This is a genomic window from Pedobacter sp., assembly GCF_041645105.1.
Taxonomy (GTDB): domain Bacteria; phylum Bacteroidota; class Bacteroidia; order Sphingobacteriales; family Sphingobacteriaceae; genus Pedobacter.
Window position 1 is genome coordinate 115,344 of the sequence record NZ_JBAZQQ010000005.1, and the last position, 115,343, is coordinate 230,686.

Annotated in this window: 93 protein-coding genes and 6 tRNA genes (2 of these 99 cut by a window edge); 68 read left to right on the top strand and 31 right to left on the bottom strand. The window is 36.5% G+C overall.

Annotated elements, in window-relative coordinates; all coding sequences use genetic code 11:
* Together WC623_RS16410 and WC623_RS16415 are read left to right on the top strand one after the other, a co-directional pair.
* Positions 1 to 73: the final stretch of a DUF3347 domain-containing protein gene (locus WC623_RS16410; RefSeq protein ID WP_372853034.1), read on the top strand. 494 nt of this gene lie to the left of the window's left edge; only the last 73 of its 567 coding nucleotides appear in the window; its start codon lies beyond the left edge, outside the window; its stop codon occupies positions 71 to 73.
* A 55-nt stretch (positions 74 to 128) separates the two neighbouring features.
* On the top strand, positions 129 to 560 hold the full coding sequence (locus WC623_RS16415) for a DUF2147 domain-containing protein (protein WP_372853036.1): 432 nt from the start codon (positions 129 to 131) through the stop codon (positions 558 to 560).
* Between the two features lie 56 nt (positions 561 to 616).
* On the opposite strand, the gene WC623_RS16420 is transcribed toward WC623_RS16415, so the two are convergent.
* Positions 617 to 1,009 carry a VOC family protein gene (locus WC623_RS16420; RefSeq protein WP_372853038.1) on the bottom strand — a complete coding sequence of 131 codons (393 nt, stop codon included), beginning with the start codon at positions 1,007 to 1,009 and terminating at the stop codon, positions 617 to 619.
* Between the two features lie 125 nt (positions 1,010 to 1,134).
* Here WC623_RS16420 and WC623_RS16425 point away from each other — a divergent pair, with 125 nt between their 5' ends.
* On the top strand, positions 1,135 to 1,518 hold the full coding sequence (locus WC623_RS16425; RefSeq protein WP_372853040.1) for a VOC family protein: 384 nt from the start codon (positions 1,135 to 1,137) through the stop codon (positions 1,516 to 1,518).
* Between the two features lie 229 nt (positions 1,519 to 1,747).
* On the opposite strand, the gene WC623_RS16430 is transcribed toward WC623_RS16425, so the two are convergent.
* Positions 1,748 to 1,821 (bottom strand) — tRNA-Cys (locus tag WC623_RS16430).
* A gap of 274 nt (positions 1,822 to 2,095) precedes the next feature.
* Here WC623_RS16430 and WC623_RS16435 point away from each other — a divergent pair.
* From WC623_RS16435 to arsC, 19 genes are all read left to right on the top strand, one after another.
* The gene (locus WC623_RS16435) at positions 2,096 to 2,590 is read left to right on the top strand and encodes a DinB family protein (protein ID WP_372853042.1); all 495 of its coding nucleotides are present in this window, start codon (positions 2,096 to 2,098) and stop codon (positions 2,588 to 2,590) included.
* Positions 2,591 to 2,667: 77 nt separating this feature from the next.
* Positions 2,668 to 5,742, top strand: coding sequence for an AsmA family protein (locus WC623_RS16440; RefSeq protein ID WP_372853044.1), 3,075 nt, complete (start codon positions 2,668 to 2,670; stop codon positions 5,740 to 5,742).
* A 42-nt stretch (positions 5,743 to 5,784) separates the two neighbouring features.
* Positions 5,785 to 6,273 carry a regulatory protein RecX gene (locus tag WC623_RS16445; RefSeq protein ID WP_372853046.1) on the top strand — a complete coding sequence of 163 codons (489 nt, stop codon included), beginning with the start codon at positions 5,785 to 5,787 and terminating at the stop codon, positions 6,271 to 6,273.
* A 131-nt stretch (positions 6,274 to 6,404) separates the two neighbouring features.
* Positions 6,405 to 6,477: transfer RNA gene (locus WC623_RS16450), tRNA-Gly, on the top strand.
* 69 nt (positions 6,478 to 6,546) lie between these two features.
* A tRNA-Leu gene (locus WC623_RS16455) sits at positions 6,547 to 6,631 on the top strand.
* A gap of 39 nt (positions 6,632 to 6,670) precedes the next feature.
* A tRNA-Gly gene (locus tag WC623_RS16460) sits at positions 6,671 to 6,743 on the top strand.
* Between the two features lie 67 nt (positions 6,744 to 6,810).
* Positions 6,811 to 6,895: transfer RNA gene (locus tag WC623_RS16465), tRNA-Leu, on the top strand.
* 312 nt (positions 6,896 to 7,207) lie between these two features.
* Complete coding sequence (locus WC623_RS16470; protein WP_372853048.1) at positions 7,208 to 10,363, top strand: SusC/RagA family TonB-linked outer membrane protein; 3,156 nt, start codon at positions 7,208 to 7,210, stop codon at positions 10,361 to 10,363.
* A gap of 18 nt (positions 10,364 to 10,381) precedes the next feature.
* Complete coding sequence (locus WC623_RS16475; RefSeq protein ID WP_372853050.1) at positions 10,382 to 11,845, top strand: RagB/SusD family nutrient uptake outer membrane protein; 1,464 nt, start codon at positions 10,382 to 10,384, stop codon at positions 11,843 to 11,845.
* Between the two features lie 155 nt (positions 11,846 to 12,000).
* Positions 12,001 to 13,446 (top strand): Fe-S cluster assembly protein SufB, encoded by a 1,446-nt coding sequence (gene sufB, locus WC623_RS16480; RefSeq protein ID WP_372853052.1) that lies wholly within the window; start codon positions 12,001 to 12,003, stop codon positions 13,444 to 13,446.
* A 16-nt stretch (positions 13,447 to 13,462) separates the two neighbouring features.
* Positions 13,463 to 14,224, top strand: a complete 762-nt coding sequence (gene sufC, locus WC623_RS16485; RefSeq protein ID WP_372853054.1) for a Fe-S cluster assembly ATPase SufC — start codon at positions 13,463 to 13,465, stop codon at positions 14,222 to 14,224.
* 20 nt (positions 14,225 to 14,244) lie between these two features.
* The gene (gene sufD / locus WC623_RS16490; RefSeq protein ID WP_372853056.1) at positions 14,245 to 15,543 is read left to right on the top strand and encodes a Fe-S cluster assembly protein SufD; all 1,299 of its coding nucleotides are present in this window, start codon (positions 14,245 to 14,247) and stop codon (positions 15,541 to 15,543) included.
* Between the two features lie 2 nt (positions 15,544 to 15,545).
* Positions 15,546 to 16,760: an aminotransferase class V-fold PLP-dependent enzyme gene (locus WC623_RS16495; RefSeq protein ID WP_372853058.1), complete on the top strand. Its 1,215-nt coding sequence runs from the start codon at positions 15,546 to 15,548 to the stop codon at positions 16,758 to 16,760.
* Positions 16,760 to 17,200 (top strand): SufE family protein, encoded by a 441-nt coding sequence (locus tag WC623_RS16500; protein WP_372853060.1) that lies wholly within the window; start codon positions 16,760 to 16,762, stop codon positions 17,198 to 17,200. Before WC623_RS16495 ends, WC623_RS16500 begins: the two co-directional genes overlap by 1 nt.
* Before the next feature lie 6 nt (positions 17,201 to 17,206).
* On the top strand, positions 17,207 to 17,521 hold the full coding sequence (locus WC623_RS16505) for an iron-sulfur cluster assembly protein (RefSeq protein WP_372853062.1): 315 nt from the start codon (positions 17,207 to 17,209) through the stop codon (positions 17,519 to 17,521).
* A gap of 17 nt (positions 17,522 to 17,538) precedes the next feature.
* Positions 17,539 to 18,003 carry an Rrf2 family transcriptional regulator gene (locus WC623_RS16510; RefSeq protein ID WP_372853064.1) on the top strand — a complete coding sequence of 155 codons (465 nt, stop codon included), beginning with the start codon at positions 17,539 to 17,541 and terminating at the stop codon, positions 18,001 to 18,003.
* 77 nt (positions 18,004 to 18,080) lie between these two features.
* A complete protein-coding gene (locus tag WC623_RS16515; protein ID WP_372853066.1) occupies positions 18,081 to 20,534 on the top strand; it encodes a bifunctional UDP-N-acetylmuramoyl-tripeptide:D-alanyl-D-alanine ligase/alanine racemase in 2,454 nt (817 codons plus the stop codon).
* A 30-nt stretch (positions 20,535 to 20,564) separates the two neighbouring features.
* A complete protein-coding gene (locus WC623_RS16520) occupies positions 20,565 to 21,158 on the top strand; it encodes a DUF502 domain-containing protein (RefSeq protein WP_372853068.1) in 594 nt (197 codons plus the stop codon).
* A gap of 137 nt (positions 21,159 to 21,295) precedes the next feature.
* The gene (gene arsC, locus WC623_RS16525) at positions 21,296 to 21,640 is read left to right on the top strand and encodes an arsenate reductase (glutaredoxin) (protein ID WP_372853070.1); all 345 of its coding nucleotides are present in this window, start codon (positions 21,296 to 21,298) and stop codon (positions 21,638 to 21,640) included.
* A 140-nt stretch (positions 21,641 to 21,780) separates the two neighbouring features.
* Here the strand turns inward: arsC and WC623_RS16530 are convergent, their stop codons facing one another.
* Both WC623_RS16530 and WC623_RS16535 read right to left on the bottom strand, forming a co-directional pair.
* Complete coding sequence (locus tag WC623_RS16530) at positions 21,781 to 22,488, bottom strand: TIGR00730 family Rossman fold protein (protein ID WP_372853072.1); 708 nt, start codon at positions 22,486 to 22,488, stop codon at positions 21,781 to 21,783.
* A 19-nt stretch (positions 22,489 to 22,507) separates the two neighbouring features.
* Complete coding sequence (locus WC623_RS16535) at positions 22,508 to 23,986, bottom strand: sodium:solute symporter (protein ID WP_372853074.1); 1,479 nt, start codon at positions 23,984 to 23,986, stop codon at positions 22,508 to 22,510.
* Positions 23,987 to 24,079: 93 nt separating this feature from the next.
* Between WC623_RS16535 and recR the strand changes: the two genes are divergently transcribed.
* From recR to trpA, 6 genes are all read left to right on the top strand, one after another.
* The gene (gene recR / locus WC623_RS16540; RefSeq protein WP_372853076.1) at positions 24,080 to 24,697 is read left to right on the top strand and encodes a recombination mediator RecR; all 618 of its coding nucleotides are present in this window, start codon (positions 24,080 to 24,082) and stop codon (positions 24,695 to 24,697) included.
* A gap of 5 nt (positions 24,698 to 24,702) precedes the next feature.
* Positions 24,703 to 25,518 (top strand): SDR family oxidoreductase, encoded by an 816-nt coding sequence (locus WC623_RS16545; protein ID WP_372853078.1) that lies wholly within the window; start codon positions 24,703 to 24,705, stop codon positions 25,516 to 25,518.
* Positions 25,519 to 25,738: 220 nt separating this feature from the next.
* Positions 25,739 to 26,728 carry an anthranilate phosphoribosyltransferase gene (gene trpD, locus WC623_RS16550; protein ID WP_372853080.1) on the top strand — a complete coding sequence of 330 codons (990 nt, stop codon included), beginning with the start codon at positions 25,739 to 25,741 and terminating at the stop codon, positions 26,726 to 26,728.
* A 34-nt stretch (positions 26,729 to 26,762) separates the two neighbouring features.
* The gene (locus tag WC623_RS16555) at positions 26,763 to 27,401 is read left to right on the top strand and encodes a phosphoribosylanthranilate isomerase (protein ID WP_372853082.1); all 639 of its coding nucleotides are present in this window, start codon (positions 26,763 to 26,765) and stop codon (positions 27,399 to 27,401) included.
* A complete protein-coding gene (gene trpB, locus WC623_RS16560; protein ID WP_372853084.1) occupies positions 27,398 to 28,579 on the top strand; it encodes a tryptophan synthase subunit beta in 1,182 nt (393 codons plus the stop codon). Before WC623_RS16555 ends, trpB begins: the two co-directional genes overlap by 4 nt.
* Positions 28,580 to 28,585: 6 nt before the next feature.
* A complete protein-coding gene (trpA, locus tag WC623_RS16565) occupies positions 28,586 to 29,353 on the top strand; it encodes a tryptophan synthase subunit alpha (RefSeq protein WP_372853086.1) in 768 nt (255 codons plus the stop codon).
* On the opposite strand, the gene nhaA is transcribed toward trpA, so the two are convergent.
* On the bottom strand, positions 29,343 to 30,527 hold the full coding sequence (nhaA, locus tag WC623_RS16570; RefSeq protein WP_372853088.1) for a Na+/H+ antiporter NhaA: 1,185 nt from the start codon (positions 30,525 to 30,527) through the stop codon (positions 29,343 to 29,345). The genes trpA and nhaA overlap by 11 nt on opposite strands.
* Before the next feature lie 30 nt (positions 30,528 to 30,557).
* Positions 30,558 to 31,178 carry an L-threonylcarbamoyladenylate synthase gene (locus WC623_RS16575; protein ID WP_372853090.1) on the bottom strand — a complete coding sequence of 207 codons (621 nt, stop codon included), beginning with the start codon at positions 31,176 to 31,178 and terminating at the stop codon, positions 30,558 to 30,560.
* Positions 31,179 to 31,256: 78 nt separating this feature from the next.
* Here WC623_RS16575 and WC623_RS16580 point away from each other — a divergent pair, with 78 nt between their 5' ends.
* The gene (locus WC623_RS16580; RefSeq protein ID WP_372853092.1) at positions 31,257 to 32,927 is read left to right on the top strand and encodes an FMN-binding glutamate synthase family protein; all 1,671 of its coding nucleotides are present in this window, start codon (positions 31,257 to 31,259) and stop codon (positions 32,925 to 32,927) included.
* 70 nt (positions 32,928 to 32,997) lie between these two features.
* Here the strand turns inward: WC623_RS16580 and asnS are convergent, their stop codons facing one another.
* The 7 genes from asnS to WC623_RS16615 form a co-directional block, all read right to left on the bottom strand.
* A complete protein-coding gene (asnS, locus tag WC623_RS16585) occupies positions 32,998 to 34,446 on the bottom strand; it encodes an asparagine--tRNA ligase (RefSeq protein ID WP_372853094.1) in 1,449 nt (482 codons plus the stop codon).
* A gap of 518 nt (positions 34,447 to 34,964) precedes the next feature.
* Positions 34,965 to 36,155, bottom strand: coding sequence for an ADP-forming succinate--CoA ligase subunit beta (gene sucC / locus WC623_RS16590; protein WP_372853096.1), 1,191 nt, complete (start codon positions 36,153 to 36,155; stop codon positions 34,965 to 34,967).
* Positions 36,156 to 36,282: 127 nt separating this feature from the next.
* Entirely contained in the window at positions 36,283 to 39,129 is a 2,847-nt protein-coding gene (locus WC623_RS16595) for an MSEP-CTERM sorting domain-containing protein (RefSeq protein ID WP_372853098.1), read from the bottom strand.
* Positions 39,113 to 39,637 carry an exosortase K gene (gene xrtK, locus WC623_RS16600; protein WP_372853100.1) on the bottom strand — a complete coding sequence of 175 codons (525 nt, stop codon included), beginning with the start codon at positions 39,635 to 39,637 and terminating at the stop codon, positions 39,113 to 39,115. The genes WC623_RS16595 and xrtK overlap by 17 nt, the downstream gene beginning before the upstream one ends.
* 8 nt (positions 39,638 to 39,645) lie before the next feature.
* The gene (locus WC623_RS16605) at positions 39,646 to 41,205 is read right to left on the bottom strand and encodes a DUF4173 domain-containing protein (RefSeq protein ID WP_372853102.1); all 1,560 of its coding nucleotides are present in this window, start codon (positions 41,203 to 41,205) and stop codon (positions 39,646 to 39,648) included.
* A 55-nt stretch (positions 41,206 to 41,260) separates the two neighbouring features.
* Positions 41,261 to 41,557, bottom strand: coding sequence for a transcriptional regulator (locus tag WC623_RS16610; RefSeq protein WP_349786968.1), 297 nt, complete (start codon positions 41,555 to 41,557; stop codon positions 41,261 to 41,263).
* Entirely contained in the window at positions 41,557 to 42,186 is a 630-nt protein-coding gene (locus WC623_RS16615; protein ID WP_372853104.1) for a hypothetical protein, read from the bottom strand. Before WC623_RS16615 ends, WC623_RS16610 begins: the two co-directional genes overlap by 1 nt.
* A gap of 146 nt (positions 42,187 to 42,332) precedes the next feature.
* Here WC623_RS16615 and WC623_RS16620 point away from each other — a divergent pair, with 146 nt between their 5' ends.
* The 5 genes from WC623_RS16620 (at position 42,333) to WC623_RS16640 (ending at position 46,036) form a co-directional block, all read left to right on the top strand.
* Entirely contained in the window at positions 42,333 to 42,983 is a 651-nt protein-coding gene (locus WC623_RS16620; protein ID WP_372853106.1) for an ABC transporter ATP-binding protein, read from the top strand.
* Positions 42,980 to 43,291 carry a hypothetical protein gene (locus WC623_RS16625; RefSeq protein WP_372853108.1) on the top strand — a complete coding sequence of 104 codons (312 nt, stop codon included), beginning with the start codon at positions 42,980 to 42,982 and terminating at the stop codon, positions 43,289 to 43,291. The genes WC623_RS16620 and WC623_RS16625 overlap by 4 nt, the downstream gene beginning before the upstream one ends.
* A gap of 8 nt (positions 43,292 to 43,299) precedes the next feature.
* A complete protein-coding gene (locus WC623_RS16630) occupies positions 43,300 to 43,908 on the top strand; it encodes a haloacid dehalogenase (RefSeq protein WP_372853110.1) in 609 nt (202 codons plus the stop codon).
* Positions 43,909 to 43,949: 41 nt separating this feature from the next.
* Entirely contained in the window at positions 43,950 to 45,614 is a 1,665-nt protein-coding gene (locus tag WC623_RS16635; RefSeq protein ID WP_372853112.1) for a S41 family peptidase, read from the top strand.
* A gap of 155 nt (positions 45,615 to 45,769) precedes the next feature.
* Positions 45,770 to 46,036 carry a hypothetical protein gene (locus tag WC623_RS16640; protein ID WP_372853114.1) on the top strand — a complete coding sequence of 89 codons (267 nt, stop codon included), beginning with the start codon at positions 45,770 to 45,772 and terminating at the stop codon, positions 46,034 to 46,036.
* Between the two features lie 2 nt (positions 46,037 to 46,038).
* Here WC623_RS16640 and WC623_RS16645 read toward each other — a convergent pair whose 3' ends face one another.
* Positions 46,039 to 46,977 (bottom strand): M20/M25/M40 family metallo-hydrolase, encoded by a 939-nt coding sequence (locus WC623_RS16645; protein WP_372853116.1) that lies wholly within the window; start codon positions 46,975 to 46,977, stop codon positions 46,039 to 46,041.
* A 144-nt stretch (positions 46,978 to 47,121) separates the two neighbouring features.
* Between WC623_RS16645 and WC623_RS16650 the strand changes: the two genes are divergently transcribed.
* Complete coding sequence (locus WC623_RS16650; RefSeq protein WP_372853118.1) at positions 47,122 to 48,105, top strand: potassium channel beta subunit family protein; 984 nt, start codon at positions 47,122 to 47,124, stop codon at positions 48,103 to 48,105.
* 67 nt (positions 48,106 to 48,172) lie between these two features.
* On the opposite strand, the gene WC623_RS16655 is transcribed toward WC623_RS16650, so the two are convergent.
* The 5 genes from WC623_RS16655 to lpdA form a co-directional block, all read right to left on the bottom strand.
* The gene (locus WC623_RS16655; RefSeq protein WP_372853120.1) at positions 48,173 to 49,621 is read right to left on the bottom strand and encodes a glyceraldehyde-3-phosphate dehydrogenase; all 1,449 of its coding nucleotides are present in this window, start codon (positions 49,619 to 49,621) and stop codon (positions 48,173 to 48,175) included.
* Positions 49,622 to 49,720: 99 nt separating this feature from the next.
* Complete coding sequence (locus WC623_RS16660; protein WP_008242129.1) at positions 49,721 to 50,581, bottom strand: RNA polymerase sigma factor RpoD/SigA; 861 nt, start codon at positions 50,579 to 50,581, stop codon at positions 49,721 to 49,723.
* Positions 50,582 to 51,076: 495 nt separating this feature from the next.
* Positions 51,077 to 51,409, bottom strand: coding sequence for a YegP family protein (locus tag WC623_RS16665; protein ID WP_372853821.1), 333 nt, complete (start codon positions 51,407 to 51,409; stop codon positions 51,077 to 51,079).
* Between the two features lie 172 nt (positions 51,410 to 51,581).
* Positions 51,582 to 52,424: an MBL fold metallo-hydrolase gene (locus WC623_RS16670; RefSeq protein WP_372853122.1), complete on the bottom strand. Its 843-nt coding sequence runs from the start codon at positions 52,422 to 52,424 to the stop codon at positions 51,582 to 51,584.
* A gap of 125 nt (positions 52,425 to 52,549) precedes the next feature.
* Entirely contained in the window at positions 52,550 to 53,938 is a 1,389-nt protein-coding gene (gene lpdA, locus WC623_RS16675) for a dihydrolipoyl dehydrogenase (RefSeq protein ID WP_372853124.1), read from the bottom strand.
* A gap of 336 nt (positions 53,939 to 54,274) precedes the next feature.
* On the opposite strand from lpdA, the gene WC623_RS16680 reads away from it, so the two are divergent.
* Positions 54,275 to 57,454: a carboxypeptidase regulatory-like domain-containing protein gene (locus WC623_RS16680; protein WP_372853126.1), complete on the top strand. Its 3,180-nt coding sequence runs from the start codon at positions 54,275 to 54,277 to the stop codon at positions 57,452 to 57,454.
* Positions 57,455 to 57,690: 236 nt separating this feature from the next.
* Positions 57,691 to 57,999 (top strand): RNA recognition motif domain-containing protein, encoded by a 309-nt coding sequence (locus tag WC623_RS16685; protein ID WP_372853128.1) that lies wholly within the window; start codon positions 57,691 to 57,693, stop codon positions 57,997 to 57,999.
* Positions 58,000 to 58,011: 12 nt separating this feature from the next.
* Here the strand turns inward: WC623_RS16685 and WC623_RS16690 are convergent, their stop codons facing one another.
* Positions 58,012 to 59,238 (bottom strand): ROK family transcriptional regulator, encoded by a 1,227-nt coding sequence (locus WC623_RS16690; protein WP_372853130.1) that lies wholly within the window; start codon positions 59,236 to 59,238, stop codon positions 58,012 to 58,014.
* A gap of 435 nt (positions 59,239 to 59,673) precedes the next feature.
* On the opposite strand from WC623_RS16690, the gene WC623_RS16695 reads away from it, so the two are divergent.
* The 4 genes from WC623_RS16695 to WC623_RS16710 all read left to right on the top strand — a co-directional run bounded on the left by WC623_RS16695 (position 59,674) and on the right by WC623_RS16710 (position 66,091).
* Positions 59,674 to 61,815, top strand: a complete 2,142-nt coding sequence (locus tag WC623_RS16695; protein WP_372853132.1) for a hypothetical protein — start codon at positions 59,674 to 59,676, stop codon at positions 61,813 to 61,815.
* A 7-nt stretch (positions 61,816 to 61,822) separates the two neighbouring features.
* On the top strand, positions 61,823 to 63,016 hold the full coding sequence (locus WC623_RS16700; RefSeq protein WP_372853134.1) for an AGE family epimerase/isomerase: 1,194 nt from the start codon (positions 61,823 to 61,825) through the stop codon (positions 63,014 to 63,016).
* A 2-nt stretch (positions 63,017 to 63,018) separates the two neighbouring features.
* Positions 63,019 to 64,269, top strand: a complete 1,251-nt coding sequence (locus WC623_RS16705) for a sugar MFS transporter (RefSeq protein ID WP_372853136.1) — start codon at positions 63,019 to 63,021, stop codon at positions 64,267 to 64,269.
* Positions 64,270 to 64,378: 109 nt separating this feature from the next.
* A complete protein-coding gene (locus tag WC623_RS16710) occupies positions 64,379 to 66,091 on the top strand; it encodes an FAD-dependent oxidoreductase (RefSeq protein WP_372853138.1) in 1,713 nt (570 codons plus the stop codon).
* A 218-nt stretch (positions 66,092 to 66,309) separates the two neighbouring features.
* Here WC623_RS16710 and WC623_RS16715 read toward each other — a convergent pair whose 3' ends face one another.
* Positions 66,310 to 67,536, bottom strand: a complete 1,227-nt coding sequence (locus WC623_RS16715; RefSeq protein WP_372853140.1) for an ROK family protein — start codon at positions 67,534 to 67,536, stop codon at positions 66,310 to 66,312.
* A 401-nt stretch (positions 67,537 to 67,937) separates the two neighbouring features.
* Between WC623_RS16715 and WC623_RS16720 the strand changes: the two genes are divergently transcribed.
* Positions 67,938 to 68,744, top strand: coding sequence for an alpha/beta hydrolase (locus WC623_RS16720; protein WP_372853142.1), 807 nt, complete (start codon positions 67,938 to 67,940; stop codon positions 68,742 to 68,744).
* A 55-nt stretch (positions 68,745 to 68,799) separates the two neighbouring features.
* Positions 68,800 to 69,993, top strand: a complete 1,194-nt coding sequence (locus WC623_RS16725; RefSeq protein ID WP_372853144.1) for a copper amine oxidase — start codon at positions 68,800 to 68,802, stop codon at positions 69,991 to 69,993.
* On the opposite strand, the gene WC623_RS16730 is transcribed toward WC623_RS16725, so the two are convergent.
* The gene (locus tag WC623_RS16730) at positions 69,994 to 71,214 is read right to left on the bottom strand and encodes an ROK family transcriptional regulator (protein ID WP_372853146.1); all 1,221 of its coding nucleotides are present in this window, start codon (positions 71,212 to 71,214) and stop codon (positions 69,994 to 69,996) included. It lies immediately after the preceding gene.
* A 361-nt stretch (positions 71,215 to 71,575) separates the two neighbouring features.
* Here WC623_RS16730 and WC623_RS16735 point away from each other — a divergent pair, with 361 nt between their 5' ends.
* The 15 genes from WC623_RS16735 (at position 71,576) to WC623_RS16805 (ending at position 90,132) form a co-directional block, all read left to right on the top strand.
* On the top strand, positions 71,576 to 72,595 hold the full coding sequence (locus WC623_RS16735) for a phosphodiester glycosidase family protein (RefSeq protein WP_372853148.1): 1,020 nt from the start codon (positions 71,576 to 71,578) through the stop codon (positions 72,593 to 72,595).
* 59 nt (positions 72,596 to 72,654) lie between these two features.
* Positions 72,655 to 74,520, top strand: coding sequence for an FAD-dependent oxidoreductase (locus tag WC623_RS16740; RefSeq protein ID WP_372853150.1), 1,866 nt, complete (start codon positions 72,655 to 72,657; stop codon positions 74,518 to 74,520).
* A 29-nt stretch (positions 74,521 to 74,549) separates the two neighbouring features.
* Positions 74,550 to 75,557, top strand: a complete 1,008-nt coding sequence (locus WC623_RS16745) for a TonB-dependent receptor plug domain-containing protein (protein WP_372853152.1) — start codon at positions 74,550 to 74,552, stop codon at positions 75,555 to 75,557.
* Positions 75,558 to 75,628: 71 nt separating this feature from the next.
* Positions 75,629 to 77,113 (top strand): SusC/RagA family TonB-linked outer membrane protein, encoded by a 1,485-nt coding sequence (locus WC623_RS16750; protein ID WP_372853154.1) that lies wholly within the window; start codon positions 75,629 to 75,631, stop codon positions 77,111 to 77,113.
* Between the two features lie 13 nt (positions 77,114 to 77,126).
* The gene (locus WC623_RS16755; protein WP_372853156.1) at positions 77,127 to 78,938 is read left to right on the top strand and encodes a RagB/SusD family nutrient uptake outer membrane protein; all 1,812 of its coding nucleotides are present in this window, start codon (positions 77,127 to 77,129) and stop codon (positions 78,936 to 78,938) included.
* Positions 78,939 to 78,962: 24 nt separating this feature from the next.
* Positions 78,963 to 79,883, top strand: a complete 921-nt coding sequence (locus WC623_RS16760) for a DUF5017 domain-containing protein (RefSeq protein WP_372853158.1) — start codon at positions 78,963 to 78,965, stop codon at positions 79,881 to 79,883.
* An 82-nt stretch (positions 79,884 to 79,965) separates the two neighbouring features.
* Entirely contained in the window at positions 79,966 to 81,360 is a 1,395-nt protein-coding gene (locus WC623_RS16765) for a DUF5009 domain-containing protein (RefSeq protein ID WP_372853160.1), read from the top strand.
* A gap of 38 nt (positions 81,361 to 81,398) precedes the next feature.
* On the top strand, positions 81,399 to 82,694 hold the full coding sequence (locus tag WC623_RS16770) for an MFS transporter (protein ID WP_372853162.1): 1,296 nt from the start codon (positions 81,399 to 81,401) through the stop codon (positions 82,692 to 82,694).
* 23 nt (positions 82,695 to 82,717) lie between these two features.
* On the top strand, positions 82,718 to 83,395 hold the full coding sequence (locus WC623_RS16775; RefSeq protein ID WP_372853164.1) for a GDSL-type esterase/lipase family protein: 678 nt from the start codon (positions 82,718 to 82,720) through the stop codon (positions 83,393 to 83,395).
* A 1-nt stretch (position 83,396) separates the two neighbouring features.
* Complete coding sequence (locus WC623_RS16780; protein WP_372853166.1) at positions 83,397 to 84,089, top strand: GDSL-type esterase/lipase family protein; 693 nt, start codon at positions 83,397 to 83,399, stop codon at positions 84,087 to 84,089.
* Positions 84,086 to 85,024: a DUF4434 domain-containing protein gene (locus WC623_RS16785; protein ID WP_372853168.1), complete on the top strand. Its 939-nt coding sequence runs from the start codon at positions 84,086 to 84,088 to the stop codon at positions 85,022 to 85,024. Before WC623_RS16780 ends, WC623_RS16785 begins: the two co-directional genes overlap by 4 nt.
* Positions 85,025 to 85,077: 53 nt before the next feature.
* Positions 85,078 to 86,244, top strand: coding sequence for an AGE family epimerase/isomerase (locus WC623_RS16790; RefSeq protein ID WP_372853170.1), 1,167 nt, complete (start codon positions 85,078 to 85,080; stop codon positions 86,242 to 86,244).
* A 133-nt stretch (positions 86,245 to 86,377) separates the two neighbouring features.
* Positions 86,378 to 87,265 (top strand): hypothetical protein, encoded by an 888-nt coding sequence (locus tag WC623_RS16795; RefSeq protein ID WP_372853172.1) that lies wholly within the window; start codon positions 86,378 to 86,380, stop codon positions 87,263 to 87,265.
* An 85-nt stretch (positions 87,266 to 87,350) separates the two neighbouring features.
* Positions 87,351 to 89,513: a S46 family peptidase gene (locus WC623_RS16800; RefSeq protein WP_372853174.1), complete on the top strand. Its 2,163-nt coding sequence runs from the start codon at positions 87,351 to 87,353 to the stop codon at positions 89,511 to 89,513.
* A gap of 217 nt (positions 89,514 to 89,730) precedes the next feature.
* The gene (locus tag WC623_RS16805; protein WP_372853176.1) at positions 89,731 to 90,132 is read left to right on the top strand and encodes a VOC family protein; all 402 of its coding nucleotides are present in this window, start codon (positions 89,731 to 89,733) and stop codon (positions 90,130 to 90,132) included.
* A 102-nt stretch (positions 90,133 to 90,234) separates the two neighbouring features.
* Here the strand turns inward: WC623_RS16805 and WC623_RS16810 are convergent, their stop codons facing one another.
* The 7 genes from WC623_RS16810 to purL all read right to left on the bottom strand — a co-directional run bounded on the left by WC623_RS16810 (position 90,235) and on the right by purL (position 102,197).
* The gene (locus tag WC623_RS16810) at positions 90,235 to 91,416 is read right to left on the bottom strand and encodes an AIR synthase-related protein (protein WP_372853178.1); all 1,182 of its coding nucleotides are present in this window, start codon (positions 91,414 to 91,416) and stop codon (positions 90,235 to 90,237) included.
* An 86-nt stretch (positions 91,417 to 91,502) separates the two neighbouring features.
* Positions 91,503 to 93,689: a glutamine synthetase III gene (locus tag WC623_RS16815; RefSeq protein WP_372853180.1), complete on the bottom strand. Its 2,187-nt coding sequence runs from the start codon at positions 93,687 to 93,689 to the stop codon at positions 91,503 to 91,505.
* 191 nt (positions 93,690 to 93,880) lie between these two features.
* Complete coding sequence (locus WC623_RS16820) at positions 93,881 to 94,759, bottom strand: hypothetical protein (protein ID WP_372853182.1); 879 nt, start codon at positions 94,757 to 94,759, stop codon at positions 93,881 to 93,883.
* Positions 94,749 to 97,235: a DUF2339 domain-containing protein gene (locus WC623_RS16825; RefSeq protein WP_372853184.1), complete on the bottom strand. Its 2,487-nt coding sequence runs from the start codon at positions 97,233 to 97,235 to the stop codon at positions 94,749 to 94,751. Before WC623_RS16825 ends, WC623_RS16820 begins: the two co-directional genes overlap by 11 nt.
* Before the next feature lie 87 nt (positions 97,236 to 97,322).
* Positions 97,323 to 98,054, bottom strand: a complete 732-nt coding sequence (locus WC623_RS16830; protein ID WP_372853186.1) for a head GIN domain-containing protein — start codon at positions 98,052 to 98,054, stop codon at positions 97,323 to 97,325.
* A gap of 104 nt (positions 98,055 to 98,158) precedes the next feature.
* Positions 98,159 to 98,401: a hypothetical protein gene (locus tag WC623_RS16835; RefSeq protein ID WP_372853188.1), complete on the bottom strand. Its 243-nt coding sequence runs from the start codon at positions 98,399 to 98,401 to the stop codon at positions 98,159 to 98,161.
* 91 nt (positions 98,402 to 98,492) lie between these two features.
* Entirely contained in the window at positions 98,493 to 102,197 is a 3,705-nt protein-coding gene (purL, locus tag WC623_RS16840; protein WP_372853823.1) for a phosphoribosylformylglycinamidine synthase, read from the bottom strand.
* A gap of 384 nt (positions 102,198 to 102,581) precedes the next feature.
* Between purL and WC623_RS16845 the strand changes: the two genes are divergently transcribed.
* The 3 genes from WC623_RS16845 to fbp are packed head-to-tail and all read left to right on the top strand — an operon-like array spanning position 102,582 to position 104,864.
* The gene (locus tag WC623_RS16845; RefSeq protein ID WP_372853190.1) at positions 102,582 to 103,286 is read left to right on the top strand and encodes a tRNA1(Val) (adenine(37)-N6)-methyltransferase; all 705 of its coding nucleotides are present in this window, start codon (positions 102,582 to 102,584) and stop codon (positions 103,284 to 103,286) included.
* Between the two features lie 9 nt (positions 103,287 to 103,295).
* On the top strand, positions 103,296 to 103,787 hold the full coding sequence (locus WC623_RS16850; protein ID WP_372853192.1) for a metallophosphoesterase: 492 nt from the start codon (positions 103,296 to 103,298) through the stop codon (positions 103,785 to 103,787).
* Between the two features lie 21 nt (positions 103,788 to 103,808).
* Positions 103,809 to 104,864, top strand: coding sequence for a class 1 fructose-bisphosphatase (gene fbp / locus WC623_RS16855; RefSeq protein WP_372853194.1), 1,056 nt, complete (start codon positions 103,809 to 103,811; stop codon positions 104,862 to 104,864).
* 89 nt (positions 104,865 to 104,953) lie between these two features.
* Here fbp and rnhA read toward each other — a convergent pair whose 3' ends face one another.
* On the bottom strand, positions 104,954 to 105,421 hold the full coding sequence (rnhA, locus tag WC623_RS16860) for a ribonuclease HI (protein ID WP_372853196.1): 468 nt from the start codon (positions 105,419 to 105,421) through the stop codon (positions 104,954 to 104,956).
* A gap of 179 nt (positions 105,422 to 105,600) precedes the next feature.
* On the opposite strand from rnhA, the gene WC623_RS16865 reads away from it, so the two are divergent.
* The 3 genes from WC623_RS16865 to WC623_RS16875 all read left to right on the top strand — a co-directional run bounded on the left by WC623_RS16865 (position 105,601) and on the right by WC623_RS16875 (position 108,277).
* A tRNA-His gene (locus WC623_RS16865) sits at positions 105,601 to 105,677 on the top strand.
* A 142-nt stretch (positions 105,678 to 105,819) separates the two neighbouring features.
* On the top strand, positions 105,820 to 106,977 hold the full coding sequence (locus tag WC623_RS16870; protein WP_372853198.1) for an ATP-binding protein: 1,158 nt from the start codon (positions 105,820 to 105,822) through the stop codon (positions 106,975 to 106,977).
* 130 nt (positions 106,978 to 107,107) lie between these two features.
* Complete coding sequence (locus WC623_RS16875) at positions 107,108 to 108,277, top strand: thioredoxin-like domain-containing protein (RefSeq protein ID WP_372853200.1); 1,170 nt, start codon at positions 107,108 to 107,110, stop codon at positions 108,275 to 108,277.
* Here WC623_RS16875 and WC623_RS16880 read toward each other — a convergent pair.
* Entirely contained in the window at positions 108,213 to 108,644 is a 432-nt protein-coding gene (locus WC623_RS16880; RefSeq protein ID WP_372853202.1) for a hypothetical protein, read from the bottom strand. The genes WC623_RS16875 and WC623_RS16880 overlap by 65 nt on opposite strands.
* 574 nt (positions 108,645 to 109,218) lie before the next feature.
* Here WC623_RS16880 and WC623_RS16885 point away from each other — a divergent pair.
* The 4 genes in view from WC623_RS16885 to WC623_RS16900 are tightly spaced (at most 46 nt apart) and all read left to right on the top strand, a layout consistent with a single transcriptional unit that may run on beyond the window.
* Positions 109,219 to 110,604 (top strand): DUF4832 domain-containing protein, encoded by a 1,386-nt coding sequence (locus WC623_RS16885; protein ID WP_372853204.1) that lies wholly within the window; start codon positions 109,219 to 109,221, stop codon positions 110,602 to 110,604.
* 2 nt (positions 110,605 to 110,606) lie between these two features.
* Positions 110,607 to 112,661, top strand: coding sequence for an alpha-galactosidase (locus WC623_RS16890; RefSeq protein ID WP_372853206.1), 2,055 nt, complete (start codon positions 110,607 to 110,609; stop codon positions 112,659 to 112,661).
* 11 nt (positions 112,662 to 112,672) lie between these two features.
* The gene (locus WC623_RS16895; RefSeq protein WP_372853208.1) at positions 112,673 to 114,454 is read left to right on the top strand and encodes a glycoside hydrolase family 2 protein; all 1,782 of its coding nucleotides are present in this window, start codon (positions 112,673 to 112,675) and stop codon (positions 114,452 to 114,454) included.
* 46 nt (positions 114,455 to 114,500) lie between these two features.
* Positions 114,501 to 115,343 carry the beginning of a two-component regulator propeller domain-containing protein gene (locus WC623_RS16900; RefSeq protein WP_372853210.1) on the top strand. The gene runs 3,225 nt beyond the window's last position, so the window shows 843 of its 4,068 coding nt (coding positions 1–843); its start codon is at positions 114,501 to 114,503; the stop codon falls past the right edge of the window.

Sequence of the window (115,343 nt, forward strand, 5' to 3'; positions counted from 1 at the left end):
GAAAGATATTAAAAACCCTTATTATGGTGAAAGCATGTTAACTTGTGGAGAAGTAAAAGAAACGATAAAATAATTTTTCAGATAGCTCTGCCGTTTAGTATCTTTAGTGAAATACTAACTTTCTATCTATGAAAAAATTAACTTTTATATTGCTGTTAACAGTAATTTCCGTTGCGGCATTCCCTCAAAACAAAGATGCTATTATTGGTAAATGGATCAATTCATCTGGTGAAGCTCATGTTGAGATTACTAAAAGAGGAGATAGATACTTCGGTAAGATTGTTTGGTTAAAAGAGCCTAAAGATGAAAAAGGAAATAATAAAACAGATATAAAAAATCCAGATGAAAGTTTAAAGTCGAAACCTATCCTTGGACTTGAGATTCTTAAGAATTTTATTTTTGAAGATGGAAAATGGACCAACGGTAAAATCTATGACCCTAAGTCAGGCAAAAATTACAGTTGTAATATGACTTTGAAAAGCAATGATATATTAAATATGCGTGGATATGTTGGCGTTTCATTGCTTGGGCGATCTGAAACCTGGAAAAGAGTTAAATAAAAAAATGGGATCATCTTTGGTGATCCCATTTTTTATAAATGTTATTCTATAAAATGCTAGCTCATTGAGAATAAGCCGAAAGGATTACCTTCAGTATCTACACATATGGAGATAAAGCCGAATTCACCAATTGAGAATTTTGGTCTGGTAACGATACCACCAGCACCGGCAATACGACTTTCCTCTACACTACAATCCTCACAAGGGAAATAGACCATTGTATTGACGCAGGCTCCATCACCTTCCTTAGTTCCTGCCATTTCAACTAAAGCACCAGAAACTCCCTGGTTTTCAGGTGAAGAGAAAAAGGCCATTTTCATGTCGCCGGTATCTTCAGTTGGATCCGACATATCCGTAAAATTTGTGCCTAAAACAGCATTGTAAAATTTCTTTGCTCTATCCATGTTCTTTACATAGATTTCAAACCAGCAGACAACGTTTTGATTCATATTATTGGTTTTAATTTTTAAACTATTATGTTAATCAAATGTAATTGGAAACTCTGAATTTTGATATGCCGAATACGCCATAATATAGGTGTAATCGCGCCAAAAAAGATTAGTATTTTTGTGGTATGATAAATAAAGTTCACCACATTGCCATCATCTGTAGTAATTACGAAGTTTCTAAGGCATTTTATACTGAAGTATTAGGTTTTACAATTGTTAGAGAAGTTTATAGAGCCGAGCGACAATCTTATAAGCTTGATCTGGCTGTAAACGGTGTTTATACGATTGAACTTTTTTCTTTTCCAGAGCCGCTGAAAAGGCCTTCAAGACCTGAAGCTACAGGTTTAAGACATTTAGCTTTTGAAGTGGATAACCTGCAGGAGGTAATTATGACACTTGAAGAAAAAGGAATAGTAGCTGAACCAATTCGAATTGATGAGTTTACAGGTAAACGCTTTACTTTTATTGCCGATCCTGATCTGCTTCCTATAGAGTTTTATGAAGTTTAAATTTTTTTAGACGTACACAATAAAACGATTATTTGATCGTCTATATATGTGAGAGCGTTAATTTAGATAGCGGGGATACGGTGGATTGCTGTATCTCCGTTTTTTTATAAGCTTTTTTAAATCAAAAATATGCCTGGTAAATTAAAAGCCAGGTCATCCAACCTGGCTTTTTTTAAACAAAACTTAGATCTAACCAAACATCTAAATGCAGTCAATGTAGAAATTGTACTGGACGTCAAGGGTGGATTCGAACCACCGTTTAAGGTTTTGCAGACCCCCACCTAACCACTCGGCCACATGACTATATTTTCATCATTTAATTGATTACTAATGCAAATATATGTAAAGTCTACAGAATTACTAGACTTTATTTAAAATATTTTTAAAATTGTAATTAATGTATTGATTTTCAGATATTTAATTTTAAAATAGGAGGTTATGAACTTAAAAAATATGAATTGTTAATTAAAATCTGTCGGGTTTACCCCCTAAAATTGTCGTTTTATAACCAGATGATTTCGGGCTGGAATGTATAGCTTTAATTAACAATATCATGTTAACCATTAAATTACAAATTATGGAAACTAAAGCAACAAGTACCAGAATTGAAGGTCTACTCACCTTATTTGATATGCAAACAACTTTTTTTGAGCGGGCAATTGAAGGGATACCTGAAAAGGATATGCACAATCGTTTGAATACGAAAGCAAATCATATGGCCTGGCTTACAGGTTCGTTAGTTCAACAGCGTTACTGGATGACAACAGAAACTCATCCAGGACTTACACAAACAGGGGAGGAGTTGTTTAAGGATTATAAAGGTATTGAGGATGGGGCAACTTATCCAACCAATGCTGAGTATATCAAGGACTGGAATAGATTTACACCAATAGCGAGAGAGGCATTAGTGAATATTTCAGATGCAAAGCTGGATAGTGAACTGGATATGGGAGGGATGAAAATGAGTTATTATGAAATGATTTCATTTACGATTTATAGAGAAGCAAGCATTATTGGACAGCTTGCTTTATGGCGTAGGTTGTTAGGATATCCGGCATTGAAATATGATTGATAAATTTAAGTAGCAATAGTTTAGTTAAATAAAAATTTATCTTTGCAGCAACTCCAGAGATTAAATATTTTATCAGTTTGAAGAAGATTTTAAAGATTACAGGAATAAGTGTTATTTCATTATTCCTTTTGTTGTTTATTAGTCCATATTTATTTCCGGACACAATTAATAGAGAAGTACAAAAAACGATTAATAGTAGTATTAAAGGAGAGGTTAAGTTTGAAAGTACGAACCTCTCTTTTTTTAAGCACTTTCCAACTTTAACATTAAGTTTAAACGAGTTTATGTTAAAGGGTGCAGCACCTTTTGAGAAGGATACGCTCTTATATTGCAAGCAACTATCATTTGGTGTTAACCTCAGTACATTGTTTTCTTCACAGATTAAAATAGACAAAGTATTTTTAGATGAGTCGGTGATTAATATCAAAGTGGATGAAAAAGGTAATGCCAATTATGATGTTTACCAAAGTGATGATAAGCCAACTGAAAAGACAGATACGGCATCAACGGCAATAAAAATTGACGGGATATTTATAAGTAAAAGCAAACTGAGTTATGAAGATCAGTCGGTACCTATGTTGATTAGTGCCAAAGGTTTAAACTATACTGGAAAAGGAGATTTAAGTCAGGCTGTTTTTGACTTAAGCAGTAAAGCACAGATCGAATCATTAGATGTTTATTATGATAAAGAACCTTATTTGCTTAATAAAAAGATAGATGCCAGGCTGGTCACTAAAATCAATACCAATTCACTGGAGTTGAGGTTTGATGAAAATGATCTGAAAATCAACTCTCTTCCTATTCATTTTATAGGCAGATTTGCCTTCATAGAGGATGGGTATGATATTAATTTTAGAACAAAAGCTAAGGAAACTGATCTTCATAATATTTTTACAGCCATGCCACCGGCTATTGCCGAACGTATGGAGCGAACTAAAATCAAGGGCTATGCGGAAGTTAAGGCTTCTTTAATCGGGAAATATCTGGCAGGGAAAAAGATTATGCCTACACTTTCATTTAGTTTAAAAATACGTGAAGGTGAGATCGCTAATCCTAAAGCGCCGGAGCCCATTAGTAAACTTTATATAAATCTGCAAACCAAACTGCCTTCATTAGATATGGATAGTCTGTACATCAATATGGACAGTTTGTATTTTAATTTAGGGAAAGACTATGTCGGAGCAATGGTGAATTTAAGAGGATTGGTTACACCAGAACTTTATGTGAAAAGCAAGGTAAATATTGATCTGGAGAAATGGGCTAAAATTTTCGAAATAGAGCAACTGAGAGGTAGGTTCTTAATGGATTTTGATGCACAGGGAACTTATACGAAGAAAGTTGTACGTAGTGGCATCAGAAAAGTTGATACCGTAATTGCTACTATACCAACTTTTAAACTAAGGTCATCTTTAGAAAATGGTTATTTTAAACATCATGCAGTCGCCTCAGCTATTGATAAAATCAATTTTAATATTCAGGGAGATAATACGGATGGTGATTATAAGCATACAACGCTTGAGATGACAAATCTGAATGTGCAGGCGCTTTCTAATTATATCCGAGGGTTTGCTAGATTCAAAACTTCTGGAAGTACACCTATTGATGTACAGTTGAATGGCTTATTGAATCTTGCCGAAATTAAAGAGTTTTATCCCTTAAAAGATCTGGAACTGAACGGAAAGTTAAACCTGAATGTAAAAGTTAAAGGGGGGTATAGTAAAGCAAAGAAACGATTCCCTGTATCTGAAGTGAATATTTTACTGAATGATGGAAGAATTAAAACAGCACATTTTGATCAGGCATTGGAACGTATTTCTATAGATGGGGTACTGACTAATAGAGATGGTACACTAAAGAGTACTGTAATGAATATTAAACCGATATCATTTGAAATGGGTGGACAACCTTTCCAGTTGAAAGCGGCGGTTCAAAATCTGGAGAATGTGAAATACAACATTACGTCTAAGGGGAGCATTGATATTGGTAAAATGTATAAACTATTTGCTGTTAAGGGGTATGATGTAAAGGGCTCTGTGTTTACTAATGTTGCTTTCAGCGGACTGCAAAGTGATGCCATGGCGGGTAGATTTGATAGATTAAATAATAGGGGTAAGGTGGTCATCAAGGAAATGACTTTCAACTCAGACCTGTTCCCTAAATCATTCCTGGTAAATAATGGTGTGTTTTCTTTTAAACAAGATAAGATGAAGTTTGATCAGTTTAAAGGGCGTTATGGTAAGTCTGATTTTAGTATGGAAGGCTTTCTGGGAAATGTGGTGAATTATGTGTTGTCTGACAAATCGAAATTGACAGGGAATTTTACACTGAAAAGTGGGAAATTGTTTGCAGATGAATTTATGGCTTATAATGATGGTGATTCTGGAACCCCAAGTAATACAGCCGCAGGTGTAATTATTATTCCTGATAATTTGAATGTATCTGTTAATGCTAATGCAGGTTCTGTATTTTACAACGGACTGGAGATTAAGAATGCGAAAGGAAATCTTGTCTTGAATAATGGAACGATGAGTTTAAATCAGGCTGCTTTTAATTTAGTAGATGCTAATGTTACAATGGATGCAACATATAAAAGCTTAACACCTTTATCTGCTACTTTCGACTATCGTATTCTGGCTAAGGAATTTGATATTGCAAAAGCATATAAAGAGATTAAGTTATTCAGAGATTTAGCAACCTCTGCATCAAAGGTTAAAGGTGTGATTGGACTGGATTATAATTTGTCGGGGAAGCTTAATGGCGATATGATGCCTGTTTATCCATCTTTGAAAGGAGGAGGTGTGCTTTCAGTTAAAAAGGTGAGTTTAATGGGCTTTAAATTAATGAACGCAGTAAGCAAGGCTACAGATAGAGATAGTTTAAGCAATCAGGATGTTTCTGAAGTACAGATAAAATCGACCATTGCTAATAACATCATTAACATTGAAAGGTTTAAAATGCGTGTTGCAGGTTTTAGACCTCGTTTTGAAGGGCAGGTAAGTTTTGACGGGCGCTTGAATATGAAAGGAAGATTAGGTTTACCACCATTTGGCTTGTTTGGAATTCCACTAAGTATTACAGGAACACAAGAGAACCCTAAAGTTGCGTTGAAGCGTAATAAGGAGGGTAAACTAGAAGAGACAGCTGAGGAATAGAATCTATGTGTTTTTTGACTGGCTATTGCTTAATATTGTATTGTGGAAGAGACAGGTAAAAAACAGATTAAATTAGATAAAAAAAGTGCTTTGGCTAAAGCTGAGCATTATTGTGCCTATCAGGAACGTGCGCAACAGGAGATTCGTGATAAGTTATATGAATGGGGCTTATGGTCTAATGATGTAGAGGAGTTGATCTCGGAGCTTATTCAGACCAACTTTTTAAATGAGGAACGCTTTACACAGGCTTATGTTTCTGGGAAATTTAACATTAAGCACTGGGGAAAAATTAAGATAAAACAAGGGCTTAAGCTAAAAAGGATACCAGATAAAATGATTCAACGTGCATTAAATGGCATCGATGCTGATGAATATTTAAAGACCATTCAGTCTTTAGCCGAAAAAAAAGCTCCATTAATCAAAGAAAAAGATGCGTTTAAACGCCAGTATAAGTTGGTTAGCTACTTAATGGGCAAAGGATTTGAAAGAGATCTGATAATTCTAGCATTGAAGACCAGCGACTTAGCTTAAACGCTGTTTTTTTATTAAAAATAACTTGACAGTAAATTAAAAGTATTTATATTTGCAATCCCAAACGGAAACAAGGTCATTAGTTTTACCGAGTGCCAAAAGGGAGCGATATCGGATGATGTCAGGCAAATGCGAAAGTAGCTCAGTTGGTAGAGCACGACCTTGCCAAGGTCGGGGTCGCGAGTTCGAATCTCGTCTTTCGCTCTAAGCATTTTCAATACCAGGAAGATGTTTATAAAATTAATCCTATCGATGGTTATTGATAAAGATTATGCTCAGATGGTGGAACTGGTAGACACGCAGGACTTAAAATCCTGTGACCTTAAAAGTCGTGCGGGTTCGATTCCCGCTCTGAGTACAAAAGACTGTTTCTGATGAAATAGCAAATAATACCAATGCGAAAGTAGCTCAGTTGGTAGAGCACGACCTTGCCAAGGTCGGGGTCGCGAGTTCGAATCTCGTCTTTCGCTCTAAAAGCCTTCTTCAAAGAAGGCTTTATACTTTTAAAAAAACATTTTCTCATGGATATCGAGAAATGCTCAGATGGTGGAACTGGTAGACACGCAGGACTTAAAATCCTGTGACCTTAAAAGTCGTGCGGGTTCGATTCCCGCTCTGAGTACATTGGGAGTCATCCCTGAAAGGTTGTTCGAAAACGAGCAACCTTTTTTATTTTATACCTATTTCATAATCCTACTAAAGTAGAATCAATTCTTACATATTAAAATTCCTTGCTGACTAAGCTTGAGAAGTCTTTTTAGCATCATTTTTAGTCCTCTTTCTAAGAATAATTAAGAACTATACGATCTTTTCTTGATTTGATGTTGGTATTCTCATTAATAAAAACGATTTTCGGTAACGTTAACGATTGATTTAAATAGATATTAATATCGTTTATAATCAATCCCTATAATTAATACCAAATATTTATCTTATGAAAGTAAAACCAATCATTGCAAGAGCAGGTTCTCTTGTCAGAAGTTTGCTGCTTCCCGGGATTTTAACTGCTACAGTAGTAGCCCATGGGGAAACAGTGGTTAGCCGAACAGAAATTTTTAATGAGAAAGGTAATGGCCTTGAACATTCATTGTCTAGCCTGAACAAGATTATTAAAGGTGTAGTGACTGATAATCAAAATCTTCCTCTTCCGGGAGTAAGTGTTACAGTTAAAGGAACTGCAATAGCAGCAATGTCTAATAATAAAGGTGAATTTCAGCTGAGTGTTCCTGACGACCAGCCGAATGTAGTACTTGTTTTTACATACATTGGTTTTAATACAAAGGAAGTAATTCCGGGAACACAGCAATCTGTTAAAGTTCAATTGGAAGAAAGTGTGAAATCAATGGATGAAGTTGTTGTCATCGGTTATGGTAGTGTTAAGAAAAGTTCTTTAACAGCTTCTGTGTCTAAAGTTAGCAATGAAGGTCTGGATCAGATGCCTTCTGGAAGACCAGAATCGGCCTTAGTAGGCAAAATGGCTGGTGTAAGTATTTCTCAAACGAGTAGTGCACCAGGGGCTGCTCCTATTATCAAAATTCGTGGTGCTTCTTCTATTGGTGCGGGTAATGAACCTTTGATTGTGATTGACGGCTTTCCAGGGGGGAGTTTGAGTCAGGTAAATATGAACGATGTGGAGTCATTTGAGGTTTTGAAGGATGCTTCTTCTGCGGCAATTTATGGATCCAGAGCCTCGGGTGGGGTAATCATTGTGACCACTAAAAAAGGTAAAATTGGAGCACCGCAAGTTAAATTAAACACTTATTATGGTATAGCTAAACCAATGTTGCATGATGACTGGATAACCGGACAGGAGTATTATGACTATGTAGTTAAATATCAGAATAGAGAATTGGTTTGGGATGGAGGAGATCCTTCTACTGGTCTGTGGAATGATCCGAACAGACTTCCCAAATATCAGGTGAATCCTATTATTAAAGAAGGAAAACAAACCATTTGGCAGGATGAGGTGATACAAAGGGCACCTTCACAAAGTTATAATGTAGCTGTTAATGGTGGAAATGAGTCTGTTAAATATTATATATCAGGAACTTATAATGGCGAGAAAGGAGCTATAAAAACTGCAAATTATCAGTTTTATGGGTTTAGAGCGAATGTGGATGTGAAAGTTAATAAAACGATAGATGTAGGGCTAGTATTGAATCCTTCGTATACTAAACGACGCACAACCACTACCATGGTAAATCTTGCTAAGTACCCGCCTTTTGTGGAGCCTATTTATCCTAATGGAACTTATCCAAGAGCAAGAGATTATTGGTCTGTAAATGTCACTGGTCAGGCAAATCCAAATGGAATTTTGAATGGTACAGTAAATACAACCAATACCGTAAACAACACTGGTGAAGGTTATTTTGCCTTGAATCTTATCCCGGGACTTAAATTCAGGTCTTCATTGGGTGTAAACATGGTAAATACAGAGATAGATGCATTTGCTGCAACTTATACTGGTAATGCCAGTGCAGGTTCGGCAGGGGACGCCAGGAATATCAGTGTATTAAATGAAAATACCTTAACTTACAATAAGACTTTTAATAAGGATCATGATTTTACGGGATTACTAGGGAGTTCTTATCAGAAAAGTACATCGCGTCGCACCAATCTCATTGCTGTAAATAATACTTTTAACAATGATATCCTATATACATTAGACAACGCGACCATTAATCCGACTGGAAGTAATACGACCAAATCAATGTGGGGCCTAATCTCTTATTTTAGTCGAGTTAATTATGCCTATAAAGGTAAATATTTACTGTCTGCATCAATGAGGATGGATGGAAGTTCCAGATTTGGACCGGATAATAAATGGGGATACTTCCCTTCAGCTTCTGTAGGATGGAGAGTTAGTGAAGAAGAATTTATGAAAGGTATTCCGGCTATCAGTAATTTAAAACTTCGCGGAAGCTATGGGGTAACAGGTAATTTTAACATCGGCGATTTCGCCTATCTGGGAAAAATAGGGTCTGTACCTTATTCACCAAATAACGGCTTGACCAATGGTCAGGCACAGGCTAATGTGGAAAATCTCAAGCTAAGGTGGGAGAAAAATATCGGTTATGATATAGCTATGGATTTGGGGCTTTTTGATAATCGGATAAGTTTAAGTTTAGATTATTATGATAAGCTAACTCGTGATATGCTTTATCCTGAAGCCATTTCGGCATTAACGGGCTTTACTACCAGATTATCAAACATTGGATCTGTAAGTAATAAAGGTATAGATCTGGAATTGAAGACAATCAATTTAAAAGGTAATTTTAGATGGGAAAGTGCATTTAACCTGAACCGTAATAAAAATAAGGTTGTTGATCTTGGTAGTGTTATTGAAAACATTGAAACGGATACCTTTGGGATGAGCTGGTTGTTAAGAAAAGGAGAGCCTATGTTTTCTTATTTTGGTTACAGGATGATTGGTGTCATTAAAGATGCGAAGGATCTGGCGAACTCAACAGTTCTTCCCGGCTCTAAAATTGGTAATCCTAAATACGAGGATGTCAATAAGGATGGTAAAATTACTTCGCTGGACAGAGTTATTCTAGGTAACTATCAGCCTAAGATAACTTTAGGTATGACCAATACATTCTCTTATAAAGGATTCGATTTAAGTCTTACCATGCAGGCTGTACTTGGGCCGAAATTGTACAATTTTGAAAACCAATATTTTGAGGGAAATACCCTAGGTGCAATGCGTAGATCTTTAGTAGAAAATCAATGGTGGTCAGTGAATGAACCAGGAGATGGGAAAACACCAGCAGCTGCATTGAGTCAGTTAAATTTTCAAGGGCAGTCAGACTTTTATCTGGAAGATGCTTCATTTTTTGCAGTTAGAAACTTGAATTTAGGATATACTTTCTCTGCTGATTTTGCAAAAAAGCTTCATTTGAATAGCGTAAGAGTTTTTGCAACATTAAATAATCCAATTGTGATCACTAAAAAAGGATTTAATGGTTATAATCCTGAAGGATATACACAAGGGGATATTACAGGTAGGGCTAGTAGGCCAGGCTATAATGCAAATGGTGCTGAACCAATTAATAGAGTGTATGCGCTGGGATTAAATGTTGGGTTTTAATTTTTAAATGTTTAAGAGATGAAAAGAAATAAAATTTATATAATAGGCTCACTCATGACAATATTGTCGTTTAGTGCATGTCAAAAAGAATTATTAGAACCAAATCCTGAATCGATACTAACGACGAAAAATTTTTATCAGGTATCAAAAGATATGGATAAAGCGGTGTTGGGTGTATACAACGGATTGCAGTCGAGAAAACCAACTGATTATCTGCTTTTTGAGATCCCAACGGATAATCTGTATGCTTCAACAAATACTTCAGTCTCAGGAGCAAATGCATTAGATGTATTAGCTATTACTCCTGATAATGAACTGATCGCAGATTTTTGGGCAGCAAACTACAGCATAATTTTTCGGGCCAATGCAGTTTTGAATAATATCGATAAGCCTTCTGATTATAAAGCAGGAGAGAAAGACCAGTACATTGGTGAAGCTAAATTTATGCGGGCACTCAGTTATTTTGAAATGGTTCGTCTGTTTGCTGGAGTGCCCAATGTAACTACATTATTGAGTGCAGAAGAAGCAAGGACGGTTCCAAGAGCCTCGGAAACTGATATATATAATCTGGTAATTGACGACTTGAAGGATGCAGTAAAAAAACTACCTGTAACTATGGTAGCTGGCCGAGCCTCAAAAGGAGCAGCTATAGCACTTTTGGGAAAAGTTTATGTTTATCAAAAAAAATGGGTGGAAGCAGAAGAACAATTGTCGCAATTGTTTAAAGCTCCTTTTAGTTATGCTCTTGTCAACAGTTTCGCAGATTTTTGGAAACTGACAAATGAAAATAGTAAAGAATCGGTATTTGCAATGCCGTATGTTGCGGGTTCTAACGGTCAGAATTTGTCTACCGCCTTTATACCAAATGGAGGGGTGGAAGGAATTGTAAGTCGTGGTGCTGAGGTGGCTCTACCTTCCTGGAGTTTAAATAAGCTATATATTGCTGGTGACACCAGAAAGGCTAGTACAATTACTGATATGTTGATCAGTAAAATAGGAGATGCACCTTTGTGGTATCCATATGTTTCAAAGTATGCGGTTAAACACGATTATGGTACTTCTGGTCTTGACTTACCTGTTATACGTTTTGCGGATGTAATATTACTTTATGCAGAAACGCTTTATGGACTTAACAGGCCGAGTGATGCACTACTCGAATTGAATAAAGTTCGTGAACGTGCTTTTGCTGGTCCTTCTAAAAACTATATCCTGTCAGATATTGTTAGTCCTGCAGATTTTAGTGATAAGCTGTTTCTTGAGCGCCGTTTAGAGTTTGCTTACGAAAGCGAGCGCTGGTATGATTTAGTTAGGTCTGGAAAGTATTTGAATTTTACGTCTGAAGAGCGTGCTTATAATCCTAATACAGGTACAGCTTTAACTGTGCCTGTGGCAACGAAAGCTGCGCTTAAATATCTTCCAATTCCACAAAAGGAAATAGATAAAGCTCCAGATGTTCTTGGTCAAAACGATGGATATAATTAATCAATTCGATTAATTATAAAATGCAATCAGCCTCCATGTATTGGGGGCTGATTGCGTTTATAAATCTTACATTTCTCTGTTTATACTCTTTTGTATAGATAGAGAAAAGGGGGTATATTTGTAGATATATATTAATCTTTCAAAAGAAACTTATTATGAAAGAAAAGCAAGAAACGCTGGAGCAAGCCGTATTAAATGAATACAAATATGGCTTCGTAACAGATATAGATACTGATACCATTCCCAAAGGGCTTAATGAGGAGGTGATTAAGTTAATTTCCCATAAAAAGAATGAACCCGAGTGGATGTTGGAATGGCGCTTGAAAGCTTATAACTACTGGTTGAAGTTAGAAGAGCCTACCTGGCCTAATGTTAAATATCCTAAAATCAATTATCAGGATATTATTTACTATGCTGCGCCTAAACCAAAAAAACAATTAAACAGTCTGGATGAAGTAGATCCTGAGTTACTTAGTACTTTTGAAAAGCTTGGCATTTCTATTTCAGAACAAAAGCGTCTTAGTGGAGTCGCTGTAGATGTAGTAATGGATAGTGTCTCTATTGCAACCTCTTTTAAGCAACAGCTTGCTGAAATCGGTGTGATTTTCTGTTCCATTACGGAAGCTATTCAAGAGCATCCGGAGCTGGTAAAAAAATATATGGGTTCTGTTGTTCCTATGACCGATAATTACTTCGCTGCATTAAATTCTGCAGTGTTTACTGATGGCTCCTTTTGTTATATACCTAAAGGGGTACGGTGTCCGATGGAACTTTCTACTTATTTCCGTATCAATGCGGAGAATAGTGGCCAGTTTGAAAGGACATTGATTGTGGCTGAAGATGAAAGTTATGTAAGCTACCTGGAAGGCTGTACTGCTCCTATGCGTGATGAAAATCAGTTGCATGCTGCAGTAGTGGAGTTGGTTGCAATGGAAAAAGCAGAAATCAAATATTCTACCGTGCAAAACTGGTACCCTGGAGACAAAGAAGGCAAAGGTGGTATCTATAATTTTGTGACCAAAAGAGGGATATGTAAAGGAAATCATTCTAAAATATCATGGACACAGGTTGAAACAGGATCTTCTATCACCTGGAAATATCCTAGTGTAATCTTAAAAGGAGATTATTCTATTGGTGAGTTTTATTCAGTGGCTTTTACAAATAATCACCAACAGGCTGATACTGGTACGAAAATGATGCATCTGGGTAAAAACACAACCAGTAGAATTGTTGCTAAGGGTATTTCTGCAGGTTTTAGTCAGAATAGCTACCGTGGATTGGTTAGAACAAGTAAACAAGCACTTAATGCGCGTAATTACTCACAATGTGATTCTTTACTGCTGGGCGATAAATGTGGCGCACATACTTTTCCTTATATAGAAGTCAAAAATAAAACTGCGATTGTAGAACATGAAGCTACAACCTCTAAAATCGGTGAAGACCAACTTTTCTACTGCAGACAAAGAGGGATTGATCAGGAGGCAGCTGTGGCGCTTATTGTAAATGGATTTGCTAAGGAAGTAATGAATCAGCTGCCTATGGAATTTGCTATTGAAGCACAAAAACTATTGGCAGTTAGTATGGAAGGCAGCGTAGGTTAATTAAAAAAGAAGAGAAATGTTATCAATAAAAAATATACACGCAAACGTAGAAGGTAAAGAGATATTAAAAGGAATCAATCTTGAAATCAAAGCAGGAGAGGTGCATGCTATTATGGGACCAAATGGTTCTGGAAAAAGCACATTGGCTTCTGTATTGGCAGGAAGAGAGGAGTATGAAGTTACAGAAGGTGAGGTGAACTTTTTAAATAAAGATTTGCTTGAATTGTCTCCGGAAGATCGTGCTCGTGAAGGGCTTTTTCTTGCTTTTCAATATCCGGTTGAAATACCTGGTGTAAGCACAACAAATTTTATCAAAGCTGCGGTTAACGAAAAACGCAAGTATCAGGGCTTAGAGCCTCTGGATTCTGTTGCTTTTCTAAAGATCATGAAAGAGAAAATGAAGCTGGTTGAAATCGACCAGTCTTTGTTAAGCCGTTTTATTAACGAAGGTTTTTCGGGTGGAGAAAAAAAGCGTAATGAGATTTTTCAAATGGCTATGCTTGAGCCTAAACTGGCCATATTGGATGAGACGGATTCAGGATTAGATATTGATGCCCTACGTATTGTAGCTAATGGAATTAATAAACTACATAATCCTGATAGGGCGGTACTGGTCATAACCCATTATCAGCGTTTACTGGATTATATCCAGCCAGATTTTGTACATGTTTTGTTTAATGGTCGCATTGTTAAATCGGGTACCAAAGAGCTGGCATTAGAACTGGAAGAAAAAGGCTATGATTTTATTACTGATGAAATTGATTTAACTGCACAATAGCAGATTTAAAGAGATGAAAAATGATTGATTTAACTTATTTTAAAGCTCAATTTGAGACTTTGCAACAGGATAATCCGGATGGGGAAATTGCTTCCATCAGAAAGGAGAGTTTTGATGTTTTTAACAAAACGGGATTGCCGACTTATAAAACGGAAGATTGGAAATATACCAGTGTAAGCAGCTTATTTGAGCTAGTATATCATCAGGGAAAACATACCGTAGGTATAGCGGACCTTGAAGCATTGCGTATGCCTGGTCACCATAAAGCCAATGAACTTGTATTTGTAAATGGTCGTTTTGATGCTGCATTGTCTAATGTTCTTTCTCCTGCTGATGAAATGACTGTCTTGTCACTAAAAGATGCCATAAATGGTACTTATAGTGATTTGTTAAGAAAACATCTTAATCAAAGCAGTACATATATTAAAGATGGAGTGCATGCACTTAACGGTGCATTTATTGATGAAGGTGTATTTGTACATGTTCATAAAGGGAAGATACCGCAACATCCAATCTACGTTTATCATATTATGGATGGTAGGACTCAGCCTATATTAGCCCAACCCCGTAACCTTATTTATGTTGATGAAAATAGTAAACTCCAGCTTACGGAAACTTATGCCACTTTAGGTACATCTGATAGCTTTTGTAATGAAGTTTTGGAGATGGTGGTTGAACAAGGAGCCTTTGTCGAATATTATAAAATTCAGAATGATGTGGCACATGCAAATCAGGTTGGTACAACGCACATTACTCAGGTTGGACGGAGCTATGTACACACCGTAACGGTTACTTTAGGTGGAGGGATTGTTCGTAATAACTTAAACCTGATATTAGATGCAGAGGGTGATGAAACGCATTTGTATGGACTTTACCTGTTAAAGGGCAAAACTCATGCAGATAATCATACATTAATAGACAACAAACAACCGAATTGTTTTAGCAATCAACTGTATAAAGGAATTTCGGATGACTCTTCGACTGGGGTTTTTAATGGTAGAATTATGGTGCAGCCTGATGCACAGAAAACCAATTCTTTCCAATCGAATAAAAATATTCTTCTATCAGACAATGCGACTATTAACACCAAGCCGCAACTGGAGATTTTTGCCGATGATGTGAAATGTTCACATGGTTGTACTGTTGGACAATTGGATGAGGAAGCGCTTTTCTATTTGAGAGCCAGAGGTATTCCCAGGGATAAAGCTGAAGTATTGCTTTTACAGGCTTATGCTGCGGATATAATTGCACAGATTAAGCCTATGGCTATACGTGCATATGTAGAAAAACTAATTTACGATCATTTATCAATTGTGTAGAGATGGTAATCACCGAATTAAGAAAGCAGTTCCCTATTTTGGGAAGAACAGTTAAAGATAAGCCATTGGTTTATTTTGATAATGCAGCTACTTCGCAAAAGCCACAATGCGTGATTGATGCTTTGAGCCATTATTATTCGTATTATAATGCCAATATTCATCGTGGCATTCACACACTTGCAGAAGAAGCTACACTTGCTTTTGAAGCTACTCGTGTTGCTGTTCAGGAGTTTTTAGGTGCTGCTTCCGCGGATGAAATCATTTTTACAAGAGGCACTACTGAAGCAATTAACCTGGTTGCTTATACCTGGGGCAGGGAAAATATTGGTGCTGGTGACGAGGTGATTATTTCCGAAATGGAGCACCACTCTAATATTGTACCCTGGCAAATCATTTGTGAAGAAAAGAATGCCGTTTTAAAAGTTATTCCCGTAAATGATAATGGGGAACTTGATATGGAGGTCTTTAGAGAAATGTTGAACAATAAAACCAAAATGGTAGCTATCGTTCATGTTTCTAATTCTTTAGGCACAGTAAATCCTGTTGAAGAAATTATCACAGCTGCGCATAAAGTAGGAGCAAAGGTGCTTGTGGATGGAGCGCAGTCGACTGTACATCTGGATCTCAATGTGCAGGAGATGGATTGTGATTTTTTTGCTTTTTCTGGTCATAAGGTTTATGGGCCTACTGGTGTAGGTGCTTTATATGGTAAAAAGGAGTTGTTGGAAAGTATGCCTGTTTTTCAGGGTGGGGGCGAGATGATCAAAGAGGTGACGTTTGAAAAAACTACTTACAATGATTTGCCTTATAAATATGAAGCGGGTACTCCGAATATTGCAGACACAATTGTCTTAAAAGCGGCATTGGATTTTGTTAAAGATATCGGAAAGGATAAGATCAGGGCACATGAAGAAGAATTGCTTGCCTATGCTACTGAGCAACTACAGGCCATTCCGGGCTTAACCATCATTGGTCAGGCAAAAAATAAAGTTAGTTTAGTGTCTTTTGTGGTGGAAGGAGTGCATCCTCAGGATATTGGGGTATTATTAGATAATATGGGAATTGCAGTCAGAACTGGTCATCATTGTACACAACCGCTGATGAAGCGTTTTGGTATTCCAGGTACAGTAAGGGCTTCCTTTGCATTATACAATCAAAAAGAAGAAATTGATTCATTAATAATTGCATTGAACAAAACTATAAAAATGTTAGCCTGATGAGATTGAAGCCGATACTTGAAATAGAAAAGGAGATTGTTGAAGATTTTGAATTGTTTGACAGCTGGGAGGATAAGTATGAATACATTATTGATCTCGGTAAAAAGCTGGAGGCACTGGATGATGTTTATAAAATAGAAGAAAATAAAATTAAAGGCTGTCAGTCTACTGTTTGGCTTACTTCTGCTTATCAGGATGGTAGGGTTGTTTTTAAGGCCGATAGTGATGCTGTGATTGTAAAGGGCTTGATCAGTATGCTGATTAAAGTTCTTTCAGATCATACGCCTGATGAAATTTTAGCTGCTAAAATGGATTTTATAGGCGAAATCGGCATGATGACACATTTGGCGCAGACTCGTTCTAATGGCTTGCTGGCCATGATAAAACAAATGAAAAATTACGCGCTTGCCTATAAAATGATGCATGACAATAAAAACTAATAGCTCATGGATAAGGAAGAATTAAAACAAAAGGTTATTGACTGTTTGCAAACGATATATGATCCTGAAATACCAGTGAGTATATATGAACTTGGTTTGATTTACGAGACTGAGATTCTGCCTCCATTGAATAATGTGCAGATTGTGATGACACTTACAGCACCTGGTTGTCCTGCTGCACAGATCATCCCACAGGAAGTAGAGCAAAAGGTAAAGGAAATTGAAGGGGTAAATGAGGTAAGTGTAATAGTTACCTGGGAGCCACCTTGGAATAGAGACATGATGTCTGAAGCGGCCAGACTGGAATTGGGTTTTATGTAAGTGATTGATTTAAGGTAATGAAGATAACAGCACAAGAGGAATACGGACTAAGAATTTTACTCCGGATTGCCAGACATGACCAGAAGACTGGTGTAACTATACCATTGATTAGTGATTCTGAGGGGATTTCTACTGCTTACGTGGCCAAACTTACAAGAATCTTACGTATAGCTGGCTATATAAACAGTACTCCTGGTAACAAGGGTGGTTATGTGTTGGCACAGCCTGCAGGTCAGATTAATATCAATCAGGTGATGAAGGTACTGGGTGGTGCGCTTTTTAGTAAGAAGTTTTGTGAGGAATATCCAGGTGCATTAATGTTATGTACAAATTCTATTGATTGCTCAATTCGCTCCTTATGGCAAATGATACAGCTTACTGTTGATCAGTTGTTGGATAAGGTGACTTTAAAGGATTTGATCAACCCAGAACAAGAATCAAGCGCTTTGCTGGAATCTATTTTGGAGCAACAAACTATTTAAAGAGATCATGTAATTTTTGTTGCAAAAAAATGTCCTTATAATTATACTGGGATGCCATTAACGCTTAATTTTGTCGGATGATCAATTCTCCCTTTACTATTACCCATATCGCAAAAATATTAGGTCTTATGTCTTTTAAGAAGACAAAAGAGGTATTGATTACGAAATTGGTAATTGATAGCAGGGCGGTAACAGATCCTGAAGGATCCTTGTTTTTCGCACTAACTGGTAAACAGGATGGGCATAAATATATAGCCGATGCTTATGCTAATGGAATAAGAAATTTTGTAATCAGTGATCCTCAATATAGCCAGAAATATACTGATGCTAATATATTGTTAGTGGAAGATGTTCTGCTTGCATTACAAAAGCTGGCAAAATATAATCGTGACCAATATGATTTAAAGGTGATTGGGATTACTGGAAGTAATGGGAAAACCATCGTTAAAGAATGGTTGTACCAGTTATTGGCTGCTGATTTCAACATCATAAGAAGTCCTAAAAGTTTTAATTCTCAAATTGGCGTTCCACTTTCTGTTTGGGAAATGAATGAGCATCATACATTGGGTGTTTTTGAAGCCGGGATATCTAAGGGGAATGAAATGGATGCGCTGGAAAAAATTATCAAGCCAAACATAGGGATTCTTACAAATTTAGGTGAAGCTCATGCTGAAGGATTTAGCTCTGCAATTGAAAAACTAAATGAAAAATTAAAGTTATTTAAAGATACGGAGCTGTTTATTTATGCGCCGGAATATACAGAAGGAATACCAAAAGATAATTTACCGGGTAAAACTAAATTTACATGGAGTCTTAAAGGGGCTGCGGATCTTCAGATTCTATTTGTTGAACCAGTTGACGGTCAAAATTATATCATAGCAAAATACAAAGGGATTGAAATATCCTGTCTGGTTCCTTTTAATGACCAGGCTTCGGTAGAGAATGCAATCATTTGTTGGGCAACATTGCTGGCCCTTGGGTATACCCCGGAACAGGCAGATGAGCGTTTAGATAAATTAACCAGGGTAAGTATGCGCCTGGAATTAAAAAATGGAATTAATCAATGTTCTGTAATTGACGATTCTTATAGTGCGGATATCTCATCTTTAGCAATTGCACTTGATTTTTTGAATATACAAAATCAACATCCTAAAAGAACTTTGGTTTTATCTGATCTTTATGAAACAGGAAAAGATAATCGGATCCTTTATAAAGAGATAGCAGCTTTGTTAAAGCAAAAAAATGTGGATAGAATGATTGGTGTGGGGCCAAATATAACGGCATCAAAAGGTTTGTTCCCTATGGAAACAACATTTTTTGAAAGTACACAGGCATTCATTGAAAGCTTTCCTTCTTTGCATTTTAACAATGAAACGATTCTGATAAAAGGAGCCAGAAAGTTTGAGTTTGAACGAATCAGCAAGTTAATCGAACAGAAAGTACATGATACTGTTATGGAGATTGACCTCAATGCTTTAGCTGGTAATCTTCAATTTTATAGAGCTAAATTACGTCCAGGGGTTAAGATCATGGCTATGGTTAAAGCTTTCTCTTATGGCAGTGGTAGTTTTGAAATTGCCAATCTTTTGCAGTACCATAAAGTAGATTATCTGGCTGTGGCTTATACTGATGAGGGTATCGCTTTAAGAAAAGGGGGGATTAAAATGCCTATTATGGTAATGAGTCCCGAACCATCTGCTTTTGATGCAATTGTAAGGTATAAACTTGAACCTGAATTGTATAATTTAGAAATCCTGAATAGCTTTATCAATTTTGTGAATGAGGTAAACTATCCTGTACATTTAAAAATTGATACGGGAATGCATCGACTAGGCTTTGAAGAGCCTGATTTACCGGAGCTTTTAAATCTATTGAAAAATACGGAAAAGATAAGAGTAACTTCTATTTTTTCTCATCTGGTAGGTAGTGAAGAGGGGTTGCATGATGATTTTACGAAACATCAGATAGCACGTTTTAATAATGTTGCGGACATTATCAGTAATTCTTTGGATTATCAAATCATCAAACATATTTCCAATACTTCTGCAATTTCCCGTCACCCAGATGCTCAGTTAGATATGGTTAGAATTGGAATTGGGTTGTATGGATTTGATGCTGGGATAAAAGATAATAAGGGATTGCAGACAGTAGCAGTTTTGAAGACAACAATAACCCAGATAAAGCATATTAAAGCTGACGAAACCGTAGGTTATGGCAGGCGTGGACTATTGCCTGCTGATGGAACTATTGCAACTGTTAAAATAGGATATGCTGATGGATACAATCGTGCCTTTGGTAATGGGGTAGGCCGGATGTTGATTAAGGGGAAATTGGCCCCTACGGTGGGGGTAATCTGTATGGATATGTGTATGCTTGATATAACTGGTCTGGATGTGAATACCGGCGATGAGGTGATTGTATTTAATGATCAATTAACTATTGCTATGCTGGCTAAGCAGATCAATACTATTCCCTATGAAATACTTACCAATGTTTCTCAACGGGTAAAGCGAGTGTACTTTTATGAATAAATCCATTATAAAAATATCTAATTTTGCATTATGAATAGAATTGGCAGGGCGCTACTAAATTATCTGATCAAAGGATTGTTAATTGTACTCCCTATTGCATTAAGTGTTTTTATTGTGATCTGGGCAGTAACTACTGTCGACAGCTGGTTAAATGTTAATAATATTCTGGGAGTTGATCCAAAAACCGGTGCAAGTAGAAATATTCCTGGTCTTGGACTTGCTTTGGTTATTTCATTAATCTTACTTGCTGGAATTTTTGTGACTTATTTTGTGACAGAACCAATGTACATGTGGTTCCAGCGTTTGTTAGACAAGGTTCCGTTTTTAAAGTTCATTTATTCTTCGATTAAAGATCTTACTGAAGCTTTTGTAGGGGATGAGAAGAAGTTTAACAATCCTGTGCTTGTTGAAGTTGAGGGTGATTTGAAACGAATTGGTTTTTTAACACAAAATGATCTGGCATCTATTGGTTTGCCAGGAGAATCTGTTGTTTATTTCCCGTTTTCTTATTCCTTTGCCGGACAGGTTTATGTGGTGAAACATGAGAAGATAAAGCCGCTAAATATGAGTGCTGCAGAAGCTATGAAATTGGTGGTGTCTGGTGGTGTGAGCCATTTTGGGTAAAAAAATGGTTTATTGTTCTCCTCAACAAATCTTTTGCGGAAGAGCAAAATCTTTGCATATCGGCTCACAACAAAACCATTTTTTTCTGAAATGCACCACCACCAGTGGGAGTAAGAAGGAACCCTAAAACAAGAAAAATGATAAAGATTTACCATAATAATAGGTGCAGTAAAAGCAGATGTGCTTTAACAGCTTTAGAAGAAAGCGGGCAGGAGTTTGAGGTGATCAATTACCTGCAATCAACACCTACAGCAGATGAACTTCGTGAGATTATAAAAAAGTTAGGCATTAAACCTCATGACCTTATTCGTAAAGGTGAAGCTGTCTATATTTCAGAATTTAAAGGTAAAGATCTTTCTGATGAAGAATGGATTGCAGCAATGGTTGAAAATCCCATTCTAATTGAGCGACCAATATTGGTTTCTGGTGATAAGGCCGTTATTGCAAGACCAACTGAACGAATTAACGAGATTCTGAATTAATCTCTACTGAAAAGAGTATTTATTGTACAAAAAAAGTCAGATGTTGTGAGCCGACATGCAAAGATTTTGCCCTTCAGCAAAAGATTTGAGGAGGCGAACAATCTCTGACTTTTTTCTTATAAAAAGGATGTTAGTTGCTCTTAGAAATTCGGTTTCAATACATACTTCTCATAGAATCTAAATATATGTTCAACAGCCTCTTCAGCAGTATCAACTAATCTGAAAAGGTTCAAATCTTCTGCATGTATATTGTGCTCTTTTTGCAACATGGTGTTTTTAATCCAATCAATTAATCCACCCCAATAATCTTTTCCCACTAAAACAATTGGGAACCTTGCAATCTTACCAGTCTGAATTAATGTGATGGCTTCAAATAACTCATCCATTGTTCCCATTCCACCAGGCAAAACAATAAAGCCCTGAGAATACTTCATGAACATTACTTTCCGGATAAAGAAATAATCGAACTCCAGAAGTTTGTTATGATCAATATACTTATTGTGGAATTGCTCAAAAGGTAGTTCTATATTTAAACCTACAGATTTACCACCATTGTTGTGAGCACCTTTATTACCAGCTTCCATAATACCAGGGCCACCTCCGGTAATTACACCGTAACCACGCTCAGTAAGTAACCTTCCGCATTCAACAGCAATTTCATAGTATTTATTCGTTTCAGCTGTTCTTGCTGAACCAAAGATGGATACGCAAGGACCAATCTTTGCTAGTTTTTCGAATCCGTCAACAAATTCGGCCATTATTTTAAAGATCTGCCAGGAGTCTGTAACCTTTATTTCCTGCCAGTTTTTATTTTCAAAAGCACTTCTTATTTTTTCTTCACTTGTCATTCTATAGGTGTATTAAATATTAGAATTTGGTTTGGGTAGTTGATGTTTTTCCGGTAACCCAAAGCAGTATAAAGGTGATTAACCCGTTTAATATAATCAATTCAAAACCCAAAGCATAATTGAACCACTGCATTGAATTTTTATCAATTATAAAACATAATATTGGCGAAAGCAAACAGATGTAAGGCACTAGCTTATCCGTAACTGCTCTTCTGGTTAACATTCCAATGCCGAAAAGTCCGACTAGCGGTCCGTAAGTATAACCAGCTGCTTTGAAAATCGCATTCACTACAGAATCATCGTTGATGATTTTAAAAATCATGATGACCATAACCATTAGAACAGAAAATCCAACGTGTACCATGTGTCTTTTACGAACAAGGTCAGGCGCATTCTGATCTGCTTTTTTATCGAAGTGTAAAAAGTCGATACAGAAAGAAGTAGTTAAAGCCGTTAATGCAGAGTCTGTAGTAGCAAAAGTTGCAGCCGTTAATCCCAGCATGAAAATAATACCAGGTATTACATTAAGGTGATTCAGCGCTATTTCAGGATATAGGTGATCTGGAGTATTTAAAGCTGCAACATCAATTCCGTTATTAGCAGCAAAAAGATATAGTAAAGCTCCAACACTTAAAAAGAAAATATTCATGATTACAAATACAATCGTAAAAGTAAACATGTTCTTTTGGGCTTCGCCAATGGTTTTCATACTCAGGTTTTTCTGCATCAGATCCTGATCAAGCCCGGTCATGGCAATTGTAACAAATATCCCCCCTAAAAACTGTTTAATGAAATGTGTTTTGCTACCAAGGAAATCTTCCCAGAAGAAGATCTTAGAATAACTGCTGGTTTTGACAGCTTCGAAAGTTCCGGCAACATCAAGGTTTAAAGATTTGGCAATAAATACAATAGATAATACAACTGAAAGTAGTAGGAAGACCGTTTGAAGTGTGTCGGTAATGATAATTGTTTTTAAACCACCCTTATGAGTATACAGCCATATCAGTACAAGACAAATAACTATTGTTACCCAGAAAGGGACATTCCATGCATCAAAAATGAACTTTTGCAATACAATAGCAACCAGGTAAAGACGGAAAGCAGAGCCAATAGTGCGGGAGACCAAAAAGATTACAGCACCTGTTTTGTAACTCATGAAGCCTAAGCGACGTTCCAGATACGTATAAATGGAAATGATATTTAGCCTGTAATATAGTGGCAAGAGTACAGTTGCAATGATTATAAAGCCGACTGCATTACCCAGTATAAACTGGAAATAACCGAAGTCACTTTTACCTACGGCTCCTGGAACAGATATAAATGTTACTCCAGATAATGCAGTGCCAATCATTCCAAATGCGACCAGGTACCATTTAGAGTTCCTGTTTGCTATAAAGAAAGAAGCATTATCAGAATTGTTCCTTGAAGTGAAGTAGGCCACGCCAATTAATAGCGCGAAGTAACCAATAAGAAAAGATAAAAGTATAATTGGACTCATATTATAGTTTATTAGGTAGATAAATGTAAGGAATTTTGATCTGCTACATAGCATACAGAAAAAAACATGATCAATTTTAATTAAATTTGTGCCATGAACTTTTCCTCTAAACTGCTTGAAGACGCTGTTAATGAATTCTCAAAGCTTCCCGGTGTAGGGCAAAAGACAGCATTGAGATTGGTATTACATCTGTTAAACAAAGAACAGGAAGAGGTAGACCAGTTCGGAAACGCCCTGATCAGACTTAGAAAGGAAATCAAACATTGTCGTATATGTCACAATATTTCAGATCAGGAGATTTGTAATATCTGTTCATCCAATAAGAAAGAGAAAGAAGTTATTTGTGTGGTTGAAGATACAAGGGATGTGATGGCTGTGGAAAATACAGGGCAGTATTTCGGTGTCTACCATGTGTTGGGTGGATTAATATCGCCTATGGATGGTATAGGCCCTGCAGATCTGTTTATCGATTCTTTGGTTCAGCGTGTGGCAACAACGCCCATAAAGGAAGTCATATTAGCTTTAAGTGCGACTATGGAAGGCGATACGACTTTGTTTTACTTGTATAAAAGATTAAAGGATTTTCAAATTCCAATTACTACCATTGCAAGAGGAATTGCATTTGGTGGTGAGCTGGAATATGCAGATGAAATTACTTTAGGGAGATCAATCGTTACCCGCGTGCCTTATCAGGGTTCATTAATTAAATAGTCAGTATGGATTTTAAGAATAAAGTAATCATAATTACCGGTGCATCATCGGGTATAGGAAAAGCATGTGCTGAGGAGTTTGCAAAAAGAGGAGCGAACCTGGTGCTTGCTGCCAGGCAATATGTAACATTATGTGAAATAACCGCTGATCTGGAAAAACGATACGGGATAAAAGCGATTGCTGTGCAAACAGATGTGAGTAAAGAAGAAGATTGTAAGCTGTTGATCAAGCAGGCCTTAGTTACATTTAGTAAAATCGATATTTTGATCAATAATGCAGGTCTATCTATGCGTGCCCTATTTAATGAGCTTGATCTTTCCGTATTAAAAAATTTGATGGACGTAAACTTCTGGGGCACAGTGTACTGTACTAAATATGCATTGCCTGAAATCCTGAAAACTAAAGGGAATGTGGTTGGAGTGTCTTCAATAGCTGGCTACCGTGGTTTACCTGGCCGTACCGGATATTCATCCTCTAAATTTGCGATGAATGGTTTCATGGAATCTTTGCGTACCGAATTGCTAAAAACAGGTGTACATGTAATGGTGGCATGTCCGGGCTTTACAGCTTCTAACATTCGTGTTACTGCTTTAGCTAAAGATGGAGCATCCCATGGCGAGACCAGTATGGAAGAAGGAAAGATGATGAGTGCTGATACGGTTGCGAAAACTATAGCAGATGGCATTGCTGCACGTAAGCGTACATTGATTATGACAGGGCAGGGTAAACTAACGGTTTGGCTTAATAAATTATTCCCTGCACTGGCTGATAAGCTGGTATTCAATCATTTTACAAAAGAGAAGAATGCATTGATTAAATAAATTTATTTTAAGAAAGATTTGCTCCTTTGCAAAAACAATTACATATTTGTTGAAATGATACTTACAAACGTACTTAATAAATGGTGGTGGCACAACGCAAATGCGTAGTGTAACCCTGTATTGAACGTTTTTATTTTATATAATAATATTTGAGGGTTGCTATAAGGCAACCTTTTTTGTTTTACAACCTTTTTTAAAAGCCTGGCTTTTGATACCCAATATGAAAAAGATACTTAACCACTTATTTGAAAACAAAACCTTTAGTAGTGCTGAGGCGCAAAGAATTTTAACTGCGATTGCTCTTGGTGAATTTAATACTTCGCAGATAGCAGCATTTATTACTGCTTATGGTATGCGTAATATAACGGTTGAAGAGCTGCAGGGCTTCCGTGATGCCATGCTTGATCTATGTATTAAACTTGATTTTTCGGACTTTGAACTGGTTGATTTATGTGGTACAGGTGGGGATGGAAAAGACACTTTTAATATTTCAACGCTTGCTTCTTTTGTAACAGCGGGAGCCGGCTATAAAGTAGCTAAACATGGTAATTATGGTGTTTCTTCAGGTTGTGGTTCTTCGAACGTAATGGAATATCTTGGGTATTCATTTACGAGTGATCAGGATGTATTGAAAAGAAGTCTGGATCATGCAGGTATTTGTTTTATCCATGCGCCATTGTTTAATCCTGCGATGAAAACAGTAGCACCAATCCGTAAAGAGCTGGGGGTGAAAACCTTTTTCAATATGCTAGGGCCGATGGTAAATCCAGCGCAGCCTAAAAATCAGATAGTAGGTGTGTTTAGTTTAGAGCTAGCTCGTTTGTATGCCTATCTATATCAGAATACAGATAAGAATTATACTATCCTGCATGCGGTAAATGGCTTTGATGAAGTCTCATTAACCTGTGATGTGAAAACCTTTAGTAAAAAAGGTGAAGCGCTTTTGAAAGTTGCTGATCTGGGTTTTGAACAAATAACTGAGGATAAGATAAAAGGAGGGGATACAGTAGAATCTTCAGCAGAGATATTTATGAATGTATTAAATGGTAAAGGAACAGATGAACAAAATAGTGTTGTATTATGTAATGCGGCATTGGCTATTCAGACTATAAATGATTCCAAATCATTTGGCGATTGTTTTTATGAGGCTGAGTCTTCATTAATGGGGTTGCAGGCACTTGACCGGTTTAAAAAACTAACAGGAAGATAAAACAGAATTTAATCACCTAACAAAAACTCAACAAATGGATGTTAAACTGAAAATATGTGGAATGAAACTGCCTGAAAACATACAGGATGTCACCACTTTAAAACCAGATTATTTAGGCTTTATTTTTTTTAGAGATTCCAAACGGTTTGTAGATGGTTTGACGCCTTTGTTTGTCAAAAACCTTCCAGCAGGGATTAGAAAGGCAGGTGTTTTTGTAAATGAAGAATTAAACAGAGTAGCACAGCTTGCAGTTTTATATGGCTTAAATGCTGTTCAGCTGCATGGACAGGAACCTGTGAAATACTGTATTGCATTAAAAGGTTTGCTGGCTGATGCAGGAATTGAGCTGATCAAAGCATTCGGAGTAGATGAACATTTTGATTTTAATACAGTAAATCCTTATTCAAACGTAGTAGATTATTTTTTATTCGATACGCAAACACCAGATCATGGAGGCTCTGGAAAGACCTTTAGCTGGGCGCTTCTTGATAACTATAAGCTAAACAAACCATACTTTTTAAGTGGAGGTATTTCATTGGAAAGTGTGGAGCAATTGAAACAAATAAATGACCCGCGTTTATATGCTATTGATGTGAATAGCAGATTTGAACTTGCGCCGGGTTTAAAAGACATAGATAAATTAAAAGACTTTAAGAGTAAACTAGCACTATGAGTTATTTTGTAAATGAAAAGGGGTATTACGGGGATTTCGGTGGAGCCTATATTCCGGAAATGCTTTATCCAAACGTTGAAGAATTGAGACAGAATTATCTTAACATAATTCAGGACGAATCCTTTCAAAAAGAATTTCAGCAATTATTGAAAGATTATGTTGGAAGGCCTTCGCCATTGTATTTAGCGAAACGCCTTTCACAAAAATACAATGCCAATATCTTCCTGAAAAGAGAAGACCTGAACCATACGGGAGCGCATAAGATTAACAATACCATCGGACAGATTTTGTTGGCAGAACGATTGGGGAAAAAACGGATTATTGCAGAAACAGGAGCAGGTCAGCATGGTGTAGCTACAGCAACAGTCTGCGCATTGCGTGGCTTGGAATGTGTGGTGTACATGGGAGAAGTAGATATTCAGCGCCAGGCACCAAATGTAGCAAGAATGAAAATGCTAGGTGCAAAGGTCGTTTCTGCTACTTCAGGTAGTAAAACACTTAAAGATGCAACTAATGAGGCAATGCGCGACTGGATGAATAATCCGGTAGATACACATTACATCATAGGTTCAGTGGTAGGGCCACATCCATATCCTGATATGGTTGGCATTTTTCAATCTATTATATCAGAAGAAACTAAAAAACAGCTTATAGAGCATACTGGAAATGACCAGCCTGATTATGTTTTGGCTTGCGTAGGCGGTGGTAGTAATGCTTTGGGTATGTTCTATCATTTTATTGATGATGAAAAGGTGAAGTTGATTGCAGTTGAGGCAGGCGGTAAGGGTGTGGATAGTGGTTTTTCGGCTGCCACTACAGCTTTAGGAAAAGAAGGAGTATTGCATGGGAGCAGAAGTATATTGATGCAAACGCATGATGGACAAGTTGTAGAACCTCATTCAGTTTCTGCGGGATTGGATTATCCGGGTATTGGCCCACAGCATGCTCATTTATTTAAAACTGGTCGTGGACAATATGTATCGATCACTGATGACGAGTCATTACAAGCAGGCTTATTGCTTACCCAGATGGAAGGTATTATTCCTGCAATCGAAAGTGCACACGCTTTAGCATACTTAGAGAAGATGACTTTTAAAGGCGGAGAAAATGTAGTGGTTTGTCTTTCAGGACGTGGAGATAAAGACATGGATACTTATATGAAATACTTTAACCTATAATTTGGTATGAGCAGAATTAAAGAACTTTTTGAAACGAAGAAAAATATATTATCAATCTATTATACAGCAGGGTATCCAAGCTTAAATGATACGGTTACAATTGCAGAAGCATTAGAACAAAACGGGGCACAGATTATAGAAGTTGGTTTTCCTTATTCTGATCCAGTTGCAGACGGACCAACTATTCAGGCAAGCAGTAAGCAATCACTTGATCAGGGAATGGATCTGAAAACATTATTTGAACAGCTTAAAGACCTTCGTAAGCGTGTATCTATCCCGGTCGTGTTAATGGGGTATTTTAATACAGTATTGCAGTTTGGCGTAGAGAATTTTTGTAAGGCCTGTGTTGAGGTAGGGGTTGATGGGTGTATAGTCCCTGATCTTCCTATCATAGAATACGAAGAAATTTATCAGCCTATATTTGAAAAATATGGTATATCTAATATTTTCCTGGTTACTCCGCAGACTTCTCCTGAGCGTATCCGGAAAATAGATGGAATAAGCACAGGTTTCATTTATCTGGTATCCTCATCGGCTACAACCGGACAACAATTGCAATTGTCAGAAAATACAGAAGGTTATTTCTCTAGAATTGCAGATATGAAGTTGAAGAATCCAATGATGACTGGCTTTGGTATCTACAATAAGGAAACTTTTGATAAAGCTTGTCAATATGCCAATGGTGCAATTATAGGAAGTGCTTTTGTAAAAGCACTTGATCCAGCCGATTTAACCGGTAGTATAAAAAACTTTATGGCAGTATTTAAATCTTAGCGATTACTCTCTTTTTGTTGATTGACTTCAAGAAGATAAATCCAACGAGTCCTGAAATTACAGAAGCACAAAGAATGGCAAATTTGGCTTCTGTAACATGAAGTTCATCACTAAATGAAAGCAGAGAGATAAAGATGGACATGGTAAAACCAATGCCCGCCAGCATTCCTAAGCCAATAATATGTTTCCAACCAGATCTTGAGGGTAAGCTACCTAGTTTCAGTTTTACAGCTATCCATGAAAATAAGGTTACTCCAATAGTTTTACCTACAAATAAACCTGTAATAATACCCATTCCTAAAGGAGAGACCAGGCCGCTGACCATTTCTTTTTGAAAGGTAATGTTTGTATTTGCCAAAGCGAAAATGGGCATAATAAAGTAATTTACAGGGCCATTTAGCAAATGCTCTAATTTTTCTAAAGGGGATTCTACATTAGTTGCATTTGTTGGTATTGTTAAAGCAAGTAATACCCCAGCGATTGTAGCGTGAATACCAGAATGGTGAATGAAATACCAAAGGAAGACACCTGGGATAAGGTAAAAAAACAATTGCTTTATATTGAAAAAATTAAATGCTATCAATAGCAGCATAACCCCTGCTGCCATCAAAAGGTAGTCGAAGTGTACTTCATTGGTATAAAAAACAGCAATCACCAGGATGGCACCGAGGTCATCTACAATGGCAAGAGCGGCTAAAAATACTTTTAAGGAAGTAGGTACACTTTTACCTAGCATTGAGATAATGGCCAGGGCAAATGCAATATCTGTAGCCATTGGAATACCCCAGCCTGAAGCGGTGGACTGACCTTTGTTGAATAAAAAATAGATGAAAGCCGGAACCAGCATACCACCAAGGGCTGCTACAACAGGTAAAGAAGCTTTTTTAATGGAGGATAACTCGCCCTCAATCATCTCTCGCTTAATTTCCAGACCTACAAGTAAAAAGAATATGGCCATTAAGGCATCGTTAATCCATGCCGATACCGTAAAAGCATAAGTCTGCTCACCAAACTTAAAACCAAAATCTGTGGCTAGAAAACTGGAAAAAGCCTCAGCAAAGGAGGAGTTAGCGATAAACAATGAAATTGCTACACAAACCAATAAAATTATACCACCAATTTGCCCTGAACGGAAAAAATCCTTAAATGCCTGTAGGTTTATAAGTTTCGCCATATGACAGTAAATGTAGTTATTTTAGATAAACTATAGAAAGCTATCCAAGTCACCTTTACCTTGACGGATCACCTCAAAGTCGCCAGATGTACAGTCGACAACTGTAGAGGGCTCATTATCACCATAACCACCATCTACGACTATATCCACATTATCTTCATATTTTTCATGAATTAATTCCGGATCTGTAGAATATTCGATAACCTCATCGTCATCGCGAATTGAAGTTGATAAAATAGGATTGCCTAATTGCCTGACAATTTCTCTGGCAATATCATTATCTGGCACCCTGATGCCTACTGTTTTTTTATTGGAACTTAATAGTTTAGGGACATTATTATTCGCATTCAAAATAAATGTAAAAGGCCCTGGTAGTGCTTTTTTGAGTACCCTGAAAGTTGCTGTGTCAATTGGTTTGATATAATCCGAAATGTGTCTCAGATCAGAACAGATAAAAGAGAAATTGGCTTTTTCAGGCTTTATTCCTCTAATGCGACAAATCTTTTCTATGGCTTTTTGATTGGTAATATCACAGCCTAAACCATACACAGTATCGGTGGGGTAAATGATTAAACCACCTTTTTTTAATACCTCAACAATTTGTTCAATTGCTTTGGGATTTGGGTTCTCAGGATAGATTTTGATAAGCATATGTAAAATTACACAAAACTTAGACCGAAACTGGATAATTATTATTCTATTGGCATGTTTTTTAGTAAATTGATGTATATGAGAAAAGCATTTATCGCGATTGCGGCATTTTTAGTGGCGCTGACTGTAATGTTGGGGCTTACCTATTCACCATTATGGTGGTTGTTCCTGTTCACTGGACCCGTTGTTTTATTAGGGATTTATGATCTCTATCAGCCGAAACATAGTATTGTAAGAAATTACCCCGTAGTGGGGAGGTTAAGATACTTTATGGAAGACCTAAGGCCTAAAATTTACCAGTATTTTGTGGAGAGCGATACCAATGGTAAGCCCTTTAGCCGGTTAAATCGTTCCCTCATTTACCAAAGGGCAAAAATGGAAAATGATACCATCCCTTTTGGAACACAGCTTGATGTTTATGAAAATGGATATGAATGGCTAAGTCATAGTATTGCTGCCATAAGTCATCATGAGCTTAATGAAGACCCACGAGTATTAGTAGGTGGGCCAGCTTGTCTAAAGCCCTATTCAGCTAGTATATATAATATTTCCGCTATGAGTTTTGGTTCATTGAGTCAAAATGCCATTTTAGCTTTAAATGGAGGAGCTAAGCTGGGTAACTTTGCACACAATACAGGGGAGGGAGGAATTAGTGATTACCATGCAAATCCTGGTGGTGATTTGATCTGGCAGATTGGTACAGGTTATTTTGGTTGTCGAAATCATGATGATGGATCTTTTGATCCAGATGCTTTTGCAAAAAGAGCCGGTACTGATCAGGTAAGAATGATAGAGATTAAGTTATCGCAAGGAGCTAAACCTGGGCATGGGGGGATTTTGCCTGCTAAAAAGGTAACTCCGGAAATTGCCAGGATCAGGTTGGTGAAAGAAGGTTATGATGTCATTTCTCCACCTTCACACTCTGCTTTTAAGACCCCTATAGAAATGCTGAATTTTGTAAAGCAACTTCGTGATTTATCAGGAGGTAAACCTATTGGAATAAAATTGTGTATAGGCCGACGGAGCGAGTTTTTCGCTATTTGCAAAGCAATGGTTGAAACTGGCATCTATGTGGATTTTGTGACTGTAGATGGGGGAGAAGGTGGCACAGGAGCATCACCACAAGAGTTCTCAAATGCTGTAGGGATGCCTTTGCGTGAAGCGGTTGCATTTGTATATGATGTATTGTCGGGTTTTAATTTAAAGCAGCATATTAAAATTATTGCTTCAGGTAAGGTAGCATCTGGATTTGATCTGGTAAAAAATATTGCACTTGGTGCTGATTTATGTAATTCAGCACGTGGAATGATGTTTGCCCTAGGCTGCATACAAGCGCTGGAATGTAATAGCAATACTTGTCCAACCGGGGTGGCGACTCAAGATCCTAGTTTGATGAAAGGTTTGGTGGTTGAAGATAAAAAAGTAAGGGTATTTAACTTTCATAGACTCACAGTAGCGAGTGCAGTTGAGCTTTTAGGTGCTGCGGGCCTTCATCATCCTTACCAGCTTACAAGAGCTTATATTAATCGAAGAACAGCGCCAAATGTAATGCAGTCGTACCTGGAGAGTTTCCCTTACATTCCTGAAGGTAGTTTACTGCAAACTCCATATCCTTTAAGGTTTGAATTGGGGATGGCATTAAGTACCTCGACTAGTTTCACTCCCACAGATTATAAGGTCTCATTGGTTGATTATGCGCATGCCAATTCATTCTCAGATACTTTGGATGAGGGTAAGAGCAAACCTTAAAAGAAATTGAGATATAAAAAAAGGAGCTTGTAATTAAATGCAAGCTCCTTTTTTTATATCTAATTAGTTATTAAAACTCAGCATTCTTTGGAAAACGTGGGAATGCAATTACGTCTCTGATATTTGTCATACCGCTTACAAAGAGTACTAGTCTTTCAAAACCTAAACCAAATCCTGCATGCGGTGCAGAACCAAAGCGTCTTGTGTCTAAGAACCACCATAACTCTTCTTGTGGAATGTTCATTTTTTCCATTCTTTCAGTCAGTTTATCCAAGCGCTCCTCTCTCTGAGAGCCGCCAACAATCTCACCTATTCCAGGGAATAAGATGTCCATTGCAGCAACGGTATTTCTTCCTAATTCATCAGGTTCGTTCTGACGCATGTAGAATGATTTGATATCAGCAGGGTAGTCAGTTAATATTACAGGTTTTTTGAAATGCTTCTCTACCAGGTAACGTTCATGTTCCGATTGTAAATCAGCACCCCATTCATCGATTAGATATTTAAATTGTTTTTTCTGATTCGGTTTAGAAGATTTTAAAATCTTAATCGCTTCCGTATAAGTGATGCGCTCAAAATCATTACTTAAGCAAAAGTTTAGTTTGTCAAGTAAAGATAATTCGCTGCGCTCATTTTGAGGTTTCGACTTCTCTTCGTCCAACAAACGACTATTTAAGAACTCAAGTTCTTCTTTACAGTTTTTAAGGGCATATTCGATTACATACTTTAACATTTCCTCTGCAAGGTTCATATTGTCTTCCAGGTCAGCAAAAGCAATCTCAGGTTCAACCATCCAGAATTCTGCAAGGTGACGGGTTGTATTAGAATTTTCGGCCCTGAATGTAGGCCCGAAAGTGTAAATCTGACCGAATGCCATAGCAGCTAACTCACCTTCAAGCTGACCAGAAACGGTTAAATTTGCAGAGCGGGCAAAGAAGTCTTCTGAAAAGTCTATTTTTCCATCATCAGTACGAGGTGGGTTGTCGAGATCTAAAGTTGTCACTTTAAACATTTCACCAGCACCTTCTGCGTCAGAAGCTGTAATAATAGGAGTGTGCATATACACGAAGCCTTTTTCATTATAAAACTGGTGTATAGCAAATGCCAAGGCATGACGAACTTTAAAAACTGCATTAAAAGTATTGGTGCGGAAACGTAAATGTGCGATTTCCCTTAGAAACTCCAGACTATGCTTTTTAGGTTGTAAAGGGAATTTATCAGGATCGCTATCGCCAAGTATCTCGATGGTGCCAGCTTTAATATCTACTCTTTGACCTTTTCCTACAGATTCAACAATTGTGCCTTTAACAGCTATTGCAGCTCCGGTATTAATTCGTTTTAACAATTCATCCGGTGTATTATTAAAGTCAACTACGATCTGGATATTTCCCATGCAGGAACCATCATTTATAGCAATAAACTGGTTGTTCCGAAATGTCCGTACCCAACCCATAACAGTTACTTCCCTGTTAAATTCATTTGTCTCTAGCAGACTTTTTACTTTTTCTCTGTGTATCATGATTTTATTATGGAGAGTGTCAAAAATAAGGAAAATCATGAATAAATAAGAGTGTATTATTTATGAGTTGTTGGTTTGGTGTTTTTGTGTTAAATGGGTGTGTTTTATTCTTGTTTTGTTTATTTTTTTTGTGTGATTTTTATCATTTGTTGTGTTTTTTGATTGTTTTAGTTGTTATTCTTGTGTGTTTTTGTGTTGTGTTGTTGTTTTGTTGTGGTTTTTGTTGTTATTATTTTTGTATTTACGTGTTTTGTGTGTTGTTTATGAGTTTTTTTATGTGTTTGTGTGGTATTTTTATGGTATTTAATTGTTTTTTGTAAAATATTTTGAATTTATGATGTTTTTTTGTGTGAAATTCATATATTTGTAATGCTCGTTTAATTTATATTTGGTTAGAGAGGCCTATGTCTGGATGGATATAGGCCTCTTGTTTTTATAAAAGTTTGTTATTAAACATAAGGGCACAAAAAAAAGCTGCCTTTTTTGAAGGCAGCTTTCAGACATTATTTTTTTACGACTTATGCCAATACCTTAGTTACTAAATCCGAAGCATCTTGTAAGGCGATAGCAGAATAAACTTTTAAACCAGATTCGTCGATCAGTTTTTTAGCCTCTTCAGCATTCGTACCTTGTAAACGGCAGATGATTGGAACTGGAACGTCACCAATTTCTTTATAAGCATCAATTACACCTTGAGCAACACGGTCACAACGAACAATACCACCAAAGATGTTAATTAATATAGCTTTAACATTTGGATCCTTAAGGATGATGTTAAAACCAGCTTTAACAGTTTGTGCATTTGCAGTTCCACCTACGTCTAAGAAGTTAGCAGGTTCACCACCGGCAATTTTGATGATGTCCATTGTAGCCATAGCTAAACCAGCACCATTAACCATACAACCAACGTTACCGTCAAGTTTTACATAGTTAAGGTTTGACTCACTAGCTTCTACATCAGTAGGATCTTCTTCTAACTTATCACGCATTGCTGCATAATCAGGATGACGGAACAAAGCGTTCTCATCTAAATCAACTTTAGCATCAACAGCGATAATTTTGTCGTCTGAAGTTTTCAACACAGGATTGATTTCAAACATAGCAGAATCAGTGTTGTCATATGCTTTGTAAAGTGCAGAAACAAACTTCACCATTTCTTTATGAGCAGGGCCGCTTAAACCTAAGTTAAAAGCAATTTTACGAGCCTGGAATCCTTGTAAACCCACTTTAGGGTCAATTTCTTCTTTGAAAATCAAGTGAGGTGTATGTTCGGCAACCTCCTCAATGTCCATACCACCTTCGGTAGAGTACATGATGATGTTTCTTCCGTTTGCACGGTCTAATAACACACTTACGTAAAATTCTTTAGTTTCAGAAGCTCCCGGATAGTAAACATCCTGTGCAACTAAAATCTTGTTAACCTTTTTACCTTCTGGACCAGTTTGAGGAGTTACCAATTGCATTCCTAAAATTGCAGATGCTCTTTCCTTAACCTCATCAAGGTTTTTAGCTAGCTTTACACCACCGCCTTTACCTCTACCACCTGCGTGGATCTGAGCTTTAATTACAACCCAGTCAGAATTGTAGTCAGTTTTCATTTTTTTAGCAGCTTCTACAGCTTGCTCTACCGTGTCGGCTACTATACCTTCTTGTACGGCTACTCCAAAACTTTTAAGTATTTCTTTACCTTGATATTCGTGGATATTCATTATGCTGAAAAAATTTGTTCAAATCTACAACTTCAAACCCTTTAAACAAAGGGCAATTGAGTTTTTTTAGAAATGATCCTTTTAATTTTAGTTTAAAAACAGAATAACAACCTTTGCTTAATCCTACTCAACTTTTTAACCTGAAATTTATAGCTTCCAACAAAGTTTTTTGCTTCTTCCTCTCTTTAAATTTATAGATCATAAACAAAGTCAATAAAAGTCCCATTATTAGGTATGTGTTTGGTTCAGACATGCTTTGCGTATCCTCGTCAGGATCAAGATTTTTATTGCCAGAGATAATTTGCTTTTGTTTTTCTAACAAAGCCATTTTCTGTGCCTCATTTTCTACAACAATAAAAGAAGTTAAAGGAGAAAGTATCTCACTTATCATACTTTGCTTTATTAACTGTATGTGCTCATCATTAGATGAATTGTTGTTTGTAATCGCTCTGATCTGCATCCCATGTAAGTTTAGACCGGAAAGCCAGGACTTTTTGTTTGCTTGAATTATATTTGATTCAGATTGATTGTCAGTAACAATTGAAGGTCGATCATCTTTTGGCAAATAAGCAGTGGGAGATGTAACATTTGGCCAGGCGTATACAGGCACTGAATCAATTAATTTTGATGTTGTTGTTAGTCTCGATTTGGAGTTTGAATTAAAAGAGTGTGTCCACAGTTTATGATCAGCATCAAGTTCATAGAAAAATGAATTCTCAGGGTATGTTATTTTAAAATCTGAAAAATCATTTTGAATAATGGCGTCAGATAAACTTTCTGTTAGAACGATCATGATAGGAAATGACTTCTCCTTGTTTTTATAATTGTTGATCAGGATTTTTTTAATGGCCGAATTAAGGTAAAAGCCTCCATCGTATGCATATTTATTTAGCTTGGTTTCCCAGTCTTTATCCATCTGGATTTCATTAGCAAAAGAATTTGTAAGATTAAGTCGAATGTCTTCTTTTTTAAGTTGATGTGTGGTTGTTAGTTTTTTGATTCTAGTTAAATAGCTTCTAATATTTTTTTCCTTGCCTTTAGAAACATCAATAATGAAATGATATATAGGTTTGCGGTTAATCAGTTTTAATTTAGCTTTTTCATTTGCTGGAATATATGTCGTTTGGTTTATAGATTCTACTTTAGGTCTAAAACTAGAGTCTGCTTTCCCGAAAGGGACCATTACTCCATCAAAATCTAAAGTAAATGGTTCCTTATGAATGAATTCAATACCGGTTTTTCTTACTTCTTTCGCTGAAAATGGAAAGACTTTGAATGCTATCTTATTTCCGGTTAGATAGTAGAGGATCCCTGGATCTCGATTTTCATTTCTAATGTTTGAAAATACCCAAAGTGCTGACTTTTTCTCTGCGAGTATTCCATTTTCTCTTCTTGTCCCAACGTTAAGGTAGTAATTACTGATCCAGCATCCATCAGGTAACGTGAATTCTGTTTCGTAGATTGCTAAATTCATATCGCCAGAATTCGTTAACTCTAAATCCAATGTACTAATCCAAGATTGCTGTTTTTTGTCGAACCTGCTTGTATTTTTAATTTTGGATAACTTAATGTTGTTTGTAGTGCTATCTTCAACAATTGTTAACGGGTTCTTCTTTTTACCAAAAAAAATCTGCTCTAAAGTATTAATTTTAAGATCAGATAAGATCATATTATCTAAAACCAGCCAGTTGTAATAGGTACTGATGTAAGGTGTGTTACTATTTGCAAATAAGTTGTTACGATCTTTGTTTGTCTTTATGGTTGATAGTGTACTTTGCAATGTTTTTTTATCCACATAATAAGTCTTGGAGTAATCGGGACTATATACATAAGTCAAAGCATTGTTTAGTACTTTTCTGTCGTGTAAATTGAAACCTGTAATCATAAGAGGTAAAATGCTGAGCATGACAACAGATAAAATAGTAGCTTTTAAGGAAGAATATTTATGCCTCAGAAGTTTCAGCTCTTTATAAAGTTCATTGGTTTGAAGAATAAAAAGGAGTAATGGAGCTAGCATTAAAAAGCCTATTCCAACCAAAAAAGTTGCAATAATAGCAAATGGCAAATAAGGAAGAAATACAATTAGAAAATAAATTGTATAAGGGAAGCAGATTAGCAATCCAGAAATACGGATTATTCGCAAGTTGAAATTTTCCGGGGTCGGTAAGCAAATTAATAGTCCATTTACAATTGCTATAATATAGAACCATACCTGACTAAAGTTTCCGAACATAAATTCTGCAAATTTATATCTACCGGTAAATAAGCCATTGTTAAACCCTAACCCAACTAAGGGAAGGACTAACGCTATAGTGATTTTCCAATAGATGGAGTATTTTAATAAAGTGTCAGATTGTAAGGTAGTTAAGATGTAAATTGCTCTGCAGAGAAAAAACAAGAATAATATAGAAGCCGTTATACATAGAATAATTAAGGCATGAGATCCAAAGAATCTATCTTGGTTTTGCCATAATGGTAGAATGATCTGAGCAAATACGTATGCAGCAAGAGGAATCGACAGGCTATATAGAAAATTTAATCCGGCATTTGTTGTCGATGGTTTGGTACTGGTCATAACAACCAATATAAAAAGTGCATGTGCCAGGGTAGGCATTAGAAATGTTCCAGGATAAAGAATGACCTCAGAAGAAATCATCCAGTTCGGTATGCTGCCAGGGATAAGTATATTGCTATACTCAGAGTAGCAGTAAATTAATAAGCTGTATGATAGTAATGATATTAGTGCATAATATACTGAAAGTTGTTTTTTTTGAATTACACAAAAGATAAGGTAAGCTGATAGAAGGCATGTTAAACCGATTAAAGTTAATCCAAATTTGAACCACAAGGATTTAATTTTAATAGATAAAAGGCTTTCAATAATATTATAGTTGCTGTAAAAAAGGACAAATAGTAAAAGAACCGGAAGAATATTTATTAATATTAACCAACGTGGATTAAGCAAGTTTTTCATTCTCAGGAAAGTATTTGGTGAGTAGATAAGTCAATGTTTTATAAAATACAATAAGGAAGAATAGATATACAAATGTTCCCTGAGCTTGATGAAACCAAGTGCTAATTTGTATTTGAGGAGTCAATTTCTGTATAAAAATGGCAATAATTATTCTTGAAGTGTTTACAAAAACTGTAAGCACCCAAGTACTCAAGATGCTGAAGAATAGTAATTTGAATTTCTTATTTTGAAAGTGGTTTATAATAACAAAATAACCAATAATGAAGATGAGGATAAAGAAGTTAAAACCAGAGCATGATTTTTCTATTAAAATATTGAAATCATGATAAAAATATCCAGAACCGTTTAAGAATACACTTTCGGAGTTACTTAAAAATGAAATCATTTTGTTTGTTGGGCTAAGGATGAAGATTAAATCATTTGCATCCATATGTGTATAGGCAACTTTAAGTACTCCAAATAATACAATGCCCAAAGCATAATAAAAGCCATTTTTCTTTATATCCATTTTATGCATTATTTATTCAATCCAAAGTGCTTAGCTGTATTTCCATCCACTAGATTCCATGATAACCAGGACGTTTTTCGATAACGTTTGCCGAAATTTTCAATTCGTCGATCAAGTCGCTCCTGTAATTTGATGTTTGGACTAATAGCTTCTGTGTTTAACCGATTAGCTTCTGAAGTCGAATCACCGAGCAGTTTATCTCGGTTTTCATCAAGTAAAGGGAGTACCCTGTCTGATAAGGAAAGTAGATAGTCAGGATCTATGACTTTTGACTCAGAGTGGTTGAAATTGTATTTAGCGATAAAAACATCCCAACTTACTAAACTAAAACCAAGCAGTAAAGCAAACCAAATATGACCATTGATTTTAAACAGGTAGAAGAGTGTTTTTTGTTTAGCCACTTTTATATAAACAGTGATCAAACCAATTATACAAAGTAAGGCAAATACAATAACACCAATTCTTTTATGTGTCAAACCGTAAAACTCAATATAGTAACCATCTCTAATAAGAACAGATACGATCAGGATGGAGTTTTGGATCATCCAGGTAAATGCCAGAAGTTTTAGTGTTTTACTTTTACTGTAAAAGTTTAAGTTCCCTCTAAAGAAATATAGGATTACTGCCATAGCCATCACGATGCTAAAAATCAAAGCATTGGTTCCTTCATGTAAATCAGCGGAAAAATTACCAGAAGGTTTAAATCCAAACCATAGTGTGCAGATATCTATGGTATTAATAATTAGTAATAAGATATTCAAAGCTATAAATGAGATGATCCCAGTGATATATTCCGTTTTAAGTGCTAACTTTTTATATAGTAGATTACCGCTGAAAGTTTCAATAATCTGGTACCATATGGTTTTTGATCTTTTGCTTCTTCTTTCTAAATCCTCTTTAATATTTTGCTCTAGATCTCCTAATTTTTTACTAAAACAGGTAAGCAATAAGCCCCCGGTCAGTATGAGTCCCAGACAAAAGAAAAATAGACGACTGAAGTTGAAATCGACAAAAAACAGATCTAGAAATCCAGTTAAAAGTAAGGATAAGCTTGTGGAGATGTTATCCAGGTAATGTGCAAAAACCTGGTTAGCGTTACTATAAATAATCGTAAAAACGGTGACAATAAATAGCGGGATGAAAATGTATTTAGCCAATTTTAAGATTGGTCTGAGATTGAAATTTCCAATATTAACCGAATTGAGGTTTTGAATAACATTAAAAGGTAAAGTCAGAAATTGTACAAATGCAGCCATCATTGCAGTAAAAACCGTTCTAATCTGTTGGTAATGACTAAACCCTATAAATAGGAACAAACTAATATAATAGGCTACAATGCTTAGATCCGAGTTGATAATAACAACTAAAATGGCTGCCAGGAGATGTGAAGCCGCATATGTCATAAACTTGCGACTCTTAATAATCTCAGTGTTGAAGAATGTAATGCCAAGAATATAAAGACTGTATATCAACAGATTTAGTCCCAAGTCCTCTGTCCAGAACAGGTAGTTAAATAGCAATCCACCTAATAAAGTAGATAGGAGCAAAAAGTTTGATTTATTTTTCATGTTATGTTTTTTATTTAAAAGTACTTTGTGTTTCAAAGTATATGTGTAAAAAAAATTAAATGCCCTTAATCATCTTTTCTAAAGCATCTAAATGTGCTTTGAAAGCATATCTGCCTAAATCTGTAATGATATATGTAGTATTTGTTTTTTTGCCGATAAATGATTTTTGGACTTTTAAAAATTCCGCCTGCTCCAATGTATTTAAGTGGGAGGCAAGGTTGCCATCTGTTAACTCCAGCAATTGTTTCAACTCATTGAAGCTAATGCTATCATTTACAATTAATACAGACATTACGCCCAATCTGATACGACTGTCGAATATCTTGTTAAGTGCCTCGATTGGGTTCTTCATTAATTGGCCCTTTCATATTTAAAATACATCAGCATTCCATAAAGAATATGGAGTATACCAAAACCAATTGCCCAGAAATACAGACCATAGCCAATGTAAAACATACAAATCAATCCCAATACAATTTCACAATAGCCTAAAAATCGAATATCAGTATAAGTGTATTTACTGGCATTAATTAAAGCTAATCCGTAAAAAATAAGGCAGGATGGAGCAACTAATCCATATGTGTTAGGATGTACAAGAAGTAAAGCGATAATGAATAGTCCACCAGAAACCAATGGGATAGCTAGGTTTACTAATAGATTTTTTGTGGTTCTGTCCCAAAATGGTAATTTCCTTTTTCTACTTTGTCTCAATGTTAAGAGTAAGCCACCAATTAATGCCACTACCAATACTCCAAAACCTATTTTAAGTAAGTTGGCTTCGAGATCTTCTAATGAATGACCATAAATAGAATTATTATTTAAAAAATCATTAATCTCGCTATGAGCAAAGTAAGCACCTACAAGGGCAGTTAAACCAGCGAAAACTCCTGATAATCCGCTTAAAGAAATGAATCTGGACGAACGGTCCATCAACTTTTTGATGTCGTTCAATGCATTGAGTTGTTCTTCCTTATTGCTCATTTTAAAAGTGCTTTGTATTTCAAAGTTATGCGATAAAATTGAAACTCCAAATATTATTTTCAATTATTTCTTCGAGTCAATCTATTTTTAAATTTTATCGTGCTTGTGCTCTTAACCTTGTGCTATGTTTTTGTAAGTTTGCAGCTATGCTAAAAGCCACAGGTATAAAAAAATCTTATGGAAGTCTACCTATTTTAAAAGGAGTGGATTTTGAAGTGTCGAAAGGTGAAATAGTGAGTATTATAGGTGCTTCTGGTGCTGGTAAAAGTACACTTTTACATATTTTAGGAACTTTGGATAAACCTGATGAGGGCCAGGTGGAACTGAAAGGAACCAAGGTAAATCATTTGTCGGGGGAGTTGTTAAGCATTTTTAGGAATAAAAACATTGGGTTTGTATTTCAGTTTCATCATTTGTTACCTGAATTTACTGCGCTCGAAAACATTTGTATTCCAGCTTTTATAGCGAAAACAAATAAAAAACAAGCAGAACATAGAGCTTTTGAGCTGTTAGATCTACTTGGTTTAAAGGATAGAGCACATCATAAACCCAATCAATTATCAGGTGGTGAGCAACAGAGGATTGCAGTAGCAAGAGCTTTAATTAATAATCCGGCTATTATTTTGGCAGATGAACCATCGGGTAATCTGGATTCAGCAAATGCCAGTGCTTTACATGATTTTTTTATCACGCTGCGTGATAATTTTCAACAAACCTTTGTTATTGTTACGCATAATGAAGAATTAGCTAAAATAAGTGATAGGGTGGTAACCATGAAGGATGGTTTAATTATATGAGAATACTAATAACTGGCGGGAAGTCTGCCCAGGCCATAAAACAGGCCAATCAATTTGAAAATGATAGTGTAATCCTGGCCGACTATGGTGATATGCCAAGTTTTCCATCTGCAAAGTATAAGTTCTTATCGTTAGGGGAACGGAATGATGATATCATTGCCCATAATTTATTAAACCATTGTCTGAACGAGGGTGCTGATGCAATTTTAGCATTACAGGATTTTGAAATGGTTGAACTTCAAAAATCTGTTGTTCTGTTTACTGAATTTAATATTGAGATCTTGAGTTTGGATGTCAATAACCCCTAGAATTAATAATGACTACTGCTGAATATTTAAAAGAAAAAGAGTTCTTTATTTTTGAACTTGATGATGTTGTTTATCCTGAGAAAGACTATCTGTTGCAGGTTTATTACCTATTTGCACAGTTTATTGAGTATGGCGAACAGATTAATGCTACAGATATATTAAAGTATATGCAAGATTATTATCTGGAGCATGGAGATAAAGATATTTTTGAAAAGACAGCAGTGAAGTTTTCTATTCATGAAAAATACAAAGTAAACTTCGATATGCTTTTGCATAGCGTTCGTCTCCCTTTAAAGCTTTTGATTTATAATGAAGTATCAGCATTAATGCAGGCCATTGTTTTAGAGCGTAAGCAGATTTTCTTATTTGTGCAGAGAAATCCGGCTATGCAACTCAATAAAATAAAACAAATTGAGTGGAAAGGATTGGAACAATACCTTACTGTATTTTTCAAAGAAGAGTTTGAGCCTGAAAATGATGCTTTGAAATTGATAATGGAACAGCAGCAATTAGATAGAACTAAAATATTGCTTATAGGAAATACTACATTTGCGGAAATATCCTCAAGAGTAAATGATGTAGATTATTTGAATGTGAATGAACTATTTGTAGCGTAATTCCGTTTATATTTACCTTATATTTACTCAAAAAAATCAACATGAAACGTATCTTCTGGTTTGGGAAATCCAATTTCCTAATTGCAATGGTTCTAATTATGGCTTTGGGAGCCTGCAAAAAGTCAAAAGTTACACCTGAACCAGATCCAGTGGATCCGACTGTTGAGTCAAATACCAAACAAATACCAACTACGAACAGAAGAGAGCTGACAAACGATTCTTTATTTCTGTATGCCAAACAAATTTATTTCTGGAATACGACTTTACCAAGTTATGATGTTTTTGAGCCAAGGAAATACCAATCTGGTAGTAGCTATTTAGCAATTTATGAAAATACCTTATGGAATATTGGTAAGGTGACTGGTTCTCCAGATTATATAGAAGGAAAAAACTGGCTTAAATATTCGTATATCAGTGATTCAGATCTTGACAATCCGCAAGCTTCAGCACCATTAGTGAAATCTAATGTAGATCTTGAAGGAAATGGAATGGATATCGGTATACGTCCGGTTTCTTATTTAACAACGAACTCCGAGGCCGGACCATATTATTTGTTTGTGACAGCCGTGTATCCTGGATCACCAGCTGCTATTGTAGGAATGAAACGTGGGTATATGATTCAGAAAATTAATGGTGTTAGTGTAGGTACATCATTTAATTCTTCGTCGGAAGTTGCTGCACGTAATCAAATAAATGGATCATCAGCTGTACGGTTGCAAGGTGTCATTAGTTCAGGAGGAGTTAACATAGGGCCTTTTGATATCACATTGACCCCGGGTTCTTATAAAAGCAATCCGGTTTATATTACCAAAACAATTACTGCGGGTACAAAAAAAATAGGGTACATTAATTTTGCCCGCTTTTCTAATCTAAAAAATAATGCGCAGTCAGCACTTGATGATGCTTTTTCTACATTTGTTGCTAATGGTGTGAAGGATTTAATCGTCGACTTAAGGTATAATGGAGGTGGCTATATCAATACAGCCGAATATTTGATCAATTTGATAGCTCCTGCTAATTTGACTGGGTCGGTAATGTTCAGGGAATATTACAATGCAACGATGCAGGGTGGCAGAGCGTCAATTCTTAAAAATCAACCATTGCTTGATGATAATAACTTACCTCAATATGAGGCCGGGAAGTTGGTAACTTATGCAGATATTGTTTATACACCAGAGATACAGACCACCAGGTTCGCTAAAAGAGGAAGCCTTACAGGTGTGACAAGTGTTATTTTTATTGTCTCTGGAAATACTGCATCCGCAAGTGAGTTGGTTATTAATTCTTTGAAAGCATATATGAATGTAAAAGTGGTTGGAGAGAAAACTTATGGTAAACCAATTGGTTTTTTTCCGATCAGGTTAGAAAATAGGTATGATGTTTATTTTTCAATGTTTGAAACAAAAAACGCTAAAGGAGAAGGTGGTTATTTTAATGGGATGATACCTGATTATGCTGAAAATAATGTAGAGGAAGACTTCTGGGATAACCCTTTTTATGACTTTGGAGATGTTAATGAGGGTTATCTTGCAAAAGCGATTAGCGTAGTGCCTGGTGTCGGCATACCTGTAACGACTTCTTCAAAAGCAGCGAAAATGATCATTAATGGTCGAGATATAAATTTATCAAAAATAAATATTATAAAGCCCGTGAAACCGAATGATGAATTTCTGGGTATGATTGAAGATCGTTTAAAGCGCAAATAACCTTAAAAACCTGTTTATTAGCTAACTGTAATTTATGTCATTAATATTATTGTGATATTTGTGTAAATGCTTTTGAATAATGCTGCTTTTTTTGTTTATTGGTACAACAAATGATGTTTTTATAAGAACTTCATTATTTTAAGCGAATAAACATTATGATAGGGGAATTAATAGAAAAGGAATCAATCGACATCAGTCAGATCATACCTGCAGAAGAAAACCATACCGAAGAATTGAAAGATAGATTAAACTCTGCCCAACGCTTGGGAAATGAATTTAAAGCTAAAGCGGATATTTCTTTTAATACAAAGGAAGGGCCTAAAACGGTTTCTACAACTGTATGGGCAGTTACAGAAAAATATATTCAATTAAAAAATGGGATACACATCCCTTTGAATAGCTTATTGGCAATAGAGTTTTAGGTTTATTGCTTTTTCAATTGCAATTTTTCTCTAAAGATGGATTGTAGATTACGGTCTTTATCGATGTTGTTAATGGCTTCCAATATGGCAGCAGCAGCATCGGTAAAGAACGCTTTATTAATGTTCTTATACTCATCTGATGCCTGATGATAGTCCTTATGATCTTCTACACCGAAATACAGAAAGGGAATGTTTTTGGCATCAAATGAGCTTTGGTCACTTTGGTTAGTCCAGTCTTCAGGTCCCAATTTAGGGTCATCATGACCAAATAATATTTTAATCTTTGGTCTGGTAGTGATAAAATACTTTTTTAACTCTGGATATTTGAAAGTGCCACAGGCATAAAGTTCTCCTTTGTCATTCCGACTAATCATGTCCATATTTACATTCAACTTGATTTTTTCCAGACTTACTTGTGGATTTGCAACAAAAGCTATTGAACCATACATTCCCATTTCTTCTGCATCAAATGCAGCAAAAATTAAAGTATGATTAGGCTTATTTGCTTTAAAATATTCAGCGAATTTAAGTAAAGCAGCCACACCTGAAGCATTATCGTCAGCACCATTATAGATTTCGTTTTTAATGATGCCAATATGATCGTAATGGGCTGAAATAACAATTACATCATCGGTTTTTCCTTCAATGTAACCGATCATGTTTTTACCATTAAAAGTTCCTCCATCTTTATCAAAAGAGAAGGGCTGCTCATAACCTTTTAATTGCTGGAATGAAAGTAAGCCTATATTACCAAAACGTTCACCAATAAATGTTCTCGCCATTTCTGCACCTTTAGTTCCTGTTTTACGACCCTCATATGCATCAGAAGATAATACCTCAACATCACTAAGCAATTGCTTGTCTGTAGATGCAGAGGTCGACTTTTTTACAGAACTACAGCTTAATAATAAGCCTAGAGATATCAATAAATAGCTATTCATTTTCAAAGGTGTATGCATTAAATAAAGGTAATTATATTGAATGAGAAAGCCATCATCGTATTTTTGTAAAAACTTAATGCTGTATCCTGCTGTTTTAATTAATCATGTTAAATTGGGAATATTATCAATCATAAATAATTTAAAATGGAATATAGACGTTTAGGTAAGTCTGGCTTACAAGTTAGCGCTTTGTCGCTCGGTAGCTGGCTTACATTCGGACAACAGATCAGTGATAAAACAGCAGACGAACTCATGGGTATGGCTTACGATGCTGGTGTGAACTTCTTCGATAATGCAGAAGGATATGCTGCAGGTAAATCAGAAATTGTTATGGGTAAAATCCTTAAAGCGCACAAATGGGAACGTGAATCTTTCGTTGTATCGAGTAAAGTGTTTTTTGGAACGGAAAACAAAGGGCCAAATAGGGTAGGGCTTTCCCGTAAACATGTCATAGAAGCTTGTAATGGTACTTTGTCAAGGCTGCAGGTTGATTATCTTGATTTATACTTCTGTCACCGTCCAGATAAAAATACGCCAATTGAAGAAACGGTTTGGGCAATGAATACCTTGTTACAACAAGGGAAAATCCTGTACTGGGGAACTTCAGAATGGACTGCAGTTGAAATTATGGAAGCTATTCGTGTGGCTAAACAATACAACCTGATAGGGCCAACTATGGAGCAGCCGCAGTATAACCTAATGGAAAGGAATAAAGTAGAGCATGATTATATGCTATTGTTTAAAGAGCATGGATTAGGTACGACTATTTGGTCTCCATTGGCTTCAGGTTTGTTATCAGGTAAGTATACTGCCAAAAATACTACTAATACTCGTTTGGAACTAAAAGGGATGGAATGGTTAAAGGATGCAGTATTAAACGAAGAGAAGTTGAAGAAAGCGGAGGAGCTACAAAAGCTTGCTGATCAATTGAATGTGCCGCTTGCTAAATTGTCTTTAGCCTGGTGTCTTAAAAATCCTAATGTAAGTAGTGTAATTTTGGGCGCATCCAAAACTGCTCAGCTAAAAGAAAACCTGACAGCTTTAGAAGTTGTGCCATTACTAACAGATGAGGTGATGACTAAAATTGAAGATATCGTACAAACTAAACCAAAAGTGGTGCAGTTTTAAATAAAGATTGTCCAAAATGATGTGGATAAACCTATCATTTTGGACAATTTTTTTAATCTATTTAATGCTAATAATAAGTCAGCCTGATTACTCCGGCCATCTTTTTGGCTAACCTGATCACCTGTCTTGTATATCCGTATTCATTGTCATACCAGGCGTATAAAACTACAGATTTGTTATCTTTCGCTACAATTGTAGCAGGTCCATCAATAATGGAAGCATGGCTGTTACCAATCAGATCCGAGCTCACCAACTCATTAGAAATAGAGTACTCAATCTGCTCAGATAAATCTCCAAACAATGATGCTTGTTTCAATACTTCCGCAATTTCCTGCTTAGAAGTAACGGTATTTAAAGATAAATTCAATATCGCCAGAGATACATTTGGTGTAGGTACACGTACCGCATTACCAGTCAATTTACCACCTAAATGCGGAATAACTTTCGCTACAGCCTTGTCTGCTCCTGTTTCAGTAATTACAAGATTTAAAGCAGCGGAACGGCCTCTGCGGTATTTTTTATGGTAATTATCTAACAGATTTTGATCATTTGTGTAAGAGTGGACCGTTTCAATATGACCTTTCTCAATACCAAAAGCATCATCAACGATTTTCAATACCGGAACAATCGCATTAGTGGTACATGATGCATTTGATAGAATGTTTTCTACTTCAAAATCAAATGCTGTATCATTAATTCCTGCAACAACATTCGGAATATCTCCTTTAGCTGGTGCAGTAAGCAGCACTTTGCTAATGCCAGGCGATTGCAGGTGTCTGCTTAATCCTTCACGATCACGATAGATGCCAGTGTTGTCAATTAATAGAGCATCTTTAATATCATAAGCTGTGTAGTCAACTGATTCAGGACTAGAAGCTACAATGAAACTAACAGTCTGCCCATTAATAATCAGTGCTTTATTCTCAAAATCCTCAACTATAGTGCCATGAAAAGGCCCATGGATAGAATCGGTACGTAGCAGTTCAGCTCTTTTGATCAATTCTTCATCGCTATAACTACGGGTAACAATGGCTCTTAGACGAAGTTGTTCTCCTTTTCCTGCTTGTAAAATAAGTTCACGTGCAGCAATTCTGCCAATACGACCAAAGCCAAAGAGTACAACATCCACCGGCGTTAAACTCATCTTATCCTTTCCGATGTGTTTACTCAGTTTGGTTACTACAAAATCATGAATAGAAGAATAGTGATCGTTATCTGCCAGCCATTCCGAAGCTAATCGGCCAATATCTACTCTGGAAGGTGCAAGATTACATTTAGCAATAGTAGCCGCAAGCTCTAAAGTAGTATAGATGCTGATATCTTTTCCACTAACTTCTTTTGCATATTGATGATGTGCGAGTATTTCGCTGCTACCTACATCAAATAAAGGTTTTCGGAATAATACAAGTTCAACGGATCTGTCGAACCATAGTTGTCCAACGATATTGATCAGCTCAATAGCTTTTTTTTCTTTTTCAATCCAATTTTGAAATTCGGATTGGTACTTGTTTAACATGTCAGTTTTTTTTGGTTAGAATGCTGCAAAAGTAAAAAAGATTGAGTGAGTACCCAATCTTTTTTGCTTTATAATTTTAATGAAAATGTAATCGAGGTTTTATCCCAGATATGATTTCAATATTTTGCTTCTTGAAGTATGACGTAAGCGTTGTAAAGCTTTGTCTTTAATTTGACGAACACGTTCACGAGTCAGGTTAAATTTCTCACCGATCTCTTCCAGAGAAAGAGGGTGGTTCGTGCTTAAACCGAAAAATAAAACGATGATTTCACGTTCGCGTTCAGTTAAAGTAGAAAGTGAACGTTTTATTTCTTCAGAAAGAGATTCATTGATTAAGCTGCTGTCAGTGTTTGGTTCATGGTTTTCCAATACATCAAGTAATGTATTTTCTTCACCCTGAACAAAAGGAGCATCCATAGATACATGGCGGCCAGAGTTACTTAAAGTATCGGATATTTTATCTACAGTAGTCTCTAAGATGTCTGCCAATTCTTCAGGAGAAGGCTCACGTTCATATTCTTGCTCTAATTTTGAAAAAGCTTTGCTGATTTTACTTAAAGAGCCAACTTGGTTTAAAGGTAAACGTACAATACGACTTTGCTCAGCAATAGCCTGCAATATCGACTGACGAATCCACCAAACGGCATAAGATATAAATTTGAAACCTTTAGTCTCATCAAAACGCTTGGCAGCTTTAATTAAGCCCAGGTTACCTTCGTTGATTAAATCTCCTAAGGTTAAACCTTGATTTTGATATTGCTTAGCAACCGAAACCACGAAACGTAAGTTAGTCTTTGTTAAGCGTTCTAATGCAGCCTGATCTCCTTCCCGTATCTTCCTTGCTAATATTACTTCTTCTTCTGCGGTTATTAAATCTACCTTACCAATCTCGTGAAGGTATTTGTCTAATGATTGACTTTCGCGATTGGTAATTGATTGCGTGATTTTGAGTTGTCTCATTTATATGTTTTGGTACTCGTTATTTGTTTTGACGTGCAAAAGTAAGGATTTAAAGGCATTTTTGAAACATAAATTCCTGAAAATGTTACACTTTACAGCGGTAATTTCTATCTTGTATTTGCAGCAAATATTATTCCAAAATACTTCTGTCAGTCTATTATTTTATTGAATAGGCGACTTAAATAGAAAGGGTTTAAGTGAATGTAGATTGATTAATAATCATATACAGGAAATTTGTGGCACGAAATGTTATTTTGTCAAAGCTGGTTATTGACGGGGATATGACTTAATTCGTGCTTTCTCTGGTTGAATCAATTACATAACTGTCAATGTTTCACAACGTGTTGTTGTACAGAAAAACATAATATTGTACCTGAAGTTAGCAATAAAATGGTCAACCGTGGAAAATATTAAGAGACTGATTGAAAATAAAGGGTTTTTTACAAGATGTATAAAGTTATTTTAAACAGTCTCTTAACTATATCGATTCTTAAATTAGCTCAGATCTGATACTTCAGCATCTGGACCATTTTTCTTGACCGATTCAATTCCATTATCGCGACTAGCTACGCTTTCATACATTTCGCTAGTCCCAATCACCTGGCCATTTGTCGCTTTTAAAGTGAAATAAGGTTTATCATTCGTAGAAGTTTTTCTTTCGTATTTAGTATCATCTGACGAATTCTTTTTAACAGATTCAATGCCGTTTTGGCAAGCACCTTTAGTCGTATAGCCTTCACTTGCCAAAATTACCTGACCGTTACCTGCTTTTAAATTGAATTGAAATTCTCCGTTTTTTCTTTTCGTGATCTCAAATTTTCCCATGATTTCTTTTTTAGTTTTTAATTAGGTTGACTTTCAATGCAATATAAAAAAAAGAAAACATAAACAAAAAATGAAATTGCTTGATTTTTGTTTTTAATTATAATTAAAGATAAGAAACTAATCCTACATAATAGATAACTAAATTAATGTAACAAGAAACAAATGTGGGATTGAATTAAATACTATTTAAGTCAAAGGTCTTATCCAATCTGATTCCTTTCTCAGTTTGCATTACTGTACAGCATTCATTAAAAGGGTCATGTTCCAGATACAAAATGTAGTTCTTATCTGCAGCTTCTTGTAAAAAAGCTTTCTTTTCTTTTAGCGTCTGCAATGGAAACATATCGTATGCCATAACATAGGGTAAGGGAATGTGTCCTACAGACGGCAGAAGGTCTGCCATATATACTATAGTTTGTCCTTTATACTGTATTTGAGGTAGCATCATCGCATCTGTATGTCCATATGCAAAGCGGATGTTAATCCCATCATGAAATTCTACGCCATCCTTATCTGCAACAAATCTCAGTTGCCCACTTTCCTGAATAGGTAAAATGTTTTCTCTTAAAAATGAAGCTTTCTCTCTGTCGTTCGGATTTACTGCCCAATCCCAGTGTTGTGCATTGCTCCAGTAAAAAGCATTTTTAAATGCTGGGCGAAGCCGGCCGTCAGTTTCTCTAACAATAGAACCTCCACAGTGATCAAAATGTAAATGAGTTAAAAAGACATCTGTAATATCATTCCTGCTAAAGCCTTTTGCGGCTAAGGACTTATCTAATGAGTCCTCTCCATGTAAATAATAATGTCCTAAAAACTTTTCATCCTGCTTGTCACCAATTCCATTGTCTATCAATATCAGTCTATCACCATCCTCAATAAGCAGGCATCTCATCGCCCAGGTACATAAATTATTTGCATCAGCTGGATTGCTACGTTGCCATATTGATTTAGGTACTACGCCAAACATTGCGCCGCCATCCAATTTAAATAGTCCTGTATTTATAGTATGTAAGTTCATCTTTTAAATGAGTGGATATGTAATTAATAAACATTAGAGCATGTAAATGTAAAGATAAAAAAAGAGGTAGTTAATAACTACCTCTCTAAGTTTTTAAGAACAAATTCAATGATTTAATTTGTCTTCTATAAGTGAATTACCTCGCCATACGCATCAGCAGCGGCTTCCATAATAGCTTCGCTCATTGTAGGGTGTGGGTGTACAGATTTGATCATTTCATGACCAGTAGTCTCCAATTTACGGGCAACTACAATCTCAGCGATCATTTCAGTTACGTTTGCACCAATCATGTGTGCACCTAATAACTCGCCATATTTAGCGTCAAAAATTAGTTTTACAAAACCATCTTTAGAACCAGCAGCACTAGCCTTACCCGAAGCAGAGAATGGGAATTTACCAATTTTCAATTCATAACCGGCAGCTTTAGCTGCTTTCTCAGTGTAGCCAACTGAAGCAATTTCCGGACTGCAATAAGTACAGCCAGGGATGTTATTGTAATCCAATGGTTCTGGTTTATGACCAGCAATCTTTTCAACGCAGATAATGCCTTCAGCAGAAGCAACGTGTGCAAGTGCTTGTCCGCTTACGATATCACCAATGGCATAATAACCTTTTACAGAAGTATTGTAGAATTCATCGACAACAACTTTACCTTTTTCAGTTTTGATCCCAGTCTCTTCTAAACCAATGTTTTCAATATTAGAAACAACACCAGCAGCAGAAAGTACGATGTCGCACTCTAACGTTTGCATACCAGAGGCTGTTTTAACCTGAACTTTACAACCAGCACCACTAGTATCAACTGATTCTACGCTTGAAGAAGTCATGATGTCGATACCCACCTTTTTCAAGCTGCGTAATAATTGTTTTGATACATCCTCATCTTCAACCGGAACTACATTTTCCATGAATTCAACGATAGTCACTTTAGTACCAAGTGTTGCGTAGAAATAAGCAAACTCAACACCTATAGCACCAGATCCTACAACAACCATAGATTTTGGTTGTTCAGGTAATACCATAGCTTGTCTGTAACCGATCACTTTTTTACCATCTTGTTTAAGGTTAGGTAATTCTCTTGATCTTGCACCTGTAGCTAATATAATACTAGTTGCAGTATATTCTTTTTGTGTACCATCTGCAGCTTTAACCTCTACTTTATTTCCAGGTTTAGCTTTTCCAGTACCCATAATCACATCAATTTTGTTCTTCTTCATTAAGAATTGAACACCTTTGCTCATGCCATCAGCAACACCACGACTGCGTTTAATAACAGCAGCGAAATCTGCTTCAGCTTCGGCAGTTTTAATACCATATTCAGCAGCATGATTAATATATTCAAATACCTGAGCGCTCTTTAATAATGCTTTAGTAGGTATACAGCCCCAGTTCAGGCATATTCCACCTAAAGATTCGCGTTCAACTACCGCAGTTTTTAAACCCAACTGAGAAGCTCTGATCGCAGCTACATATCCACCAGGACCGCTGCCTATTACAATTACATCGTAGTTCATATCTTTAATAAGGAATTTATCTTAGTAATTGCCAAAATTAAAAAAAAATGTTCATTAAATACCTGTAACAGGAGATGATTATGCTATGTTGTTCATAAAGAATGGTGTTATAGCTTTATTTCAAATTTGATTGTTAGCTAGAATGAAAATAAATAATTGATAAACTGTTGGTTATATATTTAATATTTCTGTTAAATGTTGAAAAATACTGTGATTCTTAATAATTATTTAACATTGGAAAATGGAATGCTTGCATAATAAATATATAACTTTGCATCAGTATTTTATAAATACGATATAACGCAAAAAACAAAATTATTATCTAACTCAAAAAGAATGAAGAAATCTTTACTAATCAAAATCATGGTTTTACTCCTTGTTTTTGCAGGGACAGCTGTGTCCCTACGGGCGCAGGTAACCACATCAAGCCTTAATGGAGTTGTGGCTGATGGGAAAGGCCCATTGCCAGGTGCAACAATTGTTGCTATACATGGTCCAACTGGGACAAAGTATTCTGCAACAACGACAGCTGATGGCAGATACAATTTTGTAAATATTAATACGGGTGGTCCGTATACAATTACATCAAGTTATGTAGGTTACAAGAATGAAAAGATTGAAGGATTATATCTTAAATTAGGAGAGACTTTTACCCTTAAGATCAAGCTAGAAGAAGGAGGACAGGATCTTCAAGAAGTTCAGGTCATAGGTCAAAATAGTACAGCTCTTAATAGTAAGAGAACTGGAGCTTCTACAACTATTGGTAAGAAACAATTGGAAACATTGCCTACATTGAGCAGAAGTTTGCAGGATTTTACCCGCCTAACTCCACAGGCCAATGGAAACTCTTTTGCAGGTACAAACAACCGTTATAACAGTATTACGATTGATGGTGCGGTAAATAATGATGTTTTTGGACTGTCCAGCAGTGGAACCCCTGGTGGACCAGCTAACACTCAGCCAATTTCTTTAGATGCGATTCAGGAAATTCAGGTATTAATTGCACCTTATGACGTAACTCAAGGGAACTTTACAGGAGGAGGCGTTAATGCAATTACTCGTTCAGGTACGAATACAGTAGAAGGATCGGCTTATTTTTTTGGTAGAAATCAGAATACTATTGGGAAAAGTGTTGACGGATTAAATACCAGAGCAAATGAGTTTTATAACACAACTTATGGTGCACGCTTAGGCTTCCCGATTGTTAAAAACAAATTATTCTTTTTTGCTAGTGTTGAACAAACGCGTATTCAGACACCTACGACATTTAATGCTGGTGATCCTGGTGCTTTGATTTCAAAAGATGAAGCGCAAAAAATTGCCTCAGAACTTCAAAAATCTTTCTATAATTATGATGTAGGTTCATTTGATGAAATTCAAACTAAAACAGAAAGCACCAAATTGTTTGGGCGTTTAGATTGGAATATTAATGAAAAACACCAATTAACTTTGCGTCACAATTACATCAAAGCTTTTGATGATAATATAAGTAGAAGTTCGACCTTATTCCGTTTTGGTAATAACGCTTACAGATTTAATAATGATCAAAACGTATCAGTATTAGAGTTAAGAAGTAGATTTAATCAAAATTTATCAAATAATTTGATTGTTGGGTACTCTAGAATCAGAGATGCTCGCGGAACGAGCGGTAGATTATTCCCTCAAATTGCTATCAATAATATTGGTGGTGTTTCAGGGCAATCTCTTCAGTTTGGTACAGAAAGAAGCTCTGCAGCAAATGAGTTAGATCAGGATATCTTCGAGTTTACCGATAACCTTAAGTTATTTGCAGGTAAACATACCTTTACTTTAGGGACACATAATGAGTTCTTTAAATTCCGTAACTTATTTATCAATAATGTTAATGGTTTTTGGCAGTATAATAATTTGGATGATTTTTATGCTGGTAAGCCTAACCGTGTGCAAGCAGCCTATTCAATTCTTCCTGGTGAGAATCGTCCTGCAGCACAGTTCTCTGCAGCCCAATTAGGATTCTATTTCCAAGATGAAATTGAGGTTGATGAATACTTCAAGCTTACAGCTGGATTAAGAGTGGATGTCCCATTGTTTTTTGATAAGCCATTAGCAAACCCTTTAGTCCCTACAACTTTTCCTGGCTTAGCTACGGATAAATTGCCAAGTGGACAGATCTTAGTTTCTCCACGTGTTGGTTTTAATTGGGATTTAACCGGAGATAGAGCAATTCAATTAAGAGGTGGTATTGGTTTGTTTACGGGGCGTGTTCCTTTTGTTTGGATGTCTAACCAGTTTACAAATAGTGGAATGCTGTATGGAAGTGTAGACCAATTTAACTCTACTTCCGCACCTTTAACATTTGTTCCGGACCCAGATAAACAAAGTACAGCAGGTACACAAGGTAAGACTTATGAAGTTAACCTTTTGTCTAAAAACTTTAGAATTCCTCAGGTATTACGTTATAGTTTAGGAGCAGACTTTAAATTACCAGGTGGTGTTTTAGCTACTTTAGATGGAATGTATTCTAAGACAATAAATAACATTACTTATCAGAATATAAATTTGAAAGGTCAGACAGGTACTTTACCTTCTAACTTATCTGGTGGTGCTGATAATAGACCAACATATGCTGGTCCCAAAGTAAGTACTACATTTACAAATGCATTGTATCTCGATAATACCAATAAAGGATACTCGTATAGTTTAACTGGGCAATTATCAAAAGCCTTTAACTTTGGTTTGAATGCAATGATTGCTTATACATACGGCGAGTCTAAAGATGTTAATAGTGGAGCAAATAGTACAGCCTATTCTAACTGGCAATTTGTTCAAATCGTAAACGATGCCAATAATCCTGAATTGTCATATTCTAATTACGATTTAAGACATCGTATCGTAGGTAGCTTAGGTTACGGCATAAGCTATGGTAAAAACAAAACTTATGGAACTTCATTTGCTATGTTCTATTCAGGAAGATCTGGATCGCCATTTACTTATCTATATTTTGGTGATATTAATAGTGATGGTGCTAATCAAAATGATTTGATGTATATTCCTAGAAATGCTAGTGAAATTAAATTGGTTCCATTTTACACCAGAGATGCATCGAATGCTATAGTGCCCGCTCCGGGATCAGCTACTCCAGCAGATCAGTGGATAGCACTTGATAATTTTATTTCAAGTGATCCTTATTTAAGTAAACATAGAGGTGAGTATGCTGAACGTAATGCAGCTAGAACTCCTTGGGAGCATCAATTTGATGTTCGGATTATGCAAGATTTGGGCGGTATGATTGGCTCAACTAAGAATAGGTTACAAATATCTTTGGATATCACCAATGTGGGAAACCTGATTAATAAAGATTGGGGGAGATCGTATTTCGTGACTAATAATGCAAATACAATTATCAATTACAACACAACTCAATCAACTGATAGAGGCTATAACTTTAAAGCTCCAGCAGGTAATCTACCATACAGTGTCTCAGCTTTTGCCTCGAGATGGCAAGGACAAATTGGTGTAAGGTATTTGTTTAATTAATCATCAGTTTTAATTTATTAGAAAGAGAACATCTTTATGGGTGTTCTCTTTTTTTGTATATAGGAATCGGGTTTTGGGGTAAATAATTAGACTGTCAAAATCACTATTCACTGTTAAACACTCCTTTTTTATATGTCTTTTAAGTCTAGAATGAATTTCATCTGTATTAGTTTTTAATTCCGATGCATTCAATAACAATAAAATTTATACTTTTATACCACAAAATCTAGGTTATAATGGTTAAAATTTTTGTAGGGGGGCTTCGTCCGGATGTTACTGAATTAGATCTTGTAATGTATATAAGTCTACGTGCTCAGGTAAATACGATCAAAGTTGTGCGTGATAAAGTTACGAAAAGATGCAAGGGGTATGCATTTCTGGAAATGACAAGCTTAGCCGAAGCTGAAAAAGCAGTTTCATTACTCAATGGAGAAGAGTATCAGGGACAAGTGTTAAATATTAAAGTAGCAGAAGAGGTAGCTCCACCAGCCACAACTTATGTAAAAGCAAATAAGCCTTTTCAAAAGAAAAGGCCTAGAGTATAACTGAGTTTAAAATTAACTGAGCGATAATAATCGATTGCGTACCAATAAACAAGCTCCAATCAGCCCCGCTCGTTCGCCTAATTTAGACATCTTCAAAACAGTATCCTGATTAACAAGTGTCAGTGAATATTTATTGATTGCACTTTTTATGGGAAGTCTGATATACTCTTCAGTTGCAGCAAGGCTTCCTCCAAGAATAACAAGCTCAGGATTAAACAGGTTTATCAGTAATGCAATGCCACGTCCTAAATTCTCACCTATTTTGGCAATTAATTCAATCGCAAGAACGTCATCATTATTCGCGGCAGCAATGATGTCTTCCATCTTTAAGTCATCAGGATTAATATTTGTTTGAGTTAAAATAGATGATGAACCTTGTAATAGCCTCTCTTTAAACATACGGGTTAATGCCCAGCCTGAAGCCTCTGTTTCCAAGCAGCCTTTTTTGCCACACTGACAGATAATTTCATTATTAAACAAGGGAATATGTCCAAACTCGCCTGAGTAACCCGATTTTCCGTAGTAAATCTGACCGTTAACTATTATTCCAAGCCCAACTCCATGATCCAGGTTAAGAAATAGTATGTTTTTCTCATTTGTAACTACTCCTGCAGAAAATTCTCCATAGGCCATTGATTTTGAGTCATTCTCAAGAAATACCCGGATCCCTATTTTTGATTCAAGAATTTTGCTTAATGGCTCCTCATTAAAATGAAAGAAACTATAACTATATCCTGTTGTATAATTGATGCGACCAGATAAATTAATACCTATCCCTAGTAGTTTTTCTCTAGGTATGCTTAAGCCACTAATAAAGTCTTTAATGAGGTCGCAAAGTGCTTCAAGTGATTCTTTGTTGTTATCGAGGTGATATGGAAGCTTTTCAGCTACTTTAATCAGTTTCTTCTGTAAATCTGATAAGCCTATATTGATGTGATTTTGTTTAATGTCGACACCTATGAAAAAAGCTGAATCAGGAACCAGGCCATATAAGTTAGGTTTACGGCCACCGGTAGATTCCACTTTTCCATAGTCCTTAATCAATCCGTCTTCTATCAGATCAGACAATAGAGCGGTTACTTTTGGAGCGCTTAAGTTTAATTCCTTACATAGGTCTGCAATGGTTGCATTTCCTATATTGGCAAAATAACTAAGTACCCTTTTTTTTAGACTAACGTTTTTGTAGGCTACGCCTGTTACGTTCTCATTATTTAATTCCTCGAAGAAAGTTTTTCCCATTTTAATATTTTACAGATTATACTTTTTATTAAGCCTTGATTTAAAGGGACTAGCTTGTACAAATTAAACATTAATTATTCATAGTTAGGAGGAACTTTTTTCAATGCTTCATGATCTGCAAAAAAAGAATTAATAATGGTTTAACTTGGGCTTTATTTGAGATTTGTTATAATATTTTTAACTTCTTTAATTTAAGAATAAATAAATTTATATTACTGTTACTTAGTAAATAAAAATAATAAATCTTTGTTTGTTATTAATATATTTATATATTCACATTTGATTTGTTTAAAGAAAAGCTACTAACCAAGCTTATCTTATCTAGTGCATAGAATTAGTGCTGGTTTTTGTTATAAAGCTCAGTTAATTTAAAGGGAAGTGTGTATGGGATCTTTATGATAAAAATCTAATAATATATAACCATAACCTAACCAAATGAAATTTAGATTAACCTTTTATTGTTTTTTGTTGGTTTTCTGTATGCCAGCCATGGCTCAAACTTTTGTAAAACCTAACATTATTTTCTCTGGAAATAGTTCCAATGACCTTTATATGTTGTTGCAAAAGCAAGGTCTCAATGTTAAAAGATTTAATGATCCTCTAATGGCTCTTCAATCTGCAAAGGGAGGAGAGGCTTTATTTGTAGTAGCGGATAATTATCCAGAAAAAACGGTAACGTTACCGTTTAGTTTTTTCCAAAAAGCAAGGCATAAAAAAATAAAGTTATATATAGAATACTCTGCAGCAATTCCAGGTGTTCAGATTGATGCTACAGCTAAAAATACTCAATTAGAACGTGGTGTTATTGCAACCACTGTTTTTGGCCCTGATTTAAAACCATTGAGTATTTTAGGAATTAATGATTGCTATGTATTGCCTGCAAAAGTGGAAAGTCCGGATATTGTATTGGCTAAAGTGGCTGGTTTAGATAAGGCTGAGTATGGAATCGATGATGTTGAAAAATTCCCATTGCTTTTTGAAAAGGACAATTTGATGATCGCCACAACTAAGCTGACTAATTTTGCAATTGGTAGGTATGGTCCGGATGATGCCTGGAAGAAGGTTTGGTCTTATATTGTTAAAAAAATGACAGGACAGCAATATGTATTCAAAAATTGGCCCTCTTATGTTACTCCAATGTATAGTCGTAACCAGGTCTTGCCTGCTAATGCAAAACGTAAGAGCGTAGAACTTGGTGTAGAATGGTTTAATAAAGCAAAATTATATATAGATCCATCCTGGAAAGAAATGTATCTTAAGTATCAGGGTAACGGAGAAACACCCTTTGGTCCTCGTGTTGATCAGAAGTCACAGGTAGGTGATGGTACCTTCGGGTTACTTGAAGGGCATGCTTCAAAAATATACCATGATGGTACACAACAATATCGTTATTGGGTAAGAGCCGATGTGCAAGGTGAAGCTGCATTTGCATTGGCTGCTGCGGGGAACCTGTTGCATAATCAGGTCTACGATAAAAAAGCAAATAACCTGATAAATTATATGTTTTATAATTCTAATCTCAGGTCCGAAGAAAGAAATGATAAAAAGAGTCCTTCTTATGGCTTGATTGGCTGGTCTGTTACTCATCCTTTTGTTTATTATGGTGATGATAATGCGCGTGCTTTGCTGGGTATTTTAGGTGCCTCTGCTTTTATGAAGACCGGTAAATGGGATAAAGAAATTGTTGAGGGTATCATGGCCAACTTCAGGACTACTGGTAAACAGGGTTATAGAGGTGGGCACATTAGGGATAAAGATTTGCAGAAATTGGGCTGGGAACATTACTCGAATAGGGATTTTATACATAATGCTCCACATTTTGAATCTTGGACATGGGCTTGCTACTTGTGGTTGTATAATCAGACCGGTTACAAACCTTTGCTAGAGAAAACAAAGAAGGCGATAAGAATGACAATGGAGGCTTACCCTGATAAATGGAAGTGGACCAATGGCATTCAGCAGGAGCGTGCAAGAATGGTATTGCCTTTGGCATGGTTAGTCCAGATTGAGAATACTGAAGAACATCGTAAATGGCTCGATGTTTTAGTTAGTAAATTGTTGGAAAACCAGGTCGAAAGTGGTGCGATAAGAGAAGAGTTAGGGGCTGAAGGAAAGGGAAGGTATGGTCGTACAAAATCGAATGCGGATTATGGCAAGCACGAAGCACCGCTTATCTTTACCAATGGTGATCCAATAGCCGATATGCTGTACACCAGTAATTTCGCTTTCTTCAGTTTAAATGAAGCTGCACACGCCACAGGGAATAAAAAATACGCTGCTGCATTAGCGAAACTTTCTGATTTTCTGACAAGGATCCAGGTAAAAAGCGACCGCTACAAAGACTTAGATGGAGCCTGGTTCAGGGCATTCGAATATAAGCGATGGGAATATTGGGGATCTAATGCTGATGCTGGATGGGGTGTTTGGGGTACTTTAAGTGGATGGACGCAGAGCTGGATTGTTGCTACACAGGTATTAACTGCTCAAAACCAAAGCTTTTGGGAATTGACTAAAAAATCGGAAGTAAAGAATTATATGCAGCCGACTGTGGATTTAATGTTTAACACTAAAAAATAATATAAAAATGCAATCAACGCTAGAAAACTATATTCAACAGTACCGTGATAACTTGTTGGATGATGTTATCCCTTTTTGGTTAAAAAATTCGTTTGATCAAGAATTTGGGGGATTTTTTACCTGTTTGGACAGAACAGGTAAGGTTTATGATACTGATAAATTTGTCTGGTTACAGAATCGCCAGATCTGGTGCTTTTCCATGTTGTATAACCAGGTGGAAAAAAAACAAGAATGGTTAGACTTTGCTATTCAGGGAGCAGAGTTTATGAAAGCGCATGGTCGCGACAAAGATGGGAATTGGTATTTCGCTTTAACAAGAACGGGTGCTCCACTCGTTCAGCCGCATAGTATATTTTCCGATTGTTTTGCTAGTATGGCTTATGCGCAATTGTATATGGCGACTGGCAATGAAGAATATGCTAAGATTGCTGTGGATACGTTTCATAACATTCTGAAAAAGCAGGAAAATAGTAAAGGAATTTACAATAAAAGTTATCCTGGTACAAGGCCAATACAAGGTTTCTCTCTGCCCATGATATTATCTAACCTTGTACTGGAACTCGAAACACTTTTAGATCCTGAATTGGTGGAAAGTACTATGAAAAATGCCATAAAATCGGTTATGGAAGTATTTTATCAATCTGAACTAGGATTGATTCTGGAAAATGTTTCCGATAAAGGGGAATTTGTTGACTGCTTTGAAGGAAGGGTGATAAATCCCGGACATGGATTGGAAGCCATGTGGTTTATTATGGATTTAGGTAATAAAATGTCAGACCCCAAATTAATTCGTAAAGCGGTGGATATTTCGTTAAATATTCTCGAGTATGGATGGGATAAAGAATATCAGGGTATTTTATACTTTAAAGATGTTAAAGGTGCGCCGCCCTTACAATTGGAATGGGATCAGAAATTATGGTGGGTACATGTAGAAACTATGGTTTGTATGTTAAAAGGCTATATGTACACTGGCGACCAGCGTTGCTGGGATTGGTTTGAAAAAGTGCATGCTTATAGCTGGAGCCATTTTGCTGATTCGGAACATGGAGAGTGGTTTGGCTATCTGAATAGGAGGGGAGAAGTTTTATCACCAGCTAAAGGAGGCAAATGGAAAGGATGTTTTCATGTGCCACGTGGTTTATATCAATGCTGGAAAGTATTAGAAACAATTAAAGAAAAACAAAGTACCTTAACTGTATAAAAATGGCCGGTTTTAGTTCACAAAATGTAGTGGTTGAAGAAACAACGTCAACAAGTACTAAGCAGAGTTATGTCCCAGCCCTGATTTCGCTGGGGGTACTCTATTTCATGATGGGGTTTATTACCTGTTTAAATGATACACTTGTACCCTTTTTTAAAAATAGCTTTACTTTAAACTATTCCCAATCATCATTGGTCCAGTTTTACTTCTTTCTAACTTATGGCATAGCCTCCATTCCTGCAGGTAAAATTGTTGAACGGATCGGTTATAAAAATGGAATGGTAACTGGTTTTTGTATTGCAGCATTGGGAGCATTACTATTTTTTCCTGCATCGATATTGCACGAATATTATATATTTCTGGCGGCACTTTTTGTACTTGCTCTTGGAATAGTTATGCTCCAGGTAGCTGCTAATCCATATATTACAGTATTAGGGCCAGCGAAAACAGCTTCATCAAGGTTTACATTAATACAAGGGATAGGTTCTTTAGGTACTACTGTTGCACCTATTTTTGGTGCTCATTATATTCTATCAGGCTTAACAGAACAGCAAACTTCTTCTTCAGATGCGGTAAAGTATCCTTATTTGGGAATAACTGCACTATTATTGATTATCGCAGGAACAGTTTATGTATTAAAACTCCCACAAATTAAAGGAGGCTCTGTTGATGCATCTGAACAAGATTTGGACCAGAAAAAAGGGGTGCTTTCTTTTAGAAACTTAAAGCTCGGGATAGTTGCTCTTTTCTTTTATGTTGGAGCAGAAGTATCAATAGGGACATTTTTAACCAATTATATTGCTGATACCTTATCAATCAGTGAAGCAGCAGCAAATACTTATGTTGCATTTTATTGGGGAAGTATGATTGTTGGACGTTTGTTTGGTGCGGTGATTCTCAATTACCTTAAACCCTCAAATGTGCTTGCTTTTTGTGGTATAGCAGCAATGGGTTTGATTGCTATTTCACTGAGTACAGGTGGAAGCATTGCTGTCTGGTCAATGATTGGGGTTGGGTTGTTCAATTCTGTAATGTTTGCAGTTATTTTTTCCCTCGCTGTAAACGGAGTAGGTAAATATACCACAAGGGCGTCTGGGTATTTGTCTACAGCTATTGCTGGTGGCGCAATTATATCTTATTCCCAAGGGCTACTTATCGATCATTACAACTGGACCATTGCTTTTACACTTCCTTTATTATGCTATTTATACATTGTTTTTTATGGAGTAAGTGGTTATAAGACTAGTAAATAATTAATGAGGCTAGTTTTACTTCCTGTTCCGCAGGGTGAAAGAGATATTAATCCCGGACTTAGTCAAAATCCGGATTGGTAATTTTAAAATTATATTAAGATAATTTATAATGAAGCGTAGAAATTTTTTAAGTCTCCTTGGTGTTTCGGCAACAGCCGGTGTAATTGGAGTTCCGGCAACAGCTTTGGCTGAAGTTGAAAAGACAACTCAAAAAAATGGGGATGAGCAGCTAAAAGCTGATGTAATAATAGCAGGTGGAGGTCTGGGAGGATTTGCTGCTGCAATGTCATCGCTTAGAAATAAGCAGACTGTAGTCTTAACCGAAGAAACAGATTGGATTGGTGGTCAGTTAACCCAACAAGGCGTACCACCTGATGAGCATGGTTGGATTGAAACACATGGCGCAACGCAAATGTACCGTGATTTCAGAAATGCTATCAGAGATTATTATAAAAAAAATTATCCTCTGGTAGATTCAGCAAAGAATAATCCTTTACTGAATCCAGGAGATGGGTCTGTATCGAAATTATGTCATGAGCCAAGAGTAGCATTAGCTATAATGAATGATATGCTGGCTCCTTACATCAGCTCTGGTAAATTGGTTTTGTTAACAGAATACAAAGTTACTAAAGCAGCAGTAAATGGAGTGAAAGTAGAGTCGTTAACGGCAAAATCTATGCGTACTGGTCGTTTGGTTACACTTACAGCACCATACTTTGTAGACGCTACTGAAATGGGCGATATATTACCATTGACAGGTACAGAATATATCACAGGTACAGAATCTAAAAAACAGACCAATGAGTTGCATGCACCTGAGGTTGCTAATCCAAATAACAATCAGGCATTTACGGTTTGCTTTGCTATTGATTATGTTCCTGGTGGAAATCATGTGATCGATAAGCCGAAAGATTACGATTTCTGGAGTAATCATGTCCCAAAATTGACTCCGCCATGGGCAGGTAAGCTATTGGAATTACATTATTCAGATCCTAAAACTTTGAAGCCGAAACGACTTGGATTTAATCCTGATGGAAGTAAAACAGGATCAATGTTGAACTTATGGAATTATCGTAAGATCATCAACAAGGATAATTTTGTTACTGGTACTTATACGGGCGATATTACCATTGTAAATTGGCCACAGAATGATTACATGCTGGGTAATTTAATTGGCGCTTCTGAAAAGGAGTTCAATAAGCATGTTAATGGAGCAAAACAATTGAGCTTATCATTATTGTATTGGCTGCAAACCGAAGCTCCACGTGAAGATGGGGGTAAAGGTTATCCGGGAGTAAGGCTTCGTAAAGATATTATGGGTACTGAAGATGGATTAGCTAAATATCCATATATCCGTGAATCAAGAAGAATAAAAGCGATGTTTACCATTTTGGAAGAGCATGTGGGTAAAGAAAACAGGGCGATGGTTGCTAAGTCTGAAGAAAAGAATGTTGCTGCTCCTTTTTATGATAGTGTAGGAATAGGTTATTATCATATCGATCTTCACCCCAGTTGTGATCAGGTAAATTATGTAGATTTCAGTTCGTTAAGATTTCAAATTCCATTAGGTGCCTTACTCCCTGTTAGAATGGAAAATATTCTTCCTGCAAATAAGAATATTGGTACGACACATATTACTAATGGTTGTTACAGATTACATCCTGTAGAATGGAGCATAGGTGAGGCGGTAGGTCTGCTGATTCGTTTCGCTAGAGATAAAAATGTAATACCAAGAGATATAAGGAATAATAAGCAGTTGCTGACTGCTTTTCAAGATTATGTTAAATCTCAAGGAATAGAAACGGAATGGCCAAAGGGATAGCTTAAACGTATTGATGGCTTTTACAGGAGGTGTATCATGGATACATCTCCTCTTTTAATGATAATAATGAAATATCTCTTGAAAATGGCAGGTAAAGTATTTTGCCTGTTTTTTTTATCGCTTCAAGCTGAGAAACCTATCCGGCTTTTCTGAGCAGATTGATTAATCATTAAAACAATATGCTGTGTGTTGATCTGACCTGACAATAAAGTATAACATTAAACAATATTGAACAGCCTGTTTCTAGTGAGCAAACAAGCACCAAGAATGCCTCCTCTTTCTCCTAATGTAGACATCTTTAAGACTGTATCGGTATTCATTAGGCTTAATGAGTATTTGTTAATTGCACTTTTAATTGGAAGTTTGATGTAATCTTCAGTTGCAGCAAGACATCCCCCAAGTATAACCAGTTCAGGGTTAAACAAATTAATCAGTAAAGCAATACCCCGGCCCAGGTTATCACCTATTTTTGCAATCATTTCTATGGCAAGTACATCGTCATTATTGGCTGCGGTAATAATGTCTTCCATAGTCAAATTATCTGGATTGATGTTTTTTCGCGTTAAAATAGATGTTGCTCCTTCTTTTAGTCGCTCTTTAAGCATACGGCTGAGCGCCCATCCTGAAGCTTCGGTTTCCAGACAGCCTTTTTTGCCACAATGGCAAATAATTTCATTGGTAAATAAAGGGATATGGCCAAACTCACCTGAGTAGCCAGACTTTCCGTAATAAAGTTGTCCGTTTACCAATATACCTAATCCGATTCCGTGATCGAGATTTAGAAACAGTACGTTTTTCTCGACAGAAACTGCACCAACCGAAAACTCTCCATAGGCCATTGCCCGGGAATCATTTTCCAGAAATACCCGGATACCAATTCTTGATTCAATGATTTTGCTTAAAGGTTCTTCACTAAAATGAAAGAAACTATAGCTGTATCCTGTGGCGTAATTTATTCTTCCTGAAAGATTAATGCCAATGCCCAGCAATTTTTCACGTGGTATGGTGAGCGCTGAAATAAAATCATTAATCAGTATAATTAATGCCTCTAATGATTCTTTGTTATTTTCGAGATGATAAGGTAGCTTTTCTGATACTTTAATCAGGTTTTTTTGTAAATCTGAAAGACCTATGTTGATGTGATTTTGCTTAATGTCGACACCAATAAAGAATGCTGACTCAGGAACGAGGCCATATAGATTAGGTTTACGCCCACCCGTAGAATCTACTTTCCCATAATCTTTAATGAGCTCATCTTCGATCAGATCTGCTAGTAAGGAAGTGATTTTTGGAACACTTAGATTTAATTCTTTACAAAGATCAGCTATAGTGGCATTACCAACATTGGTGAAATAGCTAAGTAATTTCTTTTTAAGACCAAGGTTTTTGTACGCAACACCAATGATGTTTTCACTGTTTAATTCTTCAAAAAAAGTTTTACCCATTTTATTAATTACAGTTTTATGCCTGAGTTAGTTTGGTTTCAGTATGATTGACGCAAAATAACTGTAATTTATTAATTATCAAGATCAAGACTATAGTCTGAAGGCGAATGTAATTATTGATTAATATGATGTTATCCACTGATTTTTAAACTATATATGTAATTTTTATAATGAGCTTGTAAAATAGAGTTAATGTAATATATCTGTTATTAACTTAATAATAAAATATATTATATTGTATTTAGTTATTAAAAAATATCTATATTCACATGCTGAATAAGAAAAGCCTTGTTGTTTGTTTTTAACGACCTTTTTAGCACGTTGTGAAATATGAAGATAGTTGGATTGGATATTTTTCCCGTTGGAGCAATTTGGAATATCTTAATAATAAAAATTAAAATATGAATAAATTAAAATACATATTGATTCTTATTTTTGGATTAGGGGTATTTTCGGTAAACGGACAAGATTTGTTGGTGCTTAGATCGTCTGCATTAAAAACAACAGATAGTGTGCTGGTTTATAAACCGGTAAGTTATGATGTAAAAGTTAATTATCCTGTAGTGTATCTATTGCATGGTCATTCGGCAAATTATAAAACCTGGAGTAGGCTGGCTGCTTTGCAAAGTATGGCAGATAACTATAAGTTTATAGTGGTTTGCCCGGATGGATTAAAAAGAAGCTGGTATATGAACTCGACTAATCCAGATAGTGCACAATATGAAGATTTCTTTATGAAAGAGTTGATGCCAAAAATTAACAATACTTATAAAACAGATCAGGCTAAGGTTTTTGTAACTGGGGCCAGTATGGGTGGTTTTGGAGCAATGAATCTTTTTCTAAATCATCCTGATGTTTTTTTAAGTGCTGGCAGTACCTCTGGTGTGCTTAACTTAAGGCATTCGGGTTTTAAGAAAACAACTATAGCTTATTTGTTGGGTGCATACTCTGAAGAAAATAAAGCATTTGATGTGTACTCACCTGTAAATAGACTGGAAAGTGTCAAGGGGTTGAAAAAGACACTCATTTTTGACTGTGGAACTGAAGACTATTTATATAAAGCCAATAACCAATTCCGTCAGAAATTAGACGATCTGAAAATAAGGGCGACCTATATTGCTCAGCCAGGAGGACATACTGGTACTTACTGGACAAAAAGTATTATAGCACATTTCGACTTCTTCTATGAGCTGGCTAATAAGGCTTAAGGATTTTACAGGTGTTAATGAATCATTTTTAATTAAGAACACAAAAAACAAACAAATGAAATACAAAAACTTAAAAACTACATTGAGTATGGCACTTATTTGTGGTGCTATGCAATTGAATGCGCAGACTATTAAAGTGGAAGATGCAGCAAACTTGTTAAAAGCAAAACAAGGTAATGTTGTTTTGCTGAATGACTTTTTTGCGGTTAAGCCTGCTGATATTAAATACGATAAAATGGTTTTGCCTGGACCGCAGTTTATTATTTCTGATGACCCTGAATACATCAGGATTCCAGAGGCAATTGCTTTGCAGGAAAATGTACAGCCAGGTGCAGTTAGGTTGTATGTGTACAATGTGAATGGTGTAAAAGAGCCTGTTAAGATAGATCGTAAAATTACGGCTGTAATTAAAAATACAGGAAAGAAAAAAATGCATATCCGTATGCTGAAGTATTCTTCACAGAAGCCTAGTGCTAATTATTTCCAGATTGGTAAACAGGGGTTGGCAGATTATTTTGCCTCTAACGGATCAGATGAAATTCGTGTAGTGGAGCCAGGTGCAGCAATTGCTATAGATGAGAAATTAGAACGTAATGTTGTTAAATATGATGAATTGACCCATGGTTTTTATGATTTTGTAATCGATCAGCCAGGACAAATCAGTATCATTCAAACAGATCTTAAAACATCAGGTCCTGTTGCTTTAAATAGAATCAAAACAGTTATTCCAACAGGACATAAAAATGCAGGTCGTGGTTTATTCGGTGTAAGTAATTATAAAATCACAGCTGTTGATGTATTGGATACTAAAAACGGTGCGGCAGAATTTATTGTAGCTGATGGAGTAAAAGATCCTTGGGTTAAGGGTATAGAAGGAACAAGTGGAAAAGAGTCTACGCTTGCTGGTAACTACGGTGTGATGTATGAAATGGAATTGAAATGGAAAAGTACAGATGGTAAAGGTTTGGCTTTGGTTACCTGGAATTCTCGTTCAGCCGACAATCAATGGTGCAATGGTATGGCTGCAACAATGATTGTAAGTAAGGGAAAGTTCAAAGAAGGGATCATCCAGTTGCCTAGTGATAGGTTAGTTACTAAAGCTGCTCCCGAAGCCATATTGGTTCAGGTATTTCCACCAGCTAAAAACGGAGAGGAGCAAACAATTAAGTTAACTTATTCTCCGCCGGGAGCATCTTGCTTGCCAACCCCATTGGTATTTATTCCAGTAGATATGGATACGTTAAAATAATTAGATAGAGTATTCTAAAAGTCTTTTTCTAACTAAGAGGCAGGCGCCCATAACGCCTGCCTCTTCACCAAGCTTTGAAAGTTTTAATTGTGTGTCGCTGTTCACAAGGCTTAATGAGAATTTATTTAAAGCACTTTTAATTGGTAAGTGCAGGTGTTCGCCGGTTGAGGCTAGCGCTCCACCTAAAATAACCAGCTCCGGGTTATAAATATTAATCAATAAGGCAATGCCACGTCCCAGTTTCTCTCCTACCTTAGCAATTAGCTCAATCGACAATACATCATCATTGTTTGCTGCATTGATAATGTCCTGCATTTGAATGTTATCGTCTGCTGTTTTATTCAGTGAAGTTGAGGATCCGGTAAGTAATTTTTGCTTAAATAGCTCTATTAAAGCGCGGCCTGAAGCCTCAGTTTCTAAACAGCCTTTTTTACCACAATGGCAAATGATCTCGTTGTTAAATAAAGGGATATGTCCTATTTCACCGGCAAAACCAGATTTTCCATAGTACAGTTCATTGTTGATTAAAACGCCCATACCCAGGCCGTAATCTAAATTCAAAAACAATACATTTTTCTCCTCTTTTACTACGCCACAGTTAAACTCTCCATAAGCCATAGCTCTTGAATCATTTTCAAGGTAGGTCTTTAAATTGAGCTCTTTTTCCAGCAATTTACTTAATGGGTCTTCGTTGAAATGGAAAAAACTATAGCTGTATCCAGTGGCATAATTAATCCTTCCTGAAAGGTTTAAACCAAGGCCTAATATTTTATCTTTTGAAATGGCTGATTCCTTAATGAAGTCTTTGATTAATTGACAAAGTGCGGCGAGGGACTCCGCTGTATTGTTTAAATTATAAGGAACGTCTTTAGATATTTTGATGAGTTTTTTTTGTAAATCTATCAGACCAATGTTAATGTGGTCATGCTTTACATCAACACCAAGGAAAAAACCCGAGTCGGGTGCTAATCCATAAATGTTTGGTCTTCTGCCGCCTGTTGAACCGACTTTTCCAAAATCTTTTACCAATCCGCCTGAAATTAGTTCAGTTATTAGTGTGGTTACTTTAGGAACACTCAGATTGGTTTCTTTACATAGTTCGGCAATAGTTGCATTGCCAGCGTCAGCAAAATAAGAGATGATCTTTTTCCTGATATGTATATTTTTATAAGCGACTCCAGTTAATATATCGCTGTTATCATCAAAAAAATCAGTTTTCATAGCGTTGTTTGTATTGCTCAATTGCATTGTATTTGCAATCTTGTTAATAATTATTAATAATATTCTTCAATATTTAATGAAAAAGTATTGTTTTAACCAAAGTTAAATAAAAACACTCAGCTTGTATGCATAATGCATTATTTATGAGTGAAATTGTGTTTAGAACATTTTTTGTGCTTGTCTGACGGCAACATTCTTGTTTGTTTGTAGAGTTAGTAATAAGGATATTTAAGATAATGTTAGTAAATCTTTGCCTCTAGGAACGCTTGTTTTGGTATGTTTGTAAAAAAAATAATATAACTATTGGGATGTTATTAATATATTTAATAAAGTTATTATATTTACTGCATAACCAACCATTATGAATAGAAAACTAAACCTTGCTATTATTCTTATCGCAGCAATGTCTTTATTGTCTGCATGCAGTAAATCTAAAGAAGGGAAATTTCATCCTGACAAACCTTTAGTTGATTCAACACCTCTGGTGAGTTTGTCTTCCAATTGGAAGAAGTCTATCCACTTGATGGCTAATTTCCCTAATGGGATACAAGTTTATGAAAATCATACTCCTATAAATGGAAAGCCAGTGTTGGTATATAGTGTTATTTTTGATCCAAAAGCTGATCTGGAATTAAAGCCTGTATTGCTTAATGCTGGTAAAACAGTATCAAATTTTTATAATGATGAACCTGGTCTCAAATATGCAAGTATCAATGGCGGTTTTTTTACAACAGGAAGTTCTTTGAGCTTGTCTATGTATAAAGGTATAGTTGATGCTATAAATATTAAATCATTAAGTCGTCCATATAATAATGTAAGTACATCTTATTATCCAACCAGGGCTGCCTTTGGTATTTCAGCTAAAGGTGTACCTGATGTAACCTGGATTTATCATGTGGGTACAGGTAATGGTACTATTTTTTCTTATGCTGCACCTGCTGCAAATTTATTGGGTTCTGCACCGCTTCCTGTGCCTACAGCCGTAATACCATCTGTTGGAGCTACCTGGGATGTAAGTACCGCAATTGGAGGCTCTCCAATGCTGATAAAAAATGGAGAAATAAATATTACAGATGAAGAAGAATTGATTGTGATTGATGATACTTCAGCACGCGCTCGTTCAGCAATTGGTTATACCCAAAATGGTAAAGTAATCATTCTGGCTGTTGAAGGTGGTAATGCTGCTACAGGTGTTGCAGGTTTAAATTTAGCTCAAATTGCACAATTGATGAAAGAAATGGGATGTATAGGTGCTATAAATCTTGACGGTGGTGGTTCTACAGCGTTAACTGTAAATGGAAAGCAAACAGTTAGGCCTTCGGATACCGGTGGAGCTGAAAGGAAAGTAGTGACCGCATTAATTGTTAAGGAAAAATCTTAGAAAACAAATTTCAATATATATATATAATTACTTAAGTTAAAATGATTCAATCCGGATTTATGAAGGGACTTTTAGTCGCACTGACGTTATCTTTTACCGCTCTAACTATTTCTGTCTCTGCTAAAGAGTATCAAACGCAATTGCTGGTAATTGGTGGTGGTGCAAGTGGAACTACCGCCGCTGTACAGGCTTCAAGGATGGGTGTGAAAACCCTGGTTATTGAAGAAACTGAATGGTTGGGTGGAATGTTGACTTCCGCTGGCGTGGCTGCTATAGATGGGAATCATCAGATGCCATCTGGTTTGTGGGGTGAATTCAGACAAAAACTATATGATTATTATGGGGGTCCTGTAGCTGTAGAAACCGGATGGGTGAGTAACACTTTATTTGAACCGTCTGTGGGTAATAAAAAGCTAAAGGAACTGGCTACAAACCCCAATTTGACCATTTGGTATAAAACAGAATGGAGAAACATAATACGCAATGGAAATAAATGGACTGTTGAAGCTTATGTAAAAGGGAAACGCTCTGTGATCACAGCTGATCTGATCATTGATGCAACTGAATTAGGCGATGTAATGGGCTTTTTGAAAATTCCTTCTCGTATAGGTATGGATAGTCGTCATGATACCGGTGAATCTTTTGCTCCTGAAAAAGCGAATGATATTATCCAGGATTTAACTTATGTAGTGGTATTAAAAGATTTTGGTAAAAATGCCAATAAAACTATTGCTAAGCCTGCAGGTTATGATCCAAAGGAGTTTGATTGCTGCTGCGATGTTACAGATCCATCAGCCGATGCTAGTCAAAAGCGTTCAATAGACTGTAATGTGATGATAACTTATGGAAAGTTGCCAAATAATAAATATATGATTAACTGGCCAAAATGCGGAAATGATATTTATATGAATATCATAGAATTGAGCAAAACGGACAGAGAGAAAGCGCTTAAAGAAGCGAAATTGCATAGTTTAAGATTCATTTACCATTTGCAAACCAAGCTGGGCTTTAAGAACCTGGGAATTGCAACTGATGAGTTCCCTACAAAAGATAATTTACCAATGATTGCTTACCATAGAGAGGCAAGAAGATTAGATGGTAAAGTGACTTTAACGGTCAACGATGTAGCTGCTCCATATCAACAAAAAACAAGTTTGTATCGTACTGGTATTGCTATTGGTGATTATCCTATTGATCATCACCACTTGAAAAATCCAGCAGCACCAGAGATTGATTTTATCAATATCAAAGTTCCATCATACAACATTCCTTTAGGTGCTTTAGTTCCTAAAAATGCTGATGGAATTATTGTGGCTGAAAAAAGTGTGAGTGTAACCAATATTGTTGCTGGAGCAAGCAGATTACAACCAGTGGTATTAACAATCGGACAAGCAGCTGGTGCATTGGCAGCAGTAAGTATTAAAAATAATCAACAGCCTGCTGATGTAAATATCCGTGAGGTACAATCAGCATTATTAGAAAGTAAAGCTTATCTGATGCCATTTATTGACGTGAAGCCTGAGGATAAAAACTTTGTCACGATGCAAAAAATTGGTGCTACCGGAATATTAAAAGGAACTGGAATTGCATACAAATGGGCGAATCAAACCTGGTATTATCCAGAGCAACCGATTAATGAGTTTGCACTGGTAGAAGGTTTTAAGTCTTTTTATCCTGTAATGGAAGATTTAACGCCATCTGGAGAAATGGTAGATGCAGCATTTGCAGTAAAACTGTTGTCTTCGGTTGCAAAAAAAGAAATTACACTTTCAATGATTTCTAAAATTATAAATGAAAGTGTTGCGAAACAAGAAGTAAATGGAGAGACTGTTTTATCGAGAAGAGCATTGTCTGTATTGATAGATCAGATCTTAAATCCATTTGCAAAGGAAATTGATTTTAACGGATCGGTCAAAAATAAATAAACCAAATTATCAAACTAATCAAATTCATTATGCTACAAATATTTATAAAAAAGAAAGTTTGGCTTATCAGTGGGGTAAGTCTCCTTCTTTTGATGTGCATTTCTACAGCTTCCTGGGCACAGGAACGAACGGTAACAGGGGTAGTTAGTGATCTTCAGGGTGGACCACTTGTAGGGGTAATTGTGCAGATAAAAGGAAGTAAAACCACTACAGCAACTTCTTCAAAAGGTGACTTTTCAATTAAAGTACCTGAAGGAGCTCAGACTCTTGTCTTCAGGTACATAGGATTTGAAGATAGAGAAGTGGTAGTAAACCAGAGTAATACAGTTAAAGTAACATTAAGAGAATCGGTGTCTCAATTAAATGATGTTGTAGTAATCGGTTATGGTACAGCTACAAGAAAGGATTTAACAGGTTCTGTTGGAACAGTGAGTATGGCCGACTTAAATAAGGCTCCTGTAAAATCATTTGATGAGGCTTTGGCTGGTCGTGTGGCTGGTGTTCAGGTAGTTTCTAGTGAAGGACAACCTGGTGCACCAATTGAAATAAATATCAGGGGTAATAACTCGATTACACAATCAAACTATCCCTTAGTAGTTATTGATGGTTTTCCTATGGAAGATCCAAATAATGCTGTAGTAAATCCTTTAAATACCCTTGATCCGAACGAGATTGAGTCCATAGATATTCTTAAAGATGCTTCTGCAACTGCCATTTATGGCGCCAGAGGTGCAAATGGGGTAGTGATGGTAACTACTAAAAGAGGTAAGCTAGGTGCGCCTGTGATTAGTTATAATGGCTATTTTGGATTACAGCAGAATAACAAAAGAATGAAATTGCTGAATCCTTACGAATTTGTGAAACTGCAAAATGAGATTGATCCGGTAAGAACGAAGACGCTTTATTTTAAAGAAGGAAGAAACCTGGAGAGCTATAGAAACCTTAATGGTATAAACTGGGAAGATGAAGTTACTCGTGTTGCACCAATGCAAAATCATTATTTGTCATTGGCGGGCGGAACTCAAAAGACTAAGTAGCTTTCGGTGCCACAGGAATATTAATCCCAAATGAAAGTTTAGGTTTAAGTGGTATTGATGAAGGTGATCCATTGAACATCACTTCTGTAACTTCTAAGTCGACTATGGCTGCTTTTATCAGTAGAGCTAATTACAAACTATTAGATAGATATATATTTACGGCTACTTTCAGAGCTGATGGGTCTTCAAGATTTATAGGAGGTAACAAGTGGGGATATTTTCCATCAGCAGGTTTTGCCTGGCAAATTAACAATGAACCATTTGCAAAGGATATCAAATATCTCTCAAATGCTAAATTAAGATTGTCATGGGGTAAAACAGGAAATAATGGTGTTCCCAATTTCGGGGTTTATCCTAGTATAAGTTATGTAAGTAATGATCCTACAAATCCTTTTAATAGTAATCCAGGTTATATGTTTGGAAATGTTTATAGTAAAGGAGTAGTTTATACAGGTTTAGGAAACCCTAACTTAAAATGGGAAACAACAGATTCATATAACGTTGGTCTAGATCTGGGTTTCTTTAAGGAACGTTTAACATTAGGATTAGATTTATACAATAAAGAAACTTACGATTTATTGCTAAATGCTGTAATGCCTCCTGTGAGTGGATATAGCAGAGCTATCAAAAACATTGGCTCTACACAGAATAATGGTATGGAGATTACCTTGGGGGGAACACCAATACAAACCAGAGATTTTTCATGGAATGCTTCATTCAATATCGCCTTCAATAGAAATAAGATTCTTGGATTAAGTGAAAATCAACTGATGATTGCTACCGCTCAAAACTGGGGAGAGGACTGGAAAAATATTCCAGGTTATGTAGCTAAAATCGGAAGCCCGATTGCTCAGTTTTATGGATTAATATATGATGGCGTTTATGGTTATGATGATTTTATTAAAGTTGGAAATACCTACACTTTAAAGGAAAATGTTTCGGCGCACGGTGGTGCAAGAGGTAATGTTCAACCAGGCGATATAAAATACAGAGATTTGGATGGTGACCTTCAAATTACTGAAAATGATAAAACCGTAATTGGAAGTCCTTATGCTAAACACACTGGTGGCTTTAACAATAACTTTAGTTATAAAGGATTCGATCTGAACGTGTTTTTCCAATGGTCTTATGGTAACGATATTATCAATGCCAACAGAATTATGTTCGAATCATCTTATAAATATGGATACAATCAGTTTGCAACATACGCAGATAGATGGACTCCTGAGAATACAACTTCGAATATACCAGGGGTTGCTGCAGGCCGTGGAGGATCTTTAAAAGCATATTCTACAAGAACTATTGAAGATGGCTCTTTCCTCAGGTTAAAGACTGTTGCACTTGGATATAAATTGCCGACAGAACTTTTAAAAAGAACAAAAGTGATTAAATCAGCAAGGGTTTATGTCTCTGCACAAAACCTTTACACATGGACAAATTATTCAGGTTATGATCCAGAAGTTTCTGTTAGAAACAGTGCTTTAACACCAGGGTTTGATTACTCTGCTTACCCTAGAGCACGTACAATTACTTTCGGAATTAACAGTACTTTTTAATAAAATATAAGTTATGAAACGCATATTATATAGCATAGCAATAGCGGCAATGGCATTAACTTCTTCATCATGTAAGAAGTTTCTGGATCCATCACCAACAGATTTTAATGCACCAAAGGATTTTTTTAGAAACGAAGCAGAAGTAAATGCGGCCTTAACAGGTGTATATGATATACTTGGGAAATCTGCAACTTACGGTAGGTATATGTTTTTTGAAATGGATGTGGCTGATGATAGTTTTATTCATTTGTCAGGTTGGACTCAGGATTTAGCTTTATACAACTATAGCCCCTCTGATACTAAATTAACTGATAACTGGACGGCCTTGTATAATGGAATCAACAGAGCGAATATGTTGATAGAAAACATTGATAAAGCAGTAATGGATGAAAATAAAAGGAAAATAGCGCTTGGCGAAGCCATATTTTTAAGAGCGTATTATCATTTCATCTTAACCAGTAACTGGGGGAATGTACCTTTGAAAACAAAATCTACTACATCTGGTTTTGAAGTGAATTATAAAAATTCACCTTACAAAGTAAACTATGAGTTTATTGTAAGTGAAATGGAAAAGGCTGCGGATATGGTAGCACCGCATTTTACTTATAATTATGGTAGCAGGGTGACTAAATCTGTAGTATGGGGAATATTAGCGAGAGTAAATCTGAAAATGGCTGGCGCACCTCTTAGAGATGTTTCACGTTATGCTGAAGTTGTAAAGTGGGCTAAGAAAGTACAGCAGGCTGGTCATGTTTTAAATCCTGATTTTAAGAGAGTGTTTATAAACATGAGTGAAGATAAATACGATACTAAGGAAGTGCTTTGGGAAGTAGAGTTTGGTAAGAGAAATGGTACTCAGGTTGAAGAAGGGGCTGTAGGGGTCATCAATGGAATTGGAGCAAATGAGAAGATAGGGTTTAGTTATGGTGGAAAACATGTCACAAATGCTTTCTTCAATTCATTTGATGCTGATGATTTAAGAAGAGATTGGAGTATCAATAATTACTACTACAGTGAAGCTGTAGAAGGAGGGAAGATTGGTTATGCACCTAATCAGATTTACAATCGTGGCGATGCCAAATGGAGACGTGAATATGAGACAGCAGCTCCAAAATTTAATGGTACTTCCTCTATTAATTTCCCAATCTTGCGCTATTCAGATGTACTATTAATGCTTGCCGAAGCTGAAAATGAAATAAATGGTGTTACTCAAGATGCGGTTGATGCAGTGAACGAAGTGAAGCGTCGTGCGCATGGAAAGCTTATGGCTGGAGAAGTTGTTAAGTCGGTTACTATTACAAATGGTGGTGCTTATACTAAGGCCCCTACAGCTATTTTTTCTGGTGGAGGTGGCGGATTTGGTGCTGCAGCTACAGTCGTAATATCGGGGGGTAAAATTTCAGGTGTTTACATGATTAGCGGTGGTTCTGGCTATACTTCTGCTCCAACAATATCTTTAGTAGGTGGAGAAGGTGCTGGCGGTGCAGTGTTAACGCCTGTAATGAGTCAAAACGCAACTAATAATTATGATTTAACTGCAGCAGAAAAGGATTCGCCAGAAAATTTTAGAACTGCAATCAGAAAGGAAAGATCTTTGGAGTTATGTTTTGAAGGATTAAGACGCTTTGATTTAGTGAGATGGGGACAATTTTATTCGGCAATGAAAGCCTACGAGAATGAAATTAAGACCACTTTACCTTCAACTGGTGGTTATGATCACGCGATAAAATCTGCAAGAAACGTTTCTGAAAAGGATACTTTATTTGCTATTCCTGCAGCAGAGCTTAATTCTAATGGTGATATCATTCAAAATAAAGGATGGTAATTGTAACTCATAAAAGGAAATAACATGAAAAAGTTAAAATATATATTGGGCGCTTTATTATTGCCTGCCATGGTTGCCTGTCAGAAGTCTGAGCCAGAAAAACCAACGTTTAATGTAACAACAGCACAACAAGAGTATAAAATAGGAGATACAGTTTTGTTTTCTATAAGAGGATATGCCGATTTAATATCTTTCTATTCTGGTGAGCCTGGTAAGGAATACCGTTTTAAAGACAGAATTGAATCTGAGGATACTAAGCTAAAGTTGAATATCAGTACGCAAAGTCTTTATGCTAGTCAAAGGAATAATCTGAGTTTGTTGTATTCTACCGATTTCAAAGATGTATATACTCCAGAGGGTATTGCAGAAGCTACATGGACTGATATTACAAGTAGATTTAAGTTAAGCCCGGATGAAGTTCCAGGAACCAATTATCCTGTCACCCCTTCAGGAGAGGTTGATATTGCGGATCTTCCAGTTGCGAATACACCAATTTATTTTGCTTTTAAATTTGTAGGACAGCCAAGTGCTACATCTTTTGCGGGTGCAAGGACCTGGCGAGTTCCGGTTTTTGACCTCTATAATGTTACTGAGGACGGTAGAAGAACTACTGTTGCTGATGTTAAGACCGCAGGTTGGTTGGCTATTGATGTTCAAAATCCAGTTAATAAATGGACTATTCAAGCAGCTACTCCATTCTTATTTTTTGCTCCGGCTAGTACATTACTTGCAAGTGAAGATTGGGCTGTCAGCAAGGCTTTATTACCAAATGCTGCAAAACCTGATGTTGGCCTAGGAATTAAAGATTACCTAAAACCAATGAAGGATTATAAATACGTGTTTACACAAGAAGGTAGCTATACCATCACATTTGTTGCTAAAAACGTAAATAACCATGGCGAGGAAACAATAATCCGAACCTTAAATATTACGATTAAAAAATAGTACAGTGACAGTGAAGTATCAGTTAATGGTTAGAAGGATTTCCTTTGATCTGCTGGAAGTATTGAGCAATTAACGACTAAGTATGAAGAAAAGAGAAGAAGCCTTAGATGCATTAAGAGGATTAGCTATACTGCTGATGGTTTTATCCAGCAGTATTTCTTTCGGAATCTTACCTGCCTGGATGTATCATGCTCAGGTGCCGCCACCGCAACATATTTTTAAACCAGAATTACCCGGGATTACCTGGGTAGATCTGGTATTTCCTTTTTTTCTGTTTACCATGGGAGCCGCAATTCCATTGGCATTACAGAAGAAACTAGTATCGCAATCTGTATTTAAAACTGCCGGACAACTTGTTCAACGTTATTTTTTACTGGTTGTATTTGCGCTATTTACATTTTATGCACGCGCATGGGTAATGAGTGGTACTCCCGGCTGGCAAGAACAGCTCTTATCTATTGCTTGTTTCTTCGTGCTGTTTTTAATGTATGCACATTTCAATAACCTGGAAAACAAGATGATCGCCACAAGTATTAAAATTGTAGGCTTTGCACTTGCAGCTGCATTTTTATTATGGTATCCTTTTAAAAACGGATTTAGTTTAGAATCAAGTGATGTCATTATTATTGTACTGGCTAACATGGCGTTTTTCGGAACGTTAATCTGGTGGTTAACTCGTAACAATCCTTTGTTGAGAATTGGGGTGTTGCCATTGTTAATGGCATTATTGCTGACAGGCAAAGATGCTGGTACATGGAATAGTTTGGTATTTAACTGGTCGCCAGCTCCATGGATGTATAAGGTGTATTATCTTAAGTATTTGTTTATAGTATTGCCGGGGACATTTGCCGGGGAGTGGTTACTGAATAGAAGTGCATCGCCGGTTCAAAATCTTGTAGAAGGTGCAAAAGCTAAACTATTAACAGTGGGTGCCTTATGCTGGGCGTTAATGATTTGTAACGTAGTTTGCTTGTACATGCGTTGGTTGGTTCCAAACCTTTTTATCTCTGCTGCACTAGGTCTTTTATTATTGCAAGTATTAAAAGGAGTTAAGGAGGGAGCTGATAAAACTTTGTTTACCAAATTTGCAAATACTGGAATCTACCTATTGATATTAGGGCTGTTTTTCGAAGCTTTTGAAGGGGGAATAAAGAAGGATATATCAACTTTCAGCTATTACTTTTTAAATACAGGACTGGCTTTTCTGATACTTTTATCGTTCACTATTTTTGAAAAATTAGGGTGTTTTTCTGCTGTAATTACCTTTTTTGGAAATAACGGCAAGAATCCGATGGTTGCATATACAGCAGGAAATTTATTGCTAATACCTTTATTAAAGCTTACTGGTACAGAGGCATATTTAGATAGCGTTGCTGGTTTACCAGCAGGAGGACTGATAAGAGGATTAATATTTACTGGAGTGGTATCACTCATTACGCTATATTGTACAAGAGCAAAACTGTTCTGGAAAACCTAAAAAGCAAACCTGATTACTAATATTTAAAAAAGATCTTTGTGTCAAAATTAACAACCAAAAACATCAATCCCATTTACTGGATACCAACTACCTGGTTCGCTATGGGTTTACCATTTGTTGCATTATCAGGAGCGAGTTCCATTATGTACAAAAACATGGGGATCTCGGATGCTAAAATTGCATTCTGGACTTCTCTAATTATGTTTCCATGGACAATAAAACCGCTGTGGGGACCATTCCTAGAGATGTATAAAACGAAGAAATTTTTTGTTTATACTACTCAGATTTTTACGGGTGTATTGTTCGGGCTTTTGGCCTTAACCTTACAAATGGATCATTTCTTTGCTTTCTCCATTGCCATCTTAACTATAATCGCATTGAGCGGATCTACCCATGATACTGCTGCGGATGGAGTTTATCTGAATGAACTTACGCCTAAACTGCAAGCAAAGTTTGTAGGTTGGCAAGGTGCCTTTTATAATATCGCAAAGGTTTTTTCTGGTGGTGTCCTTGTTTATTTTGCCGGACAGTTAGAGAAAGAAATCGGTATACATAATGCCTGGATGGTTGTGATGTTTGCATATGGAATTATCATGGTAGTGCTGGGATTATATAATATGAGGGTTTTGCCTGAAGGTAATGAAGTTAAAACCGTAAGCTCTGTTAAAGAAGGGTTTGCAACATTGAAGGATGTAATCATCACATTCTTTCAGAAAAAGAACATCTGGTTCAGTTTGTGTTTTATCGTGTTCTATCGTTTTGCTGAAGGGCAGGCTATTAAGATTGTTCCTTTATTTTTCAAAGCCTCCAGAGAGTCGGGCGGATTAGGGTTAACTACATCAGAAATAGGTTTGTTATATGGTGTTTTTGGTTCTATTGCTTTCGTATTGGGTTCTATTGTGGCCGGATATTATGTTTCTAATAAAGGATTAACCAAAAGAACTTTACTTATTCTATGTGCATTCTTTAATCTGCCATTTGCTGCTTATGCTTTCCTGGCCATAGCAATGCCTCATGATTTATACATTATTGCTTCAGCAGTAGCCATTGAATATTTTGGTTATGGATATGGTTTTGTGGGCTTGATTTTGTTTATGATGCAGAATATTGCTCCTGGAAAATATAAAATGGCACACTATGCATTTGGTAGCGGATTGATGAATTTAGGTTTTATGATTCCATCTATGATTAGTGGTGTTTTGAGTGATTATTTAGGGTATAAGGAGTTCTTTATATGGGTGCTAATTGCCACAATTCCGGCATTTATTGTAACCTGGCTAGTGCCGTTAATGGCGCCAGAAAAAGAATCTGAGGAAGAAGTAGTTGCTGAATAAAATATATGATTAAGCTGAATACAATGAAACGTCTTTTTTTAATCGGAACATTTCTGGTATCGTCATTTTATAGTTTTGCTCAGGAACAGGTAGCTGTGGATAGCAGTTATGCGAATGGTCATTATCTGCAAAGACTGGATTTCTTTAAAAAGATGCCAAATCAGAAAAACGAGATTGTCTTTTTGGGTAACAGCATTACCGAAGGTGGGAAATGGCAGGAGCTTATTCCTAAAAAGAATGTAGTAAACCGTGGTATAAGTGGTGATGTAACTTTTGGAGTTATAGCCAGGATGGATGAGGTTTTAGCTTCTAAACCTGCGCGGATTTTTATCCTTATTGGTATTAATGATATGAAACGGGGAACACCACAAAGTGTTATCCTCAATAATTATAAGAGAATTATTGCTAAAATTAAAGAAGCTTCACCTGCTACAAAAGTGTATATGCAGAGTATTCTGCCCATAAATAAAAAGATGTTACCTGCGTCTTACGAGAAATTATCCAATGCAAATATTCTGGAGTTCAATCTTAAGTTAATGAGCTTTTGTGAAGTGCAAGGACTAAATTATATAAATCTGCATGAGGTATTTGCAGGGGCAGATGGTGAACTGAAAAAGGAACTAAGTATAGATGGTCTGCATTTAAAATCTGCAGCCTATATTTTATGGGCGGGATATTTAAAGAAACTTAATGTTTTATAAGATGAAATGTATAAAAATGCTCGCAGTCGCCTGCGGTATAGTCGCAACAACTGTTAATGCTAATGCTCAAACGCCAGTAAAGATCGACAGCGGTTACGCTAATTCTTATTATCAGCAAAGGGTAGAGTATTTCAATAAAATGTCCCATGTTAAAAATGAAGTCGTTTTCTTAGGAAACAGCATTACTGAACGAGGAGAATGGCAAGAGATTTTGTCAGGTTATCGTTACCCGATTGTTAATCGTGGCGTAGGGGGCGACAATTCTTTCGGTATCCTTGCTCGTATGGATGAAATATTGATCGCAAAGCCTAAAGCTATCTTTTTAATGGATGGTATAAATGACTTGTTCAGAAAACTGCCTTACGAAGTCAGTATCAATAATTACAGAAGGATCATAAGAAAGATTAAACAACAATCACCTAATACAAAGATTTATATCGAAAGTGCATTGCCTATAAATGAGGAAATGACTAGCGCTTCTTATACCAAAGGCCGCAGTGAAATGGTGCCAGTGTTAAATGAGAAAATCAAGCAGTTGGCTAAAGAAGAGAAAGTAACTTATATAGATATCGTTCCACTATTTGCGGATGAGAAGGGTAATTTAAAAAGAGAAATAACAATGGATGGTGTGCATCTGAAAGCCAGTGCATACATCACTTGGGTAAACTATTTAAAAGAAAAAAAATATTTATGAAAATAACGGGAACTTTTCTAGACGAGATCTCGCATGATATTCCTCATCAAAATTGGGGTAGAGTAGAGTGGGATAGAGATTTTGCTCATATGAAATCGGTGGGAATAGATACAGTAATTATGATCAGAAGTGGCTATCGCCGCTTCATTACCTATCCTTCGACTTATTTACAAGATAGCTTTGGCTGTTATCGTCCCCCTTTGGATCTGGTTGAGTTGTTTTTGCAACTTGCTGATAAATACAATATGAAGTTTTACTTCGGACTGTATGATAGTGGTAAATATTGGGATACGGGAAATCTGCAACATGAAATTGATTCCAATCGCTTTGTGATTGATGAGGTATGGAAGCAGTATGGGCATTATAAGAGCTTTGGTGGCTGGTATTTAAGTATGGAAATCAGCAGAAAGACCAAGGGTGCAACTGAAGCTTTCAGGACTTTGGGGCAGCAATGCAAAGATGTTAGTGCTGGACTGCCAACCTTAATTTCGCCTTGGATTGATGGTAAAAAAGCAGTTATGGCGGCTTCTTCTGCTTTAACAAAAGAAGATGCTGTTTCTTTACAAGAGCATGAAAGAGAATGGGGAGAGATTTTTCAAGGAATAAGTGGTGCTGTTGATGCGGTTGCGTTTCAGGATGGACATATCGATTACCATGAACTGGATGACTTTTTTGCAGTGAATAAGAAAATTGCTGATCAGTATGGATTACAGTGTTGGACCAATGCAGAGAGTTTTGATAGGGATATGCCGATAAAATTCTTACCAATTAAGTTCGAGAAATTACGCCTGAAACTGGAAGCAGCAAGGAAGGCAGGCTATGATAAAGCCATAACTTTTGAATTCTCACATTTTATGAGCCCGCAATCTGCTTACCCGCAGGCAGGCCATTTATTTAACAGATACAAAGAATACGTTGAAGGATTAAAACTTTGAGTTTGCTGATCAGATGATCATAAGTATAACTTGAAAAAATACAATACATTTTGATGAATAACTATAGAGAGATTTACGAGCAGGAATTAGTAAATAATGTAATTCCATTTTGGATGAAGCATTCAAAAGATGAGGTAAACGGGGGGTATTTTAACTGTCTGGGACGTAGGGGTGACGTATACGATACTGATAAATTCATGTGGCTGCAAGCCCGTGAAGTATGGACTTTTGCCACTTTGTACAATGAGCAGGAAGCTAGACCGGAGTGGTTGGAAATGGCTAAGCATGGGGCTGATTTTATAGAAAAGCATGGTCGTGATGCTGAGGGTAACTGGTATTTTTCTTTAGACAAGGAAGGTAATCCTTTAGCTCAGCCTTATAATATTTTTTCTGATTGCTTTGCCAGTATGGCATTTGCAGCATTGTATAAAGCTGACCCGCAGGAGCGCTATGCGCAAATTGCGAAGGATACTTTTAACAATATTTTAAAACGTCAGGATAATCCAAAAGGTAAATACAATAAAGCTTATCCTGGTACACGTAGTCTTAAGAACTTCGCTTTACCAATGATCCTGAGCAATTTGTCGCTCGAAATGGAACATCTGTTGGATAAGAATACAGTTGATGATCTTTTGAAAGCTGTGATCCACGAGGTAATGGAGGTGTTTTATCAGAAGGATAGTGGTTTGATCCTGGAGAACGTAAATGTTGATGGTTCGTTCTCTGATTCTTTTGATGGCAGGTTAATCAACCCAGGTCATACAATAGAAGCGATGTGGTTTATGATGGACCTTGGCGTGCGTTTAAATGATCCGAAATTAATCGAAAAGGCTACTGAGATTGCTTTGCATACACTGGATTATGGTTGGGATAAGGAATTCGGAGGAATACTTTACTTCATGGATATTAAAGGTCAGCCGCAACAGCAATTGGAATGGGATCAGAAGCTATGGTGGGTACACCTGGAAGCGCTGGTTTGTATGGCAAAAGGCTATGAGTTGACTGGCAATGAGAAATGTATGGAATGGTTTGAGAAACTGCATGATTATACATGGAATAGATTCAGAGATCCGGAGCATGGAGAATGGTTTGCTTATTTGAACAGGAGAGGTGAAGTATTGTTGCCATTAAAAGGCGGAAAATGGAAATGTTGTTTCCATGTGCCAAGAGCATTGTTTCAAGTTTATAAGGCGTTTGAGAAGATTAAAGTTGAAAAATAACCATTCTCTTCGGAGGCTGGAATCTTTTCCTGAAGAAGGAAAAGTTCCTATGCCTCTTCTGAGAAGGTGATTTTTTCTTCAAGTATGGTGGCTAGCTGAATTGGTTAGCCATTTTTTTAAATAAATTAAATTGATGAGGAATATATTATTTGGATTGATCATGCCTTCGGTTTTAGTTGTGGCTGTGATGATAGATCCACCAAAGTCTAAAGTAGTTAATGGGAAGATTCCTAAAAGCAAGGTTTCTTATTTTAAAGATGAAGTTAAACCAGAAAAGAGTATGCCTTGCTTCAATGGTGCTTACTACAGAAAGGCCGTGTCTAGTAAGGATGTCTGGGTAGGTATTTCAGGAACAGTTATACTTCCTAAAATAACATTTGATCAGTCTAGAAAGAATGATAAAAAGCCAGGGCAGTTTTTAGACAATCCTTCTGTTTATATGGGAGGTAGTATGAACGGACAGGAGACGGATGTAGGTATGACATGGGCGGTAATTAAGGATGAAAAAGGTAATATCAGTGCTGAAAGAAAGGCGTTCAGGCCATTCTTCAGAAGAGCATCTTATCCGCAAACAGGACAAAGGGATAGGTGGCAGGATGCTCCGGCAAGTAAGGAGTATTACTGGTATCCAGGCGAAGAAATTAAAATGTCTGTCCGTGTGGTAAGTGATGGTAAACTGAGGTTTACTGTTGAAGGTGCAGGAAAGCATTTTGAAGCTGATTTTGAAAGCGATGGCTATAAAATGAACGGCATTGGAGAATTTAAGAGGGTGAATGCTATTGACCAGGTACGAAATGAGGGTAAGGCTGCCCAGCCTACAAAAACACGTGTAGAAAATGCTGTTTGGAAAGAAACAAATTTGTTCAGAATGCAAAATGGAAAGGTAATACAGGTTCCATTACATAAAGACAGGTTTACGGATATGCGTTGTCCGGATCCAAAATTCTTTAAGCTCACAGCGAATAAAAAGCAGCAAATGATAGGTGCTGAGACCATTAGCATCAACGGAAACGTACAATAAGCTTATCATATAATTGATACATCGAATATGAGCACATTTGATATATCATTATTAACTTTGCGCCAACACTAACTAATATATTTATATGAAAAAAATAGTTTACTTGCTGTTGTGCGCAATATTATTGTCTTTTGCAACTACAGTAAGAGCAGACGAAGGGATGTGGATCCCGATGCTGATCGGTAAAAACCAGGAGCAAATGAAAAAACAAGGCTTTAAGCTTACTGCTAAAGACCTTTATAATGCGAATGGATCTAGTTTAAAGGATGCTATTGTTCACTTTGGTGGCTTTTGTACTGGAGAAATTGTTTCTGATAAAGGGTTGATCTTTACCAACCACCACTGTGGTTATGATGCAATCGCTTCCAATTCTACTGCTCAGGACAATATTTTAGACAATGGGTTTTACGCAAAGAATTATGGTGAAGAGAAGCCTGTTGCTGGTCTGTTTGTTCGGTTCCTGCAAAGAATGGAAGACGTAACCGCTAAGGTTAATGAAGAGACTAAAGGCCTAAGTGGTACTGAAAAAGAAGCCAAAATGACTGAAGTGTTTAACACCATTTCTAAAGCCGCAATTACAGGACCTACCATTGAGGCTAATGTTAAAGATTTTTATAAATCAAATCAGTTTATTCTTTTTGTATATGAGCGCTTCGATGATATTCGTCTTGTAGGAACGCCGCCACAAAACATTGGTAAATTTGGTGGTGATACAGATAACTGGCAATGGCCACGTCAAACTGGTGACTTTTCTGTATTCCGTGTTTATTCATCAACAGGTAATCAGCCTGCAGCATATAACGTGCAGAATGTACCATACAAGCCAAAGAAATTTCTTCCTATCTCTTTAAAAGGAGTTCAGAATGGTGACTTTGCAATGGTTTATGGTTTCCCTGGACGTACAGATAGATACCTGACTTCTTATGGTGTTGATCTGGCTACGGATAAAGTGAGTCCTACAATTGTTAAACTTCGTGATATTCGTTTAAAAGCATGGAGATCAGAAATGGATAAAGATGTGAACTTCCGTTTGAAAATGTCTTCTAAGTATGCACAGATTGCCAATTACTGGAAATATTTCATCGGACAAACCGAGCAGTTAAAAGGTTTGAAAGTTGCTGATAACAAGCGGACTGAAGAAAAAGCTTTCACACAATGGGCGTCACAAAAGACTGAGTTTGCAGGTCTGATGGATCAGTATGAGCAGATTTACGCTAATATAGACCCTATATCTGTACAGCGTACCTATATTAATGAAGGTTTTAATGCATCGCAATGGGCTGTTAATGCTTCTGGAATAGGTAGAGCGCTAATTAACTTCTCTAAAGGTAAATATGATGCTGCAGCTACTAAACAGATTCAGGAAAACCTGGCTAAAGCAATAACTGCTTATCAGGAAACTTATAATGAGACTGCTGATAAAAAGATTTTTGCCAAAATATTGAGTTCGTTTTATGCAGATGTTCCAGTAAAATCACAACCTAAATTCTTTGCTGAAATTGCTGAGAAATATTGGACAGGTAATCCGGAATCTACATTCGAGAAATTTGCGAATTATCTGTGGGAGCGTAGTAACTTCATCAATCCAGAAAAGCTGAAAGCATTTGTAGCTAGTAATCCTTCCGCTGATGCAGTAACTAATGACCCTGGTTATCAATATGCTCTGAATATTATTCCTGCTGATTATATTAAAACAAATTTCGGTTCAACGGTGGCTGATTTTGAAAAGAAAAAGGCAGAGCTTGATCATTTGTATTTAAAGGCAGTTCTTGAAAAGAATGCTGGTAAAATGATGTATCCTGATGCAAACTCAACTATGAGGCTTTCTTATGGAAATGTACAGGATTATTCTCCAAAGGATGGTATCGTTTATAAAACTACCACTACTATTGATGGGGTAATGCAAAAGTATATTCCTGGTGATACTGAGTTTGATTTGCCAGCTAACCTGATTGAGAATTATAACAAAAGAAACTTCGGTCAGTATGGTAATGATGGTACTTTGACTGTTGGTTTTGTAACCAATAATGACATTACTGGTGGTAACTCAGGTTCGCCGGTTATTAATGGGAATGGTGAGTTGATCGGTCTTGCTTTTGATGGTAACTGGGAGGCCATGAGTGGTGATATCGCTTTTGATAAAAAGTTTAAACGCAGTATTAATGTTGATATTCGCTATGTGCTTTGGTGCATTGATGTGTTAGGTGGTGCGAAGAATATTATTAACGAGTTGCAAATTAAAAAATAATTGTAAAAAATAACCATTCTCTTCGGAGGCTGGAATCTTTCCTGAAGAAGGAAAGTTCCTATGCCTCTTCTGAGAAGGTGATTTTTTCTTCAGCAGGGTGGCCAGGCAAGATGATTGTTTGGCCATTTTGTTTTTATCATTTAATAGAAGTGTCTTTAATTTTTTTTGTCTCCCAATTGAGATGAAAGTATCTATTTTAGTAGCATTATTGAGCGTTATGACACAGACAGAAAAGAAACCAATATTTTTGAATCATATTGCAGTGCATGTATCAGATTTACAAAGAGCTGCTGATTTTTATAGTGCGGTATTTGATTTGGAGCGTATTCCGGAGCCATTTAAACTGGGAAGACATGCCTGGTTCTCATTAGGTGCTGCGGGGCAACTTCATTTGATTCAGAATGAGAAAAGTAGTATGCAGCATGATAAACATGATCATATCTGTTTCAGTGTGTCTTCAATAGAATTGTTTATCCAAAAATTGGAAGCTATGCAGGTTGCTTATGAAAATTGGGAAGGAGATCAAAATACAGTGCATATCAGAGTGGATGGCATAAAGCAGATTTTCTTTAAAGATCCGGACGGTCACTGGCTGGAAGTGAATAACGATTATATCTAGGATCGAAAATAATCAGGTTATAATTTCTAAATAAAATGTTAAGACATAAAAAAAGGCAATCATCTTATAAATGATCGCCTTTTTTTATGTCTTAACAAATGATTAAAAATAAGTGTAATTTCCTTTATCACTATTTATAGTTACTTGTTTCTTATCAGCACTTTCAACACGACCAATAATTTGTGCATCGATATTGAAGCTCTTAGAGATGGCTATGATATCTTCTGCTATTGCTGCAGGGACATATAGTTCCATTCTATGACCCATGTTAAACACCTTATACATTTCTTTCCAGTCGGTGCCCGATTGCTCCTGAATCAATTGAAACAGGGGAGGAACAGGGAACATATTATCTTTAATGATATGAACATTGTCATTTACAAAATGAAGCACCTTAGTTTGTGCGCCACCGCTGCAATGAACAATACCGTGAATTTGATTTCTATGACTTTCTAAAACTTTTTTAATTACCGGAGCGTAAGTCCGCGTAGGAGAAAGTACCAATTTACCAGCAGTAACCGAAGTGTTTTCGTCTATCTGAATGTTGTCTGTCAGCTTTTTACCACCAGAAAACACCAGGTCGAATGGAACAGCAGGGTCAAAGCTTTCAGGGTAAGCGTTTGCAACTGACTTATCAAATACATCATGACGGGCAGAAGTTAATCCATTTGAGCCCATGCCGCCATTGTATTCCGTTTCGTAGCTAGCCTGTCCTGAAGAAGATAAGCCAACAATTACATCACCAGCCTGTATATTATCATTGCTGATAATTTTATCTCTTTCAATACGACAAGTTACAGTTGAGTCAACGATGATGGTTCTTACTAAATCACCCACGTCTGCAGTCTCGCCACCAGTAGAATAGATTGAAATACCCTGCTCACGTAATTCTGCAAGAATTTCTTCTGTACCATTGATAATTGCAGCAATTACTTCACCTGGAATCAGGTTCTTGTTACGACCAATCGTTGATGATAATAAAATATTATCAGTAGCACCAACACAAATCAGGTCATCAATATTCATGATGATGGCATCTTGTGCAATACCTTTCCATACCGAAATATCACCTGTTTCTTTCCAGTATACATATGCCAGAGAAGATTTTGTACCTGCACCATCAGCGTGCATGATATTACAAAAAGCTTCATCATTACCCAGAATATCAGGGATGATCTTACAGAAGGCTTGTGGAAAAATACCTTTATCTATATTCTTGATGGCCTGGTGCACATCTTCTTTCGAGGCAGAAACGCCACGCTGGTTGTACCTGTTATCACTCATGTTACTGCAAAGATAGAAAAAAATAACCCCTGCCAATTAAGACAGAGGTTATAAAACTAAAAAATAGTTAAGTATTTAGGTTTTGTTTATTTTAAAAACAATAACTCTCTGAATTTAGGCAACGGCCATACGCTATCGTCAACAATTTGCTCTAATTTATCGCAGTGGTAACGGATAGTATCAAAGTATGATTTTACCTTCTCATCGTAAGCGATCGCTTTTTCACGGCTTTCTTCAATAGAGTTTACTTTTTTACGTTGCTCAAGCATCTCATCAATAGAAGTTTTCACAATACTCAAATGATCAGATAGCTTATTGATGATTGCTAATGGTGTAGCTATAGCTTCAGCTGATAAACCAAGTTCTTTTAAGCCTTTAGCATTTTCAATTAAAGTATTCTGATAAGAAATTACTGCAGGAATGATCAGGCTGTTTGCTACCTCACCCATAACACGTGCTTCGATCTGAAGCTTTTTGAAATAGCTTTCTAATAAGATTTCATGACGAGCATGTAATTCACGAGTGTTAAAGATATTTAGTTTGCTAAATAACTCGGTTGATTTCTCACTAACTAATGCATCTAAAGCTTTAGGAGTAGTTTTGATGTTCGATAAGCCACGTTTTTCAGCTTCAGCAGCCCATTCGTCGCTATAACCATTACCTTCAAAACGGATATCTTTAGATTCTTTGATGTATTTCTTTAAGATGGTTAATAAAGCAACATCTTTTTTCTCACCTTTTTTGATCAGTTTGTCAACCTCAATTTTGAACTTATTCAATTGATCTGCAACGATAGCATTTAAAACTGTCATCGGTGCCGAAGAATTTTCAGAAGAACCTACAGCTCTTAATTCAAACTTATTTCCGGTAAAGGCAAAAGGAGAAGTACGGTTACGGTCAGTTGTATCAAAAGAAATCTGAGGGATTTTAGGGATACCTAACCATAATGAATCTTCATTTTTAACTTTCTTGATGATGCTTCTAGAAGTTTCTATTTCATCTAAAACATCAGAAAGTTGAGAACCAAGGAATATAGATATGATCGCTGGTGGAGCTTCGTTAGCACCTAAACGGTGATCATTACTTACTGAAGCAATGCTTGATCTTAATAAATCTGCATGCTCATGAACCGCTTTAATCGTGTTGATAAAGAAGGTTAAGAACATCAGGTTATTTTTAGGCGTTTTACCTGGTGATAATAAGTTTTTACCAGTATCGGTAATCAGCGACCAGTTGTTATGTTTACCTGAGCCATTGATACCTGCATATGGTTTTTCATGTAAAAGCACTTTGAAATCATGTCTGATTGCAACTTTTTCCATCAAATCCATTAACAATTGATTGTGGTCAATCGCAAGGTTGATTTCTTCATAAAGAGGAGCACACTCGAACTGAGAAGGAGCAACTTCATTGTGACGGGTTTTCAAAGGAATACCCAACTTTAAGGCCTCATTTTCGAAATCTACCATATATGTAAATACACGCTCTGGAATAGAACCGAAATAATGATCTTCTAATTGTTGTCCTTTTGCAGACATGTGACCAAATAAAGCACGGCCTGTAAGTGCTAAATCCGGACGGGCATTAAATAATGCACGGTCTACCAGGAAATATTCTTGTTCGATACCTAATGATACAGATACCTTAGTAATGCTCTTATCAAAATACTGACAAACATCAACAGCAGCTTTATCAATTGCAGAAAGAGCTTTTAATAAAGGCGCTTTATAATCCAGAGCTTCACCAGTATAAGCAACAAATACAGTAGGAATACAAAGCGTTTTACCTGCTTTACTTTCCATAATGAAAGCTGGAGAAGAAGGATCCCATGCAGTATAACCACGAGCTTCGAAAGTGTTGCGGATACCGCCATTAGGGAAGCTTGAAGCATCAGGCTCTTGTTGAACCAATGCACTACCTGCAAATACCTCAATAGCACCTTCGCTACTAGGTTCAAAGAATGAATCATGTTTCTCTGCTGTAGTACCAGTTAATGGCTGAAACCAGTGAGTGTAGTGGGTAGCACCTTTGCTCATTGCCCAGCTTTTCATAGCCGTAGCAATGTGATTGGCATCTTCGTGGTCAATTAATTCACCCTGGTCAATTGAAGAAATAAGTTTTTGAAACACTTCTTTAGATAAGTAGTCTTTCATCTTTTTCTTATCAAAAACATTTACGCCGAAAAAATCAGAAATTTTAGTCGATGGCGACTTAACCTCTGGTGAAATTCTTGTTTGTGACTCTTTTAATGCAATTGTTCTTAAGCTTTTCATCTATTTGTTTAAAGTATGGTCAAAAATAAGTTTTTTGTTGGTTGTTTTCATTAAATTGTTTGTAAAAATACAAATGTTGACAAATATTTTAAGAAAAAATTGATGATTTATGTGTTTTGTTGGTTTTGAGGTTGTGTTGATGGTGTTTTTTGCGAAAATGATAAAATAGCGGGCTGGTTTTGGTGGTTTTGTTAATGATTCTGTTTTTTACGCTGCATATCTTTAACCATATAATAAGATAAATAGCCTAAAAAGATGATCAAAACAGCAATTGCAAGCCACATCCAGGTCTTTGTTATTAAGATAGAACTCTTTTTTGGGAATTCTTCATTGCTATTTTTAAAATTAAGGACATTAATAAAAGGTATTGAATTACTGATGCTATCGCTAAAATAGCTAAGGTCGTACCTTGGTAAAGGTAAGTTTGCTTGCCCTGTTTTAATGATATAATTTTTATTATTTTCAAGATAAGCAATTAGTTCGATGCTTTTCTGATATGCTTTTATATTTTTCACAGATAAGGGCTCGCTATCTTCATTATCTATAACTATAAATAGCTGTTTATATCTGTTTTCTCCATAAAGGTCAATAATGGGTTGTTTTCCTGAAGAAATAATGAGGCTTTCCAGTCTGTTTTCAGAAAAACGGCTTTTTTTATCACGTTTAAGAGGATTTACTTCAGTTACCCAGGCCGTTCTTCTGTAATATTGAAATCCATGGAGACTTAAGATCAATTTATCTATCTGGTAATTTTCCTTAAAAAGAATTTGAACAATAGTTCTTTTGTTTGTCTTGTCTTCTTTTACAGTTATAGAAGGAGCTGGAACCGCCGTATATATACTGTCTGGCGTTTTACGGATAAGGTATGCAACCTCCTTATCTTTTTCAAAAATTCTAATGTCCGACAAATCGGTATTTTCAGTTTTAGAAGTGATCTGTGGTATTACCGCTATTTTGTAAAAACCATTTGTCTTAACTTTTTCCAGATCTGCCTGCCATCTAAAATGTTGTGCACTGGCATTAAGAACGGTAATAAAAAATAAAAGAAAGGGAAATAACTTAAATTTCATTTTCAGAAGATTCTTTTTTGTCGCTTGTAAGCAAAAGATTTTTCAAACGCTGGTACATGAATGAGATGACTAGTAGCAATACACCTAGAGAAATGAATGCTGCAATTTTTCCGCCTTCAGATAAACCTCTTAAATCGAAGAGGAATAATTTGAGTAAGGTAATCGCCAATATGCTTATCGATATTATCCGGATATTTTTAGATTTCCATCTCATACCTATATATATACATAGAAATGCAAAGCAACCCCATAAAATTGCGAAACCTGTTTTATGATTACTATTAAGAATAGCGATGATATTCTTTTCTTTTGAGTACTGTGACATTACCATTAAATGGTCCAGCTCTGCACTAGCTACATAAAGAACAATAAAAGCGATGAACCATTGTATGGCGGTTAGGCCAGTCGTAGATTTAATACTTTTTTCACTTTTGTAAAGCACGTATAGCATTATAGCGATCAATACAACCATTATATAATGGAAAAGGTAATTGCCTAAGCTGCTATTGTGTAGTTCCAGATAGTTGTTTCTCAATAAAATGGTTTCCTGATTAAAGATCAATGGATAGCATAACAGGCATACAGCTGCAACGCCGCCAACAACATATTTAAATTCTTCAATTTCCACATTCTGTAGGGTGCTGAACAAAATGGTAACAAACAAATAAGTAAAGCAGCCCAGAGCTAGGATTCTTAACATTGGGAAATAATGGTAGGCCTGGTAATTTAGTTCAAAAGCAATAACCAGATAGCCAATAATTATACCGGCAGTAGCCAGGATGGTTCTTGCAGTTTTCACTTCTCTGAAAAGAACAGATCTGATTTCTGATTTCAGCAGTTTAGAATACAATACCAGTGCAACTACAACAACCAGCCCCGTTATAAAACCTTTGTTTGCCAAAGGAGTTAGGCGATTCTTGGTGTCATATAAGCCGCTGCCATAAACCTGCTGCCAATCCATAGCAAGACTGATGCCTAGCAAGGCTAAGACAATTATAGAAGATTGTCTGATTAGTGTGATGCCCGATTTTTGTGACAACCAAAGTAGTAACACACATTCAGCTGCCCAGAACAAAGTAATGTGGTTTCCTTTAAGTTGTACTGGAGCCGCAAGACTAATAAAGGTCAGTACAAGTCCAATCAGCAAGTAGATAAGATTCCTGTCTATTTTGTCGTTTTTATAAAGCGTATAAGCAAATACCAGATTTACCATACCTAATAAGGCTGTAAATAAACCCTGATAATTTCCATTTCCAAGATGATTTAATATCAACATTCCGGCAGCGTAGTATAAGAATGTATTGCTTAATAAAATTCCAATTTCAAGGGCATTGAAATCAGTTTTTTCTTTGATATTGTTGATGATGTTCATCAACAGGAATACAAGGTAAAACAATGAAGCAAATACAAGTGCACCAAGGTAAGGGACAGGTTTGCCACCATCTTCCAGTACTTTGCTGGCAAGCCATCCACCAAATAAGATAATGGTGAAGACATAGCAGATGATATTAATGACTGGCCATTTTTTGTAATAAGCCAGTATCAGCATACCAATATTTAAGGTCAGAATATAAGTGAAAAGAACTATGTAGTTTCCTTCGCCAGTGCTCACCATGAAAGGAGCACCAAAACCGCCTAGAATAGCAAATATAGCCAGTTCCATTCGGTTGTAGCTGAGAGATAGGAGTACGGTGAAACCTGTAATCAGTATAGTTAATATAAACGCCAACGTTTGACTGAATAGCTGATATTCATGGAAACCAATGGTGACTGTAAAATAGAGAATTGCTACTCCACCACCTACGAGCACAGAACTAAAAGTAGAAAACGATTTACGAAGCCGATGGGCAAGTCCAACTAATAATCCACCACATAAGAATCCTATACTTACCCGCCCAATTTCATTAATCCAATCTTTATCAATTGCATATTTAAGGAAGAAGCCCATTCCCAACACCAGGATAACAATACCTATTTTGTTAAATAGATTCTCACCAATAAACTTTTCAAGATCAGGATTCCTTTCACTGAATGAAGCTTTTTTAATAACAGGAGGAGGGAGGTATTCATGTTTTGGTCGAGGAGCTTCTATTGTAGGAATAGTTGTCTGTTCTTCAGCAGGAGTGCCTTCTTCCACAATTGAAACTTCAGGCTCAGGCGTAGTTATAGGTTCTGCGAAAACTATCGGTTCAGGGATAGGCGTAGATTCCGGTACGCTTACAGGCTCCGGAATAATCGGATTTTGAGATTGATATGGGGTATAAGGTTTGAAGCTTTCTTTCTGTATAACCTGTTCAGCAGGTAGTTCAGCTTCAGCTTTTGATATAGTTGAAGTGTCCTTATTGGCTAATAAATTAGACAGTTGTTCAATTCTCAGATATAAAAAATCTAGCTTCTCGGTCAGGTTCTTTTTTAATTGTAAAATAACTATCAGAACAATAACAACAAGAATGAATATAACCGATTCAAAAAACATATAGGTAGATTTGGTTTGGCTTTAAAGTTAATAAAAACCTAAACATTTACCTGTTCTGCTTTAGAAAATTAGAGAGCATTAGCTTTACTACCTTTCGATTACGCCACCAGAGCCTAAAACAGTTTTTTCTATATCAGGATTGCCAGTATAATATACATGTCCTGAGCCACTGATTACTGCTTTTATTTTGCCATCAGTTTTAACACTTATGCTTCCTTTTCCACTTATCCTCGCAGATAGCTGGTCAACCGTAAGTGCTTTACTACCGAAGCTGCCAGGACCGCTAAGTGTAACGCTGGCCGTCTCTGTTTTTCCGGTAATGTTTGCTGTGCCGGATCCACTAACTACAGCAGTAATTTTGTCAGCTTCTACATTAGCTTTGATTGTACCTGACCCACTTAAGGTGGTGGCAAATTCTGCTGCGGTAATTGTGCCAGATACCGTAATGCTGCCGTCACCACTCATAGTTAAACTACTTAATTGCTTAGCTGTCACATAAGCTATAATCTTTTTATTTTCATATTTTCTGGCCCAGCTAACCCAGCTTGTCTTTGGGCGAATAACAAGTTTATCGCCTTTTACTTCAGTAACAAGAGTAGAGATGGCCTCTTTGTCGCCCTCAAATCTTAAACTCTCTGTCGCGCCAAACTTAACAATTACCTGGATAGGGCCACCGGCGATTATTCCATTAAAATTTTTTACCTCACGCTCATCGAAATTTGATTTCAGGCTGTTGATACTTATTGGTGATATAGCACTGCTGCTATTGATTTGTGTAAATGTGGCGGCAACTAATAGTAAGCTGAATAGTGATTTCATTTTTTTGATATAAGTGTTTAAACTAGTTGAATTTGTCTGATAATATTAATAAGACGTTACAAATAGCAGATTGTTGCATGTGGAGGTAGAAAAACTGTGCCAGATTATTTTACGAAACTATGAATACGATAAAGGATGCGCTCTCGAATGGCATTGAGTAAAGGGAGGTCAATTCTGCAATCCAGACTCTGTCTGCAATGCCCTGGATCCTGGTCATCTAATTCAATTGTGGCCAGGCGTTGTTTTTGATCATTAAAAATTTGGTACTGTAATTTGCTAAGAGGGTTAATGATAAAAGAACGACCGACTCCATCAGTTCCAGTCGCTTCAATACTGAATTTTTTCATTGTTTTAGCTATTGGTATTCGAAGTTAACAAATTGAATTACAGATTGTTCATCTGTAATTCAATTATTTTTTCTAATAGCTAAAAAGTATTTTATTTACTATGTTGCTCTACCCATTTTCTGGCGTTTACAAAAGCTTCCATCCAAGGAGATACTTCATCTTTACGTCCCTTAGGGTAATTTGCCCAATGCCATTGGAATAATGAACGCTCAATATGTGGCATCATTACCAGGTGACGACCAGACTCATCGCACATCATAGCAGTGTTGTAATCAGAACCATTAGGACTAGCAGGATAGCTTTCGTAAGCATATTTTGCAACAATACGGTATTTATCTTCTGCGTAAGGTAATTGGAAACGGCCTTCGCCATGCGAAACCCAAACACCTAATGTACTACCAGCTAAAGTAGAAAGCATTACTGAATTGTTTTCTGCTAGCGTTAATGAAGTAAATATGCTTTCGTGTTTATGACTTTCATTATGTAGCATTTTTGGTTTTTCAACATGATCTTTATTGATCAGACCAAGCTCTACAAAAAGCTGGCAACCATTACAGATACCAACAGAAAGAGTGTCAGGGCGACTAAAGAAATTCTCTAAAGCAATTCTTGCTTTCTCATTATACATAAATGCACCAGCCCAGCCTTTTGCCGAACCTAACACGTCAGAGTTTGAGAAACCACCAACAGCACCAATAAACTGGATATCTTCTAATGTTTCCCTTCCAGAAATCAGGTCGGTCATATGTACATCCTTTACATCAAAACCAGCAAGGTACATGGCATTAGCTAACTCACGTTCAGAGTTACTTCCTTTTTCGCGGATAATAGCTGCTTTAGGACGTGGTTTGCTTTCGTCGATAACAGGTTTTTTGCCATCAAACTGAGTAGGGAAAGTATATTTTAGTACTTGATTTTTATAGTTTTCATAACGTTCTTTCGCTTTAACAGCTCCACTTTGCTTTTTATCAAGCAAGTAAGAAGTCTTAAACCAAACATCACGTAAATGATCAATGTCGAAGTTTAAAGCCGTATTATCACCATTTTTGATAGTTAATGCTGCAGTGTTGCTTACTTCACCAATTTTGTGGAAAGTAATGCCATTTGCTGAAAGTGTATTTTCAACTGATGCATCAGCCTGGAATACAATACCAATATTCTCTGCAAAAAGAAGTTTAATACTGTCTTGTTCAGCAAGTGAAGATAAGTCAAGCTTTGCACCTAAATCACGATCTGCAAAGCAAAGTTCTAATAACGTGGTGATTAAACCACCACTACCTATATCGTGACCTGCTTGTATTTTGTCTTCTTTAATTAATTGCTGAATAGTGTTGAATACATTTTTAAACTGTGCAGCATCCTTAACATCAGGAGTGTCATTGCCCACTTTGTTTAAGATCTGTGCAAATGATGAACCACCTAATTTATAAGTATCATTAGATAAGTTAATATAATAGATAGAACCACCATTTTTTTGCAATACAGGCTCTACAACCTGAGTCACATTGTCGCAGTTACCACCTGCAGAAATGATTACAGTTCCTGGTGCAATTACATCACCATCTTTATATTTCTGCTTCATTGAAAGTGAATCTTTTCCTGTAGGGATGTTGATTCCTAATTCGATAGCAAAATCAGAACAAGCTTTTACAGCCTCATATAATCTTGCATCTTCCCCTTCATTTTTACAAGCCCACATCCAGTTTGCAGAAAGCGATACGCTTTTCAAGCCATCTTTAAGTGGAGCCCAAACTAAGTTAGAAAGTGATTCTCCAATTGCAATACGACTACCTGCAGCAGCATCAATCAGCGCAGAAACAGGAGCGTGACCGATAGAAGTCGCGATACCTTCTTTACCCTGGAAGTCTAAGGCCATAACTCCACAGTTGTTTAATGGCAACTGTAATGGGCCGGCACATTGTTGTTTAGCAACACGACCACCTACACAACGGTCAACCTTATTCGTTAACCAATCTTTCGATGCAACGGCTTCCAATTGCAACACCTGTTCCAGGTATTCATTTAATAAAGCAGTATTATAAGTTACAGGCTCGTATTTTCTGTTAAGTGTTTTATCCTCCATTACAACCTTTGGAGAGCTGCCGAACATATCGCTCAATTCCAGATCCATAGGTTTTTTACCTGTAGTTGCCGATTCAAAAGTGAAACGGTGATCACCAGTTACGGTACCTACAGTATACATCGGAGAACGTTCACGATCTGCAATCTTTTGTAATGTATCAATGTTTTCCTGGCTGATAACCAATCCCAGACGTTCCTGAGATTCGTTGCCAATAATTTCTTTAGCAGATAAAGTTGGGTCGCCAACAGGTAATTTATCCAGGTCTATTTTACCACCTGTTTCTTCAACCAGTTCAGATAAACAGTTTAAGTGACCACCTGCACCATGATCATGTATAGATATGATGGTGTTATTTTCACTTTCTACCATACCACGTACCGCATTGGCTGCTCTTTTTTGCATTTCAGGATTTGAACGTTGAATGGCATTCAATTCAATTCCAGAACCCAAAGCACCAGTGTCAGCCGAAGATACAGCCGCACCACCCATACCAATTCTATAGTTTTCTCCACCCAGGACAACAATTTTGTCACCTGTAGCAGGTTTATGTTTTTTAGCTTGTGAAGCTTTTCCGTATCCAATACCACCAGCAAGCATGATTACTTTATCAAAGCCTAACTTGCGTGAATCTTCCTCATGTTCAAAAGTAAGCACAGATCCGGTGATCAGTGGCTGACCGAATTTATTTCCAAAATCAGTAGCTCCATTTGAAGCCTTGATTAAAATATCCATAGGTGTTTGATACAGCCAAGCTCTTTCTTCTACACCTTTTTCCCAAGGACGGTTTTCTTCAAGACGAGAAAGGGCAGTCATATATACAGCAGTACCAGCAAGGGGTAATGAACCCTGACCGCCAGCCAGTCTGTCTCTGATTTCACCACCTGAACCTGTTGCTGCACCATTAAATGGTTCTACTGTAGTAGGGAAGTTGTGTGTTTCAGCTTTTAAAGAGATTACTGAGTCAAAATCGCTCAATGCATAGTAATCAGGAATATCTGCACGTTTAGGCGCAAATTGCTGAACTTTAGGTCCTTTAACAAAAGCTACGTTATCTTTATATGCAGAAACGATATCGTTAGGGTTTTCTTCAGAAGTTTTGCGGATAAGCTTAAACAGTGAAGTAGGTTGTTCAACACCATCGATTACAAATTTGCCATTAAAGATTTTATGGCGGCAATGCTCTGAGTTTACTTGAGAAAAACCAAACACTTCAGAATCTGTAAGTGGTCTGCCCAATCTCTTTGCCAGATTGTTTAAGTAATCTACCTCTTCTTCGCTTAGTGAAAGACCTTCTTGTTTATTGAAGGTAGCAATATCATTGATTTCCAGAATTGGCTCTGGTTTAATATTTATGGTATAGATATCTTGATCAAGCAGATTGTATTTCTGAGAAAGCATAGGATCAAAGTCTGTATAGCTTTCGGCTACCTTTTGGAATTCCTCAATCCGGATAATATCCTGAATGTCCATGTTTTGGGTGATTTCTACCGCATTTGTACTCCACGGCGTAATCATCGCTGCGCGTGGACCTACAAAAAAATCAGTTAAAGTAGTCTCTTGTTGGAGTTTTGCTCCGCCAAACAACCATTCTAGTTTATTAATATCTGTCTGAGTCAGTTCACGTTTAATTTGTAAAGCGAAAACTGTATCGGATGGGCTTGAGAAGAAATAAATCATGCTTTTTTTTTGAAGATGCAAATTTAGCGTTAAAATTTCAAAAGCGCTATTATAGTGTGTAATAAAATCGTCCAGAAATTGAATGTGTTTAGGATATGCTTTATATAGACAGAATAAACAGAAAAGGCAGAGTTTGTATGTTTCTTGTAGATAAAATACATATCGCTCGGAAATAGCAAGAATTTTACAGGCATTTGTCCCTGTTAAGTCCCTGTTATTCCCCCGTTATCTCCCTGTTATTTCCCTGTAAATCTTAGGCTGTGGCAGGGGAGTGGTTCGATTTTAATTAATCTGTAGTTAATTATTTAACTGATGTGGTAAGCTTTGTTTTTACCCCTAAAAAACTATAAGAATTTATCCTAATATAAACTTTTACATTTGCATTAACATATAAATGACTAAATATATGGTTGATTTACCATGAAGAACGCTTTTAAGTTTAAAAAATTTGAGGTCGACCAGACAGGTTGTGCCATGCGCATCAATACAGATGGCGTTTTGCTAGGTGCAATTGCGACAAAGAACCATGCATTAAATATATTGGATATTGGTACGGGGACAGGTGTGATTGCTTTGATGATGGCACAACGTTTTCCTGAAGCGATGGTAGATGCTGTAGAAATAGATGGATCTGCTGCAATTGCTGCTGGAAAGAATGCAGGATATTCTAGCTTTTCAGAACGCATAAAGGTGATGCATACTGCGATTGAGGATTATACTTCAGATAAAAGGTATGATCTTGTGGTTTCTAACCCACCGTATTTTGTGAACGATCTTAAAAATCCAGAGTATAGAAAGGGGGTTGCCCGTCATGCTGAAGCTGTTTTTTTTGAAGACATGTTGCGAAGTGTAAATCAGTTGCTGAGTAAAGATGGGCGCTTTTGGTTTATATTGCCAGTGAAGCAGGCTGAAGTTACGATAAGCATTGCGGCTGATCATGGTTTATTTCCTGCTGAAATTATTCATTTGCATTCAGATGAAAGCAAGCCAGAGTTCAGACAGATCGTTTGTTTGGAGTATTCAACTTCAGTTATCAAACATCAGAATTTAAACATTTACGCTGCAAGAGGGGTTTATACGGATGCTTATAAATTACTATTAAAGGATTTTTTTTTAGCTTTTTAATATATACAAATGAAGACGATAGGATTAATGTCGGATACCCATGGTTTTTTAGATGATGCTGTTTTTAAACATTTTGATAAATGTGATGAAATATGGCATGCGGGGGATTTTGGGCCAGATGTGGCCGAGCGACTTGAGGCTTTTAAACCTTTAAAAGGGGTGTATGGAAATATCGATGATAAAGAGATAAGATTGAAGTATCCAGAGCATCTGCGTTTCAAATGTGAAGACGTGGATGTGTGGATGACGCATATAGGTGGTTATCCTGGCAAATATGCTCCGCAGGTGAAACCGGAAATTTACACTAAGCCTCCGATGTTGTTTATTTGTGGTCATTCACATATTTTAAAAGTGATGCATGATAAAAAAACGGGTTGTTTGCATATAAATCCCGGTGCCTGTGGTAATTCAGGCTGGCATCGCATAAAAACTTTAATTAGATTTTGTATTTCGGATGAAAAAATACATACCTTAGCCGCTATAGAAATAGGGAATAGATAATGTATAAAGTACACTAAGTATATGTCGGGAATAAAAACACTAGGTCAATTCATAATTGAGAAACAGGCTGATTTCTCTTATGCAAAAGGGGAACTTTCAAGACTGCTGAGAGATATTGGAATAGCAGCTAAAATTGTGAACCGAGAGGTGAATAAGGCTGGTCTGGTTGATATTTTAGGCTCGGCAGGAACGGTAAACATACAAGGTGAGGGGCAGCAGAAGTTGGATGTATTTGCAAATACTCAATTTATCAGTGCATTAACCAGTGGCGGTGAGTGTTGTATTGTAGCTACTGAAGAAGAGGATGAGTTTGTTCCTATAGATTCTCCGGTTTCAAAAAATGCAAAGTATATTGTTTGTATTGATCCATTAGATGGATCTTCAAATATTGATGTAAACGTAGCTGTGGGTACGATTTTTTCTATTTTCAGAAGAAAATCTACCGAGGGTATGGCAACAATTGCTGATGTATTACAAAAGGGGACTGAACAAGTTGCTGCGGGGTATGTAATTTATGGATCATCAACCATGATAGTTTATACTACTGGTAAAGGTGTGAATGGTTTTACTTTAGACCCTTCTATCGGTGAGTTTTGCTTGTCGCACCCAAATATGAAAGTGCCAGAAGATGGCAATATCTATTCTATTAATGAGGGTAACTATGTCCATTTTCCGGAAGGAGTGAAGAAATACATTAAATATGCACAGGTTGAAGATGAAGCTACTAACAGGCCATATACTTCAAGGTATATTGGATCGATGGTTGGTGATATTCACCGTAACCTGATTAAAGGTGGTATTTATATTTACCCTACAACTTCAAGCTCTCCGAATGGGAAATTAAGGTTGTTATACGAATGTAATCCTATGGCTTTTATTATAGAACAGGCTGGGGGAGTTGCTTCTGATGGTTTTAACCGTATAATGGACATTGAACCTACAGAGTTACATCAACGTACCTCTATTTTTATTGGTTCACCTAAAATGGTTAAAGTTGCTGAAGAGCTGATGGCAGAATTTTCAGCAGATAAAAATAATTCGCCTCTTAAAGTGAAGTCTTTAAATGGGGTAGCTTAGTTAGCAGAGCTCATCAATCGATTAAAGTATTGCGGTTTTATATAATTCACAATAAAGGCAGCCCAGGCTGCCTTTATTGTGAACCTTTTTTAATTATTGAGCGCTTTTTCCAATTCAAATTCTTTATCTATACCCAATGCTGCTTTGTTTTTTGAAGCGGCTACAGCGAGTACATCACACCGCTCGTTTTCAGGGTGATTGTTATGCCCTTTAATCCATACAAACTTTACGTTATGGATTTTATATATGTTTAGAAACTGTTTCCAGAGATCTTTGTTCTTTTTCCCCTTAAATCCTGTTTTTACCCATCCGAATACCCATTTTTTTTCTACAGAATCAATTACATATTTAGAATCTGAGAACACTGTTACGTCTTGTCCGGGTGTTTTTAAAGCATTTAAGCCAACAATAACAGCAAGAAGTTCCATTCTGTTATTTGTTGTTAAACGGAAACCAGCACTGAGTTCTTTATAATGGGCGCCTGATCTTAAAATTACTCCATACCCCCCAGGTCCTGGGTTGCCGCTAGCTGCTCCGTCTGTATAAATTTCTATCATAATGTTAAGCAAATCTAGGTTTTTAAGCTTTAATATCAATTTGTAGGAAGTGGTTATTATTTTTTTGAAAAAACAAATAGCTGAAATATAATTGATTAAAAAAAAAGTGTGCAATAATGAATGAAAATATTTGATTAAGATATTTTTAATCGTACTTTTGTGACATTGAAAAACACATGGTGGTTTTAGCTCAGTTGGTTAGAGCATCGGTTTGTGGTACCGAGGGTCGTGGGTTCGAGCCCCATATTCCACCCCAAAGTTTTGAAAGCAGCTCTGAAAAGAGCTGCTTTTTTTGTTTCTAAGAAAGTTTTCTTACAAATCAGGAATTTGATTCTTGTTATTCCGGAATTTGATTCCTGATTTGTAAGAAAATTAATTAATGTTGTTTATATTTGTGTATGATTACTCGTATTGCAGCAGAAGAAGTTAAACTCCTGGCAAGCCAATTTAAGGCTATAGCTATTGTAGGGCCTAGACAGTCTGGGAAGACAACCCTTGCCAGAACAGTATTTCCTGATAAGCAATATGTTTCACTTGAAAATTTAGATAATAGATTATTTGCGACAGAGGATACAAGGGGATTTTTAGCGCAATATGCCGACGGAGCTATTTTTGATGAAGCACAGCGTGTACCGGAACTGTTTTCTTATTTACAACAAGTATTAGATGAAGATTCGCAAAAAGGGAAATTTATACTGACCGGTTCTAATAATTTTTTGCTGCAGGAGAACATTTCTCAAAGCCTGGCGGGCAGGATAGGTTATTTATACCTTTTGCCATTTTCTACAGAAGAGATTGCGACCATAACGAATGAACAACAAAGTATTGAAGATGCCATATATAATGGAGGATACCCCCCTATATATGATAACCATATTTCACAAAATAGATGGTTGTCAAATTACATCCGGACTTATGTAGAACGTGACGTACGACAGATTAAAAATATAAATAACTTGGGGGCTTTTGAAAGGTTTGTAAAGCTATGCGCCGGCCGAATTGGGCAATTATTAAATGTAACTAGCTTGGCCAATGAAACTGGTGTAGATGCAAAAACAATAACTTCATGGATTAGTGTACTGGAGAGTAGTTTTATTGTTTATCTGCTTAAACCACATCACCAGAATTTTAATAAACGTTTGGTCAAAATGCCTAAATTGTATTTTTACGACACTGGTTTGGCCTGCTCACTATTGGGGATTCAAAATGCTGAACAGCTAAAAAAACACTCGGCTATAGGTAACTTATTTGAAAATCATGTAATTACTGATATGATTAAAACTAGGTATAATAGAAATGAACCAATGAATTTATATTTTTGGCGGGATAATGTGGGTAATGAAATGGATGTGGTTATAGATAATGCTGGGACGTTATATCCGGTAGAAATTAAATCAAGTAGAACTATTACTCCTGAGTTCTTTAAGAATTTTAAGTTCTGGCAAAAGATATCTGGCACTGAAGGAGGTGCCATCATTTATGGTGGTGAGCAAATTCAAAATAGAAGCAATGGACTGAAAATTGTACCTTGGAATAGTTTGGAAGCCAGAATTTAATGGGCACGAATTCCATTATGGTAGATTTTGTGAAAATTACAGATACTAAAGAAGGATTCACTTTAATATCAGTATCAGACTTCCCGGTTCAAATTATTACATTTAGTAATTGAACTCATACAATATCATTATGAAATACAATACAATTAGCGCTTTATTGATAGGTTTGATTTTTCAAGGGCTTTGGGCCGTTGCGCAAAACAATTACACTATTAAAGGAACACTCAGCAATGTAAAAGACGGCGAGATCATTAATTTACTGGAAAAAAATGGCAACTTAGGAGTTACCATTGCAAGGGATACCGTAAAAAATGGAAAATTTGACTTCTCAGGAAAGATTAATGAATTAACTGAATTCACATTAATAGGAAACAGTGCAAATTTTCCTTTAACATATCTTAGCGTTTGGGTAAGTCCCAATTCTGAAATTCAGGTATCTGGCGATAATTATTTTCTTAAAACCTGGAATGTAATTAGTAAGGATCCCAGGCAGCAGGAGTTGGACAGATACACTGCATTAACAAAACAGGAGTTAGACAGTATTCAAAGTTTATCTGTTCAGATTAGTTTATTGTTCCAAAAAAGGAGTAAAGCATCTGCAGATGAACGTAAAATCATCCGTTTTCAAATAGACTCATTAAGAGCTATTGAATCAGTTTGGCAGAAAAAAGTATTTGAGAAGGAAATCTCCATTTTGAAAACTGCTCAAGTAAATGACATCTGGTTCAAAAAAATGATCGAAATGGCGTTGGACGTGAGATACAACGAAAAAAGTTCACTTAGACCAGCGGTTACTTCTTTGTTTAACAAGTTAACCCCACAGCAAAAACTTGAATTTAGTGCATTAGAAATCAATAATTATCTCTATCCGCCAGTGGTTGTTAAAAAAGGTGAACCCATGGTAGATACTATTCTCAAGGATCTTAATGGTAAAAATCATATGCTTAAAGACTATAAAGGCAAATACCTGCTACTCGACTTTTGGAGTGTGGGTTGTGGACCATGTATGATGGCTATTCCAGAACTCAAACAGTTAGACAGTACAGCTAAAGATAAATTATTGGTTGTCAGTATCAGTATGGATACTAAAAAAGAAATTTGGGAAAGGATTTCATTAAGCCAAAAAATCAGCTGGCTAAACCTTAGCGATGGTAAAGGTATGACTGGAATAGCTGCACGCTATGGAGTCAATGGCATTCCACATTATGTTGTAATTTCTCCGGAAGGAATAGTGCTCAATTCCTGGGTAGGGTATAGTGAAGGACTGCTACAAGAGAAGTTGAAACCTTACTTAGAGTGATTATAGTATCCCCCATTTTAAACTTTCCAACCACATCTACAATTAAATAATACTTCCAATATCTTAAATGTGCTTGTCTTATGAGTTTTCTAAATTTTGGTTTTAAACTGGATTCCATTGGCAATTCTAAGTGCGACTCAAGTTTTTTACAATCTCCATTTTCTGAAATCAAACCCCAGTATTCCTCTGCACCACGGTAAATACCTCTTGTATATACAACATCCTGATTTAAATTGTTAGGTAGGTCGCAGAACTTTGTGTAATTATATGCTGAAATTACTTTCGGTGGAAATACAATTTGCTGGGACTTGCAACCCATTATGCAGAAAATAGCGATAAAGAAATATTTGATAGAGCGTTTGGTCATAAAATCAATTCGTTTAGATAAAAATAATCATTTATTTATGTTATCAGGTATTCGGTAAAAGAGGGAAGGGAGGATGTTATTCCTTGGCAAAAGGAAGCAGAAGTTGCTATTGATACGTATTTCAATTGCTTTCCGTACAAAAGTGAACCATTTCTGGACAAATTAGTACCATGCTGAAAGAACTGTTTCTATACTTTCGCAACATAGTATTTTAACCCAATAGTGTATACGCTGGGTAAAAGGCATAATAAACAATTTCGAACCTAACCAAATTAAATGTATGATAAAAGCTACCCAAGAGCTAGATGGCCATATTGCGATCTTTCCTGCTTAAAGTCCCTACTAATCCACAAAATATTCTCTTAATGATGTTGAATTAATGAGATTATAAAAACCAATAATAACCTTAATAATGATTAAATCTGCACTAATATTTTTTATATGCTTTCCTTTCATTGCATATTCCCAGTCAAATAATAATAAAAAACAAAAAGACAAAGAAAACAGTTTTGTTCTGGTTAACCCAAAATATAATGAGCATTCGGTTTTGCAAAACCCACTAAATGGTTGGGTTATGTACGCTTCGCGCAATGCAGATGAATCCTATTGGGATACGGAATATTTTGTTCCCCAACTAAATAAAAAAGTAAAGGCAATAGATTACGCTTCTGCATGTTATATACGTACTAGTTGGAGTTCTTTAAATCCAAAAGAAGGTGTTTACGCATGGAACGATGCTAATTCTAAAATAGGTAAATTAATTAGAGGGGCAGAAAAAAGGGGACTGCCTATCGCTTTCCGCATTGTTGTTGATGGACGTGACCAAGGGCAGAATACCCCAAAATTTGTGTTTGATGCAGGTGCGAAATATTATGTGGAAAATGCAAAATATCCAGATAGACAAACACCTTTTCCTCAAGATCCAGTCTTCAGGAAATATTATGCGAAGTTTATAGAAGCTTTAGCTAAAGAATTCAATGATCCCAAGCGAACTTCATTTATTGATGCTTATGGATTTGGAAAATGGGGAGAAGCACACCATGTCATATATGAAGATCCTAAAACTGCTACTCCGGAAAGAATAGAAAAATATAAAGAAGAAGTTTTGGATTGGGTAGCCGATTTATACTCCCGCACTTTTACTAAAGTGCCTTTGGTCATCAATTATCATCGTTTGGTAGGTCATCCGGAAAGCTGGGCCCCAGCTAATCCAAATAGTGAGAGGTTATTAATCAAGGCAATTAATAAAGGGTATAGTCTTAGACATGACGCTTTCGGTATGACTGGCTATTATCAGGATTGGGAGAAGCAGTTTGCTAAAGCATGGAATTTTAAACGACCTATTATTATGGAAGGTGGTTGGATTACGTCTGGAACTCACCGTTATTGGATAGATCCGAGTGGAAAATATAGAGAAGGCCATCCAGAAGATGTTAGGAAAGGTGAATATGACGCTTCGGCCGAAGCGAGGGTGAATATGATGGACTTTAGGTCGGGAGATACAGATTCATGGTTCGAGAAGGCTTTTCCTTTGGTTCAGGGTTTTGTGTCTGAAGGAGGTTATCGTCTTTATCCTGATCAAATCAGTTTGCCCACAATAGTTAAGTCTGGGGCTACTGCTGCAATTACTCATCGTTGGAAAAATATGGGTTGGGGTTATTGTCCTAACAATATCCCTCAATGGAATTATAAGTTTAAAGTAGCTTTTGCACTATTGGATGCAAAAAATAAGGTTGCAAAAATCTTTGTAGATAAGGACAGCGAACCATCCAATTGGTTAAAAGATAAATCTGTATCCTATGATTTTAAACAAAAGGTAAGTCTCCCAAAAGGAAATTATTCTTGGGCTGTGGCCATTGTCGATACTACAGATCAAAATAAGCCAGGTATTAAGTTAGCTGTTGATAATAAAGTTACTGACAGTGGTTGGGTAAAACTTGCAAGTGTTCAAGTAAAATAATTATGAGAAAAATATTTTTACTTCTATCCGTTTTCTTCCCCTTTTTTTCTGCCGAAGGACAGACTAAGTATTACAGTCGTTTAGATAATGATACCTTGGTAGTTGGAAACCAATTGATAGAACGAAAATTTATTTGGAACAATGGAAATCTGATTACCCACAGCTTAACCGATAAATCATCGAAACAAGTTTGGTTGAACAGATCTAAAATTCCAGATTTTCATATTGCAAAAGAAACCAATGTTTCAAATGGTTTTTATACTTCAAAAGAAGTAAAAGAGAACGCTATTCATCCGCGGTATCTGGCTGTTGAAACAGGTTTTTCTCTTGGTACTTTAGGCATCAAAAAAGTGTATCGTGTTTACGATAATAGCCCGGCTATTGCTTGTGATATTTACTTGAAAGGTAGTACAGATGTAATATTTGATGGAAAAGCAGGTAACGCTGCAGATATGAAAAATATCGAGTTTGATGAAGATATGAAGTCTAAGCAGATGACCGCAATATTGGATCAAATTAAACTTGATGGATTTCACTGGCAAGCGAAAATTGTAGAATTTTTCGACGTTACGGATTGGAATAACAACTTGGTTCAGGAAAAAAATATCATCCCTTACCGTAAGACTTCCCATAGGGGTAATTTGCTGTTGGCACACAATATGGAAAACAATAAAGGGTTTTTCTTTTTAAAAGAAGCGCCAACATCTAGTGTGCAATTGGCATATAACGGTTATGATTTCACTACTGATTTCGGCCATTTTTCGACTGCTGGATTAGGGTTGACAGCTAAAGATATCAAGGCAAATGAATGGACTAAAGCCTATAGTGTAGTCATTGGTGTTTATAGCGGTTCCGAATTTCAACAGCTAACTGCTTTACGTAGTTATCAGAAAAATATCAGGAAATTATTGCCGCAACGTGATGAGATGGTGATGATGAATACCTGGGGCGATCGAAGCCAGGATTCGAAAATAAATGAGAAATTCAGTTTACTGGAAGTAGAAAAAGCAGCACAATTGGGTATTTCGCATTTTCAGATAGATGATGGTTGGCAGATCGGGAAAAGTCCAAACTCTGCCTTAGCCAAAGGTTCGTTTAAAAATATCTGGGATAATCCCAATTACTGGAAACCAGATCCGATAAAATATCCAAATGGCTTGCATCCAATTGTAAAAAGAGGCAAAGAACTGGGCATAGAGATTTGTCTTTGGTTTAATCCGAGTGTGCAGAACGACTATGCCGACTGGGAGAAAGATGTACAGGCATTGGTAAATTTGTATGAGGAATATGGTATCCGAACTTTTAAGATTGATGGATTAGCCATTCCAACTAAACAATCAGAAATTAACCTGAGGAAACTATTTGATCGCGTACTGGAAAGGACAAATAATAATGTAGTGTTTAATCTGGATGCAACAGCCGGCCGAAGGGCAGGATATTATACTTTCAATGAGTATGGCAATGTTTTCCTGGAGAATCGTTATTCAGATTGGCAGAATTATTATCCATACTGGACACTGCGAAACATCTGGCAATTAGCGAAGTATGTTCCGGCAGAAAAACTTCAGATTGAGTTTTTAAATAAGTGGAGAAATACTGAAAAGTATGGGAAAGATATCTTCGCTCCGAATAATCATTCTTTCGAATATTTATTTGCAACAACTATGGCAGGGCAACCATTGGCATGGTTTGAAGGGAGCGGTTTGCCTAAGGAAGCATTAAAAATTAAAGATCTGATCAAGTCTTACCGCAAGATCCAGCATGATTTTCATTTGGGAACTATTCTTCCTATAGGTGATGAGCCTTCTGGCAGATCCTGGACTGGCTTTCAATCTGTAAACGGAAGTAGAGGATATTTTATCTTTTATCGCGAAAATACGCCTGAGGCAACTGGATTTATAAAGACCTGGTTACCTGTGGGAACTACGGTGAAATGTACACCTGTTTTAGGGAATGGAAAAGCTATTGATACAACAGTTGGTAAAAATGGTGCTATTGAAGTTACACTTCCTAAGATCAATGACTTTGTGATGTACAGCTATCAAATAAATAAGTAACAATCATAAAAATGAAATTATTAAACCTCGTATTTGCCATCCTCTTTACATTAACTTTTTCTGATTTAGCCGCCCAACAAACCATTACTAACGTTTACGGACGGAATGTGCAATCGCTAAATGGTAAATGGGATGCTATTATTGACCTTTATGATCAGGGTAGGAAAAATGAAATCTATCTCAATAAAAAGCCTGAAGGTAAAACTGACTTTTATGAATATTCTTTCGAGAATGGGTATCGTTTAAATGTGCCATCAGATTGGAACAGCCAAATGCCTGAACTTAAATATTATGAAGGAACGGTTTGGTATGCGCGCAGGTTTGATGTTGTGAAAGAAAGTGATAAACGTCTTTTCTTGTATTTCGGAGCAGTTAGCTATCGTTGCAAAATCTATCTCAACGGAAAGGAAATTGGAAAGCATGAAGGTGGCTTTACACCATTTCAAATAGAAGTAACCAATGTTGTAAAAGAAAAAGACAATTTTCTGGCGGTAGAAGTAAACAACACACGTACGGTTGATGCGATTCCGGCAATGGCATTTGATTGGTGGAACTACGGCGGTATTACACGGGATGTGTTTTTAGTAAATACACCAGATGTTTTTATAGAAGATTACTTTATCCAATTGGATAAACATAAAGCAGATAAAATAGATGCGACGGTGAAACTTTCCGAAAAATCAGTTGATATGTCTGTAACTATAGAAATACCTGAATTGAAACTCAAACAAACGCTTAAAACAAATTCGAATGGTGAAGTTAAAGCTTCATTTATTGTTAAAAATCTACAGCGTTGGTCACCTGCGTCTCCTAAGCAATATAGCGTTAAAGTTTCTACAGAAAAAGATAAGGTAGAGGAAGAGATTGGTTTCCGTAATGTTTGGGTAAAGGGCGAAGATATTTTTCTGAATGACAAACCCATATTTTTGAAATCAATATCTTTTCACGAGGAAATACCACAACGTAAAGGGAGAGCCTTTTCACAAGCGGATGCTGTAATGTTGTTGTCTGAAGCTAAGGCTTTGGGATGTAACACGATTCGATTGGCGCATTATCCGCAGAATGAATATATCGTAAGAATGGCGGAAAAAATGGGCTTTCTACTATGGGAGGAGATTCCAATATGGCAAGGCATAGATTTCGAAAATGAAGCAACTAAGGAAAAAGCAGGTAAGATGATAACTGAAATGGTGATGCGTGATAAAAATCGATGTGCATTAACATTTTGGGGTGTAGCTAACGAAACGCAACCCTCCAAGTCACGAAATATATTTCTTAAATATCTGATAGAAAAATGTAAGTCGGTAGACACTACCAGGCTAATTATAGCGGCTTTTGATTTAGTGCGTTTTAACCGCGACAGGCATGTATTTGTCATGGATGATCCATTTATTAAAGAATTGGATGTTATAGCAATTAACAAGTATATGGGATGGTATCATCCCTGGCCAATATCACCAGATAAAGCTACCTGGGATGTGGCAAAGGGGAAGCCTTTAATTGTTTCTGAATTTGGTGCCGAGGCACTTTATGGTAAAACCGGAGATGCTGATGTAGTGAGTTCATGGAGTGAGGATTATCAAGCTACATTATACAAGGACAACCTGGAAATGTTTAAACATATTCCAAATCTGAGGGGAACTTCACCATGGATATTGTTCGATTTTCGCTCTCCATTCCGCTTTCACCCAACTCATCAAGAAGGTTGGAACCGTAAAGGATTGGTCTCTGATCAAGGATACAGGAAAAAAGCCTGGTACATGATGAAGGAATATTATGACAGCATTAAATAAGTTGATAATAATAAAATTAAAATAGAAGTTGTAGATTGAGGGCTAAATGAAAAAATACAGTCTGGTTGCTTTCTTTATAGTTTTTCTTTTACAAGGTGTCTTTGCAATTGATATATCGAAGTACAGGTTTCATTTAATGCCCGAAACTTCTTACTACGGCGGAATACAAAGTATTGCAAAAGATAGCCTGGGAAGAATATGGTATACAGGGCCTGATGCATTGTTCATGTACGATGGCAATAACTTCTATCAATTAAATGATATTGTTTTTGCTATTAAACCCAAATTAAAATGGGGGTATGGTTCTTTAGTTAGAGATAAAAAAGGAAACCTATTCCTGGGAACTGGACATGGCTTATTGAAATTTGACTATGAGAAATTTTCCTTTAATGTGGTTGTACCAGGAAAGATACGCTCTGTCTGTTTGAATAATGATGGTAAGCTATACATACTTTCTGAAGATCGTGTTATGCTTTACGATCAGGAAAGTAAGGAACTGCAGGGATTGGTGTTGCCCAAAAATAAAAATTTCAATAACCTGATCAGTTTAAATGGGAGCATTTATATCTCTCAGGATGCGATGCTGCATAAAGTAGAAATTGCTAAGCACAGATTAGTTCCGTTTTCGAATTTCGGAGGAACTGTAAGTTCTGTAAATGATGCTTTAGTATACAAAGGATTATATTATATCTTAACGCAAAAAGGTGGTATTTACGTAACTGATGAAACAGGAACAGTTAAGCGTCATATTCCGATTGAGGTTGCTGGAAATCGATCTGTACTTTCTAAAAAGCTCTATATTGACCAAACAGGGGTGATATGGGTGGCAACGCAAGCTGGCCTTTTTCTCTATGATCCGGCAGTTGAGGGCAGCAGTTTCTTGCGAATG

Bases quoted from the DNA above. Each gene is read 5' to 3' on its own strand.
- WC623_RS16630 (WP_372853110.1), top strand. From the start codon at position 43,300: ATGACTACTGCTGAATATTTAAAAGAAAAAGAGTTCTTTATTTTTGAA.
- trpD (WP_372853080.1), top strand. From the start codon at position 25,739: ATGAAAAAGATACTTAACCACTTATTTGAAAACAAAACCTTTAGTAGT.
- WC623_RS16790 (WP_372853170.1), top strand. From the start codon at position 85,078: ATGAATAACTATAGAGAGATTTACGAGCAGGAATTAGTAAATAATGTA.
- WC623_RS16475 (WP_372853050.1), top strand. From the start codon at position 10,382: ATGAAAAGAAATAAAATTTATATAATAGGCTCACTCATGACAATATTG.
- WC623_RS16595 (WP_372853098.1), bottom strand. From the start codon at position 39,129: ATGAAAAACTTGCTTAATCCACGTTGGTTAATATTAATAAATATTCTT.
- WC623_RS16650 (WP_372853118.1), top strand. From the start codon at position 47,122: ATGGAATATAGACGTTTAGGTAAGTCTGGCTTACAAGTTAGCGCTTTG.
- WC623_RS16780 (WP_372853166.1), top strand. From the start codon at position 83,397: ATGAAATGTATAAAAATGCTCGCAGTCGCCTGCGGTATAGTCGCAACA.
- WC623_RS16875 (WP_372853200.1), top strand. From the start codon at position 107,108: ATGAAATACAATACAATTAGCGCTTTATTGATAGGTTTGATTTTTCAA.
- WC623_RS16850 (WP_372853192.1), top strand. From the start codon at position 103,296: ATGAAGACGATAGGATTAATGTCGGATACCCATGGTTTTTTAGATGAT.
- WC623_RS16830 (WP_372853186.1), bottom strand. From the start codon at position 98,054: ATGAAATCACTATTCAGCTTACTATTAGTTGCCGCCACATTTACACAA.
- WC623_RS16735 (WP_372853148.1), top strand. From the start codon at position 71,576: ATGAATAGAAAACTAAACCTTGCTATTATTCTTATCGCAGCAATGTCT.
- WC623_RS16660 (WP_008242129.1), bottom strand. From the start codon at position 50,581: ATGAGACAACTCAAAATCACGCAATCAATTACCAATCGCGAAAGTCAA.
- WC623_RS16580 (WP_372853092.1), top strand. From the start codon at position 31,257: ATGAGAAAAGCATTTATCGCGATTGCGGCATTTTTAGTGGCGCTGACT.
- WC623_RS16515 (WP_372853066.1), top strand. From the start codon at position 18,081: ATGATCAATTCTCCCTTTACTATTACCCATATCGCAAAAATATTAGGT.
- WC623_RS16775 (WP_372853164.1), top strand. From the start codon at position 82,718: ATGAAACGTCTTTTTTTAATCGGAACATTTCTGGTATCGTCATTTTAT.
- WC623_RS16615 (WP_372853104.1), bottom strand. From the start codon at position 42,186: ATGAGCAATAAGGAAGAACAACTCAATGCATTGAACGACATCAAAAAG.
- WC623_RS16720 (WP_372853142.1), top strand. From the start codon at position 67,938: ATGAATAAATTAAAATACATATTGATTCTTATTTTTGGATTAGGGGTA.
- WC623_RS16555 (WP_372853082.1), top strand. From the start codon at position 26,763: ATGGATGTTAAACTGAAAATATGTGGAATGAAACTGCCTGAAAACATA.
- WC623_RS16670 (WP_372853122.1), bottom strand. From the start codon at position 52,424: ATGAACTTACATACTATAAATACAGGACTATTTAAATTGGATGGCGGC.
- asnS (WP_372853094.1), bottom strand. From the start codon at position 34,446: ATGATACACAGAGAAAAAGTAAAAAGTCTGCTAGAGACAAATGAATTT.
- WC623_RS16815 (WP_372853180.1), bottom strand. From the start codon at position 93,689: ATGAAAAGCTTAAGAACAATTGCATTAAAAGAGTCACAAACAAGAATT.
- WC623_RS16795 (WP_372853172.1), top strand. From the start codon at position 86,378: ATGAGGAATATATTATTTGGATTGATCATGCCTTCGGTTTTAGTTGTG.
- WC623_RS16620 (WP_372853106.1), top strand. From the start codon at position 42,333: ATGCTAAAAGCCACAGGTATAAAAAAATCTTATGGAAGTCTACCTATT.
- WC623_RS16715 (WP_372853140.1), bottom strand. From the start codon at position 67,536: ATGGGTAAAACTTTTTTTGAAGAATTAAACAGTGAAAACATCATTGGT.
- WC623_RS16505 (WP_372853062.1), top strand. From the start codon at position 17,207: ATGGATAAGGAAGAATTAAAACAAAAGGTTATTGACTGTTTGCAAACG.
- WC623_RS16845 (WP_372853190.1), top strand. From the start codon at position 102,582: ATGAAGAACGCTTTTAAGTTTAAAAAATTTGAGGTCGACCAGACAGGT.
- nhaA (WP_372853088.1), bottom strand. From the start codon at position 30,527: ATGGCGAAACTTATAAACCTACAGGCATTTAAGGATTTTTTCCGTTCA.
- WC623_RS16690 (WP_372853130.1), bottom strand. From the start codon at position 59,238: ATGGGAAAAACTTTCTTCGAGGAATTAAATAATGAGAACGTAACAGGC.
- fbp (WP_372853194.1), top strand. From the start codon at position 103,809: ATGTCGGGAATAAAAACACTAGGTCAATTCATAATTGAGAAACAGGCT.
- WC623_RS16415 (WP_372853036.1), top strand. From the start codon at position 129: ATGAAAAAATTAACTTTTATATTGCTGTTAACAGTAATTTCCGTTGCG.
- WC623_RS16640 (WP_372853114.1), top strand. From the start codon at position 45,770: ATGATAGGGGAATTAATAGAAAAGGAATCAATCGACATCAGTCAGATC.
- trpA (WP_372853086.1), top strand. From the start codon at position 28,586: ATGAGCAGAATTAAAGAACTTTTTGAAACGAAGAAAAATATATTATCA.
- WC623_RS16810 (WP_372853178.1), bottom strand. From the start codon at position 91,416: ATGAGTGATAACAGGTACAACCAGCGTGGCGTTTCTGCCTCGAAAGAA.
- WC623_RS16645 (WP_372853116.1), bottom strand. From the start codon at position 46,977: ATGAATAGCTATTTATTGATATCTCTAGGCTTATTATTAAGCTGTAGT.
- trpB (WP_372853084.1), top strand. From the start codon at position 27,398: ATGAGTTATTTTGTAAATGAAAAGGGGTATTACGGGGATTTCGGTGGA.
- WC623_RS16500 (WP_372853060.1), top strand. From the start codon at position 16,760: ATGAGATTGAAGCCGATACTTGAAATAGAAAAGGAGATTGTTGAAGAT.
- WC623_RS16725 (WP_372853144.1), top strand. From the start codon at position 68,800: ATGAAATACAAAAACTTAAAAACTACATTGAGTATGGCACTTATTTGT.
- WC623_RS16820 (WP_372853182.1), bottom strand. From the start codon at position 94,759: ATGAAATTTAAGTTATTTCCCTTTCTTTTATTTTTTATTACCGTTCTT.
- WC623_RS16535 (WP_372853074.1), bottom strand. From the start codon at position 23,986: ATGAGTCCAATTATACTTTTATCTTTTCTTATTGGTTACTTCGCGCTA.
- WC623_RS16760 (WP_372853158.1), top strand. From the start codon at position 78,963: ATGAAAAAGTTAAAATATATATTGGGCGCTTTATTATTGCCTGCCATG.
- recR (WP_372853076.1), top strand. From the start codon at position 24,080: ATGAACTTTTCCTCTAAACTGCTTGAAGACGCTGTTAATGAATTCTCA.
- WC623_RS16825 (WP_372853184.1), bottom strand. From the start codon at position 97,235: ATGTTTTTTGAATCGGTTATATTCATTCTTGTTGTTATTGTTCTGATA.
- WC623_RS16895 (WP_372853208.1), top strand. From the start codon at position 112,673: ATGAAATTATTAAACCTCGTATTTGCCATCCTCTTTACATTAACTTTT.
- WC623_RS16635 (WP_372853112.1), top strand. From the start codon at position 43,950: ATGAAACGTATCTTCTGGTTTGGGAAATCCAATTTCCTAATTGCAATG.
- WC623_RS16545 (WP_372853078.1), top strand. From the start codon at position 24,703: ATGGATTTTAAGAATAAAGTAATCATAATTACCGGTGCATCATCGGGT.
- rnhA (WP_372853196.1), bottom strand. From the start codon at position 105,421: ATGATAGAAATTTATACAGACGGAGCAGCTAGCGGCAACCCAGGACCT.
- WC623_RS16695 (WP_372853132.1), top strand. From the start codon at position 59,674: ATGAAATTTAGATTAACCTTTTATTGTTTTTTGTTGGTTTTCTGTATG.
- arsC (WP_372853070.1), top strand. From the start codon at position 21,296: ATGATAAAGATTTACCATAATAATAGGTGCAGTAAAAGCAGATGTGCT.
- WC623_RS16655 (WP_372853120.1), bottom strand. From the start codon at position 49,621: ATGTTAAACAAGTACCAATCCGAATTTCAAAATTGGATTGAAAAAGAA.
- WC623_RS16710 (WP_372853138.1), top strand. From the start codon at position 64,379: ATGAAGCGTAGAAATTTTTTAAGTCTCCTTGGTGTTTCGGCAACAGCC.
- WC623_RS16510 (WP_372853064.1), top strand. From the start codon at position 17,539: ATGAAGATAACAGCACAAGAGGAATACGGACTAAGAATTTTACTCCGG.
- WC623_RS16680 (WP_372853126.1), top strand. From the start codon at position 54,275: ATGAAGAAATCTTTACTAATCAAAATCATGGTTTTACTCCTTGTTTTT.
- WC623_RS16800 (WP_372853174.1), top strand. From the start codon at position 87,351: ATGAAAAAAATAGTTTACTTGCTGTTGTGCGCAATATTATTGTCTTTT.
- WC623_RS16435 (WP_372853042.1), top strand. From the start codon at position 2,096: ATGGAAACTAAAGCAACAAGTACCAGAATTGAAGGTCTACTCACCTTA.
- WC623_RS16785 (WP_372853168.1), top strand. From the start codon at position 84,086: ATGAAAATAACGGGAACTTTTCTAGACGAGATCTCGCATGATATTCCT.
- WC623_RS16605 (WP_372853102.1), bottom strand. From the start codon at position 41,205: ATGAAAAATAAATCAAACTTTTTGCTCCTATCTACTTTATTAGGTGGA.
- sufC (WP_372853054.1), top strand. From the start codon at position 13,463: ATGTTATCAATAAAAAATATACACGCAAACGTAGAAGGTAAAGAGATA.
- WC623_RS16755 (WP_372853156.1), top strand. From the start codon at position 77,127: ATGAAACGCATATTATATAGCATAGCAATAGCGGCAATGGCATTAACT.
- WC623_RS16740 (WP_372853150.1), top strand. From the start codon at position 72,655: ATGAAGGGACTTTTAGTCGCACTGACGTTATCTTTTACCGCTCTAACT.
- sucC (WP_372853096.1), bottom strand. From the start codon at position 36,155: ATGAATATCCACGAATATCAAGGTAAAGAAATACTTAAAAGTTTTGGA.
- WC623_RS16870 (WP_372853198.1), top strand. From the start codon at position 105,820: ATGATTACTCGTATTGCAGCAGAAGAAGTTAAACTCCTGGCAAGCCAA.
- WC623_RS16745 (WP_372853152.1), top strand. From the start codon at position 74,550: ATGCTACAAATATTTATAAAAAAGAAAGTTTGGCTTATCAGTGGGGTA.
- WC623_RS16880 (WP_372853202.1), bottom strand. From the start codon at position 108,644: ATGACCAAACGCTCTATCAAATATTTCTTTATCGCTATTTTCTGCATA.
- xrtK (WP_372853100.1), bottom strand. From the start codon at position 39,637: ATGGATATAAAGAAAAATGGCTTTTATTATGCTTTGGGCATTGTATTA.
- WC623_RS16805 (WP_372853176.1), top strand. From the start codon at position 89,731: ATGACACAGACAGAAAAGAAACCAATATTTTTGAATCATATTGCAGTG.
- WC623_RS16425 (WP_372853040.1), top strand. From the start codon at position 1,135: ATGATAAATAAAGTTCACCACATTGCCATCATCTGTAGTAATTACGAA.
- WC623_RS16700 (WP_372853134.1), top strand. From the start codon at position 61,823: ATGCAATCAACGCTAGAAAACTATATTCAACAGTACCGTGATAACTTG.
- WC623_RS16520 (WP_372853068.1), top strand. From the start codon at position 20,565: ATGAATAGAATTGGCAGGGCGCTACTAAATTATCTGATCAAAGGATTG.
- WC623_RS16835 (WP_372853188.1), bottom strand. From the start codon at position 98,401: ATGAAAAAATTCAGTATTGAAGCGACTGGAACTGATGGAGTCGGTCGT.
- WC623_RS16685 (WP_372853128.1), top strand. From the start codon at position 57,691: ATGGTTAAAATTTTTGTAGGGGGGCTTCGTCCGGATGTTACTGAATTA.
- WC623_RS16730 (WP_372853146.1), bottom strand. From the start codon at position 71,214: ATGAAAACTGATTTTTTTGATGATAACAGCGATATATTAACTGGAGTC.
- WC623_RS16885 (WP_372853204.1), top strand. From the start codon at position 109,219: ATGTACGCTTCGCGCAATGCAGATGAATCCTATTGGGATACGGAATAT.
- WC623_RS16890 (WP_372853206.1), top strand. From the start codon at position 110,607: ATGAGAAAAATATTTTTACTTCTATCCGTTTTCTTCCCCTTTTTTTCT.
- WC623_RS16470 (WP_372853048.1), top strand. From the start codon at position 7,208: ATGAAAGTAAAACCAATCATTGCAAGAGCAGGTTCTCTTGTCAGAAGT.
- WC623_RS16625 (WP_372853108.1), top strand. From the start codon at position 42,980: ATGAGAATACTAATAACTGGCGGGAAGTCTGCCCAGGCCATAAAACAG.
- sufB (WP_372853052.1), top strand. From the start codon at position 12,001: ATGAAAGAAAAGCAAGAAACGCTGGAGCAAGCCGTATTAAATGAATAC.
- WC623_RS16530 (WP_372853072.1), bottom strand. From the start codon at position 22,488: ATGACAAGTGAAGAAAAAATAAGAAGTGCTTTTGAAAATAAAAACTGG.
- WC623_RS16495 (WP_372853058.1), top strand. From the start codon at position 15,546: ATGGTAATCACCGAATTAAGAAAGCAGTTCCCTATTTTGGGAAGAACA.
- WC623_RS16705 (WP_372853136.1), top strand. From the start codon at position 63,019: ATGGCCGGTTTTAGTTCACAAAATGTAGTGGTTGAAGAAACAACGTCA.
- WC623_RS16610 (WP_349786968.1), bottom strand. From the start codon at position 41,557: ATGAAGAACCCAATCGAGGCACTTAACAAGATATTCGACAGTCGTATC.
- WC623_RS16765 (WP_372853160.1), top strand. From the start codon at position 79,966: ATGAAGAAAAGAGAAGAAGCCTTAGATGCATTAAGAGGATTAGCTATA.
- lpdA (WP_372853124.1), bottom strand. From the start codon at position 53,938: ATGAACTACGATGTAATTGTAATAGGCAGCGGTCCTGGTGGATATGTA.
- WC623_RS16420 (WP_372853038.1), bottom strand. From the start codon at position 1,009: ATGAATCAAAACGTTGTCTGCTGGTTTGAAATCTATGTAAAGAACATG.
- sufD (WP_372853056.1), top strand. From the start codon at position 14,245: ATGATTGATTTAACTTATTTTAAAGCTCAATTTGAGACTTTGCAACAG.
- WC623_RS16575 (WP_372853090.1), bottom strand. From the start codon at position 31,178: ATGCTTATCAAAATCTATCCTGAGAACCCAAATCCCAAAGCAATTGAA.